Source organism: Vibrio sp. KUL78, from assembly GCF_059725505.1.
This window is the reverse complement of the sequence record NZ_AP045837.1, coordinates 2,935,936-3,051,278: the sequence shown is the minus strand read 5'-3', so window position 1 is coordinate 3,051,278 and position 115,343 is coordinate 2,935,936. Positions and strand designations below refer to the sequence as shown.

Sequence of the window (115,343 nt, the reverse complement as noted above, 5' to 3'; positions counted from 1 at the left end):
GTCGACTACCTCAAATTGCATCGCAGCCTAGTCAAGCGCATTGATCAGCGAGATGAAAACCAGCTCTTCGTGCGAAGTATGGTTGGTGCATGTGGTGATGCCCCAACCAAGGTGATTGCGGTTGGTGTGGAAACTAAGAAAGAGTGGCACACATTGATAGATCTGGGCGTTACTGGGGGGCAGGGGCGTTATTTCGCCGCTGAGACTCAGTTGCTGCCGGAAGTTAAAGCGAAAGCTGCGACGATCAAACCTGGACGCAGAAATCGCTGGAAGCGCTCTTAGTTAAGATTAAACCAAAGTCATTGAAGAAGAGCTCTATCTCGCTAGATAGAGCTCTTTTTTTATGCTTGTTATGCAAGGAACGTAACCGTGTCGGTTTAATTACTGCGGGGTCTGTACTCAGTCCAAGATTGATCGTCAAAGCTATAGAACTGCTTGCCATCCACTTCGAGCATGGTGGTTCCAGAGTTCTGAGATATGACTGGTGTTGTCGGCAGACCTTGGGTAAGCGATGCAAGTGATGTCGACTTACCTTGGTACATGTCACTAGTGACGATATTGGCAAGAAGATCGCTAAGGGCTAAGAAGCTAACGGGTTCTTCGACATCTAACTGCGTACGGTTGTCGATAGACGCGTTACCAAAAAACTTAATGCCGACAGGCACGTTAGTGATTGCTTTTGTGGGAATTTCTCTCATTCCCGATATCTGCATACGGTCACCGCGAACGGCTGCGCCATGCTCCGGAAGCAATACGACAACCACGTTTCGCTTGCTCTCTTTTAGTAACTGGAAGAAGGCATACAACTCATCCAGCAGAATTTTCTGTTGGCGTTTGTAAGTGACCAAGCGAGAGCCAGATTGACCAACAACGCGGTTACCATCGTGAATGCTGATCGTGTTGTAGAGGCTCACTGTCGGTTTGTCGTGTGAAAGTTGCTCCCATTGCGAGAGAATCTGTTCATCGCTGTATATCTTGGTGCCATCAAATGCGTATTGCGACGGCGACATCGTCTCTATATCGACGGCCGGTGAGAAGCTACCGATGTTGTTGGCAATGTGCTTATTGAAACCGTCAAACTTGCCGTCGTGGTTCATGAAAACCTCTTTGCTAAACCCAAGGCGAGCGAGCTGATCGAACAGTGAGCACTGTTGAGTGAGATTATCATTGAACAGGTCTGCGTGAGATTGCTGACCACAGTTAGCCCGCAAGATCCTCAAAACGGCAGGGCCACTATACGATGTGGCAGAGTTAAACTTCTTAAATAGAATATCGAACTCTTTAAATATCGGATGATCGATGTTGCCTGAGTACTCCAAATCGTCCCAAGCCAGTGAACAAACGCTGAGGAATAAAATATCGAAGTTAGGCTGCTCTGCAAGTGCATCAATATTGGTGAGCGTCGAGGTTTTTGATGCTTGCTGATTGAAAAACTGACCAATGTAGTTGGTGAGTCCCTCTGACGAAGTATCTATCGCCACTTGCGGTGTCTCTGGCGCTACTCCTGCGGGCTGAACTTCAGTCTTTTCAAGTGGAGAGGCGGTCGTGAAGGAGACTTGCCAGAAGGAACTTGGAATAGACGCTACGACCATACCCAAAACCACGAATGTCGATAGACGTAAGATCTGATTGAGATAAAGGTAAGCCACGAACAGGGTGAAGCCGAGCAACAAAAAGTCGACCGAGATAAAGTCTTTTGCCAAAGCAAAAAGGTAAGCGCTATCAAACTGACTGACAAGATCCCACTGACTAAACAGACGTTCTATTGGCGGCAAATAGGAGTCATGATGGAGTAAAAGCAGCGCTAGTGCGAGAGCAACGCCGTGTCTGGCTATGTTGAGCCAACGAGAGCGAAGAGGGATCGCGACAAAACAAAGCAAGCTGAAGTTGTACAAAGGAGAAAAATTCAATGTATCACTGGCGTATAAGGCCAGCTTCAGCGCAAAGTAGAGTGTCCACCAACCTAGGGATATGGAAACAATGGGCTTGGTACTATGCATGGTTTAAAGTTTGGTTTCTCTTAAGTGTTTTGGGCGCTTGCTGAGCCGGGAAATAAGTCTAGCGACCATCCGGAACACACTAGGCGCGACAACGCCGATGGCTAAACCAACAAGGGTAAACAAGCCTGCGACAATCAGAAAATCTTCAATGTTCATACGTCATCCCAATCGACAGGTTTAGCGTAACGACTCATAGGTATCGCCGTATCAGGTCCTAATACATCGGTCTCACTTTTATCAAGGTAGTCGATTGCCTGAAGGTTGGATAGTCGGTCGATGATAGTTTCAGCCGTTATCAGTTGTATTTCGTCGATGAACAACTCGCTTGGTGAGACTGCGAAGACATTAAGCAAAGCTTGGTGTATCTCATACCGGCGTAACGAGCTAAAAAAGATCAAGACTCGGCCATCGATTTGGCAAGCAATGTCTCCTCTCCGCTTAATCGTACTATACGAGACCACCTCATTGAGTGGCACTGAGGAATAGGGAATGAGCTCGATCAGCGCGTATTCTATCTGAGTATTCTGACAAAGCTCGATTGCATTTAGTGTAATTGACTTAAATTCACTATAGCTAACAAAGCCACTTTCACGAACCGGACTCTCAAATTGCTCAAATAAGCTTTGTTCGTTTAGGTAGCTGGCCTCCATCTGAGTGATAGAAGCTAGGCGAATTTGGTCATAAAGTGATGCTTCATTTCGGTTGTGCTCAACGATGCTTTGCGCCCCCGCGGTGATAAGCATATGAAAATCATTGTAACGAATACAAGGGGAGAGCTCTTTAACTACGAAATGAATGCTGTCTCCATATAAGTTCTTATTGCCGAGAATGGTTTTAGCGACGAGGCGTATGTCGTCGAATCCACGACAAGGTAAAACTACAACGGCTTTACTGCTGGTCTCTAGGACGGAACTTGGGAAATCATGGCCATCAAATGAATGGAAACCGTGTGTTTTTAAAAACTCTTTACTTGCGGCTTGCAATGAAACTAACACTGGAAGTGTACCTCGCTGCGGTCGAGACTTCGCGTCGTCTGACAAGACAAACAGTTTGTTCTCTAAACGAGTATTACCGTCCTGATAAAGCGCAACTTTTTAAAAAACATTGTTTTTGATGAGTTTTAAACTCACCAATAAATATTGAATTCCCCTGTAAACTTTCACGAAATTCATTCGCGTCATAATCGTCATTAATATCTAGTAACAAAAATGTAATGTTTATAAAGTTAGTTGTTGCTTGTTCGATCGCAAATTTAACATCCAGTTTTGTGCTTTCTTTTAGATCGAGCAATATAACGATATGAACATTCTTGTCAGTAGGGATTCGTGAGATATCAGCTAAGAAGTCAGGTATAGACAAGTCGACGTCTGACAGCAAGATTCGATCAAAATTTAGGTTGATGAAATCACTACTTATGGTGGTTAAATGACCATCGTATGTCAGAAATTTCTTACTGAGTGGAGAGGTAAATAGGTCAGTTTTCGCTTTAAAAAGCGGGATATTTTCGCCTTGTATCAACAAATTTTCCAATGACTCCCAAGAGTTAATGTATATGATTTGCTGAATCATTCGCCTATTTACCATTGGTGATAGTGATATTAATTGAGTATTAGTGTACTATGCGCTCAAATTTAGAACAAACTTATCTTAGTAAGAGTCGTTTAAGGTAATGCAAAAACACACCGCTGATGTAGAGCAGATCTATAATTCCTACGGGATTCCGGCTACTGGTTATCAGAACTTGGAACGTAAGAACGAAATAGAATCATCGCAAAGTAAATGGAGTTTTTTGCAATCAAACCACACAGTGCAAACCGATGACAAGGGTAAAACATTGGTCGAGCACGACAACCAAGTTGAAGCATTCTCAGAAGCACAACTTGAGGGAGAGTAAACACTAATGTCCGTGATACTTGTTAAAGGTGTTCATGCTGGGGTGGGAGCAAGTAGTGTTGCTGCCAATCTAGCGGCTGCCTATACAGTATTGGGGCATAAAGTATTGCTGGTTGACCTTGATCCCAAGAACCTGAGTGGACCTTGGTTTGGTCATTCAACTGAGCATGTTCTTGGCTGGACTAATGCTATTAAGCGTCAAGAGAGCTGGAAAAGCGCGCTTATGAAAGATCCCATAGGCAGTTATTTTCTGCCTCATGGAACGGCCACATTTACGTCGGTTGAATACACTAACATACTCGCTGAGATGTTGAGCGCGGCACAAGACAAGTTTGAAATCGTGATTGTTTCTGCGCCCCACGACATTTCCGATATCTCGTTTGAGGAGCGTATATCCCTAACGCTCAATGTTATTAACCCGACACCTAGCTCGGTAACACTGCTCAATCGAGCCCTGCAACATGATGCTGCAAAGCCGTCAACTTACTTCGTCCTAAACCAGTGTCGTCATGATGTTGCGCTGTCCAGAGACATGACATTGGTGCTAGAGGAGTTACTCGGCACTCGATTAGTTTCTGCCCACCTTTATTTTGATATTGCTATTCAAGAAGCCTTTGCCATGCTTGGTAATGTGATGACCGCGGCAAAGCGCTCAAATGCAGCGGTGGAATTTAGGCAATTGGCAACCGTGTTGTTGTCTCAGATAGAAAAGAACCAGCTACGCTCATAAACATGTTTGTTGCTCGATTTATTTCACTCGATCTGCTTCGTCAGTTTTCAGAGTCTATTCAAGTATCTGAAATGGCGTTGAAAAACCGTCATACGTTGCCACTGCTTTGCTTCTTAGTTGTGGTCGCTTTCTCGCGCCAGATCCCCTCGCGATCCGATTGGGATCGCTACTTTCCGCAGATAGACATGAACCAATTTGGTTTTGGCGACAATCTTAGGCTCTGTATACAAATCTTTTGGTTATCGGTTATCAAGCAAGACTTCACGTGGAAAGATTGGACCCTAACGCGTCACTTCAATGCGATAAGAGCAATGAATGCTCGTTTCTTTGGGCTATGCCGGCGCTTATCTGCGCGTCTTGTGACAAAAATTGATGATAGGCTTGAAGGGCGAGGAGTAAAACGCAGTGCCAACCATTTTGTGCCAGATAGTTTGCTTTATGCCGTTCTATTGATTCTTACCGCACTTTGCTTGACAGTGCCTTTCTCGATAACTGCCCAGGTTGTTTTTGTCAGTGTACTCGCAGTAGTGGCTGCCTCTGTTCGGGGCGTCAAAGGGCGTCTGCCTAATATGTTGCTTATCATCTTGTCACTGATTGCGTCGTGTCGCTATCTCTGGTGGCGATATTCATCGACTATCAACTGGGATAAAGATCTGGACATGATCTTGGGGCTAGTACTGCTCATGGCGGAAACCTACTCTTGGATGGTCCTGCTTCTCAGCTATTTCCAAACGATCTGGCCTTTGAATCGAACGCCTGAAGCGTTACCTGAGGACTCTAACACTTGGCCAAGTATCGATCTGTTTATTCCTACCTATAATGAAGAGTTAGAAGTTGTTCGTGCGACCGTTCTGGCAGCGACAGCCATTGATTGGCCAAAAAACAAAATCAGTATCTATATCCTTGATGATGGTAAAAGGGATGATTTTCAAGCGTTTGCGGAGCAAGCTGGCGTTGGCTATATCCGACGGCCAACCAACGAACACGCTAAAGCGGGAAATCTAAACTACGCCCTCAAGCGCACTCATGGCGACTATGTTGCAATATTTGATTGTGACCACATACCGACACGTGCATTTTTCCAAGTCACTATGGGAGCGTTCTTAAAAGACGATAACTTGGCACTCGTACAGACCCCACACCACTTTTTTTCGCCGGATCCATTTGAGCGCAATCTGTCGCGCTTTAGACAACTGCCAAATGAAGGCAACTTGTTCTATGGTTTGATTCAAGATGGTAACGATATGTGGGATGCCGCCTTTTTCTGCGGGTCGTGTGCCATCCTGCGACGTGGCCCTCTTGAAGAAGTGGGTGGTGTTGCCGTGGAAACCGTGACGGAAGATGCGCACACAGCACTCAAAATGCATCGTTTGGGCTATCGCAGTGCGTATCTCAAAGAGCCTATTTCGGCCGGTCTTGCAACCGACAGTCTGTCCGCGCATATCGGGCAGCGTATTCGATGGGCCCGAGGTATGGCTCAAATCTTTAGGACGGATAACCCATTGTTTGGGAAAGGACTTTCTTGGCAGCAGCGACTTTGTTACCTTAACGGTATGATGCACTTTTTAAGTGGTATACCGCGTTTAATTTTTATGGTCGCGCCACTGGCTTTCTTGATATTGGATGCCTACATCATTTATGCGCCAGCGCTGGCTATCGTGCTGTTTGTCTTGCCGCACATGTTTCACGCGAACGTCGCGAACTCGCGTATACAAGGTCAGTATCGACACTCTTTTTGGGGTGAAGTGTATGAGACGGTATTGGCTTGGTACATTGCGATTCCTACGACGGTTGCCTTGTTTTCACCTGGAAAAGGTAGCTTCAATGTGACCGCTAAAGGCGGGTTGATTGATAAGCGCTTTTTTGATTGGGACATCAGTAAGCCCATTATTGGTTTGTTATTGCTTAATTTGACAGGATTTGCTGTCGGAATCTTCCGATTGTTTGACTACGAGTTTACAGATACCACCACCGTTTTAGTCAACCTGTTTTGGGTGATGTACAACCTCATTGTTCTGGGTGTGGCGCTGGCTGTAGCTGCAGAAGAGAAGCAGGTGCGTATGGCGCATCGAATTGATGTCGATTATCCCGTTTCGTTTATGACGACATCGGGTCATCACTATCCTGCTAGATTAAAGGATTTTTCGTTTAGCGGTCTTGGAATGCAAGTGGACCCAAACATTAATATCCAAAACGGCGATGAAGTTTTGGTCGCCCTCGAGCGTTATGGAATCAAAGAATCGTTTCGCTGTGTCGTCCGTTTTAGTCGAGATGGCGTCATTGGTGCAGAGCTATTACCAATGACCATGGAGAAAGAGAAGCGCTTTGTGCAATGTACATTTGCTCGCTCTGATACATGGTCAAAGTGGCAGCAAGCGTATGAGCAAGATAAACCATTAGAGAGTTTGAAAAGCATGCTTTACGCGAGTGCGATTGGCATCAGGAAAATGATTGAATTTAGCCCTGCTATGGTTAAAACGGTCGTATTTAAGTGGTTCGATATGGTGGCAAGCGTAGCCTCTTATCGCCCTCGCTGGATTGTATAGGAACAAAGAATGAAACTGATTCACGCTTTATCGGGGTTACTACTAGGTGCGGCATCTATGTTGTCGACCTCAGTGTGGGCCGATTTTGTAGATACCTCGACCAAGCAAGTGAGCTATACCTTCAGTGAAATAGCTGGTCCGTCATCGATCTCGATAAAAGGAAGTGGCGGCACTGCTTATCTAGGCTTTGGATCACGACTTGATCAGATAATCACTGGCGGCTCGCTGAATTTAGAGTTCGCTCCATCTCCTGCGTTGCGCGCTCGTGTCTCTCATTTACGTGTCTATCTCAACGAAGAGTTGATGGATGTGGTGGATTTCGCGCAAAGCGACTCGCCGCTGTTAACCAAAGTGATTGAGCTAGATGGGCGTTTTTTTAAGAACTACAACCAGATTAAATTTGAGCTAATTGGTCGCATTGATGAAGAGTGCAGTGACGCTAGCGATCCTGCATTGTGGTGGGAGCTGGGCTCAGCGAGCCGTATTACTCTAGATGTTCGCGATATTGAAGTCGCCAATGAACTCAGTTTGCTTCCAGCGCCTTTTTTTGATGCTCGTGATCTAAAAGATGTGAGCATTCCAGTCGTAATGCCGTCAGATTTTGGCTTACAAAACCTGCACTCAGCGTCAGTGGTGGCGTCATACTTTTCAAGCCAAGCAAATTGGCGAGAGGTGAGCTTTCCTGTATTCCAACAAGAGACGCCGAACCATCATGCTATCGTGTTGGCGACCAATGACAAACGCCCTGAGTTAATTAAGGACCTGCCAGAGATCACTAAGCCGACTATCCAGATGGTGACACACCCCAGCGCGCCGGGTAAAAAGCTGTTACTAGTACTTGGTAAAGATGAAGAGCAGTTAGCGTTAGCAGCTAAAGGGCTTGTTGCCGGTAGTCAGTTGATGTCGGGGGAGGTGGCGTATATCAACAGTGTAAATAAGGTTGCACCTCGCAAACCCTATGATGCTCCCAATTGGCTACCGACTGACAGACCCGTGAAGTTCTCGGAGCTTATCGAGGGGAACTATCAATTAGAATCACAAGGCGTTGAGTTACCGCCGATTCGAGTGAGTTTCACTCTGCCTCCTGACTTGTTTACATGGAATGCGAATACCGTTCCGATGAAGCTGAGCTATCGCTATTCGCCACCGCTGAAGGGCAGTAAGACGTCGCGCCTAAATATCTCGGTCAATGACCGTTTTGTGCGTGCGTTTCCGCTGGATGAGAACAAAAGTGAGGGTGAACAAGATACGTGGCGTGTGCCTATCTTAGGCAGCGAGTCGTTTAGTGCGCGTTCATCAACACAACTGCCAGGATTTAAAATCACCGAGAACAATACCTTGGCGTTTAATTTCCAGATAGCCAACGTGTCAACGGGGATCTGTGAGGGGGTGGGTCCGTCTATCTATTATGCGGCGGTAGACGGTGACTCGACGTTAGATTTCTCAGGCTTTCCTCACTACATCCGAATGCCAAACGCTCACTCTTTTGTGAGCTCTGGGTTCCCATATTCACGAATGGCCGACTTATCAGAGACATCTGTTGTGATTTCGCCGAAACCAAGCAGCAAAGAGGTCGAGCTTTTACTGAATACTGTGGGTTTAATCTCGAAAAAAACAGGCCTCCCAGCCTATCAGTTCGATTTGTTGGAAGAGTGGGATGAAGCGAGCTTGGTTGATAAAGATATTTTGGTTCTTGGCGTGCAGGCCGCTGACAAATTTAAACTGACATCGACGTCTTTAGCGCATGTGAGCTCTAGTGAGTCAGGGCGTTTCATTGAAGCCACTGCCGTTTCAGAGAAGCCGCAAGCGCAGGGCATAGCGAATTTATCTGGTCGCCAGGCAACCATGAGTGCCAACGTGCGAGCTCGCGGTGAGTTTGCCTCTATTGCAAGTTTCGAGTCTCCACTGACTAAGCAGCGCACCGTTACTGTTTTGTCGGCCCGTAATGATGCGTCGGTGCCATTGCTCTTTGGTGCAATGAATGCGCGAGCGGATACTATTAGTGGCTCTGCAGTTGCCATCACGCAGAATGACATCACTAGCCATCAAGTAGGCGATTACTATTACGTAGGTCAACTGCCACTGTTCGATCTTGTGTGGTATCACTTTTCTGATCGCCCAATGCTAATGGTTGCCGTGGCTTTGTTGTTGGTCGTTGCATTTACCATGTTGATGTGGCGAATGCTGTCTCGTTATGCCAAGCGACGTTTGGCAAATAAAGGAGCTTAGCTATGAAGTCTTTGATTACGACCCTAGCTCTTTTGCTAAGCGTGACAACAACCGTGGTGCACGCAGATGAATGGCAAGATTGGAGCCGTTTCAAGGCGGTTTACATGACACCAAAAGGGCGCATTGTCGATGGTTCGGATAAGCGGTTGATTACGACATCGGAAGGGCAGTCTTACGCCCTGTTTTTTGCGCTGGTGGCGAATGATCGTAATGCGTTTGATCTGCTTTATGACTGGACTCAACAGAATTTGGCGCAGGGTGATCTCACCGCTCGTCTTCCTGCTTGGTTGTGGGGAAAAACCAGCCAGGGATACGGTGTGCTCGATGCTAACTCTGCTTCTGACTCAGATTTGTGGATCGCGTATACCTTGATCGAAGCTGGGCGTATCTGGGGGGATGACTATTATCAGAATGTCGGCTATTTGCTAGCTGAACGTATTTTGCGAGAAGAAACGGTCGCTTTTGGGCCAGGTGACAGACAGCTTTTACCCGGTAAACAAGGCTTTGAACTGCAAGATAAGGTCAAGCTCAACCCTAGTTATACTCCAATGCCGTTGTTAGCGGCGTTTGCATCGCGCGACACCAAAGGAGAATGGAAAGATCTTTATCAAGGATCACTTAAGCTTTTGACAACCAGTCAGGCGAAAGGCGTTAGCCCGGATTGGTTGCTGTATGATGGTAATGCTATTAGTTACGACCAACAGACGACTGACGTTGGTAACTACAATGCCATTCGAAGCTACCTTTGGGCGGGTATGATGCCGAATGCAATGGATGGCTATCAGCCTATTATCGATTCATTGACGTCTTTTGCGAAGCAGTCGATGACTCAAGGCTTTGCACCGCTTAACACCTATGCTCAAACTGGAAGGCTAGAGAAGAAAGGCCCTGTGGGCTTTGATGCTGCTCTGTTACCTTTACTAATGATTCACTCGTCAACGGACGTGACAGACTTGTGGGCAAATCGTATCCGCACAAATCTAGTGACGGATCGTAATGATGAATACTACAACAACGTGCTGGCATTGTTTGGTTTGGGTTGGTATGACAACCAGTATCGCTTTAGCGATACGGGTGAGCTAGTGCTCCCTTGGGCAGAAAAAGGTGAGCAGTAACGGTGAAGGTGGTATCCACTAAGATAGCAGCGACAGCATTGACCGTTTTCAGCGCCTCTGTCTGGGCGGTGGATGTGCCATCGATCTTTTATAGTAACGCGCCAGATTGGCTAGAAAACCAGATTGTGATTGGTGAGCTCAAACAAGATGAAACCTTAGTTGAAGGCGCGGTAGAGCGTTGGCTCGCTATTGCACCAAACAGTCCAGAGGCTGTGTTTGCGAAAGCGCGTTGGTTGGTGCGAAATAACCAGCTACAAGAAGCACAAGCGTTATTTGGTAAGCTTGATAAGAACGCTGACTCAGAATTGGTGTCTGCTTTTGGTAATTATTTATCGCTACACTCCACCCAACAAGACCAGTACAACCAGGCGCTGTTACTGCAGCGTGGTGGTCAGAATGAAGCTGCGCTGGAACTGTTCGAGAAGCTTTATGGTCCTCATCGCCCTGATATTAGCAGTGAACTGAGTTATTTAGGGCTTAAGTCGACGTTTCCAAAGTATGAACAAGAAGTGCTCGAATCTTATGAGGAACTGAATAGGCGTTTTCCCGACGTTGGGGAAATTAGACTGGGACTTGCTCGGCACCTTTCCCGCTATGGACGAGAGGAGGAGGCATTAGCCATCTATCGAGCGCTTGCCAATGACTCCCGATTGGGGGTGTTCGCGAGTACGTTGTGGATGAATGAACTGCAGACTCAACCCATGTCTGAAGTGTGGATGGAGACGTTTGAGCTGATTGCGAGTTATCACCCAGAAAACCTGTCTATTCAGCAACAGTACGAGACAGCAAGACAGAACTGGCAGCGTGAAAAAACACTAAGAAGAGATCCTATTTATCGAGGTAAGCTCGCTGCGTTCGAGAGTGTTGAGCAAGGTCGGTACAACAAGTCGACCTTGAACGCCTTGCTCGCGGCAAACCGCAAGTATCCTAATGATCCAGACACTCTAGTAGCTTTAGGCCGTTATTATTACAGCACCAATGATTTCCAAACATCGCTCGATTACTTCCTGAAGGCACAAAAACTCGATGATTCGCCTGACCTTATTGACTTCTACGAGGTTGAAATTCGTTCTGTTCGTTTCTGGCAAGCTCTTGATGCCGCAAGGCGCTCTTTAGGTGCTCAGCAATATGCACAAGCAATGCAGCAGGTCGATGTGGCGATCTCTCTCGATCCCCAACAATCCTTTGCCTATAACATTAAAGGGCGAATTTACCTTGAACAACAAGAGTATGAGTTAGCTCACCAAGCTGCGAATAAAGCGTTAATGATAGAACCTTTAAGTAGCTCAGCAATACAGCTATGGGTGCAAACCTATGACCCGGAAAAGGGCAATAGAGGGGAATACGAGGCGCTAAACACCTTGAACCGATCTCAACGAGCTCAAATTGAAGCGTATGCCGCAGAGGTAAAGCATTTGTTTGTCTACGACCAACTGGCCGCTAGCAGTGAGCTACCAGAAAATAACGAACAGTTTCGAGAACAGTTTAGAAAGGTACTGGAGAGCAACGCCTATTTACCTTGGGTAAAAAGAAACATTGCCGAGCAAGTGTTGCGTTTGGGTAACTCTCGATTGGCTGATAAGGTGATGACAAACGCCTATCAGGCGCATAAAGATAGTGAGCATACTCATGCTTATGTTCTCTACCTATCAGGTCAAGGACGTTGGAAAGAAGCGTTTGATGTCATTAATGCCTCTGAGGCTCAGCAACTGACGGCTGCTGAAGTCGCAACGTTTTCTAGAGTGAAACTCGAATACTATCGCCAGCAAATTGCTGCCCAAGGGTTACGAGGTGATGAGCTTGTTCGCTACATTGATAATGTCGCGAAAAAGGATCGCTCTAGTGCAATCGTGTTGTGGTCCGAAACGCCATTTGATGAACGTGCACAGGCTGAAATGGATGCTGTCGACGTGCCTAAGCTCTCTATTCCGGAGCTGGAGTTGATGTCACAAGCGGCGTTTGATGTGAATAATGGCGCATTCCATCAGTCGGTGTATCAAGAGGCTAAACGAAGGAACGCTCTTTCGTCGTCGATGACTCAGCGACACAGCTTGTTTGAAGCAGATAGACTGTTAGCGCAGCAGAAAACGAAACAAGCTTCTGAGATTTATTTGGCGCGTTTAGAGGAAGGCTTTCCTATTTCCGACGCCCGAATGAGTGTGTGGTTGGCCGCAGCACCCGAATATGTTGACCCTGTGTTAGAAATTCAGGCTCAGCGTGTATTCGAACTCAGTGATGAGCAGGTGGTAAGTAGCCTTTCAATGGCACTTCAAACCAACAATAAGCCCTATATCAACTTCTTTAACAACCATTTGCCGTTAAAATCGCTAAGTGCTTTTAATTACTGGCAACTACAAGAAGCATCACTTGAGCAGCCTAATGACGCATTGACGAAACAGTATGCTCGCCAAGCATTGCTGTTGGACGACAAAGAGCGACTTGGCCTCGCCCGTACCCGTGATATCGGTAGCGCCTACCGTGCTGCCGACGACAATTGGATGACCAATGATATTATTGCCACATTGGATCGCTTGGATGAACGACACGAATCATATTTCATTGTTGGCTCAGAGTTTAATAATGTTCCAGGTGGCTCAAAGTACCTAACCGTGCCGTTTGAGCTTGGGATTGCCATGCCTGAGTGGGATGGTCGACTTAAGCTAAGAACCGATAGCGTGTACCTCAATAGCGGCTCTTTGACGTACTACAATACCAACGTTGAATTTGAGCGTGATCGAGTAGGGCAGGCGTTTTCTATTGGTTGGGAAGCGGATAACTGGCAAGCCGATATTGGTACTACGCCCGTTGGTTTTCGTTATACAGACTGGGTTGGTGGTATCGAAGGTGTGACCGAGTGGGGAGATGTGACATTGAGAGGCAATCTCTCTAAGCGTCCGGTTACCGCGAGTTTGATCTCTTATTCAGGCCTATCTGTTACCGAGCGCACAGGGGAGACGACGGAGTTTGGCGGGGTCACTCGCACTGGTGCGACATTGAGTGCCTCATGGAATGATGGTCGCCCCTATGGGGTCTGGGGTTATCTTGAATACCATCAATTGACAGGCAATAATGTTGCCGATAACGATCGTACGTCAGGCATGCTCGGGACTTACTACAACTTTATCAGTACTGATGAAGAAGCCTTCTCGTTAGGAGGCTCCGTGTTCTATATGGGATACGATAAAAATGTCAATGAAGTGATTATTGGTCATGGTAAGTATTACAGCCCGCAAAACTATACGTCGTTCTCTGTGCCCGTTTCCTACTATCGACGTCATAGTTTTGATTGGACTTATGGAGTGAGGGGAACGGTCTCATTCTCCAATGCGTCGTTTGATGCGCCATACAATATTCCAGGTACCTCTCCGTCAACATCACAAGGGGTCAGTGCTGGTTTGCAGCTTTATACTGAATATCGGATCAGCGATCATTGGAGTTTTGTCGGTTATGTATCACAGCAATTTGCGAGCGATTATCAGCCAAGCGTCTTTAACGTTTATCTCAAATATCACTTTGATTCGAACTGGCGCAAAGCACGACTTCAACCGGATCCACTAAGGTTATATGCGGACTATTTCTAGTCCGCTGTCTGGCTATTTTTCCCTGTTCTTAAAGAACTTGGCACGCTGTGTGACCCACTTGTGAGCCCAATCTACCGGCGCATCTTGGTAAGCACGTTCAACCGATTGGCTCAGTGTGCGAACGGAAGGGGTGTAATCCATGGCGTTTTTCACCCCTCCGAGCACCGCAATATCATTGCTGGTCAGTGAGCGAGGTGTGAACATGAGCGAGTTTAGGTAGACCTCGCCCGACTCAAACTTACCGTCAGCTGTATCAGTAAATAGCACAAGCCCACTTCTGTCCATCGCCCAAAGTTGCCCCAAACCGGCATAACGCATAGACGCAATAAACTCGCCATCAGCATAGAGCTTGTACGCGACGTCTCCTTCACTGGATGCAAAGAATACCAAGGCAATTCGATACCAAGTATTAGGCTCAAAATAACCTTCATATTGTGGTGAGACTCCAATATCTCCTTCTGGAGAGAGATAGATGTTGGGTTGACCATCGTCGTCGTTGGCATCGACAAGGGCTCGGTATTTGTCACTGGCTGGCCATAGCGCATCGAAGACCAAGGTGTAATTCGAAATACGGTCAAGACTCGCGAAATCACCATTCGCTGCATGTTGTGTCGAGAGCTCAAAACGACCATTGCTCAACGCCGTCAGGGCTCCGAGCTTGATAATGTTGCCGATACTACCATCAGGCAGTGCAGGAACCGAAAGTGACTCTGTGGTGCCGCAGCTAAGCAAGTTGCTACCGCAGAGCAGAGCATCGCCAAGTTCATCAGTGAGTTCCACTGACGAGGCTTGATTTTGCTCTGTGGCAAAGATGTCACTGCTGTCTGAGAAATTCCAGATTGAAGTGGTGTTGGGGGCATCTTGGTCACAGCTAAACAGTAGGTCATCGGCATCGAGGTATAAGCAGTTCGCCGTGCGTGAACGCGCATAGTTATCAAAAATCTCCCATGCTTCGGCTATTAGTTCTGCTTCTTCCTTCGTGTAGTAACTCGCATTGAAAAAAAGCTCTGGATTCCAGGCCGCTGACTTGAATAATCCAATGTTGTAATTTTCCGTTACATCAATATCGTTTACTTCAGGACCTCGATAGGCAAGCTCAGTGTCAGATTCAATCATGTTAATCAGCTCATCTCCGCTAACGATGACCTGATATAAGGCGCTGAACCCCGGCGTGTTGGACGGCTGGCGCTCAATCGGGTAGGCGTTGTGAAAATCCTCTTGTGTCAATGAGCCAGGGGCCCAAATCTCGCTGTCTTCGATCTCATCTCGGTTTAGGAAGCTCGCGTTAATTGTGTAGCGTTTTGCTGTCTTCGGAGCGGTAAAATCGGTCAGGCTGGCATGAAGTATGTCTAGAACTTCATCGCGTGAAGGCTGTTTTTGAGAAATTGCGATTTCAGTGCTGGCGTCTGGTGCATAGGTTCCCATGATGCTATCGATCTTGGTTTGAGTGGTTTGATCGATAGGTGAAGATTCAGCAATACTCTGTGGTTGAGGATCGCTCGTCGTCGCGGTTTTGGTAGCAAGATCAAAGGTAACCTGAATGTCGGTGTAACCTTTAGCATTAAAGTCAGGTAACACAACCGTACTGTTGTTAATACGAGTCGTGGTGGGTGAGTCATGGGTATGCCCGCCAAGGACAAGGTCAATACCATCGACAAATTCAGCCAAAGCGGTATCCGTGCCGTGACCGAGGTGGCTGAGCATAACCATGTAATCGACCTGCTCGCCATAGGCTGAAATGAGTTCCCTTGCACGGTCGTTCCAGTCCCAACGCATGCTAAAATCGTCAATAAAATCACCAGGAGGCGTGACCTCTTGGTCTAGTTCATTCCATGGCCCTGAGGTCATGCCAAAAAATCCGACCTTAACACAGCCCACCTCTGCAATCGCAAAGTCGACACCGTTAAAGCCTTCTGGATCGTTCCCATAGTAGGACGTGTTCGACGCGAGCACGGTGGCAACGTCGTCTCTTGAATACTCTAATAACTGTTCAGGGCCCCAAGCAAAGTCGTGATTACCGATAACGCGATAGTCGAAGGCGAGCGCCTGAGTCGCTTCGAGTGTCGCGTAACCCCCTGACAATTGCTCCGCGACCGTACCTTTTTCATAGTCATCGCCACCATTGGTAAACAGCGTATAGGCGTTGTCATCAAGGGCGGAGAGGTGTGCCTGTTTGATCTTGCTATAGAACTGTTCTCGATAACCAAAATGGCCATGTAAGTCTGCGACGTGTATGAATCGAATGGTTTGTGATACTGCGCTTGGATCACAGTCAGGACCATGCTTCTTGGTGGGTACGGTAGGAATTGGGTCTCCCAAGGATACCGAACTGTCGTCATTACACCCAACCAATGAGGCGGATGCCAAGGCACTAGTTAAAAGCAGAACAGTAAAACGCGGACGATTCATAGTCATTATAAGGTGGTGGAATATTCTCATAGAATACCAGATTGCGGGTCACGGGTTATCGTATGTTGCCGCGTTATTGGTGGGTTTTATAGTTTGGTTCGCATTCGCGACTTAATGACACGTTTTTTTAGGGTGAAGGGATGGCATTGAGCGCATTTATGAAGGCTGGTTAATCGTAACTCGCCAATAAATCCTGTGAATTTTTTGCGTTAAGTAAGGAAACTGTAAGAAAATGGGGGTTTCCTCCAATGTTTCTGCTTCAATGCCTTGCTGTGATGGCGCGGCATTGGTACATTTAGTGCAATTTTTGTCTTCTAATTCTTGCAGGACGAGCGAAGAATATGTTTAAAAAACTGCGTGGCATGTTTTCTAACGACCTATCGATTGATTTAGGTACTGCCAACACACTGATTTATGTAAAAGGACAGGGTATCGTCCTCGACGAGCCTTCTGTTGTAGCTATCCGTCAAGACCGTGCTGGTTCAGCGAAGAGCGTTGCGGCCGTTGGTCATGCAGCGAAACAGATGCTAGGTCGTACACCTGGTAACATTTCTGCCATTCGTCCGATGAAAGATGGCGTAATCGCTGACTTCTACGTGACTGAGAAAATGCTTCAGCACTTCATCAAGCAAGTGCATGACAACAGCGTACTTAAGCCAAGCCCGCGTGTACTTGTCTGTGTCCCTTGTGGTTCTACTCAAGTAGAACGTCGTGCGATTCGCGAATCGGCACTGGGTGCGGGTGCGCGCGAAGTGTACCTAATTGATGAGCCAATGGCAGCGGCAATTGGTGCGGGTCTTCGCGTGTCTGAGCCAACGGGTTCAATGGTGGTCGATATCGGTGGTGGTACGACTGAAGTTGCGGTTATCTCGCTAAACGGCGTTGTTTATTCATCGTCTGTTCGTATCGGTGGTGACCGTTTTGACGAAGCGATCATCAACTACGTTCGCCGTAACTACGGTAGCTTGATTGGTGAAGCAACGGCTGAAAAGATCAAACACGAGATCGGCTCTGCGTATCCAGGTGATACTGTTGAAGAGATCGAGGTTCGTGGTCGTAACCTTGCAGAGGGTGTGCCACGTAGCTTTAGCCTAAACTCAAACGAGATCCTAGAGGCACTTCAAGAGCCACTAACGGGTATCGTATCTGCTGTGATGGTTGCGCTAGAGCAATGTCCACCAGAGCTAGCATCGGATATCTCTGAAAACGGTATGGTACTAACAGGTGGCGGTGCACTGCTTCGTGACCTTGACCGCCTGCTAACAGAAGAGACGGGTATTCCAGTTGTTATCGCTGAAGATCCACTCACGTGTGTGGCTCGTGGTGGCGGTAAAGCGCTAGAAATGATCGACATGCACGGTGGCGATCTATTTACAGAAGAATAATGGTTTCTCTCTAGTTTTGGTGTGGCACTAAAACTAGAGTCCACATCAAGGTTATGCGTACATGAAACCAATATTTGGTCGAGGTCCTTCTTTACAACTTCGGTTATTTCTTGCTGTTACATTATCAGCCGGCTTAATGCTGGCTGATAGTCGTTTAGACACATTCTCAAATTTTCGCTACTTGTTGAACAGTGCCGTGGCACCGATTCAATATGCGGCTAACCTTCCTCGCTCGATGTTTGACGGCGTTTATGAACGCCTAAATACCCGTCAGGGCTTGGCAGAGCAAAACATTAACCTCAAACGAGAGGTGCTTCGCTTAAAAAGCGATTTAATTTTGCTTGACCAATATCGTGAAGAAAACCAACGCTTTAGAGAACTTCTTGGCTCATCATTTGTCCGAGACGAGAAGAAGGTGGTGACCGAAGTAATGGCGGTCGATACCTCTCCGTATCGCCACCAAGTGGTGATCGATAAAGGCCGCATTGATGGCGTTTATGAAGGTCAGCCGGTGATCAATGAAAACGGTATTGTCGGTCAGGTCACCTTTGTTGGTGCTCACAACAGTCGAATTATGTTGCTCACTGACTCGAACAGCGCGATTCCAGTTCAAGTTATCCGAAATGATATTCGTGTTATTGGGTCAGGTAATGGATCCATTGATGAAATACAGTTGGAACACATTCCAACCAGTACGGATATTCAGCCTGACGATCTACTCGTCACCTCAGGTCTTGGTGGTATCTATCCTGAGGGGTACCCGGTGGCTCATGTCAAATCGGTTCAACGTGACAATCGCCGAGAGTTTGCCAATATCGTCGCGGAGCCGGTAGTGGATTTTGACAGACTACGCTACCTACTGCTGATCTGGCCAAATAACGACAGGCAACAGCAAGAAGTGGAAGATATCCTCAATGCAGAATAAAGGATTAACACACAATCATGGCTAACAGTTCATTTCGCAGTCATATGGTGATTGGCACATCGTTGTTGGTCGCACTCGTTCTGCAAACTATTCCCTGGCCTGGCGTATTGGATTTCATCCGTCCTTCATGGCTGTTTTTAGTACTCGGATATTGGGTGCTGGCCTTGCCGCATCGTGTCAATGTGGGTACTGCTCTGTTTGTCGGTTTAGTCTGGGATCTGCTTGTCGGTTCTACGCTAGGTATCCGCGGCATGATGATGTCGATAGTCGTCTACGTTATAGCGTTAAACTTCTTAGTACTCAGGAACATGGCGCTATGGCAGCAGGCAACCATCATGGCATTGCTTTCTATGGTGCTCGAGGTGTGCATCTTTTTCGGCGAGTATTTGATCCAAGACGTGACTTTTAATCCGATGTCGCTGTGGAGCGGTCTGATTAACTGTATACTTTGGCCATGGATGTTTTTACTGCTGCGTCGTGTAAGAAGGCATTGGCATGTCAGATAGGGCTCACTCTTTGAATATTGTTTTGGCGTCGACGTCACCAAGGCGCCGTGAATTACTGACTCAGTTGGGATACGATTTTTCGATTGTCAGCCCAGACATTGAAGAGCAAAAGCAGGTGAGTGAGTCACCTGAGCAATATGTTGAGCGCCTATCACTAGAAAAAGCGCAAGCCGGGTTAGCATTAAGCAAGCCCAGTAGCGTTGTAGTGGGCTCAGATACGGTCGTCGTGCTTGACGAGACGGTATTAGAAAAACCAAGTGATTTCAGTCACTCGAGAGCTATGCTCAGCAGCATGTCTGGCCGAAAACACCAAGTACTGACAGCGGTCAGTGTAGTAAGCGAATTAAAGCAAGCATCGGTGGTTGTGACGACCGATGTGTGGTTCAAACCCCTTAGCGAACAAGAAATAGAACAATACTGGCAAAGCGGCGAACCAAAAGATAAAGCTGGCAGTTATGGTATCCAAGGATTAGGTGGGCGTTTTGTCACTCGTATCGAGGGCAGTTATTACGCTGTTATGGGACTGCCACTGTATGAAACTGACCAGCTCTTGCAAGAATTTATAAATAATTAAAAATATTGAGGTGCGCTCATGAGTGCAGAGCTGTTGATAAACGTAACTCCTAGTGAAACAAGAGTTGCGATGATTGAAAGTGGAATTTTACAAGAAGTCCATATTGAGCGTGAAGCAAAGCGTGGCATCGTTGGTAACATCTACAAGGGTAAGGTAAGTCGCGTTCTACCGGGTATGCAGGCGGCCTTCGTCGACATTGGTCTAGAGAAAGCGGCTTTCTTGCATGCCTCTGATATCGTTCCTCACACTGAGTGTGTTGCCGAGAACGAAAAAAAACAATTCCAAGTTCGCGATATTTCTGAGCTGGTTCGCCAGGGTCAGGATATTGTTGTGCAAGTCGTTAAAGACCCGCTAGGCACCAAAGGCGCGCGTCTCACTACCGACATTACCTTACCATCTCGTTATCTCGTCTTTATGCCAGGAGCCAGTCATGTTGGCGTGTCTCAGCGTATTGAGAGTGAAGAAGAGCGTTTACGTTTAAAGCAGGTTGTCGCCGAGTATTGCGATGAAAATGGTGGCTTTATCATCCGCACTGCTGCAGAGGGTGCGAATGAAAAAGAGCTTGCCCAAGATGCTGCTTTTCTAAAGCGACTTTGGCTCAAAATTAACGAGCGCCGCACTAAATACAAGACACGCTCGACGTTATACGGTGAATTAGGCTTAGCTCATCGTATCTTGCGTGATTTTGTCGGCACAGAGATCACCCGTATTCAAGTCGATTCTCGCCTTATCTACGAGAGCCTAAAAGAATTCACTAGTGAGTTCGTACCTGAGTTGGAATCTTTGCTAGAGCTGTACGAAGGTGATAAGCCTATCTTCGATATGTTTGACACTGAGAATGAGATTCAGCGCTCACTGGAGCGTAAAGTCGATCTTAAATCTGGTGGCTACCTGATCATCGATCAGACCGAAGCCATGACCACAGTGGATATCAACACGGGTGCGTTTGTAGGCAGACGCAATCTAGAAGAGACCATCTTCAATACCAACGTGGAAGCGACGCAAGCTATTGCTCGTCAGCTGCGACTTCGCAACCTTGGTGGCATCATTATCATTGATTTCATTGATATGGGGCTTGATGAGCACCGTCAGCGTGTTTTGACGTCATTGGAAGCTGCGCTAGCCAAAGACCGAGTAAAGACCAACATCAATGGCTTTACTCAGCTTGGTTTAGTCGAGATGACACGTAAGCGCACACGCGAAAGTATTGAACATGTCCTATGTAGCGGTTGTCCAACATGTGAGGGGCGTGGTTCAGTGAAGACGGTCGAGACAGTCTGTTACGAGATCCTAAGAGAAATCACGCGCGTCAACCGTGCTTACGATGCTGACAACTTTGTGGTTTATGCCGCGCCAGCTGTGGCGGATGCGCTTGAGGGTGATGAGTCACATGCGCTCGCTGAGCTTGAAGTCTTTATTGGTAAGCAAGTGCGTATTCAAGCAGAACCTTTGTATATTCAAGAACAATTTGACGTTGTTATGATGTGATGAGAAGTTTGTGAGTCCTCGCGTTAATCAAATCGTACGCCTATTTCTTTGGCTTTTACTGACCGTGTTGGTGCTGCTTGCCTCCACGGTCACAGTGCTGCGTGTGGGCTTGCCACAACTCAATAAAATCCAGCCTGAGATTGTCACTTGGATCAATCAAGGGACCGGACTTAACGTCTCGCTTAAAGATGTTCGCGGTTTTTGGCGAAATACCCACCCCTCCATCTCACTTCAAGGGGTCTCCGTTGGCCTGCCTGATAGCCCTGAAACTGAGTTCAAGGTGGCGAACCTAGAACTGGAGTTCGACCTCATACAAACTCTATTGCAGCAGCAACCCGTACTTGCCGACATGGTCATCAATGACATGGTGCTCGATGTTCGTTCGGTGGATTTGCTAAAAGCAACGGAGAGTACGGATTCGAAGCAAGATAAAACGCCAGCCAAAAGTGGTGAGCAGCTGATTCAGCGACTCGACAACTTGTTGCTGCGTCAATTGGACCGCTTTACCGTCGCTAACTCGAGCATTCATTACACCTCGATCTCGGGTGAAGCGCGTCAGCTTGAAATTGAAAACCTTCAATGGCGCAATGAGCAGCGTCGTCACCTTGCGCAGGGAGTGGTATCGATTGCCGATGTGAATCTCAATGCGCTCGAGGTGCGTGCCGATTTTGTTGATAATGGTTCTTTAACGAGCGTCAGTGGCGATTTTTATGTTTCTGTTGAACAGATGTCGTTGACGCCATGGCTATCACAAGAGCAAAGAGAGCAAACAGGCATCGAAACGGGTTCAGTCAGTTCACGAGCTTGGTTAAAGCTTGAGGATAGCAAAGCAAAAGAAGCGTATCTTGAAGTACTGCCGTCAGAGCTCTCTTGGTCAAAAGCTAACACGCAGCATGATCTCATTGTCGAGTCGGCGGTACTGCACCTCTTGCCATCTGAATCTGGTTGGCAACTAAACGTTCATCAAGTCAACGCTCGAACCGATGATATTGCTTGGCCGGAGCTCGATGTTGCGGTGGATTGGAATCGTGATAATCAGTGGCAGGTGAATGTCTCTCAATTGGACGTTAATGCACTCAAGCCATTAACCACATTGAGTAACAATGCAGCTCTAAATGACTGGCTTACCAAGCTAAACCCTGGTGGTCGTATTGAGGACATACGTGTCTCCCAACTTGATGGTGAGGGTTCACTGAAATACTCGGCTAAGTTGCAGCAAGTATCCATGTCACAGTGGGCGCTGTTGCCTGGCTTTTCGCAGGTTTCTGGTCAGGTTCGCGGTAATACCGAGCGCGCTTATGCTCGCGTATCAGTGATTGATGACAGATTCCCATACGGTGATGTGTTCCAAGCGCCGCTGAATATCAAACAAGGTCTCGTTGATATCCATTGGGAAAATCATGGTGAGCAAGGTTGGTCACTCTGGTCAGATAAAGTGACGGCGGCAACGCCCGACCTTCAGGTGCTTGGTGCATTTAGGCTCGATTTTCCAAAAAAAGACAGCCCATTTCTATCTTTTTACGCGGAAGCAGACTTGTACAATGCCGGTGAAGTATGGCGTTATCTCCCAACGCTGGCGATGGGGCAAAGTCTGACCGATTACTTGTCTGCTGCCATTCAAGCGGGCCGTGTAAAAACCTCAAAACTGCTTTGGTACGGCAGATTGTCTGATTTCCCGTATCGAGAAAACAACGGTATGTTCCAAGCCTTTGTCGGCTTGAGAGATGCGAAGTTTAGTTTTGATACCAATTGGCCACCGCTTACAGACTTGCAACTCGATCTGCTGTTCCAAAATGAAAGCATGCACCTAGATTCCCGTGCTGCAACACTAATGAACGTCAAGGGGCAACGCATCACAGGTCGTATTCCTGTGCTTAGCGGAGATGGCCACCTAGAGATTGAAGCGAAAGCGAAAGGCAAAGGCAGTGCGGTTCGCGATTACATGACGGCGTCGCCATTAGTCGACTCAGTCGGCGCGGCGCTGACGGCTGTGCAGGTGAGTGGTGACGTCAATGCCGATTTCCAGCTTTATATTCCGTTTTCAGGCGATAGCACGCCATCACGAGCGTGGGGCTTTGCTGAGCTGAGTAATAACCATGTTGAAATCGATGCGCCACCCATGACGTTAGAGCAGGTATCTGGTCGAGTTGAGTTCGATAATGATGTGGTCAAAGCGACAGGGTTGTCGGCTAACTTACTGGATCAGCCAATCAACCTTGATTTCCAAGGCCAGAATGCGGGCAAGGGCTATGCGGTGAACATTGATGCCGTGGGCGATTGGAAAATGGCACCATTAGAGCCGTATATCGGTGACAAAGTAGTCAGCCGATTAGCAGGGCACTCACCTTGGCATTTGGATGTCGATATTCAGCTCAATGACGTTGGTTTTACTTATCAATTGGATCTCGATGCCAACCTAACGACCATTGCCAGCCAGTATCCTTATCCGCTCAGCAAGGCATTTGGTGAAAAGGGTAAGGCACGACTTCAGGCATCGGGAAATCAAGAAAGCATCTCTGCTCGATTGCAGCTGCCGTCCGTTAAGTATCAGACGGAAATTGATATCACCAAAGACGTCCCTGTTCTAGAAGCGACGAACTTAGTACTCGGTGAGGGCGGCTTCAAGATTAGCCCGATTGTCGGTCACTATGTGCAGGTGCGCTCGGATAAATTGAACCTTGACCAATGGAGTGAAGTGTTCAAAGAGCCGCCAAGCGATAAAAAAGCGGTACTCGATGATTTACCTAAGCCAGAACTTCCTCTACCACGAAGAGCCACAGTCGAGGCAAAAGAGCTAACCTTAGGTGGCATCGAATGGCATGATGTGGACTTCGATGCTAGATATAAGAAAGGGGGCTGGCAGTTCTCTTTAGATAGCCAAGAGGCCAAAGGGGAAGCGAGTTATAGTGACAATAACGAGCTGCACTTAGCGCTTAATCGTCTGCACATCTATGTTCCAGAGCTCGATGTGCTTGCCGAAGAGGATGAATCGATCATCACTCAAGAGAACCCACAAGCACCGCCAGTGAGCGATTTTGAACGTTCATTATTTGACGTATTGCCCGATACACAGCTGACGATCGATAACTTTTGGTTCCAAGGCTATAAAGTGGGCAAAGTGGATATGGATGTGGAACGTACAGGCAACAAGCTCGTCTGGAACAAGCTTAACCTATCTAGCGGAACCAACCAGGTCAATATCGACGGCAGCTGGTTAGTCTCTGGTGATCAGAATAAGACCAAGGTGAATTTTAAGGTCAAGGGTGAGAACAACAGCGACTTGATGGAGCGATTCGGTATCACCTCTGGTATTCAGCGTGCGCCATTTGAGATGAATGCCAAGTTAGATTGGGAAGGTGCGCCATGGTCAATGCGCCTTAATACCGTGAACGGCGAGATGGATACCAAACTTGGTAAAGGGGTTATCTCAGATGTCAGTGGCGCTGCTCGATTATTAGGCCTGTTCAGTTTAGACTCGATCATACGCAAGATGCAGCTCGATTTTACCGATGTGTTTGATAAAGGGATGGCGTTCAACTCCATCACAGGTTCCGGTAAGATTCGTGATGGTGTGTTTGTGACCAATGACATCATGATGGATGCGGTCGCAGGTGAAATGAAGATTAAAGGCTTGGCTGAGTTGCCGACACAAACTGTCGATGCAGAAGTGAGCTTCACACCGGATATGACCTCGGGTATTCCAATTATCACCGCCTTTGCTGTGACGCCTCAAACCGCGTTGGTTGTTTTGGCGGTAACCACGGTCATCTCTCCAGTGGTAGAGGTTGTCACCCAGGTTAATTATTCGGTTAAAGGACCATTAGATTCGCCAACGGTTAGCGAGATCTCTCGAAGTAAAGGGGAATACAAGCTGCCAGAGGAGCTGAAGCAGGAGAAATAGGAATTCGATGAGCAAGGAACGCTTTGGAATCATTCAAATGACCTCAGGGCCCGATCCTGAGAGCAACTTTCAACATATTAAGGAGAAAGTCGCTTTTTTGGTTGGCAAAGGGATGCGTTGGATATTAACGCCTGAAAACGCCTTGGTGTTTGGACAAAGAGAAGACTATCACCAGCACGCGGAGTATTTAGGTCAAGGGACGTATCAAACAAAACTGGCTGAGCTTGCTAAGCAATATAAAGTGAATCTGATCATCGGAAGTTTCCCTATTCGGGTGTCCGATGAGGAAGTCTCGACCACAACATTAGTTTTTGATGTGAACGGTCAGCGAATGAATCACTATGACAAGCTGCATATGTTTGATGTTGATGTCGATGACGGTCATAAAAAATATCGGGAATCCGAGACGTTTAAAGCGGGAGGTAACATTGCCATGGTACCCACCGATTTCGGCGCGATCGGTCTATCTATTTGTTATGATTTGCGTTTTCCTCACCTATACTGTGCGTTGAGAGCACAAGGTGCAAACGTCATCGTCGTGCCCGCCGCCTTTACAGCAGTGACGGGCAAAGCGCACTGGGAAGTGCTTTTACGTGCAAGAGCGATAGAAAACCAGTGCTGGATCATTGCCGCCAACCAATGTGGGACGCACCCTTGTGGAAGAGAAACCTGGGGGCGCTCTATGGTGATATCTCCATGGGGGGAGATTCAAGGCCAACTTGAACAGCAAGCCGGCACCATTACCGCTGAACTGAATTTTGATGTGGTTGAAGAGGTGAGACAGAGTATGCCTGTCGCAAAACATATCCGCTTCGAACAGCATCTACACTAATTATACTTACAAAAGAGTAATCAAATATGGAACGCATAGAAGACGCGCTATTGGGCCCAACTGGTCTTTCTGAGCAAGACATTGAAGCGACACTGGCAAGTATTGCGACCCGCCAAATAGACTATGCGGATATCTACTTTCAATCCAGCTGGCATGAATCACTCGTGCTGGAAGACAGCATCATCAAAGATGGTTCGTTCAACATCGACCGAGGTGTGGGTGTTCGAGCTGTAACGGGAGAGAAAACGGGATTTGCTTATTCCGACCAAATTACACTTGAAGGCCTGAAACAGAGCGCGATTGCCGCTCGTGGTATCGCACAGCAAGGCCAAAGCGCTCAAGTGAAAGCGCTAACGCGTAGCGATAATCAGGCTTACTATGCTGCGGTAAACCCGCTAGAGAGCTGGGAGAAACAGCAGAAGACAGAACTGTTGAAACAGCTCGATGCCTATATCCGAACTAAAGAGCCGTTGGTAAAAGAAGTGTCGGTGAGCCTCAGTGGTGTTTACGAGCAGATGCTAGTCGCTGCAACGGATGGCACGTTTGCTGGTGACGTTCGTCCGCTTGTTCGTTTATCTATTAGCGTATTAGCGCAAAAGGGTGAGCGACGTGAGCGTGGTAGCGCTGGTGGTGGCGGTCGATATGGCTATGATTTCTTCCTATCAACGGAAGAAGGCCAACAGGTTGCCTATAACTATGCAGACGAGGCTATTCGTCAGGCCTTGGTTAATCTAGAAGCGATTGATGCTCCAGCTGGTACTATGCCGGTCGTATTAGGCTCAGGCTGGCCGGGAGTGCTGCTTCATGAAGCGGTGGGTCATGGCTTGGAGGGTGACTTCAATCGTAAAGAGTCATCGGTATTCTCTGGTAAGCTTGGTGAGCAAGTGACTTCGAACCTTTGCACTATTGTCGATGACGGCACTCTGCAAGATCTTCGCGGCTCACTTAATGTCGATGATGAAGGTGTCCATGGCCAGTACAATACGCTTATTGAGAATGGTGTACTCAAGGGCTATATGCAGGACAAGCTTAATGCTCGCTTAATGGGTGTGAACCCAACAGGTAACGCACGTCGTGAGTCATACGCACACTTGCCAATGCCTCGCATGACCAATACTTACATGTTGCCAGGTGAGCACTCGCCAGAAGAGATTATCTCAACGGTTAAAAAAGGTCTTTATGCACCTAACTTTGGCGGTGGTCAGGTCGATATTACGTCTGGTAAGTTCGTATTCTCGGCGTCAGAAGCTTATCTTATTGAGGACGGTAAGATCACGGCTCCAGTCAAAGGTGCTACCTTGATTGGCTCAGGTATTGAAGCTATGCAGCAGGTTTCCATGGTTGGTAATGACCTGAGCATTGACCGTGGTGTTGGCGTTTGTGGTAAAGCCGGTCAGAGTGTGCCTGTTGGCGTTGGTCAGCCAAGCTTGAAGTTGGATGCACTAACCGTGGGCGGCACGGACTAACTTTCCTCTTTCTACAACAAATACTGTCATTCGATAACCCGTCATCCTCGCGAAAGCGAGGATCTCCCACAGCGCGTTATACGCTGAAAGAGATCCCCTTTTTCAAGGGGGATGACGAGTATTCCTATGACGAAGTATTGTCATTCTGCGAAAGATTCACAAATTCTCCTCAGCAAACTCTGCCAAGCGACTGCGCACTACACCGTTAAGGTGGATGTTGGCACTGCCGCCAAAGTTTTTAAAGCGTTCTACCATATAAGTCAGCCCTGAGGTGACTGGGGTTAAGTATGGCGAGTCAATCTGCGCTAAGTTACCAGAGCAAACAATCTTAGTGCCTTCACCACAGCGCGTGATAATGGTCTTGATCTGCGACGCCGTTAGGTTTTGACATTCATCAAGCAGTACAAACGCGTTTTGAATCGAACGACCCCGCATAAAGTTAATCGATTTGAACTGAATATTGGCTTTATCACAAATGTACTTCAGAGACCCTTCTGTACAGTGGTCATTCTTATGCAGCGCCTCTAAGGTATCGGTGATCGCAGCTAGCCAAGGCATCATCTTTTCTTCTTCTGTGCCCGGTAAGAAGCCGATGGACTCGCCTATGTCTGGCGTGTTTCGGGTGACGATGATCTTATCGAACATGCCTCGTTCAATCGTCATCTCCAACGCTGCCGCCATGGCAAGTAGCGTTTTACCACTACCGGCTGCGCCAGTCAGGATCACCAGATCGATGTCGGGGTCGAGTAGAGCATCCATCGCCATGCCTTGATAGATGTTTTTCGGTCGAATATCCCAGGCTTGGCGACACAGCATCCGTTCTTGGCTCAAGTCGCGGATCGTGACTTTTTCGCCATCAATATCGGCAACACGGCCTGCAAAATCACTCGATTCATCGATTAGGTATTGGTTAATAAAGGTTGGGTCGATAGCCTCTCGGTCGAAGGTGTGATACGTCTTGCTCGCTAAGGTTTTCGTTTCCACTTCATCGATGTTCTCCCAAAAAGCCCCTTCTGATTTTTGGAAACCTTTGGTGAGGTATTGAACATCGTCGATCAATTGGTCGGTTCGGTAGTCTTCGACAAAACGTACGCCCGCCCCTTTAGCACGTAAGCGCATGTTGATGTCTTTGGTCACCAACACGACTTCACGTGGTGAGCGTTTGTTCTGTAGATACAATACGGCATTAAGAATGCGGTTATCACCCTCTTTGTCGGCAAACGCTTTGACTGTTTCTTGCAATACATAGTCTGCCAAGATAGAGATGGTTCCAGTTGCATCTAGGTTGCTCGAAAAAGGAATGCCCTCAGAAATTTCATCTGGAGTGGCGTCTTTGAAAATATCTTCAAGTGCTCGTATGGCGACCCGAGCATCTCGCGCTACGTCTCGCTTACTGTCTTTTATGCGATCGAGCTCTTCGAGTACCGTCATCGGAATGACGACGTCGTGTTCTTTGAATGAAAAAATGGCGTGAGGTTCGTGGAGAAGAATATTGGTGTCGAGAACGAAAATTTTACGGTCGGTATCGCCCATAGAGTCTCCTTGCCGCAACTGGCGCTGGTCCTTTGCGGTTAACTCGGATGGGGATCGAGTCAGACTGTCCTTCCGTGTTGCATTCGTTTACTGCGCTAATCGCTCGTAAATGAGGCTGGGGATCTACGCTGGCTCTGATTTCCTATCCTAGTGAGTCAACCGTGATGCGTTCAATCTGACAAAGCCGATTGAACCTGATTCCCTGTAAACCATGCGAGAGATGCCACTATCAGGGCTTGGCGAGTAGTGGCATATCGCTTAGGTTCACAATTTGAGTATAAGTGAAAAATCTCACTTAGGTTCTCAGAAATGACACTCTTTTTTTGCAGTTTGATGTCAACCACGACAATTCAAAAAAAACTCAGGTTTTCCTTGTAATTGGCGTGACCTGTATCACGCCTTCGAGTAAGATTAGCGACCTTTCATCCAAGGGATGGCGCGAGCAAAATTTGCGCGATCACCTACTATTATTTGGGCGGAGTTTTGAGCGCAGTTTGTAGGCAATTGCAAGCTGAGTTACCGCCGAAATAAAAAAGAAATCGATACGAATTGAGGTAGTCTCTCTATGACATTTGCTTTAGGGCAGCGCTGGATTAGCGATACGGAAAGTGATTTAGGTTTAGGTACGGTCGTCGCATTGGATGCGAGAACAGTATCACTTATGTTTGCAGCATCAGAAGAGAATCGCGTTTACGCACGTAATGATGCGCCTGTTACCCGAGTTACGTTTAATGTCGGTGATGTCATAGAGTGCCAAGAAGGTTGGTCGCTTGAGGTTGAGGAGGTCATTGAAGACCAGGGTGTGTTTACTTATATAGGTACACGTCAGGATACTGAAGAGACCAATGTTGCGCTGCGTGAGATTTTCTTAAGCCACCAAATTCGTTTTAACAAGCCTCAGGACAAGTTGTTTGCTGGTCAGATTGACCGTATGGACAACTTTGTGCTGCGTTATCGAGCCCTCAGTAACCAGTATGAGCAGCACAAGAGTCCAATGCGTGGACTATGTGGTATGCGTGCAGGTCTGATTCCGCATCAGTTATTCATCGCACACGAAGTCGGTCGCCGCTTTGCGCCTCGCGTACTGCTAGCGGATGAAGTGGGTCTGGGTAAGACCATTGAAGCGGGTATGATCATTCACCAGCAGGTCCTCTCAGGACGTGCTCAGCGCATTTTGATTGTGGTGCCAGAGACGCTTCAGCATCAATGGTTAGTTGAGATGATGCGCCGCTTTAACCTGCACTTCTCTATCTTTGATGAAGAGCGCTGTATCGAAGCCTACGCCGAGTCAGATAATCCATTTGATACTCAACAACTTGTATTGTGTTCTCTGGACTTCCTGCGTAAGAGCCGCAAGCGTTTCGAGCAAGCACTAGAAGGGGAATGGGACCTATTGGTTGTCGATGAAGCGCATCACCTAGAATGGAGCCAAGAGCAGCCAAGCCGACAATATCAAGTTGTCGAAGCGCTAGCGGAAAAGACACCAGGTGTCCTTCTACTGACTGCAACGCCAGAGCAGCTTGGTCGCGAAAGTCACTTTGCCCGTTTGCGTCTTCTCGATGCTGACCGATTCTTTGATTACGAAGCTTTTGTTAAAGAAGAAGACCAGTACGCACCCGTCGCAGATGCAGTAACGGCTTTGTTCTCTGGTCAAGCCTTGGCTGATGATGCGAAAAACCAGATCACTGAACTTCTTTCAGAGCAAGACGTTGAGCCACTGTTCAATGTGCTTGAGAGCAACGCAAGTGATGAAGAGAAAGCGACGGCGCGCCAAGAGCTTATTGATAACCTAATGGATCGCCACGGCACAGGGCGTGTTTTGTTCAGAAACACCCGAGCGGCAATTAAAGGGTTTCCTACCCGTAACGTGAATCTGATTCCGATGCCGATCCCTCAGCAGTACACTACATCAATGCGCGTCTCTGGCATGATCGGTGGCAAGATGACGCCTGAAGCGCGCGCGATGAAAATGCTCTATCCAGAGGAGATCTTCCAAGAATTTGAAGGGGAAGATTCAAGCTGGTGGCAATTCGATTCTCGTGTGAATTGGTTGATTGAAAAGATTACCGCGAAGCGCAGTGAAAAGGTGTTGGTGATTGCTTCACGCGCCAGTACTGCCTTGCAACTCGAACAGGCACTGCGTGAGCGTGAAGGTATTCGTGCTACAGTGTTCCACGAAGGCATGTCTATTCTTGAGCGTGATAAAGCCGCTGCTTACTTTGCGCAAGAAGAGGGCGGTGCTCAGGTGCTGATCTGTAGTGAAATTGGCTCTGAAGGTCGTAACTTCCAATTTGCTAACCAGTTGGTAATGTTCGATCTCCCATTTAACCCAGATCTACTGGAGCAGCGCATTGGTCGTTTGGACCGTATTGGTCAAAAGCGTGATATTGATGTGCATGTTCCTTATCTTGAAGGCACCTCTCAAGGCATTCTTGCGCGCTGGTTTAACGAAGGTCTGAATGCGTTCGCAGAAACCTGCCCAACAGGCCGTATGGTGTATGACCGCTATGAAGAGAGCATCATTAACATGCTAGCAAGCGGTGATACAAGCGAGCTTGATGATGTCATTGAGGGCTCACGACAGTACAACCAAGAACTCAAGCATGAGTTAGAACAAGGTCGTGACCGTCTGCTCGAAATGCATTCTAACGGTGGTGAGGCCGCACAAGAAATTGTTGAGAAGATCTCGGCAACGGATGGCGACACGAACCTAGTGACGTTTGCCCTTAGCTTATTTGACACCATAGGCCTTAACCAAGACGACAAAGGTGAGAATGCCCTCGTCGTGACGCCATCTGAGCATATGATGGTGCCAAGTTATCCAGGTCTTCCATATGAAGGGGCAACCATCACCTTTGACCGTGATACCGCCCTATCTCGCGAAGATATGAACTTTATCAGCTGGGAACACCCAATGATTCAAGGTGGTATCGACTTGGTGATGAGCGAAGGCGTTGGTACCTGTGCAGTATCGCTTCTAAAGAATAAAGCGCTACCAGTAGGAACCATCTTGCTTGAGTTGGTTTACGTTGTCGATGCTCAGGCACCAAAGAAGAGTGGTATCAGTCGCTTCCTGCCACCAACTCCAATTCGCATGATGATGGACGGGCGCGGTAATGATCTCTCAGCACAGGTCGAGTTTGAAGGCTTTAATCGCCAGCTAAGTCCAGTAAACCGCCATCTAGCAAGTAAGCTCGTTACCTCGGTTCAAGCGGATGTTCATCGTTTGATTGAAGCGGGCAATGGTGCTGTGGAAGAGAAGCTAACCGTGGTGCGTGAAGAGGCTCATAAAGCCATGTATGCAAGCCTAAATGGTGAGCTTGAGCGTCTACAAGCCCTTAAGGCGGTTAACCCAAATATTCGTGATGAAGAGATTGATGCCATTGAATCTCAAATCTCTGAGCTAGATGAGTACATCAACAAGGCTCAGGTTCAGCTGGATTCACTTCGCTTGATTGTGGTCAGTCATAATTAAGCGTTTCGCTGACACATTATTTAACTGATAGAATGGCGCAGCGAAAGTTGCGCCTTTTGTTTTCCTTATTTTTTACCCAGCTATACAGCGCGAGACCTTTATATGGCCATGCTAAGTTACACTCCGCCAACTGACCCTTGGATTGATATCGTCTATGAGGATGAGTGCATCCTTGCGGTTAACAAGCCATCAGGGCTGTTGTCCGTGCCGGGGAAAGCGGCTGAGCATTACGACAGTATGTGGAGTCGATTGGTGGTCGACTATCCGGAGATTCAGGTGGTACATAGATTGGACATGTCGACCTCTGGACTTATGCTTTTAGCCAAGACGAAGGAAGCCGAGCGTTCACTCAAAAAGCAGTTCCAATACCGTCTGACTCATAAGATCTACTACGCGCGTGTGTGGGGGACGCCTTCCGAGCGCGAAGGGCTTATAGATTTGCCCTTGATCTGTGATTGGCCAAACCGTCCGCGTCAAAAGGTATGTTACGAGCATGGCAAACCCTCGCAGACTTATTATCAGGTGGTTCAGCAAGAAGAGAAAACCAGTGTTGTTCGATTGTTTCCTATCACGGGGCGCTCACATCAACTGCGAGTGCATTTGCTTGAATTAGGACACCCTATTGTTGGGGATGAGTTTTATGCTCATGAAGACGCGATGAATTATTCGCAGCGACTTGAGCTGCACGCTTCAGAGCTGTGTTTCTATCATCCGCAATCAGAGCAGTTACAATCGATTTTTGTTCCTTGTGATTTCTACGAGCAGACTGAACAACTTGTGATTGAGCACTTTGACCCCGCGCCACATTTACCCGATTATAAGAGCCTGCCTCGGCCATAAATTGTTTGTCGGCCGTGAATATCAAAGGAGACATCATGGCCGCCAAAAAGATTGTGTTTTTAGACCGAGACACGATTCCTGCACATATTCTTATTCCCCAACCTGCTTTTGACCACCAATGGGTCAATTACCCTGAGACAGCGCCGCACGAGGTCGCGCAACGGATCTCTGATGCCGATATTGTGATCAGCAATAAGGTGTACCTTGGAGAAGAAGCGCTAAACACAGCATCTCGACTAGAGCACATCGCCGTTGCTGCGACGGGAGTCAATAATGTGGATTTAGACCACTGCCGCAAACATCAGATCCGAGTCACTAATATTCAAGGTTACGCGACCCAGTCCGTACCGGAGCACATCATCGGGCTGCTATTTGCCCTAAAACGTAACCTGTTTGCTTATCACAAAGACATTGCTGATGGGGAATGGCAGCGTCAGAACAAGTTTTGCTTCTTTACACACCCTATTCAAGATATGGCGGGATCGACCCTCGGCATCATTGGCAGTGGCACACTAGGTCAAGCTACCGCCGCGTTAGCACGCGCTATTGGTGTTAAGGTGCAGTTTGCTGAGCGTCGGGGCGTAAGTGAGTGCAGAGCAGGGTACGTTTCATTTGAGGACTGCCTTGAGAAGAGTGATGCGATAGCTCTGCTGTGTCCGTTAACGGATGAAACTCGCAACCTTATTGATGCGAATGCACTCAGTAAGATGAAATCAACGGCTTTACTCATCAACACGGGTCGAGGTGGCTTGGTTGATGAGAGCGCATTAGTCAGCGCATTGGAACGTGGCGAGATTGCAGGTGCTGGTGTCGATGTATTCACTGAAGAGCCAGCACCGATGGTTAACCCATTGGTAGCGAATCAACACCTGCCAAACTTAATTCTAACGCCTCATGTCGCATGGGGGAGTGACTCATCGATTACTAGACTGTGTGAGATATTGGTCAGTAATCTAGAGGCGACTAGCCAAGGTGTAGAGCAGAATCGAGTTGTGTAGAGCATTCCAAGCTAGTGCGTTAAAAGTAAAAAGTCCCACGTAAGGTGGGACTTGTCTAACAGAGCTAACTTGAAACACGCAGAGTTAGCCGAGATGTTTAATCAGCTTGTGGTTTCACAACCAGTACATTGATTGGGGAGTTCTGCACTACCTTACTTGCCACTGAGCCCAAGACCACTTTATCGATCTTCGAACGTTTATGGCTTGGCATGACAATAAGGTCAGCGCCAAGACGCTCAGCGTAGTCTAGGATGGTCGCGTACGGCTTGCCTTCCGCGACATGCACCTTATACACCACGTCGTCAGAGATGTGTTGTTCGGCGAACGCTTTAAGCTGCGCCTTGACATCATTCTTCATTTGCGCAGCAGCGTCCTTAGGAAAGTAGGTCGCGACCATAGACATGTGAATGCCAGGCAGCACATTCAGAAGATGGACTTCTGCGTTTGAGTGTTTGGCGTGCCAAACCGCAATTTCGACGGCTTTGTCAGAAAAGCCTTTGTCATTCAGATCGACAGGAACAAGGATTTGCTTGTACATGTTATTTCTCTTTTTGGTTCCTACCCTACTAGCATAGGGTAAAGCATAAGCTTGGCTAGTATTATCCGTTCCGTTTTAAGGTAGAGGGCCCCAAGCTTAAATACTTGGAGCCAAAATTACCTTAGGCGCTCAAATTCTCACGACGAGCGCGGCGCTTTTGATTCATCGCCATAACGAGAAGCAAAAGCAAGGCAGGTACAAAGACCCACTCTTTCATTGGTCTATCTGCTTCCTGCACGATAGATTTGATTTCCCAGTCGAAGTCCAAACCAGATGCTTCAGCAGGGCTACCAAACTCAACCATATCGACAATCATCTTGCCGTCGGTTTCGTTAAGCATTAGACCCATAGAAGCAATACGGTCGTCTGCGCCGACAGCATCATCCTCAAATGGTAGGCGAACTGTCTTCTCAACGTATTTGCCTTCAAGGGTTTCGCCAGCGACTCTCAACTCGAGGGATTGTCCAACATTTAAGTTTTCAGTAACTTGAGCTATCTCAACCCCAGGTGAAAGAACTTTCGCTGGATAGACCATATCCCACCAGAAACCTGGTCGGAAGAAGGTGAACGTTAGCGCGAGTAGTAACACGGTTTCCCACCATTTGTTCTTAGTGAACCACCACCCTTGCGTCGCTGCAGAGAAGATCAACATCGCGATGACCGCAGAGATAACGGTGAGAGCTAAGTGCCACCATGAGTCGATGCCCATCATCAACAGCTGAGTGTTAAAGATAAACATAAACGGCAGAATCGCGGTACGAATATCGTAGGTGAAGCCTTGGATACCGGTACGGATAGGGTCTGACTTAGCAATGGCTGCCGCAGCGAAGGCTGCAAGACCTACCGGTGGCGTATCATCAGCCAGAATACCGAAATAGAATACGAACAGGTGAACCGCAATCAGAGGAATAATCAGACCGTGTGCCGCGCCAAGTGTCACAATAACAGGCGCCATCAAGGTTGATACCACGATGTAGTTCGCTGTCGTCGGCAGACCCATACCTAAGATAAGCGAGATAACGGCGGTAAATAGCAGCATCAAGATGATGTTTCCGCCTGAGATGAACTCAACAAAGTCGGTCATTACAAGACCGATACCTGTTAGGGTAACCACACCTACAACCGTGCCCGCTGCAGCAGTAGCTACACCGATACCAATCATGTTTCGAGCGCCGGAAACAAGACTTTCGGCTAGGTCCACAAACCCCGCTTTGAGTTCCTCAGTGACGTCACTGGTTTTTGCCATCAAGGCAATGAGTGGACGTTGAGTGATTAGGATGAAGATCATAAACACCGTTGCCCAGAATGCAGATAGACCTGGAGAGAAGCGCTCAACAGTCAAACACCAAACAAGTACTACAATAGGAAGTAGGAAGTGCAGACCTGACTTGATGGTTGGACCTGGGTCAGGGACTTCGTTTAGTTCAGCATCGATCTCGATACCGCCTTCATTGGCGTATTTAGCAGAAACCCGCAATAAGCCTATGTATGAAAGTAGTAGAGCGACACTCACGATTGGGGTGGCGGCATCGCCAAATACATCTTTAGTCCAGCCGATACCGTAGTAAACCACAGCACTAATCACGCAAAGCCCTAAGATGGTTCCTGTAAACGACAGCAGACTTTGTACTAGCGTTGGATTATGGCGACGCGGAAGTCCCGTCATGCCCGCTTTACAGGCTTCAAGGTGCACGATGTAAATAAGCGCAATGTATGAGATAAGCGCAGGCAGCAAGGCCGCTTTGATAACCTCAACATAAGAGATACCCACGTACTCAACCATCAAGAAGGCCGCGGCACCCATGATTGGTGGAGTGAGCTGACCGTTAGTTGATGCTGCGACCTCTACCGCACCAGCCTTGGTGCCAGGGAAGCCGACTCGTTTCATCAGCGGGATTGTAAATGTACCGGTCGTTACTACGTTAGCGATGGAAGAACCAGAAACAAGACCAGACAGGCCTGATGCGACAACTGCCGCTTTTGCTGGGCCGCCACGCATGTGACCAAGTAGTGAGAACGCTACTTTAATGAAGTAAGCACCCGCACCAGCACGTTCAAGCATGGCGCCGAATAGTACGAACAGGAATACAAACGAGGTCGATACGCCAAGAGCCACACCAAACACACCTTCAGTGGTTAGCCATAGGTGTGACATCGCTTTATTTAGGCTCGCACCTTTATGCGCGATGACGTCCGGCATGTATGGGCCACCAAAGGTATATAACAAGAATACCGCAGCAACCACCATCAGCGGTGGACCGAGTGCACGGCGTGTTGCTTCTAGTAAAAGAATCATACCCGTTACGGCAGCGACGATATCCATTGTCGTTGGTGCGCCAGAGCGACCAGCGAGCTGGGTATAGAATAGATAGATATAAGCGGCAGAAAAACTGCCCGCAAGCGCTAAAATCCAGTCAATGGCAGGAATTCGGTCACGAGGAGAATTCTTCATTGCTGGGTAAGCAGTAAACGCTAAAAAAGATAGCAAATGTCAGGTGGATAGAACGCGCTTCAGTGTCGTTCAGTACGCCAAAATTGAACACAAATGGTAGTGGTGATGCGTACCAAAGTTGAAATAGCGACCAACAAAGCGGAACAAACCAAAGGATCTTGGCGGGTATCCCTTTCGGGCTTCTTGCTCCAGTGTCGGCTTGTGCGACCATGTCTTGCACATCTTGCGACGGTTGTGTTGTCTGCGTCATGTACGTTGTCCTTTATTATTTTTTAGGTCTGTGACTTTAGAACAAAGGTACAGAACCGTATTTCGCATTTAACATTGTAGTCAATGGATGCAAACGTGTAGTTTTCGTTGTGTTTTTTTAGGGCTCTAAATGACGGGCTTGGAAAGAGAGCCCAAATAGCCACACCAGTTGGGTGTACTAGTGTTTGTTGTTCTGAGTGTTACTCATGATAGAAAGAGGCAGGGGAAGCGGTGCTTCCCCTGCGAAGTGGTCTTATTTTAGAAGGCCAACTTCTTTGTAGTACTTCTCAGCACCTGGGTGAAGAGGGATAGAAAGACCAGCTTTCACCATGTCTTCTTTCTTCAGGTTTGCAAATGCTGGGTGTAGGCGTTTGAATGTGTCGAAGTTTTCAAACACAGCCTTAGCAACGTTGTAAGCTGTTTCGTCAGAAACGTCTGACGTGGTTACCATAGTTGCCGCTACACCGAAGCTGTTTACGTCACCCTCTGTACCACGGTACATGCCAGCAGGTACTGTGCTGTAAGCGTAGTATGGGTTTGCAGATACGATGCCATCGATTTTCTCACCAGTCGCTGAGATTAGCTTCGCGTCACAAGACGTTGTTGCTTCTTTGATTGATCCGTTTGGATGACCAACAACATACACAAATGCGTCAATTTTGTTGTCACAAAGTGCTTGAGAACGCTCAGAACCTTTTAGCTCAGAAGCCAGTTTGAAGTCGTCGTTGGTCCAACCCATTGCATCCATAACCACGCCCATAGTTGCGCGGTCACCAGAGCCAGGGTTACCGATATTGACGCGCTTACCTTTAAGGTCTGTTACGTTTTCAATACCAGCATCAGCACGAGCGATGATGTTGAACGGTTCGGTGTGTAGAGAGAACATTGCACGAAGCTTTTTGTAAGGGCCTTGCTCTTCAAATTTGCTTGTGCCGTTGTAGCCGTGATATTGCCAGTCAGATTGAACGATACCGAAATCTAACTCACCAGCACGGATAGTGTTGACATTGTAGATAGAACCACCAGTGGACTCTACTGAACAACGAATGTTGTGTTCCTTACGGCCTTTATTCACAAGTTTACAGATTGCGCCACCTGTTGGGTAATAAACACCCGTAACAGAACCAGTACCAATTGTGATGAACTCTTGAGCATTAACAGCGCCCGCGCCCATTACTGCAGCGGCAATAGCACCGATTTTAACAAGTTTCTTAAATGCCATGAATTTCCCTTCCTTATTCATTATTAGCCCTGAATAACTATAGTTGTCTTCAGAGGTTTCCTATGTGGAAACGGCATCTTTTTCAATCCATATGTTGAAAAAGTGGCGCAATCATACCAAATAATTTGGAAGAAAATTACTGGATTGTTAATAGAAATAGGGGAATTGTCTGTGCTAGAGATGAAAGGGGATGTATATATTTTGGAATATAAATCAACAAAAACAAACAATTAAGGTTTATTTTTGGTCAATTCTTTGATTTTTCAAGATGTGATTCAAATCACGGAACACTGAGGTTCCGTGATAGATTGTTCTAAATGTTAATGTTTAAAACTTAACCAGCGTATTCAAATAGGTCGCACACTGAATCAAACAGCTGCTTGGTCGAAACGGTTAACGTTGGAGTGATGAAGATAGTGTCATCACCAGCTACGACCCCAAGGATGCCCTCTGCCTTACCTAGGGAGTCCAACAGTCGAGCAATAAGCTGTGCAGCGCCTGGTCCCGTGTGAATGACAACAAGCGCATTATTATGGTCAATGTCAAGAACCAACTCTCGAAGTGAGCTCGAAACAGTTGGGACGCCAAGTTCTGCTGGTAAGCAGTAAACCATCTCCATTTTGGCGTTGCGGGTTCTCACTGCGCCAAACTTAGTCAACATACGTGACACTTTGGATTGGTTAATATTTTCAAACCCTTCGTGTTTTAATGCATCGACAATCTCACCTTGAGAACCAAATCGTTCTTCTTTTAATAGCGCTTTAAAGGCGCGAACCAGATTGTCTTGTTTGTCGTTATTGCGCATATACGCCTCTTATTCTTCGTTCTACTCGCAGTGATCGCCGTATTGTGGCACAGAACCCGTATCTTAACCAACTTATCCATGGTTTCTGCCAACGATATCACTTTAAACCATACTTGTTGTAGGTGCTATAACCTCATAATTACCAAGGGGAAAAGTGGGTTTTATCGGCGAACTTTACGTGCTAGTTTAGTGGCACGTATTTGGCGAGTTGCGCGAGCTCGCAAAGCTGAGGTTAATTGATTGTAATCGATTAGTGATTACTATAGCTTTTTACTAACTGATGAAAAATTACCCTACAAGACTATTAATAAGAGATACCAATCTCAAGGAGAACTACCATGAAAGTAGCTGTTATTGGTGCCGCGGGTGGCATCGGTCAAGCCCTAGCTCTACTACTTAAAAACCGTCTTCCTGCCGGTTCTGATTTAGCCCTATATGATATTGCCCCTGTGACTCCTGGTGTTGCTGCTGACCTAAGTCACATCCCGACACCTGTCTCTATTAAGGGATATGCAGGTGAAGACCCAACACCGGCACTAGAAGGTGCAGATGTTGTGCTTATCTCTGCTGGCGTTGCTCGTAAGCCTGGCATGGATCGTTCAGATCTATTCAATGTTAACGCGGGTATCGTAAAATCATTAGCAGAAAGAATCGCGGTAGTTTGTCCAACAGCGTGTATCGGTATTATCACTAACCCAGTAAACACGACTGTGCCAATTGCAGCCGAAGTTCTGAAAAAAGCGGGCGTTTATGACAAGCGCAAGCTATTCGGTGTCACTACGCTTGATGTTATCCGTTCAGAAACGTTCGTTGCTGACCTAAAAGCAAAAGATCCAGGTGACATTCGTGTACCAGTGATCGGTGGTCACTCAGGTGTGACAATTCTTCCACTGCTATCTCAAGTTGAAGGTGTTGAGTTCACTGCTGAAGAAGTTGAAGCTCTGACTAAACGTATTCAAAATGCTGGTACAGAAGTCGTTGAAGCTAAAGCGGGTGGCGGCTCTGCAACGCTATCTATGGGTCAAGCAGCTTGCCGCTTTGGTCTTGCTCTTGTTAAGGGCCTACAAGGCGAAGAGAGCGTTATTGAATGTGCTTACGTTGAAGGTGACGGTGAACATGCCCCATTCTTCGCTCAGCCCGTGAAGCTTGGTAAAGACGGCGCAGAAGCTATTCTTAGCTATGGTGAGTTAAGCGACTACGAGAAAGCGGCGCTTGATGGCATGCTAGAGACGCTAAACAAAGATATCGAAATCGGTGTCGAGTTCGCTAAATAATTTCGCCTAGACGCATTAAGCGTCGTTAGAACGTGATTAAAAGACAAACCCAGCTTTCATAAGCTGGGTTTTTTGATCTATACCCTATATAAGCGCGTAAGCATTGGCGTTAGGGGAGGGGATAAAATGGAAATTAAAAACGTTCGTAAAGGCATGTGGGTCGAGTCCCAACATGGCGTAGGGAAAGTGTTGGTGGTTGACGAAGTGTCAAACTCCGTGCTTGTGGAGCCGCTAGGCAGCGACATTCAGTGGGCGCTCGGCGCTGAGGAAATTGAGGAAGACCAGCAATTGCATAATGGATGCGAACAATATTACTGAGTCGCATCCAACGGTTAACTGCAAAAAGGGGTAGCAACTCGAGCCGCTACCTCTTTTTTATGCGGTACGTTTAACAGCCATGTAAGCAAGCGCTACTAGGGCTTCTTTATAGTCACTCTCGGGAAGGATAGAAATCGCCTCTACGGCTTTGTCCGCTTCTCTAAATGCGATGTCTTCAGTGTATTTAAGCGAGCCGACACGCTTCATCGTCGACATAATGGCTTCTATCTTGTCGAGACCATTGCCTTTCTCAATCGCTTCACGAATCATTTCAGCCTCATGGGCTTCACCATGTTGCATCGCGTGGATAAGCGGAAGTGTTGGCTTACCTTCTGCCAAATCATCACCGACGTTTTTGCCCATGTCCTCACCTGATGAGGTGTAATCCATCACGTCGTCGATGAGCTGAAACGCGGTGCCCAAAAACTTGCCGTAGTTTTGCAGTGCGGTTTCTACTTCTGGCTCGGCATCATTGAGAATGGCACCTACTTGAGTTGCCGCTTCAAACAGGCGGGCAGTCTTAGAGTAGATGACCTGCATGTAACTCTCTTCAGTGGTATCTGGATCATTACAGTTCATTAACTGCTGAACTTCACCTTCTGCGATTACGTTAACGGCGTCACTCATGAGCTCTAAAATGCGCAAAGAGCCAAGACCAGTCATCATTTGGAAAGAACGAGTATAGATGTAATCTCCGACCAGAACGCTCGCTGCATTGCCAAATGCTGCGTTTGCGGTCGCTTTACCACGGCGCATGTCAGACTCATCAACGACGTCATCGTGCAGTAGGGTTGCCGTGTGAATAAACTCAATAAAGGCTGCAGCAGTCGTATGAGCGTTTCCTTGGTAGCCGAGCGCTTTGGCCGACAAAAGAGCAAGTAGTGGTCTTATGCGCTTTCCACCACTGTTCACGATATAAAAACCAAGTTGATTGATTAGACTAACTTCTGAGTTTAATTGTGCTTGTATTGTTTCATTCACTTTTGCCATATCGTCGGCAGTCAGTGCTTGGATAGCTTTAAAATCCATTACATACCCGGTTGAGCTTAGAGCCAGTAAGGCTTAGTCATTAGTTATAATCTGTGAATAATACACTAAAAAACGTTGATTAATACATGGTGAAAGGGCATTATTGCCGCACTTTTCATTGGCGATTAGTGTTTCGCCAATTTTTTCAAAATATGGCTTGTCATAGGGTAATCATTCGCGTAGAATCTGCGCCCTATTGATGATTAGTTTAGCGCACACCCTATTTGTTGAAATAACAATCAAAAGGCTGTGCGGAAAAAGCGGAGTAAAATATGTACGCTGTTTTCCAATCTGGTGGTAAACAACACCGTGTAAGCGAAGGTCAAACTCTTCGTTTAGAGAAATTAGACGTTGAAACTGGTGCAACTGTTGAATTTGATAAAGTTCTACTTGTTGCTAACGGTGAAGACATTCAAGTTGGCGCTCCTCTAGTAGAGGGCGGCAAGGTTGTTGCTGAAGTAGTACAACACGGTCGTGGCGATAAAGTTAAAATCGTTAAGTTCCGTCGTCGTAAGCACTCTCGTAAGCAACAAGGTCACCGTCAGTGGTTCACGGAAGTGAAAATCACTGGCATCAACGCTTAATCGATTAGGAGAGTTTAACAATGGCACACAAAAAAGCTGGTGGTTCTACTCGTAACGGCCGCGATTCAGAAAGCAAACGTCTAGGTGTTAAGCGTTTCGGTGGTGAGTCTGTTCTTGCAGGTAACATCATCGTACGTCAACGTGGTACTAAGTTCCACGCTGGTACTAACGTTGGTATCGGTAAAGACCATACTCTTTTCGCTCTTACTGAAGGTAAAGTGAAATTCGAAGTTAAAGGTCCTAAGAACCGTAAATTCGTTAGCATCGAAGCTGAGTAATTAAGCGTTTAGCTAAATTACCCAATGCTTTCAAGCTGAATTCAAAAGCCCTGCCGAGTCGGCGGGGTTTTTTATTTGTATTGAAATGAAGGCAGTCGATAGAGACGAATCTCTAGGTTTAGATAAGGTCTAGCTTGGTGGGGAGTCGTCTCTGTCATCTGCTAAAATGTAGTGATAATCGAATGAAGCCATAAGGCGCGTCGTGATGACGCTTGAGCCTTTTGGTGGGTAAGCGAAGAAGTAGTCGGAGTAAGAGATGAAGTTCGTTGATGAAGCGGTAGTAAAAGTCCAAGCGGGCGACGGCGGTAACGGTGTTGTTAGCTTTTGGCGTGAGAAATTTGTAGCGAAAGGTGGCCCTGATGGTGGCGACGGCGGCGACGGCGGCGATATCTATATCGAGGCAGATGAAAACCTAAATACACTAATCGACTACCGTTTCCAGCGTTTCTATGAAGCGGAGCGTGGTGAAAATGGCCGTGGCGGTAACTGTACTGGTAAGCGTGGCAAAGACAAAGTCATGAAGGTGCCAGTTGGTACTCGCGCGGTTGACATTCACACCAATGAAATCGTGGCAGAAGTGGCTGAGCATGGCAAAAAGGTCATGGTTGCCAAAGGCGGTTGGCACGGTCTTGGTAACACACGTTTTAAATCATCGGTTAACCGTGCACCTCGTCAAAAGACGCTAGGTACCAAAGGTGAGATGCGTGAACTGCGCCTTGAGCTACTTCTGCTTGCAGATGTGGGTATGCTTGGTTTGCCAAACGCAGGTAAATCAACCTTCATTCGCGCGGTATCTGCAGCAAAACCTAAGGTAGCTGATTACCCATTTACCACTCTGATCCCAAGTCTTGGTGTTGTGAGTGTGGTCCCTGAGAAGAGCTTTGTAGTCGCTGATATTCCGGGGCTAATTGAAGGTGCTGCGGATGGTGCAGGTCTGGGTATTCGTTTCTTGAAGCACCTAGAGCGCTGTCGCGTGCTGCTTCATATGATCGATATTATGCCTATCGATCAATCTAACCCAATCGAAAACGCATTGACCATCATCGATGAGCTTGAGCAGTACAGTGAAAAACTGGCGGATAAGCCGCGTTGGTTGGTATTCAACAAAGTTGATCTGATGCCAGAAGACGAAGCGAATGAAGTGATCCAAGAGATCCTTGATGCGCTGGGCTGGGAAGATGAATACTTTAAGATCTCTGCGGTTAACAAAAACGGCACCAAAGAGCTTTGCTACAAGCTAGCAGACTTTATGGAGACCTTACCGCGTGCTGAAGAAGAGATCTCTGAAGAAGAGAAAGTCGACTTCATGTGGGATGACTACCATAAAGACGCTATGTCAGGTAAAGACGTTATCACTGAAGATGATGACTGGGATGATTGGGACGACGAAGAAGATGACGGTCACGTTGTCTACGTTCGCGACTAAATCGCCATTGATTTTGAAAAACCGCAATTGTTATTGCGGTTTTTTTGTGCCTAAATCATTTCTCTGATACATAATCTGAGGCAAACTAACCCGCTTAAACGTTTGCATTGTTGTGATACAGAACCTTACAGGTACTAAGCACTGCAAGATACCAAGCAGTGCGATAAGAATTATCGCTAGGAAGGAAACATGGCACCAAATCAAAGAGCAGTCTCTCGACTGATTGCTCAAGCAGGTCAGATGCTCTTAGCCCATGGCGCTGAAAGCACCTTAGTTGGACACATTACTCACCGTATAGGGAAAGCGGCGGGAATGGATGAGGTTGAAGTCTCGTTGTCAGCCAGTTCGCTGGTCGTGACCACGGTATACAAAGAACACTGTGTGACTACTGCGAGACGAAGTCCGGATCGTGGCTTGAATATGCGTGTTGTGACGCAGATACAGCGTATCTGCATCATGATGGAGAAGGGCATTCTAGACTATCAACTTGCTCAAAAGAAGATCGATCAAATTAGCCCTGAAAGATATAACCGCTGGCTAGTAGTGGTAATGATCGGACTGTCTTGCGCGGCATTTAGCCGGTTAGCAGGTGGTGGTTGGGCGGTATTCGCCATGACCTTTCTTGCATCAGCGTGTGGCATGATCGTTAGGCAAGAGTTTGGTCACCGCCATTTCAACCCTTTACTTAACTTTGCGATTACTGCGTTTGTGACCACACTCATCTCCGCTCAAGCCGTGATTTATGGCATTGGCGCGCAGCCGCAGCTCGTAATGGCCTCTTCGGTCCTTATGCTGGTTCCAGGCTTTCCGCTCATCAACTCTGTGGCAGATATGATCAAAGGCTACGTCAACATGGGTATCGCTCGCTTTGTTATGGCGAGTCTGCTGACGCTCGCAACCTGTTTAGGGATCGTTGGCGCAATGAGTATTACCAATGTACTAGGGTGGGTGCAGTGATGTCCGTATTTGAACTCTTACTTGCACTGCTAAACGATATGTTTTTCGCGGCGATTCCTGCCGTGGGTTTTGCTTTGGTATTCAATGTTCCCCAGAATGCGTTAGCGTATTGTGCTATCGGCGGTGCAATTGGTCATGGCTCTCGCTTTCTCATGATGCATTATGGTGTGCCTATCGAGTGGGCGACCTTTTTTGCCGCAACCATAGTGGGGATGATTGGCGTGCATTGGTCTCATAAGTTTTTGGCGCACCCTAAGGTGTTTACCGTGGCCGCTTTAATCCCTATGGTGCCAGGTGTATTTGCCTTTAAAGCCATGATTGCCATGGTGGAAATCAACCATTTAGGGTACACGCCTGAGCTTTTAGCCACTCTGATGGAGAACTTTTTAAAGGCTATGTTTATTATCGCAGGGCTTGCCGTTGGTCTTGCCATGCCTGGGCTGTTATTCTACCGCCGACGACCAATTGTTTAACTAGGAACATAATTTCATGATCATCAGTATGATAGCCGCGATGGCAAACAATCGAATTATTGGCAAAGACAATCAGATGCCTTGGCATTTGCCCGCGGATTTCGCTTGGTTCAAACGTTGTACCATGGGAAAGCCCGTCATCATGGGCCGTAAGACCTATGAGTCGATTGGTCGCCCACTACCTGGTCGTCGCAATATCGTGGTGAGTCGTAATGCTGAGCTTGAGATTGAAGGAGTCGATACTGTGACTTCATTGGATGAGGCACTATTGCTGGTTAGTGATGTTGAAGAGGCCATGATCATTGGTGGTGGGAGCTTCTATACCCATTGTCTACCGATGGCACACAAACTCTATCTAACCCATATTAATGCTGAGATCGATGGTGACACTCAGTTCCCGGAATGGGGAGAGGGTTGGAAACAGACTCATAGCGAGCACTATAGCTCTGATGAGAAAAACGCTTATAACATGGAGTTTGTTATTTTAGAGCGTTAACACTGATATTGACTCCAAAGCTGGCAGGCTTTGGAGTCATTGGTTTTATATTCTATCGATAGAATAAAGAGCTTGTTGGCTGAATAGCTTTTTGTCTTCCCAACGAATCATGGTCAGCGCGCCACCCCAAACACATCCGGTATCTAGACCAATGACCTCATCGCTCACGTACCCTCCGAGCGCTGCCCAATGACCGAATAAAACCGCCTTGCTGAGTGGTTGTCGCTCAGGCAATTGAAACCAAGGAACATACTCATTTGCGTTGACGTCGTTTGGTGGAAGCTTACAACCCATATCCAAACGCCCGTCAGGGAAGCAAAATCGCATTCTAGTGAACGCATTAATGGTGTAACGAAGCCGCTCTATGCCTGAGAGTGACTCTGACCACAGATCCGGTTCATTGCTGTACATCTTTTTGATCAGCTTTTTCCAGTTAGCGCCTTTCAGTTCCGTCTCGACCTCTTCTGCACAGGCTCTCGCTTGCTCTAGCGTCCATTGTGGTGAGACACCAGCATGGCATACCACAAACTCTTCATGTTCAAGCAGAAGTGGTTGATGTCTCAACCAATCAAGCAGCTCGTCACGGTCGCGGGCATCTAGAATGGGGATGGTTTTGTCTTTTGGCTTCGCTTTGTGAATACCTAATGATACCGCTAAAAGGTGAAGATCGTGGTTTCCCAGGCATACCTTTGCTGACAACCCTAACGAGCGCACAAACCTTAAAGTCTCCAGTGATTTTGGTCCCCTAGCAACAAGGTCGCCAGCGAACCAAACAGTGTCGTGCTCTGGGTTGAATTGAGCACTCGATAAAAGGAGTTGCAGTTCATCAAGACAGCCTTGAATGTCTCCGACAATATAATTTGCCACAGTGTTCCTTAATTCAAAATATTAGGGATAGCGAGGCGAAACGGCTCGATCTCCGCGATAAACTCTTTGCCTGCTTCGTCAAGCATGATGTAGTGACCTTGCATGACGCCTAGCGGTGTTTCGATGGCCGTGCCACTGGTATAGGTGTATTCGTCATTTTTTTCGATCACAGGCTGCTGACCAACGACACCCTCACCTTCTACGGTAAGTTGTTTGCCGTTGGCGTCGGTAATGAGCCAGCGACGACTGATGAGTTGCACGGTTTCTTGGCTGAGATTTTTGATGGTAATGATGTAGGCAAACACATAACGATTGTTGTCTGGATCGGATTGCTCTTCTACGTACTTAGTATGTACTTGGCATTTTACGCATGGCGTAGTCGACTCCATGTCTCTCTCCTGGCAGCTTATGGTGTTCATCCATCAGATATGACAAAAAAAACGCTCAATAGCAAGCTAGTGAGCGTTATTTCTATTATTGATTTTTATTAACCATGGTTGGCGTCTAGCCAGTTCGCCATGTCGACAAACTGTTGCAGTGTCAGGTTCTCTGGTCGCATTGATGGATTCACACCAAGCTCTTCCAAGATTTCTGCGGACATCAGTGCTTTATAACAGTTGCGCACGGTCTTACGACGTTGGTTAAAGCCTTCGCGACACACACGATCAAGCCACTTAAGGCTGGTTGCTGGGTAAGGCAGTTCTTCGTAAGGAACGAGACGCACAACCGCAGAGTCTACTTTTGGCGGCGGTACGAATGCCGTTGGTGGCACTTCAAGTACGGGTACCACTTTGCAGTAGTATTGTGCCATGACCGTCAGACGTCCATAAGCTTTGCTACCTGGCCCTGCAGCTAGACGGTTAACCACTTCTTTTTGAAGCATAAAGTGCATGTCTTGAATGTCTTTATGGAACTCAAACAAGTGGAACATCAAAGGTGTAGAGATGTTATATGGCAGGTTACCGAAGATACGCAGTTTGTTGTTTGGCTTCACCAGTTGAGTGAAATCAAAACGCATTGCGTCGCCTTCGTGAATCGTCAATTTATCGGCTAGATCTGGGTGATTACGCAGACGCTCCGCCAAGTCACGGTCTAGCTCGATTACCGTGAACTTATCGACTTCTTTGCCCACAGGCTCAGTGATTGCGCCAAGACCCGGACCGATCTCAACGAGGTTTTGACCCGGCTTTGGGTTAATCGAGGATACGATGCCATCGATAATGTAAGGATCGTTCAGGAAGTTCTGACCAAAGCGTTTTCTGGCCTTGTGCCCTAAATGGACATCATTTCTCATTGTCTGCTCTCTACTAAGTCTATTGCGTACGCCAGCGCTGTCTCAAAGCTGCCAAAGTCTGCTTGGCCTGTGCCAGCAAGATCAATCGCGGTGCCATGATCAACCGATGTCCTTATAAAAGGTAGACCAAGTGTGATGTTTACTGAACGACCAAAGCCTTTGTATTTCAATACAGGAAGTACTTGATCGTGATACATGCCTAAGACAGCATCCGATTCGCGTAAGTATTTGTCATTAAATATCGTGTCGGCGGGTAATGGGCCAACAAGCTGATAATTTTTCTCTGTGCGAAGTTTTTCTAGGGTAGGAGTGATGGTTTCAATCTCTTCCATTCCTAGGCAGCCATCTTCACCCGCGTGAGGGTTTAGGCCGCAGACATAGATGTTTGGTGTCTTGATACCAAACTTGGTGACCAAATCATGATGCAGTATGTCGACGATTCGCGTTACGCGATCTTCGGTGATGGCATTAGGTACTTCCGATAAGGGAAGGTGAGTCGTAACCAGTGCAGTTCTTAACCCTTCCGTTGCGAGCATCATCACCACAAGTGGTGTATTTGATACCTCGGCAAAGAACTCTGTATGGCCACTAAAGCTAACGCCAGCGCGATTGATCACCCCTTTGTGCACAGGGCCGGTGACAATAGCATCAAATTCACCTTTCATACAGCCTTTTGCGGCTTTTTCTAGGGTATTTAATACGTATTGCCCGTTTCGCTCATCCAGAACGCCTGCTTTAGCAGGCACTGCAAGTGGTTCATGCAAAATAACCAATCGACCAGGTGTATGAGAATCGAAATTTTGTGGATCGAAATCAGTGAGTTCGACGCTTATACCGAGCTGCTGTGCTCGTTCTGCGATCAAAGATTTGTCGGCGCAAATGACCACTTGATGTGGCCATTCCTTTTGCGATAGTGCGACCGCTAAGTCAGGACCTATTCCCGCAGGCTCGCCTGCCGTAACGATAACACGCTTAATTGGTTGCATTCTCTTCGTCCTCATCGATCACCATTTCGACAAAGGCACTTGCTCGCAGTTCTTGGATCCAAGCAGACGCTTCCTCGTTAAACTTACGATTGAACAAGATACGATAAGCACGGTTTTGCATCGCAGAACCTGTCTTATCCACATCGCGTCGATCTAAGACTTCGACGATGTGCCAGCCGTGAACGGTCTTGAACGGTTCGCTGATCTGGTTAACTGGCAGTGTTTCGACCTGATGTTTGAACTCAGGTACGTAAAGCTCTGGCGTTTGATAACCAAGCTCGCCACCTTGCACTGCAGAACCCGGGTCTTGACTGAACTGCTCGGCCATTTCAGCAAAGCTTGCCTCACCAGACTGAACCTTTTGAATGATTTCGTTAAGTTGGCGCTTCACCCCTTCGTCACTAAGAATGACGGTAGGCTTGATCAGGATATGACGAGCGTTAACTTCAGTGACAGAAACTGTCTCTAGTCCTTTAACATCTTCAATTTTCAGAATGTGGAAACCAACACCACTTCTGAATGGACCGATAACCGTGCCTTTGGTTTGCATATTGATTTGATCAGCGAAAATGGTTGGCATTTCCTCTTTACGCATCCAGCCCCAGTCTCCACCTTCCAGTGCTTTAGGGCCTTTCGAGAAGGTATAAGCCAATGTTGCGAAGTCTTCACCTTTGTTCAGGCGATCGATAATCGTTTCGGCTTGCTTCTCTTGGACGCTCTTGTCTTCACCATCATTGAATCGAAGCTGAATGTGACGAATTTTGTAGGTCACTGTAGCGTCGCTCTCTTTAGCGAGTAGCTCAGATAGGTTGTCCACTTCTGCTGGTAGAATATTGATGCGCTGTCTAACCATGGCATTGCGAGCTTCGCTTGCGGCAATTTCGTCACGAATCTGTTCACGGAACGCTTCCCAAGACAGCCCTTCAGCAGCAACCGTTTGACGAAGCTGATCTAGAGTTTGCTCATTGTTTGCAGCGATATCAGACAAAGACTGAGAGAGACGGTTATCGTCGATACGAACACCAATACGATCAGCCTCTTGAAGCTGAAGTTTTTCTAGGATGAGTTTATCTAGAATTTGCTCTAGCAAGATATCATCAGACGGCAGCTCCTGATTGTTCTTACGAGCGTTCGCAGTCAGAGTTTTGGTCGCTGAGTCGATATCGCTCTGCAAAATCACCCCGTCATTAACAATAACGCGCACGCGATCAAGCTCAACAGGCTCGGCTGTGACTTGAAATGACAGTACGGCCAATAAACAGGTTGAAAAAAGTGTACTAATAAATTTCATCGATATTCCCAGTGAAAAACTTCACAGACTGAGAGTCTGTGAAGTGAATTAAGTTCCTTGCGTGATGTCTTGGTGTGAGCCACGTACGTTCTATTCGTTAAGTATAAACGGTCGACCGTATTTCAGCGCATTGCCATTTGGCGGCTCAGGTGCTTTCGAACTGCCACCTAGACCTGTGATACCAAAGTTAAATCGAACGTTGTCCTCAAAGTTAGCACCACCGATGCCGACGATCCCAGATTCCCAGCTACGCAGTTGGCGGCTGTAGTCGAGCCCAAAATACCAACAATCGGAGTGGTACTCCAGTTTTGCTAGCCATTCGATCGATACTCTTTCGGTCATGTCGTAATAGTATTGACCTGTGGCGATCCAGTTTCGGTTGATTTGATACCCACCCATTAGACCAACTTGGTTAATACCATTTCTTGTCAGCTTAGAAAGCTCATCATTGCTGTAGGCATTGATGCTCTCAATGTATTCCTTTGTGACGTAGCGATAGTTGGCTTGAATGAAGTCATCGTCGACTCGATATTCAATGGCACTGTTTGCTAATGACACTGACGAGGAGTCGATATCGTACTGGATTCCGCCGTGATAAAAGACACGATCATCGTAGTTAAAGTCGGTCTCAATGGCCCATGAAGAGTAATTTGACGAATCTCCGTCAGATACGTTGTTTGGATTCTTACTCGCCGGATCTAGGTAGTAGATCTGACCGAATGAGATTGCTAGGCGTTCTTTTTGTCCACCATCATAGAAACGAGACGTCGCACCGTAGCTTATTTGGTTGGCAGCAGCAATTTTATCTACACCACTAAAACGACGACTTCGGAACAAACCGTAGTAATCGGTCTGAAGTAGGGTTGTATCGTAATTATAGATGTTGCTTTGATCGACTTCTGGAACGTATAGATACTGAACCTGAGGTTCGAGAGTTTGAGTATAGCCGTTGAAAAGCGCGGTATCACGTTCAAATACCATACCCGCATGAGTTCTAAACTCAGGCAGGGTCCTAGTGACGCGCTCCTCGAGTGGGCCGAGTTCAGTGAGGTTCAAGCCATCAATGTTCTGATCGTATTGCGTTAGCATATAACGCGCTTCAGTCGTCCAGGTACCCCAAGTATTTGAGAGTGGCAAAACTATACCAGGCTCTAAATGAAGGCGCGTAGCCGATGGCTTGTCTTGGTCTTCGGTCTCAAAGCGTGAAACATGACTGATAAAGTCAAAGTTTAAATGTTTGTATATCTCTGGTCGGTAGTAGTTGAATTCAAACTGAGGCATCAACTGATATGGGTTGGTATCATCAACCAAGATCTGGAAGTCTTGAACGGTGAGCGCTGCATCCCAAAATTCATCACGATAGGCAACGGTACCTTTTTGAGACAGCTGACCTTCAGAACGACTACCAATACTTGAGTCAAGATCTTGGAAGTAGTCATTATCGCTGACTTGTGAGTAGTCTAAGTCGAGTCTCCAGTGCTGATTAAAGGCACTGTTATTCTTGTACTGAAACGCCCAACGTTGATCTTTTTCAGGATATTTTTGGTCGTCAGCTAGATATTCGCCTTTAAAGGTTCCGCCGCTTGTCTCCGTCAAATAGCGGAAATCGCCCTTTAACTGCAAACCACGTGATTGCATGTAATGGAATGTGGTAAGCAAGTCATAATTAGGAGCAAGGTTCCAATAAACTGGAATTTGCAGTTCTAAACCGTTCTTTGAACCAAGCGACACTGAAGGGAATAAGACACCAGTTTTTCGTTTGTTGCTGGTCGGCATAGTCATATACGGCATATAAAAAATCGGCACGTCTTTGACTTCTACACGGCTTCCGTAAAGTGTCGCTACCTCTTTTTCTTGGTCAACTTTGATGTCATCGGCAAGGAAGCGCCAAGAGTTATCGTCTTCAGGACAAGTGGTAATCGAGCCATCACTAATCTGGTACATGGATTTGCCAGTCTTAGAAATATACACCGCATCACCACGTCCGCCGCCACATAGCATCTTATACTGGGTGTTTTCGGCGGTAATCTCGTCTTTGTTTAGATCGTTGGTGATTTTGTCAGACACAGCATTAAACTGGCCGTCATCCAAGGTGACGTTACCTTCTGCGACGACAACATTGTCATCTTGGTGCAGGGTAACACTGTCCGCAGTAATGGTTTTGTTGCCCTGAATAACAACAACATCGCCTTTGTACGTGGCTCTTTGTCCATTGATCGCTTCTAAAGAGTCCGCTTCAATGTTGATTGGCTCTTGATTGGAATCTGAACTTTGTGCAGTATCAACGGAGCATTGCTCTGCTGGTGGCATAGGTTGCCCACTGTTTTTCGATGTTTCTTCGGCATGTGCGTAAGACACTAGCAGCGCAGCACCAATAGAGGCCGCTAGATAGGTGCGGGAAAAACGTGACATCGAGTTGTACTATCCTGTTTAACTTGATTCATTCAGTTGAATTCGATTGATATTGAATCGTTTATAAGACGGTCTCTATCATAAAGGAAATTGACCTCAACGACACTAGTAGACTGCGAATCAGCGCAAAAATTCATAAATAAAGAGCACATACATCACATGATAGGTAAAATTTTAGGCGTATTTTTCGGCATGTTGTTTGGCGGACCGTTAGGGGCGCTGTTTGGCTTGTTTTTAGGGCATCAGTTTGACAAAGCTCGACGTTTAAATCAGTCCGGTTTCGCACGTGGCGGTTTTGGTGGCGCAGATCAGGCGCAGCGCCAAGAAGAGTTTCTTAATGCAGCGTATGCTGTTATGGGCCATGTGGCGAAGGCGAAAGGTCAGGTAACACGCGAAGAGATCCAGCTTGCCACCATCATGATGGATCGCATGAACCTCAACAGCGAGCAAAAACGTGCCGCACAAGAGGCCTTCCGTGAGGGTAAATCTGCGGATTTTCCGCTTGAGCGAGTCCTAGATAAAGTACGTATTTCATCTGGCGGTCGCCATGACCTTTTGCAGTTCTTCCTTGAGCTTCAAATCTCAGCTGCGTTCGCAGATGGCAGTGTTCACCCAACAGAGCGCGAAGTATTACACCGCATAGCGCAAGGTCTCGGTTTCTCAGCACAACAGCTCGAGCAGCGCCTGCGTATGCAAGAAGCCGCGTTTCGCTTCCAACAGGGCGGTGGCAACTTTGGTGGGGGTCACTATCAAGGTGGGCAGCAAAGTGGTGGCAGTTGGCAACAAGCAAGCAGTGCGTCACAGCTCTCTGATGCCTATGATGTTCTCGGGATTTCTGAAGAAGCGGATGCCAAAGCTGTTAAACGAGCTTATCGTAAGCTAATGAACGAACATCACCCTGATAAACTCATGGCGAAGGGTCTACCGCCAGAGATGATGAATATGGCGAAAGAGAAATCTCAAGAGATCCAAAACGCTTATGATCTCATCAAAAAAGTGAAAGGATTCAAGTAATGCTAACGGACAAGGATGTACTCGATTTTTGGTTTCAAGAGTTATCGCCAAAGGATTGGTTTTCTGGGGACAGAGCACTGGATGAGGTGATTGCTGAAAGGTTTGGAGCGCTTCATGAACAAGCGTGCCAAGGAGAGCTTTATCATTGGCGCTCATCGGCTGAAGGCAGGCTTGCAGAAGTGATTGTGCTCGATCAGTTTTCTCGAAACCTGCATAGAGGCACGCCCGAGTCTTTTGCTTCGGATCCTATGGCTTTGGCATTGGCACAAGAGGCTGTCTTGAGCGGCGCTGACGAAATACTTTCAGCTGAACAGCGCACCTTTCTTTATATGCCCTACATGCACAGCGAATCGTTGAAAATACATGAGGAAGCGGTACAACTGTTTAAAAGCAATGGAATCGAAAACAACCTGGAATTTGAGTATCGCCACAAAGCGATTATTGAACGCTTCGGACGATACCCTCACCGAAATGAGATTTTAGGTAGGGAGTCTACCGCAGAAGAGATTGAATTCTTAAAACAGCCAGGCTCAAGCTTTTAACCCTTACTTCTTGTTTAAGTCCCAATCGTAATCGTATTTGATCTTGCCATCGAAACTGGCAAGATCAGGGCGATACTTCGCCATATGCTTCAATGCACCACCATCCTGCACAAAGTCTGCCTCAAACCATTCATAAATCGACGACAAAGTGATGGTATTTCCCGAAATGCTAGCGCCTTTCGATGAGTTCACAAAAGTATCGGCGGCACTCTCTAGCAGTGCTTCCGTGTTGTCTGCGGTAAATGCCTGAGTCTGCAGATTCGGGCAACCTAGGCTGGCACAGTTGACCGCATAATGCGTTCTAGGATCGTTCCAAATCGGGCGCAGGATGCGGTGCTCAATATCGTTTAAGGTGAGCGCTTGCCCAGTAATACTTATCACTTCATCACCCCATGGACCAAAGCTAAATAAGCCGCCAAGCTTAGTGATGGATTTCACAGGGTACTCATCTAGGATCAAATCAACCGTGATGGCGTTGTAGAGGTTTACCCAGTAGGCGTACTGCTCAGCGCGGCTAAGTTGTCTTGGGTCGATTCGAGCTAGATCACTAATATAGGTTTTGAGCGCTTGCTTATCGTTGGGAGATACACGGACATAGCGCACTAGGGTATTCTCGCCTTCATTGACCAAGTATCGGTCTAGAAAGCTCTGCCATGCTTGGTGCGAAACACTTTGCGTGTTGCTGTCATTACTTTTATCCCAATACGACCAAAGCTCAGATTTTGGTGCCGCAAACACACTGGTGGCAAACATGAGAAAAACCAAAGAGAGAACACGTAGCATAGCGAATATCCATTCCGTTAAGTGATTAATCCAAAAGACCCGATTCAGAGCCGAGTTCTTTCAGCACAGTGACAAACGATATAAAAAAATCCCAGCCTTACTTAAGAAAGTAGGGCTGGGATTGGATAGTTCAACTAATTCGTTAGCAGATTATTTTAAGAAGCTTGGGATCTTCGCTTCATAAGCCGCGATCTTCTCTTCGTGTTGAAGCGTTAGACCGATGTTGTCTAGGCCGTTCAGTAGGCAGTGACGGCGGAATTCATCGATCTCAAAGCTATAAGATTGACCATTTGCGGTCACTTTCATCGCTTCTAGATCAACGGTGATCTCAGCACCTTCATTGGCTTCAACATAGCTAAATAGCTCATCAACTTCTTGTTCTGTCAGACGAACTGGCACCATCTGGTTATTGATAGAGTTGCCGTAGAAGATGTCTGCGAAACTTGGTGCAATCATTACTTGGATGCCGTAATCCGCCAGTGCCCAAGGGGCGTGCTCACGAGATGAACCACAACCGAAGTTTTCGCGAGCAAGCAGAATGCTTGCACCCTGGTAACGAGGCGCGTTCATGACAAACTCTGGGTTATCTTGTTTGCCCGCATCGTCTAGGAAGCGCCAGTCGTGAAATAGGTGCTGACCAAAACCTGTACGCGTAACCTTTTGCAGAAACTGCTTAGGGATAATCGCATCGGTATCGACGTTGGCAGCATCAAGAGGCACGACTAAGCCGGTGTGTTGTTTAAATCCTGACATGGTATGTTCCTTCTTAGTCTAGCTCTCTGATATCAACGAAATGTCCAGCAATAGCGGCTGCAGCGGCCATTGCCGGGCTTACTAGGTGCGTACGACCATCACGGCCTTGGCGACCTTCGAAGTTACGGTTACTGGTCGATGCACAGCGCTCTTGTGGGCCTAAACGGTCATTGTTCATGGCAAGACACATAGAGCAGCCCGGTAGGCGCCATTCGAAGCCTGCATCCTTGAAGATAGCGTCTAAACCTTCCGCTTCTGCCTGAGCTTTCACTTGCTCAGAGCCAGGAACGATAAGTGCTTGAACATGAGAAGCAACCTGACGACCTTTGGCAATTTCTGCCGCCGCACGCATGTCTTCGATACGAGAGTTAGTACAAGAGCCAACAAATACCTTGTCGACTTTGTAATCTTTTAGCGATTTGCCTGCCTCTAGACCCATGTAAGCCAGCGCTTTTTCTGCTGATGCTTTCTCTACAGGATCGGCGAAGCTTTCTGGAGCTGGAATAGGCTGATCAACCGCGATAACTTGACCAGGGTTGGTACCCCAAGTGACTTGAGGCTTAATGTCAGCACCGTTTAGTGTGACTACCGCATCAAAGGTTGCGTCAGCATCGGTTTTGAACGTTTTCCAGTACTCAACCGCCGCATCCCACTCAGCACCTTGAGGCGCAAATTTACGACCTTTTAGGTACTCAAAAGTGGTCTCATCTGGTGCGATAAGGCCCGCTTTCGCGCCCAGCTCGATAGCCATGTTACATACCGTCATGCGACCTTCCATGGAAAGGTCAGTGATGGCTTCACCACAGAACTCAACGACGTATCCCGTACCGCCAGCGGCTGTTGTTTCGCCGATGATCGCGAGAACGATGTCTTTCGCTGTTACGCCTGGTGCCACTTTGCCTTGCACTTCAATCTTCATAGTTTTAGCGCGCGATTGTTTTAGAGTTTGCGTCGCTAGAACGTGCTCAACCTCTGAAGTACCGATACCGAAGGCAAGTGAGCCAAATGCGCCGTGAGTCGCGGTATGAGAGTCACCACATACGATTGTCATCGCTGGCAGTGTAATGCCTAGCTCAGGGCCCATTACGTGCACGATGCCTTGGTATTTGTGGTTGATGTCGTAAAGCGTCACACCAAACTCTTCACAGTTTTTCGATAGCGTTTCCATTTGGATACGCGCCATCTCACCAGAGGCGTTGATGTCTTTGGTCGTGGTTGACACATTGTGGTCCATAGTGGCAAAAGTTTTGCCTACTTGGCGCACTTTACGACCTTTTTCACGCAAGCCATCGAAAGCTTGTGGTGAAGTCACTTCATGAACCAAGTGACGGTCGATATAAAGAATTGGGTTTTCGCCCTCTGCTTCGACGGCAACATGAGCGTCGTAGACTTTTTCGTATAGAGTTTTAGACATTGCTTAATTCCTTGCTTCCCCTAGCCGAATTGAACGGCCATCGGCTAGGGCAGTGTTTTAATTATGAATTCAGTACGTACGCTGCGATCTTGTCACCCATCTCAGAGGTGCTCAATGCTGGCTTGTCACCGGCTAGGTCGGCAGTAAGCTCACCCGCTGCTAGAGCTTTGCTCACTGCTGCTTCAATATCTTGCGCTGCTGCTTCTTCACCTAGGCTGTAACGCAGCATCAGTGCAGCTGAAAGGATTTGAGCTACTGGGTTAGCGATGTTCTTGCCTGCGATATCTGGTGCACTGCCGCCTGCTGGCTCGTAAAGACCAAACTGACTTTCGTTTAGGCTTGCTGATGGCAACATGCCCATAGAGCCTGTGATCATCGCACATTCATCAGAGATGATATCGCCGAAGATGTTTGAGCAAAGCATGATGTCAAACTGCGCTGGGTCTTTAATCAGCTGCATGGTCGCGTTATCGATGTACATGTGGTTAAGCGTCACATCTGGGTAGTCCTTCGCAACTTCTTCAACCACTTCACGCCATAGAATAGAGCTCTGTAGAACGTTCGCTTTGTCGATTGAGTACACGTTTTTGTTACGAAGACGTGCAGATTCAAACGCGATCTTAGCGATACGCTCGATCTCGTAGCGGTGGTATACCTCAGTATCAAACGCTTTCTCTGTCGGGCCTTCGCCTTCACGACCTTTTGGCTGACCAAAGTAGATGCCGCCCGTTAGCTCGCGAACAACCACGATGTCGAAGCCTTTTGCTGAGATATCAGCGCGCAGTGGAGAGAAGTCCTCTAGACCTGCGTGAATCTGCGCAGGGCGCAGGTTACAGAACAGTTGGAAGTGTTTACGAAGTGGAAGTAGCGCACCACGTTCAGGTTGATCGTTTGGTGGAAGGTGTTCCCACTTAGGACCGCCAACCGAACCAAATAGAATCGCATTCGACTCTTCACAGCCTTTTACCGTGCTCTCAGGAAGCGGGCAGCCGTGGTTATCAATGGCAATACCACCTACATCAAACTCTTCACGCTCTAGGGTAATGTTGTGTTTCTCTGAAATTGCATCAAGCACTTTATGAGCCTGAGCCATTACTTCTGGACCAATACCGTCACCTGGTAGAACCGCAATCTTGTAAGTACCTGCCATGGGGCTAATTTCCTTAAATGTTGTATTTGCTTATATTTTTAGGTTTGCTCGCGGCTGTGCGAGCAAACGAATCTTTGGCTTGGCTCCGCGAGGAGTGGAGCCAAGTAATCTGTCTTATACCGTTTCGACTTTCTTCTGCTTCATCACTTCGATTTGATCAGCGCGATGGATACTATTGATAACATGAAGTAGTGCCTGACCTGAAGCCTCAACGATGTCGGTTGAGACACCCGTACCGTGATATTTGCGACCTTTGTAGTTCGCGATGATATCCGCTTGACCTAAGCCATCTTCACCTTCGCCTTTCGCCGTCAAATCAAACTTGTCTAGCACAATGTCATAACCGGTTACGCGATAGATACATTGGTAAAGTGCGTCAACTGGACCATTGCCCACCGCTGCTTCGCATTTCTCTTCGTCACCGCACTGGATCTTGATACTAGTCGTTGCCATGATGCTGCCTGATTGAACGCTTAAGTAGTTCAACTTAAAGAAGTCGTCTTCTTCGCGCAAGTTAGCAAAGTGCATTAATGCTTCTAGGTCGTAGTCGAATACCTGACCTTTGCGATCCGCAAGCTTTAAGAAATCTTGGTACAAGGTATCTAGGTTGTACTCATGCTCACTGTAACCCATTGAATCCATGTGGCTCTTAACGGCCGCGCGGCCAGAACGGCTGGTTAGGTTCAGTGCTTTGTTCTTCAGACCAATAGACTCCGGGGTCATGATCTCGTAAGTGTTCTTGTTCTTTAGCATGCCATCTTGGTGGATGCCTGAGGAGTGGCTGAACGCGTTGGCACCAACAATCGCCTTGTTGTCTTGAATCGGCATATTACATAGCTGAGACACTAGCTTACTGGTGCGGTGGATTTCTTGGTGCTGAAGACCGGTGTGAACGCCTAAGAACTCTTGGCGCGTCTTGATGATCATCGCAATTTCTTCTAGCGAGCAGTTACCTGCACGTTCACCGATACCATTGATGGTCCCTTCGATCTGACGAGCACCAGCTTGCACGGCTGCGATTGAGTTAGCCACTGACATACCCAAGTCATCGTGACAGTGCACAGAGATGATGGCTTTGTCGATGTTTGGAACGCGATTGAAAAGTGTCTGGATGATGCCACCGAACTCATTTGGGACGGTGTATCCTACTGTGTCTGGGATGTTGATGGTGCGAGCGCCAGCATCGATAGCCGCTTCCACCATACGACACAAGTTATCGATAGGAGTACGACCTGCATCTTCACATGAGAACTCGACGTCGTCGGTGTAGTTACGCGCATGCTTAACCGCTTTAACGCCCATCTCAACTACATCGTCGTAGCTGCGGCGCAATTTGTCTTGAACGTGGACGGTCGATGTTGAAATGAAGGTGTGGATACGGAATGCGTCCGCCACTTTTAAGGCTTCAGCTGCCGCATCAATGTCTTTCGCTACCGCTCGAGATAGAGCACACACGCGGCTATCTTTAATGTGTTTCGCTATGGTCTGCACCGATTCAAAATCACCCGGAGAGGAGATAGGGAAACCAGCTTCGATAACATCAACACCTAAACGCTCGAGCGCATAAGCAATTTGCAGCTTCTCTTTCACTGTTAGACTTGCTGAAAGTGCTTGTTCGCCGTCACGTAATGTGGTGTCGAATATAATCACCTGATCGTTCATATTTGCTTCCTCTTTTTCCAGGTTAATCGTTTACGTCCAGTTCAATCGATATAAAAAAACCCGCTTGTGTAAGCGGGTTTTTTGGAATTCTTTATGTGGTGTTTTTCGTCCACAACCTACCCGCGCGATGTTTTCACGATAAGGAGGAGGTTCAGGAGTAGAGAAAAACGTAATGACACTGTTATGCGTTCCACAAAAATAAGTTACAAGATTAGTACCGCACTCAGCTTCATGCGTCAAGGATTAATCTGAATTTTTATAGATATCGGAGCAGTTCGCTTTTTTATCCGAGGTAAGGGGAGCGCTTAATTAATCACATGATTAATATTTGATGAATTTAACTGTTCGCCGATTGAGCAAGCTTTACTCTACAATTAATCAATGATTAATAAAAGTAAGGATTGGTATGACGAACGCTACTGAGACCACGCGTAAAGTCGGTCGCCCCAAAGAGCGCACGGATGCGAGGCACAAGCTCCTTACCCATGCGAGAGAACTGTTTGTCGTCATGCCTTATGACAAAGTCTCAACACGTCTGATTGCTCAAAAGGCGGGCGTCAATATTGCCATGATTCGCTACTACTTTGGTAACAAAGAAGGTCTTTTTGAGACTATGGTTCGCGAAACCATGATGCCGATGAAAAAGAAGATGGATGACATTTTCAACGAGAGCGATCATCGTAATCTGTTTGAGTTCATGCGTATTTACTACCATGAAATGAATAAAGTCCCTCAGTTTCCGAGATTGGTCGCTCAAGTCATGCACATGCCGCCTTCAGCGACGCAGCGACGATTGTTTGAAAAGGTGTTCACCGATATGGGAAGGCCCGACCATGATTTGATGTTTGGTAAGCTTAAAAAAGCGGGATACCTGCACAGCGATGTCAATCCAAAGCTCTGTAAAGTCTCTTTTATTGCTCTAATGGTTTTCCCATTTGTGGCGCCGCCCGCCATGCTGCAATTACACGGCATTGAGTTAACCGAATCTTTCCTTGATGAACTGTTAGAACACAACATTCGTCTGCTCTCACGTGGTTTACTGCGTGACCAAACCTAATTACAGAATGTAACTCTATGAAGTCTATAAACAAAAAATTCCTGTTCTTTCCTGCGCTCGCAGTAGGCGTCGTGGCACTAATCGCTGCCGTAAACCTACGTCCTGATGTGCCAACCAAACCGGCAGGCGATCGTTCACGTGTGGTGGATATTTTGCCGCTACAACCACAGATGTCAGCGCCAGTAGCGATTGGCTTTGGCCGTGCTGAGCCGAAGGTACAGTGGCAAGCCATTGCTGAAGTGACGGGCGCGGTTATCTATAAGCATCCGAATCTTGAAAAAGGCACAGTGATAGCGGCGGGCACAGAAATTCTTCGAATTGACCCTTTAGATTATGAGCTCAAGCTATCTCAAGCCATTGCTGATCTGAAATCGAGCCAAACCCAGTTGGCGCGTCTTGATCAAGAAGAGACCAACCTAAAGCAGACCCTGTCGATTGAGATGAACCGCTTAAAACTGGCGGAAAACGAGTATCAGCGCCGTGTGGACTTAAATAAGCGCGGGCTGACCTCACAGTCTGATGTTGATACCCAGCAGCAAAACATGTTGTCACAGAAGAAGCTAGTCCAAGAGATTGAGAACCAACTGGCGCTGATGCCAGACGAGCGTGGTGTGTCTGAGGCATTGGTTAAGGTGAATCAAGCGAAAGCGGATGAAGCGCAGCGCTCGCTAGAGAAAACCCGTATTACACTGCCGATGACGATGCGTATCTCAGAGGTCGATGCTGAGATCAATCAGGTGGTCAACTTACAGCAAACCATGGTCACTGCGCACCTCAATGATGTCATGGAAGTAGAAGCTCAGCTGTCGATCCATGACTTACAGCTGCTCTCTGACACACTCTCATGGGATGAAAACCAAGCCGAACGCGGCGAGCTCGATAAACTGCAAGCGACAGTCGAGCTAAGTAGCGGCAACCTAACCGCGACTTGGCCTGCAAAAGTTGCGCGCGTCAGTGAAACGGTTGATGCCAACCAAGCCACCGCAGGGGTGATCCTTGAGGTTTCTCAGCTACCAAGCAGCAACGGCTTAGCAGGCACACCTGTGTTGGTTAATGGCATGTTTGTGAAGGCGACAATTGAAGGGCAAAAACAGCAATCTTGGTCTGTTCCTGAGCGTGCTCTGCATGGCGACAAAATCTACTTGATGAACGCCGAAAATCGATTGGAAATGCGCGATGTGAATGTCGAGTATCGCCGCGATAACCAAGTGATCATTTCTGGTGATCTCGAAGCGGGTGAGAAAGTGATCCTCAACGATATCTTGCCTGCCATTGAGGGGATGCTACTGCGTGATAGTCAAAGTGATGATCACAGCGTTGGAGAGGTCACCCAATGATTCGTTTTTTTTCCAAACACCCAACGGCGGCGAACCTATTGATGCTCGCGCTGCTGATACTGGGTATCAGCTCGCTGTCGACCATCAAGCGTGAGACCTTTCCTGAGTTCGATCCGCCCTACATCATGGCTGCGATCACTTACCCTGGCGCCTCTCCACAAGAAGTGGAAGAGAGCTTGTGTGTACGTATGGAAGATGCCGTTGACGGCCTTTCAAACATCGTCGAGACCAAGTGTGAAGCGATTGAAGGCTCCGCAAGACTGACCCTTAAGCTTGATGAAAAAGCGGACATTGGCCGAATGCTGGTGGATGTTCAAACTCAGATCAATGCGATTAACGACTTTCCTGATGAGATTGAATCTCCCGTCGTACAAGAGCTGGATTGGAACGAACCGGTTGTCGATGTGGCGATCACCGCTGAGACCAGTTGGCCAGAATTAAAAGCCTATGCGGAGCAGCTAAAACGCACACTTAAGCTCGACTATGGTGTTTCACTCGTTGATGTCAGTGGCTTTTCTGATCACCAGTACCGCGTTGAGCTGAATACTCAGATCATGCGTCAGCTTGGGTTAAGTATCGGTGATATTGCAACCCAGATTGGTAATCAAAATATTAAGCTGCCTAGCGGTAATGTCGAAACGGAAGACAAGAACTTTCTGATTCGCTTTGATGAGAGGCGTATTACCCCTCAAGAGTTGGAGTCGATCGTGGTGGGCTCCAGCCCAAGTGGTGCGTTGATTCGTCTCAAAGATGTCGCGACCATTACCGACCGATTCGAACTGGATGAACAAAAAGTCCTGTTTAACGGCAAGCCATCTGCCGTACTTAAAATCAGCAAGAATAAGGAAGACGACGCGCTACGTGTGAAAGAGAAGGTGACGGAGTTTGTTGAAGCGCAGCGCCTAATTGCCCCTGAAGGGGTCACGCTTGAGATGACCAATGATATGTCGTCCATACTGTGGGATCGTCTGACCATGATGGTGAAAAACGGCTGGCAAGGTATCTTGCTGGTGTTTGCAACCATGTGGCTATTCTTTAGTTTCCGTTACTCATTCTGGGTGGCCGCGGGCTTGCCGGTGGCGTTCCTTGGTGGTCTGTTCTTGATGGCGAATCTCGGGCTCTCCATCAACATCATGTCATTGGTGGGACTGCTAATGGCGATTGGTATCATGATGGATGATGCCATCGTGATCGCAGAGTCGATACAGGCGCACCTAGACCGTGGGCAGAAAATTGATGATGCGGTGATAAACGGCGTTAAGAAGGTGCTGCCAGGTGTCATTTCATCTTTCTTAACCACAGTGTGTATCTTCGGTAGCTTGCTGTTCTTGCAAGGGGAGATGGGCGCGGTACTAAGAGCTGTGCCTCAAGTGCTGATACTTGTGTTGTCTCTAAGTCTGGTCGAAGCCTTCTTGATTCTGCCAAATCACCTGTCTCACTCGCTGCATAAGCACAACCGTGATAAGCAGCCTGTGAAGTTTAAACGAGTTCTGCTGGAGCGTTTTGAGCACTTCAGAAATACCACGCTAGTCAATGCGGTAGATAAAGTCGTCTCTTATCGCTACGCCTTCATGGGTAGTGTGTTCGCGGCGCTGCTTATCTCTGTCAGCCTACTTGCCGGTGGTGTGGTGAAGTTCAATCCATTCCCTGCATTGGACGGTGACATTGCCGAAGCTCGTATTATTCTGCCGCCGGGGGCATCTTTATCTCAGACCGAGCGAGTGGTTGATAAAATCGTTCTATCCGCTGAAAAGCTTAATAAGCAGTGGAGTGAAGAGATGGAAGGGGGTGAAACCCTAGTCAAGCAGATCACCAGCCAGTTCAACACCAACCAAGATGCCAACGAGTCGGGTCCTCATATAGCGACGGTTAGACTGGATCTGCTGAGTGCAGAGATCCGAAACACGCTTATCGATGAGTTTATCGATGCTTGGCGTGAGGATGTGGGAGAGCTTGCTGACCCAATATCTATGGTCTTCAAGCAGCCTACGATGGGGCCGGGTGGTCGAGCGATTGAAGTGCGCATTGCACATGACGATCTGGACATGCTGAAAGCCGCATCGGTGGAGATCCAACAATACCTGAATGAATTTGATGGTGTGAGCGGCGTGCTCGATGACATGCGCCTCGGTAAAGAAGAGATCTTAGTTAAACTGCGCCCGGGTGCTGAGAGCTTTGGGGTGAACGGTCAGATGATCGCAAGTCAGTTGCGTGCGGCCTTCTTTGGTCAAACCGCCGATGAGATCCAAGTGGGCGTTGAGAACATCAAGATTGAAGTGAAACTCGACAAGCAAGATATCGGCGACATTCAGCAGTTGTCGAACTTCCCGATTTTCTTAGCAGACGGCTCGCAAGTACCGCTGGCATCGGTCGCGACACTCGATTTTCAGCGTAATTATGTTCGTATTCAACGCGTTAACGGCCTAAGAACGGTCAGTGTGTTTGGTGATGTTGATACAAGCAAAGCGAGCTCCACCGATATCATTAGACAGTTCCAAGCCGAAGAAGTCGCTAAGCTCCAGAAAGAGTATCCTGGGTTGCGTTTTGATTTTGAGGGTGAAACCAAAGACAGCGCAGAGACAGGCGCATCGATGGCGAAAGGCTTTTTGCTAGGGCTATTTGGCGTCTTCACCATTCTTAGCTACCAGTTCAGAAGCTACCTAGAGCCGTTTGTGGTGATGCTGGCAATACCGCTTGCGTTTATCGGCGTGGTTTGGGGACACTTACTTCTAGGGCACTCGATGAGTATGCCAAGTATTATGGGCTTTGTGTCTTTGGCGGGGATTGTTGTGAATGACTCAATCTTGCTGGTGCAGTACATACGTCACCACGTTGATGAAGGCGACTCTGTACATGACTCAGTGGTGAAAGCGAGTCGTGAGCGCTTCAGAGCCGTGTTCTTAACATCGATGACCACAGCTGCCGGTTTGCTGCCTTTGTTAACCGAGACCAGCCTGCAGGCTCAGGTTATTCAGCCTCTGGTTATCTCCATTGTGTTTGGTATTTTTGCATCCACTGCTTTGGTGCTATTCATGATTCCTTCGGCCTACGCCATCCTCGCGGATTGGGGATTGGTTCATAAGCATGAAGAGCTTTAACACGCCATAAATCCTCTCTCAATCAAATGAAAGTTAGTGACTAGGGTTCCTCTAGCGCTAACTTTCATCATTTCTCCAATAAACCGTCACCGAATTGTCATTGTTGCTGACTACTTTTTGATCATGAACTGCGCGTCTAACAAGGAGTAGGTTGTGCGAACGATTGAACCGATTGCAAGAATGGATTTGGCATTTTCATTGTTTTGTTTGGGGCACCGATTTAACGCTCAGGTAGCTCGAGTGAGTCGCTGGGTATCCCGCACCGGCGATGGGCATTTATACCTTTTACTTGGCGTGTCGGTTTGGCTCTTTGACGACACTGTAGGCAAGCTGTTTTTTGCCGCTGCTCTGCTGGCATTCGCGATTGAACTACCGATTTATTGGCTGGCCAAAAATAGCTTCAAGCGCCGCAGACCCGAAGAGTTCTCCAATCTTTTACATGCCTTTATCACGCCATCGGATCGCTACAGTTTGCCATCCGGGCACACGGCGGCAGCGTTTTTAATGGCGACCATCATTGGTCATTTCTATTCAGGTTGGCACGATGCTGCATTGATGTGGGCCGCCTTCATCGGAGCGTCACGCATTTTACTCGGAGTTCACTTTCTTACCGATGTCGTCATTGGCGCAGCGCTTGGTCTTTCGTCGGCTCAGATCGCGCTTAACTACGTTCTAGACAAGTTTTAAAAGGAACCGCATTAATGAAAATACTTTACGGTGTTCAGGGGACGGGAAATGGGCATATTGCACGTGCAAGGGCGATGTGTCATGCGCTGAAGTCTCATGATGTAGAAGTCGATTTTCTTTTTTCTGGGCGAGCGAAAGACAAATACTTCTCGATGGAACAGTTTGGTGACTATCAAACCCGCAGAGGTTTTAGCTTTGTCACAGAAAACGGCCGGGTGAATTACATGAAAACCGCGCTAGAAAACAGTTTGCCTTCGTTCCTTGCAGAGGTGCGCGAGTTAGATGTCAGTGGTTATGACCTTGTCGTGAACGATTTTGAGCCGGTTTCTGCATGGGCGGCGAAAAGGCAAAAAGTCCCTACAGTTAGTATTAGTCATCAGAACGCGTTTCTTTTCGACGTTCCTCAAAAAGGAGCGAACTGGCTAGATGATTCTGTGATACAGCATTTCGCACCGTCGCAATATCAACTGGGACTTCACTGGTATCATTTTGGTCAGCCGATTTTGCCTCCCATCGTTCACACCCTTGAGCAGGATGTTACCTCGGAAGATTTTATTTTGGTCTACCTGCCATTTGAAAACACCGATGCCATCATTGATCTTCTTCTTCGCTTTGCAAGGCATAATTTTGTTTGCTATCACCCTGACAATATCGAACACGCGCGAGTCGAGAATATCTTGATGAAGCCGCTCAGCCATGAAAGCTTTCAATGCGATTTGCATCGCTGCTCTGGCGTGATTGCTAACGGGGGCTTTGAACTGCCTTCAGAAGCACTTAGCCTGGGTAAAAAGCTGTTGGTGAAACCACTAGATGGCCAGTTTGAGCAGCAAAGTAATGCGGCGACGTTAGAGAGTTTAGGGCTGGCTCAGTCTATGGACTTTTTAGATGCCGGCGTTATTCGAGACTGGTTGGATGAAAAGCAGGCGGAGCGCGTGTTCTACCCCGACGTCGCAGAAGGTATTGCCAACTGGCTCGTTAGCGGCAACTGGTCATGCAGTGCGAGTTTGCGTGAGAGTTTGTGGGAGAAAGTAGACTTCCCAAGTTACGCTTCTATCTGACCATTACCATCCTTACCGATTTACAACAAAGCCCAACCTCACTCTAGGTTGGGCTTTGTTGTTATTGTCATACAGTTCATCCGTTTACATACATAGAGCTCTCTGTATTGGATTTTCGTCCGTGTAGCGTATGACGATGATGAATACTAACTATATATAATGCGAATAGTAGTGGCTGAAATTTAATCGTATATCAAATAGACTATGAGGTAGAGCTTTGCACCTTGTTATAGTGCCTAGTTATGATTTGGCATACTAACTTGGACAAAAGTTATTAAAAATGTAATTTATCTTTTTTTATATATGATTTAAATTACTGTTATTAAAGGTTATTGTAATTAACCTGATAAAATTTGATGATTCTTTGTCAATCTTGTTGGTGTTGAGTTAATTATTGGTGGATAGTTGGTTTCGTCCTCGAAGTATGCAGAGGATTAATAGAATGATGTAGGGTACCCCTGAGGCGATGACGCTGTTCTCATTGCTCTCTTTTATTGGTTACCTGTTCCCCATAGTCGAGATTGAAATTACACGAGGCTTACTAAATGTTAGACAAAAAAGATGCTATGAGCGCAATCGCTAGTTACCGCATGGAAAGCACATTACGCGGCGTAGATCTAAACCTATTGACTGTTTTCGACGCAGTGATGCAAGAGCAGAATATCACTCGCGCGGCGCACAATTTGGGTATGTCGCAACCTGCAGTAAGTAACGCAGTAGCGCGTCTAAAAGTGATGTTTAATGACGAGCTATTTATGCGTCAGGGCCGTGGTATTCAGCCTACACAACGAGCACGTCAATTGTTTGGTCCTGTTCGTCAAGCGCTACAATTGATCCGCAACGAGCTTCCAAGCTCTATCTTCACACCAGAGACATCAACTCGTCTATTTAAGATGGCGATTTGCTCTCCATGTGACATGCGTTTTGCTCCAAAAATCATGCAAACTATCTCTGAGCAAGCGCCGCACGTGCAGCTTCACTTAGACGCAGAAGCGGATCGTCAGCTCGCTGATCGTATGCGCTACCAAGAGATCGATTTTGTTATCGACTACGCTCGTTACGATGCGCAAGGTTTCTCAAGCACAGAGATCTTCCAAGATGAGTTGGTTGTGGTTGCAGCGAAAAACCACCCACGTATCCATGGTGCAGTAAGCACAGCGCAACTAGCCAATGAAAAGCACGCTAAGCTGTCTAAAGTTCACGGTGTACGCAGCTTCTCAGAGCAGGCTTATCGCGACCTTGAGTGTCAAGCGTCTTACGAAGGCACTAGCCTTAGCAATGTGCTGTATGTGGTAGGTCAGTCGGAGCTAGTGACGATCGCTCCACGTTGGTTAGTTGAAAACGCTGTTAATAAAGAGCAGCTACAAGTACTTACTCTGCCAACAGAAAACAACAAAATCAGCGGTTTCCTAAGCTGGCACGAGTCGAGCGAAAAAGACAAAGGTCACATCTGGCTACGTGATCAGCTAATGGTTATCTGCGGCGAAGTTGTTGCTTTGTCATAATCCATTACAACTTTAGTCATCGAGCCCTAAGCACGCTGTGCTTGGGGCTTTTTTATTGGTTTCAGCGCTTTATTATCATCGCACGGTAAATCGGGTAGGAATTATTGATAACTTTGATATGGGTCTGTTGCCTTTTTCAGCGGCAGATGTACACTTGTGCGCTCAAAAGGCTTACATGTGTAAGCTAAAAGGTAAAGATAGAACATGGCTAATTTAGATTTCCATATTGTAAAGAAGATTCGTGACCGAATCGCACAAGGTGGCGACAAGATCGCCTTACGACATAAAATCAACAATGTGTGGCAAGGGATTAGCTGGAAGGAGTTTGGAGTCAACATTGATGCGTTGTCTCTGGCTCTGATTGGAAAAGGAATCCAACCTCAAGATAAGATTGGTATCATTTCGAACAACATGCCGAAATGGACCATTGCTGATTTGGCTGCATTACAAGTGCGCGCAGTGACTGTGCCGCTATACCCTACCAATACGCCAGCTCAAACCAGTTATATCGTTCAAAATGCGGATGTGCGTATTCTCTTTGTTGGTGAGCAGGAGCAATACGATGCAGCGCTATCTATTTTTCATGAATGTGAGCAGCTAGAACTCATCGTTGCGATGAGTGAAGAGATCGTTCTAGAAGACAACAGTTTCTCGGTAAGCTGGCAGCAATTTATTGCTGATGCCAGTATCGAGAATCAGTTAGAACTTACAGAGCGTTTGTCACAAGCCAACTACGACGATCTACTGACGCTGATCTATACCTCTGGAACAACGGGTCAGCCAAAAGGGGTCATGCTTGACTATGCAAATATTGCAGCACAGCTTCGCGGACACGATGAGAGACTGAGCTTAAGCGAGAGCGATGTGTCTCTTTGTTTCCTTCCGCTCTCTCATGTGTTTGAGCGCGCGTGGACATTCTACGTCTTGTATAAAGGTGGCACGAACTGCTACTTGCAAGACACAATGCAGGTACGTGACGCGTTAGGCGAAATTCGCCCAACGGTAATGAGTGCGGTGCCACGCTTCTACGAGAAGATTTTCTCTGCGATTCATGAACGTGTATCTAAAGCGCCAATTCATCGCAAGATCCTGTTTACCTGGGCGGTAAACATGGGTGCGAAAATGGCGCAATGCCGCCAAGATAATGTCGAGCCATCCTTTTTGCTTAAGAAAAGCTACGCGCTGGCAGACAAGATCGTGCTTGCTAAACTGCGTGAGCTGCTTGGCGGTCGTATTAACTTTATGCCATGTGGCGGCGCTAAACTTGACGAAACCATTGGTCGTTTTTTCCAAGCGATTGGTATCAACGTCAAGCTAGGCTACGGCATGACCGAAACCACAGCGACGGTTTCTTGTTGGGATGATACCTGCTATAACCCAGGCTCTATTGGGATGCCAATGCCAGGTGCTGAGGTTAAGATCGGCGACAACAATGAGATCCTCGTCCGTGGTCCTATGGTCATGCGTGGCTATTACAAGCTACCTGAAGAAACTGCGAAGACCTTTGATGCTGACGGTTTCTTGAAAACGGGTGATGCGGGTGAATTTGATGCGCAGGGTAATCTGTTTATCACTGATCGCATCAAAGAGCTAATGAAGACCTCAAATGGTAAGTACATTGCGCCGCAAGCTATTGAAGGCGCTATCGGTAAAGACCATTACATTGAGCAGATTGCGGTTATCGCTGATACCCGTAAGTTTGTTTCTGCTTTGATCGTACCGTGCTTTGATACACTGGAAGAGTATGCCAAAGAGCTCAATATCAAATATCAAGACCGTCTGGAGCTGATTAAGCATCATGAAGTGGTTGAGATGTTTGAGAAACGCATTACCGAGCTGCAAAAAGAACTGGCTAAGTTTGAGCAGGTGAAGAAGTTCAAACTGCTACCAACAGGCTTTTCTATGGATAAGGGTGAGCTGACACCAACGCAGAAACTGCGCCGTAAAGTCATCAACGACCGTTACCAGGACGAAATCGAAGAGATGTATCGCGACGCACCGAGCAAGTAATACACTCTAAGTAAACGAAAGCCCCGAGCAATGCTTGGGGCTTTTTTGTTGCTTTGATTTTTTAGTTGTTGGCGTAAAGCAGTTCGCTGTATCGGTCTAAAGTATTGAGGCGGTTCTGCGCATTGGCTAAGAAGGTTTGCTTCGCTTTGCCTGTTAAAGACTTAGATTGTGGAAGCTTGACCGTTCTTGGATTCTTATGAACGCCATTAACCAAGAATTCATAATGGAGGTGAGGGCCGGTCACTCGACCTGTGCCCCCAAGTGTTCCTACAGTCTGTCCTTGCTTTACACGCTGCCCGGTTTTTACCTTACGTTTCTGTAGGTGCAAGTACTTGGTAATAAAGGTGTTACTGTGTTTGATAAACACATAATTACCATTGAACTGGTTATAGCTAGATTTGATTACCGTACCATCGCCTGCTGCCCAGATCGGTGTACCAACTGGAGCAGCATAATCGGTGCCTCGGTGAGCTCGAACTTTACCTGTGACTGGGTGGCGACGGTTCGGATTGAAGTTTGACGTTACACGCCTAAAGTCGAGTGGTGCTCGCAAGAACGCCTTTTTCATCGCTCGACCGTTCTCGTCGTAATAGTTACCTGTTTTGTCATCAAAGATGGCGGTAAACGTGTCATTTTGGTTTTTAAAGATAGCGGCGATGATCTTGCCGCGGCCAATCACTTCGCCTTCGACGACTTTCTCTTGATACAGTAGTTTAAAGTAGTCGCCAGAGCGGATATCTAACGCAAAGTCGATATCCCAACCAAAAATACCCGCAAGCTCCATGATTTGGTTGGCGGTCAATCCTGCGCCGATTCCGGCGTTCCAGAAGTTTGAGCTGATCTCCGCTTGCGCATAGTTGTATTGGTAGTCGACCTGTTTTTTGTCCCAGCTAGAGGTAAAGCCTTTCTCGGTTTTGGTGACCTTGAAGGTCTCATAGTCATTGATACGGCGCTTTAATTGCACGAAGTCGCTGTTTTCGTCAAAACCAAAGGTCAGCTTGTCACCGGGGCGCAAACGCGAAAGCTGCTGCTTAATATCATCATTGGTATAGATAAGATCGTGAAGCAGGCGAGGAGAGAGTCCAAGACGTTGAAATAGAATTGCCGCACTCTCACCGGAGCGAACGGTATGCTCTTCCCACTTTAACACCACGGTCGGCGGTGCAGCATTACCAATTGGGAATGCATCGCTATCAATGGAGAGCGCGTAGTGCTTGCCAATTTCGAGTCGGTCGTTTCTATCATCCAGCTCTGAGATATCTGGCAGAAACAGTGCAACGACGATAATGGCACTAAAAAAGGCGATGAGCGCGCGATGGAGCCAAGGCAAGCGCTTAAAAACAGAGACCATGAGCGTTTAATTCAACATTATTTTGAAATTTCCTAAACCAAATAGTCTAACTGGTTTCAAAAAACATCGCTATTCAAGTAAGATGTCCAACTATTATATTTTTGCCAAATCTGTGGGAGTGAACAAGAATGGCGAACCTTGAAGCAGCGTTGGCTGAAATCAAACGCGGTGTTGACGAGCTAATTCCAGAAGAAGAACTGATTGCGAAGCTAAAAGAGAACCGTCCTCTTCGCATTAAACTGGGTGCCGATCCAACTGCGCCAGATATTCACCTAGGCCATACCGTAATTTTGAACAAACTACGTGCATTCCAAGACCTAGGCCACGACGTGACGTTCCTGATCGGTGACTTCACCGGTATGGTTGGCGACCCAACGGGTAAAAACACGACTCGCCCACCGCTAACTCGTGAAGACGTACTGCGTAACGCAGAAACGTATAAAGAGCAGGTATTTAAAATCCTAGATCCTGCAAAAACTAAGATTGCATTTAACTCTGAGTGGCTATCTGAGCTTGGCGCTGAAGGCATGATTCGTCTTGCTGCAAACCAAACAGTTGCTCGTATGCTTGAGCGTGATGACTTTAAAAAGCGTTACGGCAACAACCAGCCAATCGCAATCCACGAATTTATGTATCCACTGCTTCAAGGTTACGACTCAGTCGCGATGGAGACGGATGTAGAGCTTGGTGGTACAGACCAGAAGTTCAACCTACTTATGGGTCGTGAACTGCAAAAGTCGCACGGTCAAAAACCACAAGTTGTGCTTACTATGCCACTACTAGTTGGTCTAGACGGCGTGAAGAAGATGTCTAAGTCTGCTCACAACTACATCGGTGTAAGTGAAGCGCCATCAGAAATGTTCGGTAAGATCATGTCTATCTCTGATGATTTGATGTGGAGCTACTACGAGCTGCTTTCATTCCGTCCACTAGGCGAGATTGCGCAGTTTAAGGCAGACGTTGAAGGTGGTGCAAACCCTCGTGACGTTAAGATCTTGCTGGCGAAAGAAATCATTGCTCGTTTCCACTCAGAAGCAGATGCTGATGCGGCGGAAAAAGAGTTCATCAACCGTTTCCAAAAAGGCGCGATGCCAGAAGAGATGCCTGAGTTCGAATTCGATGCAGGTCTTCCAATCGGTAACCTACTAAAAGAAGCGGGTCTTGTGAGCTCAACGTCTGATGCTATGCGCATGGTCCGCCAAGGTGCGGTGAAGATCGATGGCGAGAAGGTTGAAGATACTAAGCTAGTACCAGCAGCAGGCCAAGCGGTTTACCAAGTGGGTAAACGTAAGTTTGCTCGCGTTACATTGAAGTAATCTTCAATACTGTGAGGGCGCTTTGAGAAGATCCCTGCCTGCGCAGGGATGACACAGTACAGACTACAGTGTTTATTCAATGCGCATCAAAAACCTCCTTCGGGAGGTTTTTTTGTATCGGTTGATTGCCGATCTACAGGCATAAAAAAACAGACGCTTGTGCGTCTGTTTTTTAGTATCTGTTTACTTAGCGTCTCTAATTATAGAGACTCAGTAAAGGTACGAGCGATAACGTCACGTTGCTGTTCTGGCGTTAGTGAGTTGAAACGCACTGCGTAACCAGAAACACGGATTGTTAGCTGTGGGTAGTTCTCTGGGTGAGCTACTGCGTCTTCTAGAGTTTCGCGCTTAAGAACGTTCACGTTTAGGTGCTGACCGCCTTCGATCTTTGGAGCAGCTTCGATAGCAACTTCACGGCTTTCGTACTCACCTAGATCGCTAACTGCGATAACTTGGTCAGCTTCAAAACCAGCGTTTGCTGCAACACAACGTGCTTCGTTTTTCTCGCCGTCGATCAACCAGATTGAGTTTAGTAGATCGTCGTTTGCTGCTTTAGTAATTTGGATACCTTGAATCATCACTATCTCCTAATCCACTTTCAGAGTGGCATTTATATGGTGTTAATTTTCAAATTTTGTTGAGCTGGCTTATGTATAACTCGTTGTGGGTATTTTAGTATTGATTTAGATCAAAACACAACAAAAAACATTAAAAACTTCATGGTTAAATTTTTGATTAAGGTCAACTAAACCTTTAAAAATGGTGCTTTAAAATGATATTTTAATATTTAAAATTTATTTGAATGCTCATTTTGTTGTAATAAAACTACAAAATGAGTTTATTTATTCATCGCTATACCTAAAATCAAGGGTTTCCATAGCTCAAACTGAAAGTATAAGATCGCTAAATAACAGTTCTAAAAATGTGATCTCGATCGGGTATCAAACGACATGAAAAAATTTATTGGAGCGCATGTTTCGGCAGCGGGTGGTGTGGATAATGTGCCACAAAGAGCAAGTGACATTGGGGCCAATGCCTTTGCGCTTTTTACCAAGAATCAACGTCAGTGGGTGGCAAAGCCACTGGATGAAAAAGTGATTCAAAACTTTAAAGCGGAATGTCGAAAATACGGCTTCCGAGCGGAACAAATTCTTCCGCATGACTCTTATTTGATAAACCTAGGCGCACCAGAGCAAGAGAAACTTGAAAAGTCACGCGCCGCGTTTATTGATGAAATGGAACGCTGTCATCAGCTCGGGCTGACCTTATTGAACTTCCACCCAGGTAGTCACTTGAAGAAGATCTCTGAACAAGAGTGTCTGGACAGGATTGCAGAATCGATCAATCTTGCACACCAAGCGGTACCTGAGGTGATTGCCGTGATTGAGAATACGGCGGGGCAGGGGACAAACCTAGGTTGGCGCTTTGAACATCTCGCACACATTATCAATAAGGTAGAAGATAAGTCTCGGGTTGGTGTCTGCATTGATACGTGCCACACGTTTACGGCGGGATATGACCTTAGAACTAAAGAGGCGTGTGAGGCGACGTTTGCTGAGTTCGATCGTGTTGTGGGTATGCACTATTTAAGGGCTATGCACCTAAACGACTCAAAGATACCTTTAGCAGGTAAGGTCGATCGCCATCAATCGCTTGGGAAAGGTGAGATTGGATGGGACTGTTTTGAGTATATCGCAAAAGATCCTAGATTTGACTCTATCCCATTGATTTTAGAGACAATAGAGCCTGAAATCTGGGCTGATGAGATCCAGCAACTGAGACTGTTTGCAATTAATTGATCTTTTTTTGCTGTTCTATTAAGCATTTTGGCATCTTTCTTTCATAATGAATTACATGCATGTTGCATAATTCTGTGACTTTATAAGGTAGGTGCCATATGACTCGTCCAGCTGCTCCAAGACCAAGTACAACACGTTCATCACGTTATCCAAGTCCTAACCGTCATATTCATTGTCACGGGCACTACCGAACGCCGCAGATGAAGAATCAGCATCATTGATAAACTGACGAACTAGATAACAGCACCGACGTTTAAAAAACACGTCAAAGGTGCGTGGCGTAAAGCCAAATGACAGTAGTGGTGACCCTCCATTGAGTGATAGACTACGCCCCAGATTTCACCATCTTGGGGACGATAATGACAACACTCACCTGGCAAGACGTCATCGGTAAAGAGAAACAGCAAGCATACCTTCAACAAACCCTTGAGTTTGTGGAACAGCAGCGCGAAGCGGGTAAAATCATCTACCCACCAGCAAGCGATGTGTTCAATGCATTTCAATTTACTGAATTTGCCGATGTGAATGTGGTGATTCTTGGTCAAGATCCTTATCACGGTCCCAATCAGGCGCATGGTCTCTGTTTCTCGGTCCTTCCGGGTGTGAAGACGCCGCCGTCGCTCGTCAATATTTACAAGGAACTCGCTCAAGATATTCCTGAGTTCGAGATCCCAGGGCATGGTTATCTCAAAAGCTGGGCCGACCAGGGCGTACTGCTTCTAAACACTGTGCTCACGGTCGAGCAGGGGCAGGCACACTCTCACGCCAAGTTGGGTTGGGAAACCTTCACCGACAGAGTGATTGAAGCGCTAAATCAAAACAGTGAGAACATCATATTCTTGCTTTGGGGTGCGCATGCTCAAAAGAAAGGATCGATGATCGATCGTCAAAGACATCATGTATTGACGGCGCCGCATCCATCGCCGCTGTCGGCGCGTCGAGGTTTCTTTGGCTGTGGTCATTTTTCCAAGACGAACCAATTGCTAGAAGAGCTTGGTAAGCCCGCTATCAATTGGCAGCCAGTACTCGACTAGCATTATCTTTAAGTTGACGATTTTTCGAGCACCATCAAAACACGATGCCTGATTCTCTTATACACTTATAAAGAGTATGGAAATTGGGAGCAGGATTATGATGATCGAAAGGATTAGGCGCGAGCACGGCTATATGGTGCGATTGCTCGCGATTTTAAATCGAAAATTGCACTTACTTGAAAAAGAGCAACCTATCAATTATGGGGTGATCAAAGAGATCGTTGATTACCTCGCAAATCACTCTGAAAAAATCCACCACCCGAAAGAAGACATTCTTTATCATTACTTTATCGAAAAGTATGGCTCGCAGGAGCAGATCGATAACTTAGAGTCAGACCATCAAGCTTTATCGGCCAAGACCCATTCGTTTCTCGATATTGTCGAGATGATTCTGCACGATGCGGTGGTACCTCAAGAACTGTTTATTGGCAGGCTGTCAGAGTTTATTCAAGATCAGAAGCGGCATTTAGACCTTGAAGAGCAGTCTGTTTTGCCTTTGATAGAGAAGCGATTTACCACTCATGATTGGCAAGCAGTAGAGAGTCAGTGGACGATAGTGGAAGATGATCCCGTGTTTGGTGAGACGATTGCAGACCGATATAAACAGCTGGCTCAGCGAGTAAGACAAAACGAATTCGAGAGTGTTTAGCTGCTCTAAAAACGACGATTCCCTCATAAAGAGGGAATCAAGCATCGTAAGGTGCGATTAGCGACTAATTTTGGCCACCATTAGTGAGCTTGGCTCATCTGTTGTAGGTATTGCAGCCAATCTGCACTCTGCGTTGTTGGCTTGACTCTGTGTGCCTGTTCGGCAACCTCGGTCGCTTTCTCGTAGTCTTTCAAGCCCACATAGGCTCGCGCTTCTAAGAGTAATCTTTCCTGTTCAGGCATGCCCTGAACTTTTGCTAGTGAGCTCAAAGCTTGCTTAAAATCCCCTTGTTGTAATTCAAGACGAGACACTTCTTCGTAGTATTTGGCATTGAGTCTAGCCGCGGCGAGCCAAGCTGTTTGCGCGTTTGACCACTCACGCGCCATCTGCCAATGTCTCGCCTGTTTGATAATCGTATCGATGTCCGTCTCTTTTACCTGAAGATTTGAATAGGCCTGAGCGGCTTTTTCAGGGATACCTTGGTGAGAATAAAGCTGTGCCTTGCTCAGTTGCAGGTTGTCAGGTATTTCAATGCCTGCGCGCTCTGCCGATACAAGTGTTGCAAGCGCCAGCTTGTACTGTTTAGTCTGCATGTAGAGAGAGCTTAGTTGCTGCCACCACATCAGGTTATCAGGCTGTAGCGCGAGTAACTTCTGGGTGGTTAGGATTGCACTCTTTAGATGATTCAACTGCATTTCTGCGGTGAGCTGTAGACTCAGTGGTTGCAGTTTCGGTGTGTTGTCCAGCTGATGGTAGTGCTTAATTGCTGCAAGCAACGAGCTCCACTGTTGGAGCAGGTAGTGAGCGCGAGCTTTGTTTAACCATACTCCCGTTATCTGCTCTGTCGATAGCTTTTCGTAGCTCTTGGCTGTCTTAGTGAGGTTGTCAAAATGAACTAACGCCTTTTCTGGCATATCTTCGGAGAGCATAAGCTCGGCAAGCATACGCTCTGTTTGCCAGCCTTGTTCGTCTTTAAAGGCTTTGGTGTCGACGGCGATTTGTAGCTGAGTGATGGCTTTGCTCGGTTGCTCCGCCTGCCAGTAATAAATACCCAGCATACGAGCAACATAAGCACGGTCGAAGCTTGCGTTTGGCTGCAAACCTTCAAGCAAGGTGATTGCCTCGCCAAGTTTCTCTTCTTGCTCTAATTCATACGCTTTAGATACCTGAGCCGCAGTTCGCATGCCGAGCTCTTGGTTGGCGAATGCGCTGCCACTTATCACACTAAGAAATAAGGCTGAGAGCGCCAATAAACGTTTACTCATTGATTTAACTTAAACTCTAGTTTCACAGTCTGACCAACACGAGGCGTCGCCTCGCCATTGACCACCATAGGCTGGTATTTCCATTGCTTAAGAGCAACCATAGCTTCACGCTCAAACATACGTTTCGGATTGGCTTCCACCACTTCAATATCCGTTGGACGACCGCGTTCATCGATAGTAAATGACATCACGACGTAGCCTTGAATGTTACGCTGCAAAGCTCGACGCGGATAACGCGGCTCTTTACGGTGTAGCGGCATGACCTGTTGGTTCTGACCAATGTCAGGAACGGTCGGCGCATTCAAGGAAACACCAGCAACCGAGGTTGATACCGAGATGTTTGGTAACTGCGGCGTGCTTGGCGTTTGTACACTGGATACCTGCGAGCTTTGCTCTACGACAGCTGCGGAAGGCGGTGTCGATGGCATTTTTGGTGGCTCAGGCAGTGTACGTTGGCGTCTCGCGGTTTCACTGTCGGGTTCTACCATGACCAAGTCATAGCTTAGCCTTGGCTTTTCATCTGGCTTGGACTTGGGACCAATATCGATCATCCAGCTCATAAACGAGAATAGGGCAATCGCGAGCGCGGCTGCGAGCGGTATGCTCGCAAGAACTCGAATCATCTATGGACTCTCCGTAGCCAAGGCGATCTTAGTGACACCTGCACCTTTCGCGCTATCCATCACCTCGACGACTGTGCCGTTGAAGGCGTGTTTGTCAGCTTGAATCACCATTGAGGCATTCGGCTGCTCGAGTAGTAGCTTCTCGATAGTCGCTTGGACACGTTCTACATCCACACGACGTTTGTCGATGTAGATGTCATTGGCAGAGGTAATGGCAACGAATATCCCCGCGTCTTTCTGGCTCACAGCGTGACTTGCTTGCGGGCGATTCACATCAACACCCGACTCACGAACAAATGAGCTTGTTACGATAAAGAAGATCAGCATGATAAAGACGATATCCAGCATGGACGTCATATCGATATTGGCTTCTTCATTTTGTTTTCTTCGGTGACCTAATCTCATTGTGAGTCTCCATCCGCAGCCTTGCTAGCGTGAACATGGCTATGTTGGCGTTCACTTCTTAGCAACTGCTCAAGTTGAAGCAGGCTTTTGCTGCTCCATTTTTGAATACGGGAAAAGGCAAGCATACCTGACAGTGCTGCAACCATACCTGCCATAGTAGGGATGGTTGCCATTGAAATACCTGCAGCCATGAGTCTTGGTTGCGCGCTGCCTTGTGCCGCGAGCGTATCAAACACAGTGATCATGCCGGTTACGGTACCAAGCAGACCTAGCATCGGGCAGAGGCTGAGTAAGCACTTCAGCAGGTTTATGTTTTGCTTGAGCTTGTTTTCTGCCTCGCTGAGCATGGCATTACGCTGTGATTGTGCATACCAAGAGTAGTGATCTTGACGCGCGGCCCATTGATTGACCCAGAGCTTGCGTTCTGACGGGAATATCTTGGCAAAGTAAATCACGCGCTCAATCGCGACCACCCAAAATATAAACACTACGGCGGCCAGCCACCATAATACTGGCCCACCTTGCGTCATAAACTGGTTTAGGTGCTCGCTTCCTGGCAACCAACTGAAGAGGTTATGCGGCATACGCTTGCTTGCTCTCCGTGGTTTGCGCTTCAGCTTGCTGTGCAACCAGACCGACACTCTGTCTTTCAAGAACGTTGCGAATGGCTTCTGCTTTTGAGCTCAGCAGGTTGTGAGCAAGTAGCAGCGGCATTGCCGTGATTAGACCCAGTACTGTAGTTACCAATGCCATTGAGATGCCACCTGCCATGACTCTCGGCTCTGCATTACCAAACTGAGTGATCACCTGGAAGGTTTCAATCATGCCGGTTACTGTACCTAGCAGACCGAGCATAGGTGCTAAGGCTGCGAGAAGTTTTAGCATGCTCAAACCGCGTTCTAAGTGCTGCTGCTCATCCATGATGGATTCAAGCAGTCTTAGCTCAAGAGCTTCAACGTGCAGTTGTTTCTCGCTGTTGTAGACACCTAGTACGCGACCTAACGGGTTGTCGGTTGGCGCTTCTGGTGACTTAAGCTGTTTCTTGATTTTCTGTTCTGTCGTAGTAAGAACTACAGCACGATACAGAGCGATGATCATGCCAATCGCGAACAGACCTGCGATGATTTTTCCGACGATACCACCGTGAGCGAATCGCTCACTAAGTGTTGGGTTATCAGCAAGTTGCTTGTAAATATCGCCGCGACTCGGGTCGATAACAGCAGGTGCTTGACCTGTTACTATGCCCGCTGTATCCGCTGAAGTCGGGACTTCTTTCGGTAAGCGAGGGAAATCACTGGCAAGTTTGCCATCCCAAGCAACCGGACCGTGCTCTGAAAGCAGGGCAAAGTTGCCTAAGCGGGTGGCGTTAATCGTGGTAATTTCACCGGCGCCGTTAACAAATGGGACTTTCACGTCAGCATAGGTAGCGCTTGAGGCGATTTGCGCTTGGTAAGCATTCCATAGACCGGTCAGCTCCTGAATTGAAGGAAGCTTTTTTAGCGGCAACAATATCGTCTATCGCTTTGATTTGTTCAGGCTGTTCGGTATTAGCGACAGATTGCTCTAGCTCAACTTGAAGTTCTTTCGCTGATTGGCGAACGACGCCGAACAGTTCACCTAAGCTGCCGGTTTCAAGGTGCAGTTTCTTTTGCTGCTCAGCCAGCGTGCGCTCATTGTCAGAAAACGCATTGCTAAGTGATTCAATGCTTGCTTCAAGTTGCGCTTTACGGCTTTCTAGCTCCGCTTTGCGTGCCGCTAGCGTTTGTTCTTCTTGTTTGAACTTCGCTTCACGTTCGCTGTTGTGGGCTTTTTCTTGTTGCTGTGCAGTTTGTGCTTTCGACGTCAGTGAGTCGGCAGCAATACTTGGTTGAGAGAAGCCAAATGCGATCAGCGCGGCCATCAATACTGTGTTACGCATTAGCTTGGATCCTTCTGTAGAGAAACCGGTAGCTCAATCAGAGCTGGAGAGGCTTGTTTGTTTGCAATCGCAAAGGCTTTATCGATTTGCGGAGCAAGCGCAGCGTCAACTACCACCCAACTATTTTGATTGCTGTCCCATGTCCAGTATTGGTTTCTATCAAGGCTGCGAGCAACCAGTGACAATCTGCCTAGGTACAACTGCTCAGCTTCAATTTCACTGCCTACATTAATAAGTGAACGGTAGCTGCCTAGCTTGATGCCGTAATCCATTTCAATTTGGTAGGCTTCAAGGATGCGACGGTATTTTTCTGCATCGCTGACATCAGCTTGAGGCATCAGTGCTTTAAGCTCTTCCAGTCTTGCAAGGCGCACATCTAGGCGAATTGGCTTGTCGCTCGAAATGTGCTGCTCAAGTCCTTCAAGCATTTTATACATCAAAGGCACAACGCCTTGGCGCGTGTCACTGATTTGCTCGAGCTGAACATTGATGCTCGCCATCTCTTCTTCTTGGTTGCCAACGACGGCTTTCAGGTGACGCTCGTAGACTTCTAGGTTGGCAACTTCTTGCTCAAGCATGGCAATGTCAGACTTCAGTTCGAATGCCTTATCGCTGCTTTTGTTGATACGAGCTTGGCTTTGCGCGCTCTGTGTGATGGTTTGTGCTTCGACATTGCGAGCACTATTAAGATCGTTGGCGCTCGTCACATAGCTGATGGTCAGCAATGGTAGCGAGCATAAAGTGAGACGAAGAGCCGTCTTGTTCATTTCTATAGCCTTCTGCTGTTACTAGAAAGTACCGATAATGTGTTGGGGTGATGTCCAAAGCGAAGCGATGCTGTCGTTCGAAACGAGGGCGTATTGTAGGTCAATAGCGAGCAGAAATACAGAGTAAATGATATTGATATGAGTTATCATTTGACTTTCGTCAATTAGTTCTCTTTTTTACGTAAGAAAAAGATGACCTGTATAAAAGACAAAACCCTCGCTAAGGAGGGCTTTGGTTGTCATCAGCAGCGACGTTTCAGGCTCGTCGTTACCGAAAATTCTATGGTGAATGTGGGATAGGTTATAGGTCTACATCATCCAATGAAAAGTCCAAACCGATATCCATATCGTTGAGTTCTTTTTGCAGACGCTGTCTGTCTTTTATGGCTTCAATTTCGCGCCACTTTCTTTTGACAGGTTTCGAGCGACCCGCGCGGGCTCTCGGTGCATCCATTTCCGCAATGTCTTCCAGTTCAAAGCCGTCCATAAGCTACCTCTACTTTTGTTGTTCTCCCTACGGAGACCTTTAAGTACCATATTCTTACGCAGACTAACTTTGATATGTTTCTCATTTGTTTCGTGATTATGAATCTTTTATGCCATTTTGAACGCAATCTCACACTTTTGAGCCAAACGGTTGCGCAAAAAATAACCGCTTGAATCACAAAACGAAAAAGAGTTGGTGGTGCTATGTTGTTAAAACCGTGTGCAAGTGGAGCCGTAGGGCGGAGAGTTCGTGCTACGAGAAACGTTCTCATTGCCTGAGAGTGAGTAAAAAGTATTCCGTTTTGTAAAATAAGCGCTAACCGTTGTGGTAACAAGGTTTGCTCGCGTTTTCTCAGCAGAGTGACTTGTCGCTGACTATGCTTGTTAGTTGTTGGTGAAATGTTATGGTTTTGGAACGGCTTTGAAAGTTAATTGCTTTGCTAACTGTTAACTTTTCGTGATTTTATGGTGAAAAATAACAAATGTATACATATCATTGCGTATTGATTTTTACGTGGCATGCCTGCAAAATCCGCCCCGTCAAAAAATACGCCGACTTGTATGCCGTTCTCAAGTGGTAAGAAATACAAGCTAAGTTGCCGTGAAAAACAGAGAAACTAACAAAACTTCACGGATGGAGATAACCATGGCACTTAGGACGCACTTGGAAGTGCAGCTCGGACTCTAACTTTAAGTGAGGTTTAAAGTGACAGACGTTATCAATTTAATGAACGATCTACTTTGGGGATCGATTCTGGTTTATCTACTCGTAGGTGTGGGGATTTACTTTACAGTACGCCTTGGGTTTATTCAGTTCCGCCATTTCGGTCACATGTTCAGTGTGCTGAAAAACAGCCGCAAAGCTGACACAGCAGGCATCTCTTCTTTCCAAGCTCTTTGTACAAGCCTAGCTGCACGTGTTGGTACTGGTAATATGGCTGGTGTTGCGGTCGCACTGACCGCTGGTGGTCCGGGCGCTATTTTCTGGATGTGGCTAATTGCTATGCTCGGTATGGCAACCTCGTTTGCCGAGAGTACCCTAGCACAGCTATACAAAACCAAAGACGATGATGGTAACTACCGTGGTGGTCCTGCTTACTATATGGAAAAGGGTCTGGGCATGCGCTGGATGGGCGTGCTGTTCTCTATCTTCCTAATCATCGCTTTTGGTTTGGTATTTAACGCAGTACAAGCTAATGCTATCGCCAATGCGATGAACACAGCATTTGGTTTTGACCCAATGATTGTCGGTGTGGTGATTGTACTTATCTCTGCATTCGTTATCTTTGGTGGTGTACGTAAGATCGCTCGCACGGCAGAGCTTATCGTTCCTGTGATGGCTTTGGCTTACCTTGTTCTAGCTTTCGTAGTGATGTTTATGAACATCGAGAAGGTGCCTGAAGTCCTTGCCTACATCTTCAAGAGTGCGTTTGGTCTGCAAGAAGCAGCGGCTGGTGGTCTAGGTTACGCAATTGCTCAAGCCATGATTCAAGGCATCAAGCGCGGTCTATTCTCGAACGAAGCGGGTATGGGTTCTGCGCCCAACGCAGCAGCATCTGCAACGCCATATCCGCCGCACCCTGCATCTCAAGGCTACGTTCAGATGCTAGGCGTATTCACGGATACCATTGTTATCTGTACCGCAACTGTGGCGATTATCCTGATGTCAGGCGAGTATGTACCACATGGTGAGGTGACGGGTATCGAGCTGACCCAGCGAGCGCTGAGCTCTCAGGTTGGTGATTGGGGCGGCATCTTTGTTGCGGTTGCGATTTTCTTCTTCGCATTTACCTCTATCATTGCTAACTACTCTTACGCAGAAACCAACCTGATTTTCCTAGAGCACAACCACAAAGCGGGTCTTGGTGTGTTCCGCATTATCGTACTGGGTATGGTGATGTTCGGCTCGATGGCAACGCTGCCAATGGTTTGGGCGCTAGCCGATGTGTCGATGGGTCTGATGGCGATTGTCAACTTGATAGCGATTATCTTGCTGTCGGGCATCGTGATTAAGCTGGCGAAAGACTACAATCAGCAGCTGAAAGCAGGTAAGGTTCCGACCTTTGATGCGAATGACTACCCAGAGCTGAAATCTCAGCTTGAAGAAGGTATTTGGGATAACAATAAGGAAACGGCGAACAAGTAATCGCTTTTACCTATCTCAAAAATAGATTAAGCCATGCACTATTTCGTTGATGAAAGTGCATGGCTTTTTTTATACTGAAGCAAATCAATATTAAAAGAGTAAAGTCATGCTTATTGTTGTTTCACCTGCTAAGACCCTTGATTACGAGTCACCACTTGCGACAGAAAGGTTTACTCAACCTGAGTTGATCGAGCATTCTGCAGAGCTGATTAAAGAGTGTCGTAAACTAACGCCTGCCGATGTCTCCGCACTTATGAAGGTGAGTGACAAGATCGCAGGGCTTAACGTCGCCCGCTTTGAGGAGTGGTCAGAAACCTTCACGACCGATAACGCTCGCCAAGCCATTTTGGCATTCAAGGGCGATGTGTATACGGGACTTGAAGCCGAGACTTTGTCGGAAGACGATTTTGACTATGCTCAGCAGCACCTAAGAATGCTGTCGGGTTTGTATGGCCTGCTCAAACCTTTGGATTTAATGCAACCTTACCGTCTTGAGATGGGAACCAAGCTTGCTAATGAGCGCGGAACCAACCTCTACCAATTCTGGGGTGACATCATTACCAACAAGCTTAATGATGCATTGAATGCGCAGGGCGACAATGTATTGGTTAACTTAGCCTCAAACGAGTATTTCAAGGCAGTAAAGCCAAAGCAGCTTGACGGTAAGGTGATTACGCCAGTATTTAAAGACTGCAAAAACGGTCAATACAAGGTGATTAGCTTCTATGCGAAGAAAGCACGTGGCATGATGGCTCGCTATATTATCGAAAACCGTATTGATTCTATTGAGAAGCTCACAGCGTTTGATGTGGCGGGTTACTACTTTGTAGAAGAAGAGTCGACGGCGACCGAATTAGTGTTTAAGCGCGAAGAGCAATAACGACTTTGGTCATTGATTAAAAAAGGGTGTCAGACGTGGTCTGACACCCTTTTGCTATTTGGAGGCGATTATTTCTTTTTCGCGCCTTTCTTTTTCTTCACCGCTTTTTTCTTATCGTCTTTTTTCGGCTTTTTCTTTTTAAAGACTGGCTTTTTATGCGTTGGGCGCATGCCGTCAATAAAGCGCTCTTTGATGGTCTCTTTAGTATAACGACCAACACGATCCATCATTGGCTGGTCATGCGCTTCAACGATAGAGATCGCGATGCCTTTCTTACCCGCACGAGCCGTACGACCAATGCGATGCAGGTAGATATCAGCACTGCGTGGTAAGTCGTAGTTGATCACGTGCGACACGTCCGGCAGGTCGATACCGCGAGCAGCAACGTCGGTTGCAAGCAGTACGTTAACACTGCCATCGCGGAAACGGCTGATGGCGTTGTTACGGCGATCTTGCGGCATCTCACCTTGGATCCAAGAACATGGGATCTGAGCACTATCGAGTTGCTGGCGCAGTTCACCAAGGCGCTCACGGGTTTTGACGAAGACTATGGTGCGCTGAGCTTGCTCGGTCAGGATGTGTTTGAGCAGGTTAAGCTTGTGTGCGGCGTCATCGGCACGGTGATACCACTGGGTGATCTTCTTGCGCTCACGCGTCGATGGCTGTGCTTCGAGTTCAGCAGGCTCTTTTAGAAGATCAGCTGTAAAGCCTTCTACACCGCGTCCCTCTAGCGTCGCTGAGAAAAGCAGTGTTTGTTTACGCCAGCGACATTCTGCTGATAGTCGATCAACTGTTGGGCCAAAGCCTAGATCAAGCATGCGGTCTGCTTCATCTAATACTAACCACTCAATGGCACGACAATCAAAGCGCTCTGCCTCGATATACTCCATCAAACGACCTGGCGTCGCTACGACGATATCTTGAGTCTCGGCAAGTGTGGAGGCGTGTGAGTCATAGGTAACACCGCCCGTGATGGTTGCGACTTTAAGTCGAGTGTATTTCGCCAGCGCTGTTGCCTGCTCTGCTACCTGCATCGCAAGTTCACGAGTTGGAGTCAGAATCAAAATACGTGCAGGGCCGGCTTTTTTACGAGGAAAGTCGAGCAAGTATTGAATTGCAGGAATAGCAAACGAGGCCGTTTTACCTGTGCCTGTTGGCGCTGAAGCGAGAATGTCACGTGCATCCAATGCTTGTGGAATAGCCTGAGCCTGGATCTCGGTAGGGCGGCTAAAGCCCATTTCTTCAATCGCTTCTAAAAGGATTGGATCTAAATCTAGTTCGGCAAAGGTTCTGATCACGGTAGTGTCTCCACAAGACGTAGGTTGCCCCTGAGCAAAAAAACATCGAACAGGGAAAAAGTAGGGCGGCTATTATACTCAAACCGAGGCGCGGCGCACTTACATTTTAAGGTAAAAATCTTTGGTTAGGGCAATAAAGTCCTCTGAGTATCCGCCAGATGCGCTGTGAATAATGAGGCGTTCTTCATCACAGGCTTCAGAGTGCTTTTTCAGCGTAAACAGTAATCGGTTACATGGCTTGTTGATGGTTGCCTGTACATAGCAAATTCGATTCAAGTGCCAGCCTTTGTGCTGGGCAAGCGCGATGAATTGCTCCCCCTCGACTTTAGGTAGCACAAAACTCGCACTTCCTTCTTTACTGAGGAGCTTGTCACAACGATCAAGCAAGTGCTCATGGGAGAGGGTATGTGTGTGTCTGGCGGTTGCTCTCTGGCTATTTTTCGCGGTCTCTCCGCTATTGAAGTACGGCGGATTGCAGATGATGCCATCGAAACGGTGTTCAAATGGTTGCGCCAATATATCGCAGTGGAGCACAGTGATGCGTTTGTGCCATGGTGACTGCTGAATGTTATAGGTTGCATCGACAATGGCAGTCTCATCGATATCGACAGCAGTGATTACTGAATCGATAAATCGCTGGGCGAGCATCAAGGTCAATAGTCCGGTGCCGGTACCAATATCCAATAGGGTGTCAGAGGAATGAAACCTTGCCCATACCCCCAGTAAAACACCATCAGTACTGACAGGCATTCCTGAGTTGCCATCGTGTATAGAGAACTGCTTGAATTGAAAGCCTTTAGTTTTTGTCGTGCTACAAGTCATAGTTTATTTTGTTAATCGTTTGCTTTTAAGGGTTTGTCACTATTGTTAAATTATTGAGTAGTGAAATGCTCTGTATGTAAGCGATGTGTGTGAGAAAATGATCAAGATAAAAATTTACCTTTTAGTTTAAAACTAGTGGATCAAACTACCAATTAACTGTAACAACAAATTAATGTGGTGTTTATCACCGCTTCTATTGCTTATTAATCATCGATTGTTCATCATGCCCGCCTAATTTTACGTGGTAACTAAGAGTGCTGCGGCAGACACAACATAACAAGTAAGGGCATATCTGTGAAACAGACGTTAAAAACAACAGATATTATAGCAGTCGGCTTTATGCTGTTTGCTTTTTTCCTAGGCGCGGGCAACATCATTTTCCCACCTCTAGCGGGTCAATTGGCGGGTGAAAACCTGCTACCAGCCATGACTGGCTTTCTTCTCACTGCAGTAGGTCTTCCTCTTATTACCATTATTGCTGTTGCAGTGGCTGGGGGCTCTTGGGAGCACCTCACGAAAGATCTGCCGAAGAAAGCAGCGACTCTAATCGCTGTCCTTATCTTTATTATCATTGGTCCAGCTTTCGCAGCTCCGCGTACGGGTCTTGTGGCCTATGAAATGGCTATTCGTCCATTCTTTGCTGATGCGGCGCAAATGCACCTAACCATTTTCTCAATCTTGTTCTTTGCAGTAGCGATGTCATTTGCATGGTCACAGGGTAAGTTGATCGATGTAATCGGTAAGGTGTTAACTCCGGTATTGTTTATCGGTTTGATTGTTTTGGCGGGGGCGGTGTTTATTGACCCACAAGGCGAGATGATTGCGCCGGTTGGCGAGTACCTAAGTCAGCCACTGACAAAAGGTTTCCTTGAGGGTTACAACACAATGGACACGTTTGGTTCGTTGATGTTTGGTATGTTGATTGTCGATGCGCTGCACAAGAAAGGCATTACTGAGCAAGCTGCGACCACTAAGTACCTTATCAGCTCTGCACTTATCGCTGCTGCGGGTCTTGCGTTTGTGTATATCTCTTTGTTCTACCTAGGGGCAACTAGTGCAACAGTTGCTGCGGGTGCGGATAATGGCGGCGCTATCTTAAGCCAGTATGTGCAGGCTCTGTTTGGTCCATATGGTCAGATTGTTCTGTCTGTTATTGTACTATTAGCTTGTTTGACGACGGCGATTGGTCTTATCTCGGCATGTTCAGATTACTTTAGCTCGCTAACGTCAATCAGCTATCAGAAATGGGTCGTTATCATTGGTGTGGCGTGTGCGGTTGTAGCCAACATCGGTCTGGCTCAGCTGATTTCTCTGTCTGTACCAGTACTGTTCGCACTCTATCCGGTTGCCATTGCCCTAGTGGCATTGACATTTGCTCGCAAGTACCTAGCAAACCCGAAATTGGCATACCGCGTGGTTATTCTTGTGTCTCTGTCGTTCGCTATGATTGATGCAGCAAAAGTAACGGGTATTGATGTGTCATTCTTTAATGCATTGCCACTCTTTAGCGTTGGTATGGGCTGGGTAATGCCAACGGTTGTCGCTATCATCTGTATGTGCTTTGTAGGTCGTAACGATGAAAAGCTAGAACAAGAAGCAGCTTAATCTACGATGTATCAATATAAAAACGGCGCCTTGATAGGCGCCGTTTTTTTTGTCATTCAAATTTAAAGCGTTTGCTGATACTCGACGAGGATCTGTTCGCACCAAGTGGCGATACGCTCATCACTCAGCTCATATTGTGAGTCCTCGTCTAGAGCGAGACCGACAAACTGGCTACCATCTTCGGTTAATGCTTTAGAAGCCTCGAACTCGTAGCCTTGGTTATCCCAGTAACCAATGAACTGCGCACCTGTTGGCTTAAGCTCTTCATGCAGCATTCCCATTGCATCCAGATACCATTCGCCATAGCCTTCTTGATCGCCTAAGCCGAACAATGCCACGACCTTGCCGCTTAGCGACACGCCACCGATTTGATCCCATATCCCGCCCCAGTCTTCTTGGAGTTCGCCGAAATCCCATGTAGAGATCCCTAAGATAAGTAGATCGTAGTCGCTCATCTTGGAAATAGGTGTGTCTTTTACGTTAAATATGTCCACGATATCTGGACCAATGATCTCGCGTATTTTTTCTGACGCCATCTCGGTGTAGCAGGTTGATGAACCGTAAAATAGACCTATTTTCATAACTTCACTGTGTCGCTGTTGTAATGAGTGGCAGTGATTCTACTCTGAATTCGCCCATCTTTGCAGCGCTTATTGATCTGCTTGCTGTTTTTTATAGCATTCTTGTTTTTTCTCGCTTACTCTGTTGAAAGTACTGTATAAACATCCAAGAGGTAGTCGTGAGCGACGTGAATATCCAAGATCAGGGGCTAGTGGAACAATTCTTAGATTCCATGTGGATGGAGCGAGGATTGTCAGAAAACACCCTGGCATCTTATCGAAATGACCTGGTTAAGTTATTGAAGTGGATGCATGAACACAACTACAAGTTGGATTTCATCAGCTTATCTGGCTTGCAGGAGTACCAAACGTGGCTGACGGATCAGAACTACCAACAAAGCTCACGAGCTAGGATGCTGTCTGCGATTCGTCGCCTGTTCCAATATCTTCATAGGGAAAAGCTTCGCTCCGATGATCCCACCGCTCTATTGGTTAGCCCGAAGCTCCCGAAGCGTCTGCCTAAAGACCTCACCGAGGATCAAGTTACCGCTCTGTTGGAGTCGCCAGATCCTAACGACCCGATTGAGCTTCGCGACAAAGCCATGCTAGAGCTTCTTTACGCGACGGGACTTCGTGTCACCGAGTTAGTCAGTCTGACCATGGAAAACATCAGTCTGAGACAAGGTGTGGTGCGTGTGGTCGGTAAGGGCAACAAGGAGCGCTTGGTCCCTATGGGGGAAAATGCCGTGGACTGGATCTCGGAGTTTATTGAAAAAGGACGTCCGTTACTTCTTGGCGAGAAAACGTCAGACGTGGTCTTTCCGAGCAAGCGCGCCAAACAAATGACCCGGCAAACCTTCTGGCATCGTATTAAGTTCTATGCAGTGTTGGCGGACATCGATACCGAATTGTTGTCGCCTCACGTGTTGCGACACGCTTTTGCGACGCATCTTTTGAACTATGGGGCAGATCTGCGTGTCGTACAGATGTTATTGGGGCATAGTGACTTATCTACGACACAAATTTATACTCATGTAGCAACAGAGCGATTGAAGAACATTCATAGCCAGCATCATCCAAGGGCTTAATTTAACGTTTTCTATACAAAGGTGATTTTAATGAGCGTACTACGCCGCTTAACTCTACTCTCTCTGCCATTTATCGTAACTGCTTGCGGAGCTGAAGAGACGCAAGCTACTCAAGCCGCGCCAGTGCCAGCGGCGGTCGCAGCAGAGATGAACACTCAGGCAGATGAAGCGGCGATTCGAGATCGTTTTGCCAAAATTGGTATTGAGATTTCCGAGATCGTCCCATCTGATATCCCAGGTTTAATGGAAGTGAGAACCCCAGGAGGCATTCTGTTTGCTTCCCCTACAGGTGACCATTTTATTGCGGGTACGCTTTATTCCATTGATGCAGAAGGTAATTACAAAGACGTGATTGCTGAGCGCCAAGCGCCAATCAACGCAGAGAAAATCGCTGCGTTTTCTGACAGTGTGATTGAGTATAAAGCCAAGGACGAAAAGTACGTGGTGACTATCTTCACCGACATTACGTGTGGATACTGCGTGCGCCTGCATAGTCAAATGGAAGGCTATAACGATCTAGGCATCACAGTCCGTTACCTAGCTTACCCTCGCCAAGGTGCAACGGGTTCAGTGGCAGAGCAAATGGCTAAGATATGGTGTTCAGACGACCCAGCTGCGGCGATGCACGATGCAAAAGTGAATCGCAAAGAAGCGACATTCGATGGTGATCTTAAACAGTGCCAAGAGACGGTTACAAAGCACTACAACCTTGGCCGTGAACTGGGCATTAGCGGTACGCCAGCGATCTTCTTGCCAAACGGCGAAATGGTGGGTGGCTACCTTCCACCGGCAGACCTGATTAAACGTCTAGAACAAATCAAATAAGAACTAGGATAAGGGCTCCGATTACGGGGCCCAATACACTTTATGATAGAAATCCAACGTCGTCCTGAAGTCGATATTTCTGCACTTCCAGATTCCATTCCTGCTTTGCTGCGCCGCTTATACATCAGTCGCGGAGTCTCTGATGCTTCTCAACTAGAAAAAGCCGCCAAAGGGTTACACTCCTACCAACAATTGGCGGGTATTGACGCCGCCGTTGCACTGTTATTTGACGCGATTGAGCAGCAAAAGCGCATTATTGTGGTTGGAGACTTTGATGCTGACGGTGCGACAAGTTCGGCGCTTTCAGTACTGGCTTTGCGTATGCTCGGGAGTCGCAATGTTGACTATTTGGTACCTAACCGATTTGAGGACGGCTATGGTTTGAGCCCGGAGGTCGTTGATCAGGCGATTGAGATTGGTGCTGAAGTGATCATGACGGTCGATAATGGCGTGTCTTCTATCTCGGGTGTTCAATATGCCAAAGATAATAACATCAAGGTGTTGGTTACGGATCATCACTTACCTGGCTCTGAGTTACCTAACGTTGATGCGATGGTAAACCCAAACCTCAATGAGTGCGGTTTCCCATCCAAAGCGCTGGCAGGCGTTGGGGTGGCATTTTATCTGATGATGGCACTGTGCGTTTATATGCGAAAGCGCAACTGGTTTGCCGAGCAGGGTATGGCTGAGCCTAAACTCATGGAGCTTATCGATTTGGTGGCACTTGGTACGGTCGCTGACGTTGTTCCTTTGGATGAGAATAACCGCATCTTGGTGCACCAAGGACTACAACGTATTCGTGCGGGCAAGGCCAGACCGGGTATTCAAGCTCTGATTGAGATTGCAAAACGTGATGCGCGAAAACTGGTGGCGGCTGATTTCGGTTTTGCTCTGGGTCCGCGTATCAATGCTGCGGGCCGCTTGGACGACATGTCGTTTGGCGTCGAGCTACTTATGTCGGATAACATCCATGCCGCGCGTCGTATGGCGAGCGAACTCGATGGTCTTAACCAAACCCGAAAAGATATCGAAGAAGGAATGAAGCAAGAGGCGCTGGCTTTTTGTGAGCGTTTGCAAATCAGTGACAAATCAGAGCTGCCTTATGGTCTAGCGCTGTTTCAGCGAGACTGGCATCAGGGCGTGATTGGTATCTTGGCATCTCGAATTAAAGATAAGTTTCACCGCCCTGTGATTGCGTTTGCAGATGGCGGCGAGGGCACGATCAAAGGCTCATGTCGCTCGATTCAAGGTTTGCATATGCGCGATGCGCTCGACAGAATTGATACGCAAAACCCTGGGCTAATTTTGAAGTTTGGCGGCCATGCGATGGCGGCGGGTCTCACCATCATGGAAAAAGACTTTGAGCGCTTTAGTAAGCTGTTTGATCAAGTGGTGCGTGAGGAGCTTGGCGATACCGCGCTGAAGGGAATTATTTTGTCAGACGGTGAGTTAACACCAGAAGAATTCTCTATGCACACGGCAGAACAGATTCGCGCTGGTGGTCCATGGGGACAAGCTTTCCCAGATCCTGTATTTGATGGTGAGTTTAAGGTGCTGCATCAAAAACTGGTTGGTGAGAAGCATCTTAAGCTGATGGTCGAGCCCATGCACAAAGGGTTTGGTACCAATATTATGCTGGATGCGATCGCCTTTAATGTGGATCTACGACGCTGGCCAGATGCCTCAGTAAAAACCGTCACCCTTGCCTATAAACTGGATATCAACGAGTTTCGTGGAAACCAGTCACTGCAACTGATGGTCGACCATATTGAGCCTCGCTAGGGGCTCATGAAATAGGTCAAGGAAAATCGATATTTTCCTGTATCTTCGTCACATTTTTGAGTAGAATTCTGCGGTTAAATTCTACTCATAAATGCTGAGCAAATATGTTTGAAATCAATCCTATCAAAAATCGCCTACAGGATGTGTCTGAACGCACAAATATCCTGAGGGGGTATCTTTGACTATGACGCTAAGAAAGAGCGTCTAGAAGAAGTCAACGCAGAACTTGAACAACCGGATGTATGGAACGAGCCTGAGCGTGCGCAAGCACTAGGTAAAGAGCGTGCCTCATTGGAAGCGGTTGTTGAAACCATCGACCTTCTTGACCAAGGTGTAGAAGACGTAGACGGTCTTCTAGAGCTTGCGGTTGAAGAAGAAGATCAAGAAACCTTCGATGAAATTGAACCAGAACTTGCTGAACTGGAAGCTAAGCTGGAGAAGCTTGAGTTCCGTCGTATGTTCGCTGGTGATCACGATGCGTCAGATTGCTACATCGACTTGCAATCGGGCTCTGGTGGTACGGAAGCACAAGACTGGACCAACATGATGCTACGTATGTATCTTCGTTGGGCAGAAGCGAAAGGCTTCAAGACAGAAATCATCGAAGTATCAGAAGGTGAAGTTGCAGGCCTTAAAGGCGCAACTGTGAAGGTATCAGGCGAGTACGCTTATGGCTGGCTACGTACAGAGACAGGTGTTCACCGCCTGGTTCGTAAGTCTCCATTTGACTCAAGCGGCCGTCGTCACACTTCATTTGCGTCTGCGTTTGTTTATCCAGAGATTGATGACAACATTGATATCGAGATCAACCCGTCTGATCTTCGTATCGACGTATACCGCGCGTCTGGTGCGGGTGGTCAGCACGTTAACACCACGGAATCTGCGGTTCGTATTACCCACGTTCCTACTAACATCGTGGTTCAGTGTCAGAACGATCGTTCTCAGCATAAAAACAAAGACCAAGCGATGAAACAGCTACGTGCAAAACTGTTCGAGCATGAACTGCAAAAGCAAAATGCAGAGAAGCAAGCGAACGAAGATGCTAAATCTGACATCGGTTGGGGCAGCCAAATTCGCTCTTACGTACTTGATGATTCACGCATCAAAGACTTGCGTACTGGCATTGAAAATCGCAACACTCAAGCGGTTCTTGATGGCGACTTGGACAAATTTATCGAAGCTAGCCTAAAATCAGGCCTGTAAGCTTTTCACCACTTTTAAAACAGGATACATCGAAAAATGACTGATGCTGTTCAAAACGAAAACGCACAAGAAGAGAATAAGCTAATCGCTGAGCGTCGTAGCAAGCTGGATCACATCCGTAAAAGCTGCAAAGCGAACGGCCACCCAAATGATTTCCGTCGTGAGCACCTAGCAGGCGACCTTCAAGCGGAATTTGGTGAGAAGACAAAAGAAGAGCTAGAAGAGCTAAACCACGTAGTGGCAATCGCAGGCCGTGTTATGGCTAAGCGTGGTCCATTCCTAGCAATTCAAGAAACGTCTGGTCGCATCCAAGCATACGCAGCAAAAGATGTTCAAAAAGAGCTGAAAGAGAAATACCAAGGCCTTGATATCGGTGACATCATTGGTGTGAAAGGTGCACTGCACAAGTCTGGTAAAGGCGATCTTTACGTGAACATGGAAGAGTACGAGTTGCTAACGAAAGCACTTCGTCCACTACCAGAGAAGTTCCACGGTCTCACTGACCAAGAGATGCGTTACCGTCAGCGTTATGTTGACCTAATCGTTAACGAAGACTCTCGCCACGCATTCATTATTCGCTCTAAGCTAGTATCGGCAATCCGTAATTTCATGAGCTCAAAAGGCTACCTAGAAGTTGAAACGCCAATGATGCACGTGATCCCTGGCGGTGCAACGGCACGTCCATTTATCACGCACCACAACGCGCTTGATATCGACATGTTCCTACGTGTTGCACCTGAGCTTTACCTAAAACGTCTAGTGGTTGGTGGCTTTGATCGTGTATTCGAGATCAACCGTAACTTCCGTAACGAAGGTCTATCGCCACGTCACAACCCAGAATTCACTATGATGGAATTCTACCAAGCGTACGCTGACTATAAAGATCTGATGGATCTAACGGAAGAGATGCTAAGCACGGTAGCGATGGATGTTCTAGGTTCAACGTCTATGCCTTACGGTGATGAAACCGTTGAGTTTGGTGGCACTTACGCTCGCATGAGCATGTTCGAAGCGATCAAACACTACAACCCAGACCACGCTGAAATCCAAGCGCTAACAGAAGAAGACCTCACTGACCGTGACAAGATGGTAGCGATTGCGAAATCTGTACACGTTGAAGTTGAGGCGTTCTGGACATGTGGTCAGCTTCTAGAAGAGATCTTTGGTGAGACGGCTGAGCCTCAGCTAATCCAGCCAACGTTCATTACTGGATACCCAGCAGATATCTCTCCACTGGCGCGTCGTAGCGATGACAACCCATTCTTCACTGACCGCTTTGAGTTCTTCATCGGTGGTCGTGAAGTTGCGAACGGCTTCTCTGAGCTTAACGATGCAGAAGACCAAGACGCACGCTTTAAAGCGCAGGTTGATGCGAAAGATGCAGGTGATGACGAAGCGATGTACTACGATGCAGACTACATTACTGCACTAGAGCACGGTCTACCACCAACAGCGGGTCAAGGTATTGGTATCGACCGTCTGGCGATGCTATTTACTAACACGCACACCATTCGCGACGTTATCCTATTCCCAGCGATGCGTCCGCAACAATAATCGTATATCCATCAGCAAGATGGTGAATGATTCCTACAAAGCCTCTCTTCGGAGAGGCTTTTTTCATGCCACATTTCCGAGAATGTTTATAGAAAAGTTAGAAATCGTACACTAGTCTTAATTATGAGACACATCTGTACGTTTTAAACGCGATTGCCGTGTTTGATAGATGGTTTTATTTGCATAGAATAAATCTATTGAATCTAAAAACAATAATAGGAATGATGTAATGGGAACCGAATTTCGGATGGATTCAATCCCCGGCTCGTTAGTGGTTGTAGGGGGCGTGTACGAGCCATGGCTCTCTGTATTGGAGCAGGCGGGATGGCGCTGTACCCAATGTTCAGATTTACGTAAAGCTGATGCGTTATTTTCAGAGATTGGTCCCTGTATTGGAATTGTAGACCTAACTCGTGATGATTTCAGTCTTAACGGGATTGCGAAACTAGTCAGCACGCACAAGCAGGTGCGTTGGATAGCCTTTATTCGCGAGTCTCAATTGGGCTCAGATACGATTTGCCAATTTATCGTTAACTTCTGTATCGACTTTTTTACGACACCTATTCCGGACTCACGATTGATGAGTACCATAGGACACCAACTGGGTATGCTCAAGCTCGAGCAGAAGGTGTGGCCGCATAATGGTAATGACAGCGATCTCGGGATTGTCGGGCAATCTTTACCAATAAGACGTTTACGCGATCAGATTCGTCGAATCGGGCCTACTGATGTCAGTATCATGATTCATGGCGAAGTTGGCGCTGGTAAAGAGTCTGTGGCGAAAGCGATTCACCGCTGTTCTGCTCGCTCACAAAAGCCTTTTGTAGCGGTAAATTGCCGTGCATTCTCAGACGCTCGTTTTGAGAATGAGTTTTTTGGGATGCACGATCCCGAACAAAGCTCGCTACTTGATCAAGCCTCTGGGGGAACGATCGTTCTCAACGATATCTTTACTCTACCCGCGAAACAGCAGCTTAACTTATTGAAGTTCTATCAAGATGGTCAAATAGAAACGGCGAAAGGAACCAAAGAGTTTGATGTGCGTATTCTGGCTGCCGATTCTTCGGATATTGAAAAAGCCCTGGGAGACGGCTCCTTCAATGAAGAGCTATTTCACTGTATCAATGTGCTTAGAATTAATGTCCCTAGCCTAAAAGAACGCGCGACTGATATTTCTTTGCTCGTCGCTCATTACATCAACCAGTTTGCAAAAGAGTTTAACTCTCCTGTTAAGTCGATTGATGATGATGCCATTAAAACGCTTACTTACTACCACTGGCCAGGCAATGTTAAAGAGTTAATGAACCAAGTTAAACGTGCCGTACTCATGACTGAAGAAGAGGTGTTAGTTAAGAAGCACTTCGAACTTCCAGGTACATTCTCTGGCAAGCGGAGCCTCAAGAGCATACGAGAGCGTTCTGAACGTGACGCACTTATCTTGGTGCTAGATAGCCATAATGGCCAGGTTACTTTAGCGGCAAAAGAGCTGGGTATTTCTCGAGCTACTATGTATAGATTACTCAATAAGCACAATCTCATCACGGAAGAAACAATTTAACTTCCTCCAGTTATTCAGCTTAATCACCTAAAGGCGCTGTGGCGCCTTTATTTTTTTCATACAGGTTGCAGTCTAAACTAGATGTTAGTCGCACTATGAATATCCAGTACAATATCGTGTTGTATATTTCCGGTTTAAAATTAATCACCATAGTTAAAGGTAAAAGCTATGTAATAGTCGGTCTTTAAGTCGTCATTCGGTTTGTAACTAGAGTTTTCCGTTGTTTTTAACTTTTTTTTATATGATATGTTGATTTAATATACGGATTGAATAAGAATTAACCGTGAGCAAGACGCTCAACCTATCAAATTTCAGGATTAATAAGTCAGTATGGAGGCGCAGAAAATGATGAATCGTATTTCTTTTATCAACACTTGTGCTGCTTTCCGTACCGATGCTGAGCATATTATCGATCGTGATTCGATCGTAATTATGGCCGATAAACCGGTAGTAAAATCAGCACAAGATTAATTAATCCGTAACCTTATGAGGCTGCGGAATAGCAGTCACGTAAGAGTCTAATTACCCCCAAGACCGCTATTTCTCTCCTCTGTAATATTCCAATCAGGAGATTATTATGCGTACATCTGTTTATCTAACTATCGCAACTTGGCTTATTAAAGCAGACATTCAAAAAGAAGAACGTGAGTGGAAACGACGCTACCGCCGCAGTGCTTATCAACTACCTTTGCACAATGAGCACTTGTTGAGAGACATTGGCTTAGACAAAGAAGGTCGTCCTCTTGGTCGCGTCGCTGCACCTCAAGTTGTCGCTAAACGTAAAGCTCGTCATCTTCGTCGAGAATTACAGTCGCGAATAGCTACGTAAACCAAGGCGGGTAGTACGACTACCCGCCGACTATCAGAATATCGAGAAATATCTAATGAGTTGTAGTAGATATTCTCAATACCTAAGTTTAGGGGCATGGGTTAGAATACTGTGCCCCTATTAATTGAAGCTCTTCTAGTAATTCATTTGAAAGCGTAACGTCGATACTGTCTATATTGCTTTTTAACTGAGTGAGATTTGTCGCTCCAATTATATTCGAAGCAACAAATGGACGTTGATTGACGAAAGCGAGCGCCATTTGCGCGGGATCTAAATCATGCTTATGAGCAAGATCGACATAAGCTTGTGTCGCTTCGATGCCTTGCGGCGTAAAATAACGAACGAAGCGTTCAAATAGACTACAGCGAGCGCCTGCGGGCTTTTGTCCATTAAGATATTTACCACTCAAGCAGCCAAAAGCGAGAGGAGAGTAGGCGAGCAGCTCGACGCCCTCATGGTGGCTGATTTCTGATAAACCCACCTCAAAACTGCGGTTCAATAGGTTGTAAGGGTTTTGAATTGAGACGATTCTCGGTAGATCGTGCTTTTCAGCGAGCTTAAGGAGCGTCATCACCCCCCATGGGGTTTCATTCGAGACACCGATATAACGAATTTTTCCCGCTTTGATGAGCTCATTGAGCGCCTCTAGCGTTTCAATAAGTGTGACTTCCTCATTGCCTTCAGGGTAGGGGTAATTCAGCTGGCCAAAGCAATTGGTTTTCCGTTGTGGCCAGTGCAATTGGTACAAGTCGATATAGTCAGTCTTCAAGCGCGTTAAGCTGTCATCGATCGCTTGGTGAATGTTACGTCGATCTAAGCTCATATTATCGCGGATGTAAGGCACGTTACGCGGGCCTGCAACCTTTGTGGCGACAATAACTTTTTTGGCGCTTGTCTGAGTGAGATAACCAGTCGCCGATATAGGACTCGGTCAATCCCTGTGTTTTTTGTTTAGGTGGGACGGGATACATCTCTGCGGTATCAATGAAATTGACGCCACGCTCAACGGCATAATCCAACTGGTCAAATGCATCTTGTTTGCTGTTCTGTTCACCAAAGGTCATGGTACCTAAACAGATTTTGCTCACTTCGAGCGAAGAATGTGGGAGCTTGTGGTATTTCATTGAGCCATCCTTGCTTGTCGTTGTTTGATTCCACTATACCCCGTTTTTATAAAAGATCTGTTTAATAAATGCGCAACTAGCCACTTATTGGCTAAACTGAGAGTTATCAGTAAAGCATTATCCACAAAAGAGAAGGAGGTGGACTATGCAAAAGCATCAGCTCGATCGATGGTTACATGGACACCACAAAGATTCTTATAAACCGCCTAGAGTGTTCGTAATTGGTTGTGCTGATATTTCACACTATCTACTTGCAGTGGAATACAAGCACAAACTTGAACCGATCAAAGAAGACGATGAGCCGATCCATTACGAGTCTTTAGACTCGGTAAAAGAAGCTCTGACCCGTCTAGGCGTTGAGAAGGCATATTTGCGACTTCATAATGCCTATGATGAGTGCGGAAGCGCTGAGATGAACCGGTATTGCGACATTGAACTGAATCTGCATTGAAAACCAGGGCAGATGTTAGGCAAAATAAGTATCTAGTATGTAGCTAGTAAACTTTGCCCTGAGGTAAAAGCCTCGAGGTAGGGTTTTGATTGGCTGTCCGCTCGCACCATAAGCTTCGGTTTTAGCGCGGCTGTTGGCGGCTTTCGGACGTATTTGTAATACCTCGCCGCTTCTGGCTGTTATTTGGTTGACCCCGCCAAGCGCGATAAGATCCATCAACTCTTCCCAGTCATTGCGCAGCAGCGTCTCTTCTTCTTCTGACGGACTCCAGATAAGTGGAGAACCCACTCGTCTCTCTGCGACCGGAATTTCACGTTCACCTTCAACCGGCAGCCATAGCACGCGAGATAGTTTGTTTCTGATGTGACTCGTTTCCCAAGTCAAACCTGTGATGCCAGTCAAGGGCGCAACACACACAAAAGTTGATTCTAGAGGTTTACCGTTGTAGCCGACAGGAATGCTCTTGAGCTCGACACCGATTTCTGGAAAGTCTTGAACCGGCTTACTACCAGCCGTGAGCCAAGATGCCATTCGAGAAGTTGTCCCACCCAGCCTTTATCTCGTTTGAGATTTTCAGGCACTTTCATATTTGCTTGCTCGGCAAGTTCGCCAAATGACACACCTGCGATGCTGCGAGCACGTTCGAGCAGTTCTGATTCTGTAGCTGGAGTCGTTTTCATGTTTGCTAGTACAGTTGGCTGGATAAACGAGATTGAGTTTACCACGTTAGCGTATTTGTGCTCTGTACAAAAAGAGATCACTCTGGTGGAAAGTTGATCTATTAATAACTTATCCACAGGTGGGATGGTAAATACCGGTGATTTATCGACTTATGTATAAATAATCAGTGGTACTATGCCTATAAAACGCTTGATATATCAGGGTTTGTATGAATCTTATCAAATTTGATGTGGATAATTTAGCTTGTGGTTGATCTTTAACCGATCTGATCTTTTCGTTAATTTTTAAATAGCTAGTTCAAAAACAAATGATTGATACTTCTTTAAGTTACTGAATTTATGCTAATAAAATTTAATTGGTACATTGTTGGCTTTTATAGGGCTTTTATACTAAGTTGAGTTTTTCCTAGAGATCAAAGATTCTGCACACAGTTATTCACAGAAAAGGTGAATAAATGTGGTCTAGGTCTCATTGCTGTGTTGATAACTAGCGTTTTGTTCGAATCTTATCCAATGGCTTTCAAAGAACTGGGAATTGTTCAAATTTACACATCCTTAAGTTTGCTCAAGTTGGGGATATGTGGAAAAATCAAGGTAATGAAAATTTAATTGAGGTTGGCCAGTGATAGATGGCGATGGTTACCGACTGAATGTTGGTATTGTAATCTGTAACAACCATGGTCAGGTCTTCTGGGCTAAACGATACGGACAACACTCATGGCAGTTCCCTCAGGGCGGTATTGACGAAGGTGAATCCCCTGAAGAGGCCATGTATCGAGAACTGTATGAAGAGGTGGGGCTCACTAAGAACGACGTCAAGGTCGTTGCGGTCAGTCGCCATTGGCTAAGATATAAGTTACCCAAGCGCTTGGTTCGCTGGGATTCGAAACCTGTCTGTATTGGGCAAAAACAGAAATGGTTTTTACTGCGTCTGGATTGTGATGAATCCAAGATCAACATGCAGCGCGGTAATACCCCTGAGTTTGATGGTTGGCGTTGGGTGAGCTATTGGTACCCAGTAAGACAAGTCGTTTCTTTTAAGCGTGATGTCTATCGTCGAGCGATGAAAGAATTTGCATCCTTGGCAATGCCGTTTAAGGAACGAAAATTTAAAGGCAAAAGAAAGCATCGAAGAGGGTAAGTATGCTATCGCAACTAAGGGATATAGTTGAGCACGTTTCAAAAGTTGAAGACGTGCATGCGGCCCTCGAGATGTTAGTACAACAAACATGTGCAGCCATGAACACCGAGTGCTGCACTATTTACCTTGCTAACAAAGATAAGCAGCGCTTGGAGTTGATGGCCACGCAAGGCCTCACCTTTGAGGGCGACACGATCCAAATTGGTTTTGATGAAGGCTTAGTGGGGTTGGTGAAGCGCACAGCAGAGCCTATCAACTTAGCCGAAGCTGCTAAACACCCTGCTTTCAAGTTTTTCCCAGAACTTGGTGAGGATGTCTACCACTCCTTCTTAGGCACACCAATTATTCATCGCAAGCAAGTACTTGGCGTATTGGTCGTGCAACAAAAAACATCCCGTCAGTTTAGTGAAATGGAAGAGTCTTTCCTTGTCACGCTGGCTGCGCAGGTTGCGGTTTTGATAGCCCACGCCATCGCTCAAGGACATGGATTCTTTGACGATAACGCAGTCCCTGTGATTAAAGGTATTGGTGCGTCATCCGGTGTGGCCATAGGCCCGATTTGGTGGGACAACACTCAGCCTGATCTTAGTGATGTTTTTCCCGCCTCCACCTTGGATGTTGCTAGAGAGCAAGAGCTTCTTTCTGTGGCGATTGAGAATGCGCTGGCCGATTTTAAGCGTATGCGTAAAAAGCTCGATCTCGAGCTGAACAAAGACGCGTTAGCCATATTCGATCTCTTTACCCACTTGCTCAACGATCCAATGTTGAGAAATGATCTCAAGGCGCAGATTCAAAAAGGCGATAAGGCCGATTGGGCCTTAAGACAGGTGGTTGAAAGCTATGCCAATCGCTTTGCAAAAATGTCTGATGTCTATCTACGTGAACGTGCACAGGATGTGAAAGAGCTTGGACAGCGCCTGCTGTTTTTCTTACATGATACTGAATACCCGATTCATGAATTTAGTGAGCCGGTGATATTTGTCGTTCGAGAACTCACCGCCTCGATTCTCGCTTCTATCCCAAAAGAACAACTGCTCGCAGTCGTCTCTCTTGAGGGGGCTGCCAACTCGCACGCAGCGATTTTGTCGCGTGCAATGGGCATTCCTGCTGTAATGGGCGTAAACACCAACCCTGCACTGCTTAGTGGCAAGCTCGGTATCGTTGATGGGTACAGCGGTGAAATATTCCCTGACCCGAGCCATGAATTGCTCTCTGAATATCGTGAGTTGGTAACGGAAGAATCTGAGTTGTCTCAGATGGTGGAGTCAACCGCGGGGCTAGAAGCTGCTACCAAAGATGGTCAGCGTATCCAAGTGATGCTCAACGCAGGTTTGAGTGCCGATACCAGTATTTCTATTAATAAGAACGTAGACGGTGTTGGATTATATCGAACCGAGATCTCGTTCTTGCTTCAGCAGCAGTTTCCATCTGAGGAAGAGCAGCTACATCAGTATCGTTCTGTCCTGAGCGCTTATCCAAGCAAGCGAGTTGTGATGCGAACACTGGATATTGGTGGAGATAAAGCGCTGCCGTATCTGCCAATTGATGAAGACAACCCATTTTTGGGCTGGCGGGGTATCCGCTTCACACTGGATCACCCTGATATCTTCCTTATTCAGATAAGGGCAATGCTGCGCGCCAGTGTCGGCATTGATAATTTGAGTATCCTCTTGCCCATGGTGTCGTCGGTGCAAGAGTTTGATGATGCCGCGACATTGATTGAACAAGCTTATCAAGAGGTTCTCGTTGAGCACCCTGAGGTGAAGAAGCCGGAAATTGGTGTGATGATCGAAGTGCCCTCTATGCTCTACATCTTGCCGTTTATGGCAGAGCGGGTCGACTTTGTCTCGGTGGGAACCAATGATTTAACCCAGTATCTGCTGGCGGTTGATCGAAATAATGCTCAGGTTGCCGACATCTACGAAACCTTGCATCCATCCGTATTGGCAGCGATGAAACATATATTTGAAACCTGTCAATCTTATCATCTACCTGTTTGTATTTGTGGTGAGCTTGCGGGCGATCCAATTGGTGCACTACTGCTTGTTGGTTTGGGGTATGACACGTTAAGTATGAACACCTCAAACGTTGCTAAGGTAAAGTATTTGCTTCAACAAAGTTCGCTTGATGAGCTTAAGCAACTTGCTGACAAAGCGCTGATGCAACCTTATGGTAAAACCATCTACAATCAGATGCGCGATTATTTCGAGAATAAAGGGCTCGCGGGCTTTATTCGTGCAGGCAAATTTTAACTTTACTATTTTGGTCGTTTTGTGAATTACGAATTAATACTGCTTTTGTTGCTGCTTGGCGCTGTAGTAGGGACCATGTCTGGTCTTTTAGGGATTGGCGGTGGACTTATTGTGGTGCCCGCACTGGCGTTTTTGCTGCCGAAGTTTCACATTTCCAGTGATGTGGTGATGCACATTGCGTTGGCTACTTCGCTCGCCTCCATCATTATTACCTCTGGCTCTTCTGCGCTCAATCACCTCAAATTGGGTAACGTAGATCTTTTTGTTATTAAGTGGTTGATGCCTGGTGTCGTCATCGGTGGTTTTGCTGGATCTTATGTTGCTGAGTGGATTCCCTCTCACTATCTGCCGAAAGTGTTTGCGTTTATTGTGCTTATACTCGCCATTCAGATGTTTTTATCGATCAAGTCTCAATCCTTGCGTTCGCTGCCTTCACCTGCGGTGACGACATGTTGCGGTGCGGGTATTGGCATGATTTCCAGTCTAGCCGGGATTGGCGGTGGCTCAATGTCGGTGCCATTTTTGAGCAAACACGGTGTCGAAATGCGTAAAGCTGTCGGGTCATCCTCAGTGTGTGGTTGTGTGATTGCGATTGCCGGTATGATAGGGTTCGTGATCCATGGTGCGAAAGTGGACGGTTTACCAGAGTACAGCGTCGGCTACGTCTATTTGCCTGCGTTATTTGCGATTGCCGCGACGTCGATGATTACGACTCGTTTTGGTGCCAAGTTGGCTACGACCATGCCAACACCGAAACTAAAGAAGATTTTTGCGGTCTTTCTATTGTTCGTTGCATTCTCTATGATGTTCTAGCCCCAATTAATCAATAATTTTTAAGTGAGCGTTTTATGTCTCAGGGATATATCCAATTTCCTAATATTGACCCTGTTCTGTTTGAGTTAGGTCCTTTGTCGGTTCGCTGGTACGGTTTGATGTACCTGATTGGCTTTGCTTTTGCGCTGTGGTTGGCAAATCGCCGCGCCGACAAGGCAGGCTCTGGTTGGACCCGTGAACAGGTTTCAGATCTGCTGTTTGCTGGCTTCCTTGGGGTAGTTATTGGCGGTCGCGTCGGTTACGTGCTGTTTTATGGCTTCGAAGAGTTAATGCAAGACCCGCTTTACCTGTTTAAGGTATGGACCGGTGGTATGTCATTCCACGGTGGGTTGTTAGGTGTCATCAGTGCGATGTTCTGGTACGCACGAAAAAATGGTCGCACGTTCTTTAATGTTGCTGATTTTATTGCGCCGCTCGTGCCATTTGGTTTAGGTATGGGGCGTTTAGGTAACTTCATGAACAGTGAACTTTGGGGACGTGTCACCGATGTGCCGTGGGCGATCATCTTTCCTAACGGTGGACCGTTGCCGCGTCACCCATCACAACTCTATGAATTTGCCCTAGAAGGTGTGGTTCTGTTCTTCATCCTGAACTGGTTTATTCGCAAACCGCGTCCTGAAGGCTCTGTCTCAGGTTTGTTCTTGCTCGGTTATGGTACGTTTAGATTTATGGTAGAGTACGTCCGCGAGCCGGATGCGCATCTTGGCTTGTTCGGTGGATTTATCTCAATGGGACAAATCTTATCCCTACCAATGGTTATCATTGGTGCCTTGATGGTTGCGTGGGCTTACAAAGTGAATGGCGCAACCACCTCAAAAGTTTCAAAGTAATAGGAATTGTCGTGAAGCAGTATTTAGACTTATGTCAGCGTATCGTTGACGAGGGCGTATGGGTAGAGAATGAGCGAACAGGTAAACGTTGTTTGACTGTTATTAATGCGGATCTTACCTACGATGTTGCCGGCAATGCCTTCCCGTTGGTCACAACACGTAAGAGCTTTTGGAAAGCGGCGGTCGCAGAGCTACTGGGTTACATTCGCGGTTATGATAATGCGGAAGATTTTCGCAAGCTTGGCACTAAGACATGGGATGCCAATGCAAACCTAAATGACGCGTGGCTAAACAATCCTTACCGTAAAGGTGAAGATGATATGGGCCGCGTCTACGGTGTTCAGGGCCGAGCTTGGGCAAAGCCGGATGGTGGTCATATTGATCAACTGCGTAAGATTGTCGATGATCTGACTAATGGGGTTGATGATCGCGGAGAAATCCTTAATTTCTATAACCCTGGTGAGTTCCATATGGGTTGTCTGCGCCCTTGTATGTATAGCCACCATTTCTCATTATTGGGCGACACTCTATACCTAAATAGCACGCAGCGTTCATGTGATGTACCGCTTTTATAACCCCCAAGATCAAATGCACAACTAGCTCGTAATTACTACGAGCTTTTTTTTGGCTCATGTACTACCTTTATTGTGATGTAACTTTATTGCACAGTTCGTATGTTTAGCGTATCTGGATTTAGATTAGTGCACACTGCGGGGTGGTTATGGAAAAGTCTGTTGTAATATCATCTGGAGGAAAGCTTGAAACTTCGCAGTCTCTAGTTTGTGAAGACTGTAACGGATACCCTAGCGTACTGTTACTGGCTGAGGGCGTGGCTGTGTTTAATGAGCAAATGGAGCTATTGCCTCTTGTTTCCGATTTTCTTACGGACTATAGAAAAAATCATAGTGATCAATCAGTAAAAACTTATGCGAGCAATTTACTTTATTTAGTCAATTACCTTGTTACGCATGATGATAATCATATTGGATCTAGCCGTGATAGTTGTTTGTTAAATGTCCATGCAACAGAAATTCAGAAGTATTTTAACCATTGCAGAAATGATAAGCGCAAGAATGGTACAGAGAAACAGCCAATAAAAGGTACAACATTATCAAATAGAGATGCGACTTACCGTAGATTCTTCTCTGAGTTCTTATGTAACCCTCCTTCTGGCTACAAACGGATGAGAGAAGAAAACCCTTATGAGAACGGGAGCTTAGTGGTTGGAGGTAAAGAATCGTTAATTAAGCCTGCCCTTTTTCTAGATGTTGAAGCTTTGATTCTTGTTGCTAATCATGAACGAGAAAAATGTTTGGTTCAGTTTATGTTCGATTCAGGCATTCGTAGAGGGGAGGTTAAAGATGTTCTTCAAGAAAGCATTTTAAAGATATCAAGAGAGTCAAGAAAGAGTGTAATTTTGGACGACGAAACTTTTCAAGTTTCGAGTAATTATGTGGCATTTGAGATCAAAGGGAATAAAGGGCGAGCTAGAGATGCGAAATATAGAACCACCGTTATTTCTAAAGAAACGATTGATCGAGTTCAAAAATATAACTCAAGTATTGAGTATAAAAAGCTAAAACGTAAATGGCAGGGAGATTCAGCACCTGCTTTTTTAAATCAAGCTGGAAACCCTTATTCTTCTAAAGCTGTTAGTAAGCTAATAAATAAATTATCTAAGAGAGCATTAAAGTTCGGGGTGATTAAAAAAAATATATCACCTCATAAAATACGGCATGGTTTTGGCGCTATGATTCTAAACTCTGAAGACTTAGGTAAGACAGAGTTAGATCGGCTTTTGCTACTGCAACACTGCCTAGGGCATGATTCGTTAGACACAACACAAAAATACACAAAAATACCAATTGGGGTATGGGAAAAATTTGTTGATAGAAACGGTAATGAGCTAAAGAGGCATCAGTTGATGAAAAAGCTAAAAGACCGGACTAGAGTCAAGAATGGAACCCAGAAATGAGTACTAGTGAATGTAGAGAGCATTTGATTCGTTGGTGGGAAGGGTTAACTGATGATCAGAAAAAAAAAGTACCAATTAGTCGTAATAAAATCAATTTGCGTGACTTTTTCATTGACTCAGAAGTAAGCTATTTCAAATTACGCCAGTATTTAAAAGAAGACATAAGTAAGATCGAGAATGAGCTTAAGCAGTTAGGTGTTCTATTCAATGATGACGACAGAGTTATTGAAGCATTAATGCGTAGCTTTATCTCTGCTTGTGAAGCTAACCATGAACTGTTATGGAATGTCGAACTGTCGATGCTTTCTGGTCGAAAGTACTCTAAATCTGGTGAACAGGAAGTAGCCCATTTTTTTGAAAACTTTGGCTTAGTTTCAACAAAGTATTTAGCGAGTAAATTGTCATGTAAATTGAAGAGTCTTGAAACTCCAACAATGCTTGAGTTGAGAAGACAGCTCAACCAATTGTTATTAAAACACAAAGTTACGCTACCATTTAATAAAATTAAAGGTAGCAGTCACTCTGTTGGTTATGATCTCAATAATCGTAGAATTTTCCTGCAATGGAAAAACAACTTAACAGAAAGCCAAAAGTTAGAAATACCATTGTTTGGAAATCAAATTGATCAAAAAGTATTTAGTCATTTGATCCCCCCCAAACGTTCAGCAACACACCTCCCACTTTTAAAAGCCGAGTATCAAAGCTTTTCAAGAGAGATCGTTCTACTAAAAGGTATTGAGTACAAAACCGTAAAAGAACGTGAAACAACTCGTAAAATGGCAGCCTTAGATCGTGATGATGGTAAGCTACAGAGCTTTCTCCTGCAGCGTGACAAAAAGTTAGCATCTATTGATGATTTCTGCTCTGAGAAGGGACATTACGAAGATGTAAAACATGCTTTTGCTGTAGGCTCTTTGAAAGCACCATCTAAATCAGGTATTTCTAATTACTACATTGGTTATAAGCATTATTGTGAATTCTTGGAAAGTAAAGCTGTGCCTCAAGATAGTAGCTTTGAAGACTGCTTTGACTCATGGTCATTAAGAGATTTTAAAGAGTATTTAGGTGAGAAAGTTAATGAAGGTATATTAACAACAGCATCTGCATCTACGATGCTATCAGCATTGAGAATGACCCTTACTAGATTGAAAACAGTTCGAAATTTTGATTTTAATTTTCTCCCTGCTGATGGATTTGAAGTTATTAGCGAGTCTTTGGTATATAAATCATATTCACCCAAAGAACGGTTGCAGATACAAGAAATGCTAGATCGAGAAATGGACTTAGTAAAACTTAAATTAAATCCATATGAAAAGCTAGATAGATCTAATGTGAATCTCGATGACCCAAAGATCCAAGCTAGAATTATCTTTGAAGATGATTGCAATTGTATCCCTACTTATATGGGGGAATGGGCTGCTAAGGAACGTACTAAAGGACAAAACAAATTAGTTTCATTCGTTCGTACAAGGAGAATTTCTTTGCCCGATCTATATGATGAATGGAGAGTGTTAACTCGAAAGGTAACTTCTCGTGACGTTGGCGTCTATGTTTTAAAAATAGCTCAGGTTTTAGGCTTGAATCTAACCCCCATTCTAGAACTCGATACTGATGACTACCAACCGTATCATCCACTCACTAATAAGCCTTGTTTAACTTACTGGAAGGAGCGTTCGACTGGCGAGAAAATGCTCCATCTCGACTTATTCCATGCTGACCTGCAATGGTTAACAGTGAGCCAAAAGAACTTTGTTAAATCGGTATTTGATGACATTATTCAGTTAACAGCAGAAGCGAGAAAGTTTGTCCCATCAAATATATCTAAAAAACTATTTATTACTTTCGTTACTACACCGAAAGTAATAAAAGCCTCCGCAATGAACAAGCTGTATTCTGAGTTGGTGGAAGAGTATCAACTTAAGAGCGATAGCGGTGAACCATTGGTACTCACTACAACTCGTTTTAGACCTACTTTAGTTAGTGAGTTAATTGAGGCTAATGTTTCAATTCGAGAAATTCAATATTTACTCGGTCATTCAACAATCTACACTACAATCAAGTATATTGAACAGTTAGACCTTGACCGTATCATAAGAGACAAAGCAAGGAAAGCAATTGAAGACATTTATAAGAATACTATACAAGTAAGTAAAAAAAACTCTTCTCATACAAGGCAGCGTAAATATGATGATAGTCTGATCATAATGAAGACTCCACTTGGTGGGTGTAAAAACATATTTAATCCACCTGATTTTATCAAAAAATCATCACTGTATGTTAAAGGAATACCTTGTTCTCAATATAATAAATGTTTGTCTTGCGATAATGTAATGTTGACAGAAAAACATCTTCCAGAGTTATTTGCTATGAAAAGAGATTACTTATCGTCAATAGAAAATAATGTAGTGACTAATACACCCTATCAGATAGTGGTTCTAGAGAATCTCTCATTGCTTGATGATATTTTAAACCCAGAAACTTCAGAGTTTACAGAAGATATATTGACTCAAGCAAAAGAGGATTCGGTGTTCCTTGAAACTACAATATTAGATACTTGGGGGGCGTAAACATGAAACAAGAAAATTTAGAGCACTTAACGAGAGTTAAGTTGAACTGGGATGATATTTTGCGAAACTTGTTTTTTTTGAATGAAGTAGGACACCAGCAAGAGCTTGTTGATATTAGTCCATTCATTTCCCAACTTGCTTTATTGCCTGTTTCAAGAAATAGTGTGTTTAGTGATATGTTGTGGGATTACGATTCAGAGACTTCAAATCGAGCAGCTTCCGTAAGTTTACCTAAGGTTCAGATTAATTTTAAGGCTTACTCTCATATTCCTCTAGGGGCTATAACGGAAATAAAGTGTTTGTTTCTGTTTGTATATGCATCACCTAAAGAATTTGGTAATAAGAAAAATGAAATAAAACCAAACACTTTGATTGCCGCATTTAAAAGTGGATTGAACTTCTTGGACTTTACTTTTTCCGAAATAGAAAAGCGCTTAGGCAAAGAGTATGTTCAAGAGAAGTGTGGTCAAATATCTTCAATCAAATTACTGGATTTTGAAGAGGCGGCAAAAACAACTACGTTGAAGCTTCGTCATGAAAGAGGAAGCTCTCCCTACAAAGTGTTTTTTGACTATTTAAATGCGCATAAAGCAAAAGAATATATTGGCATCCACTGTAATGTAGATTTTAATACAATTGAAAGATCCTATGAAGAAGCATTAGAAATTAGGGAGGATACAAAAGCAGGTAAATTAGATTATTTAGAAACCAAAAATTTTGATATGGCTCTAAAAAAGGCTTCGTTTAATGTGGTCAGTTTCTTAAAATCTTTGGGAGAGACAGTGCAAGACAGTATTATGAATAAGCACTATGATATGTTGGCCACAAAATTTGAAGGGTTCCCTTATTCTAGAGAAGATTTTGATGACTATGGAGCCTATCGATTGAGTGGAAAAGGATATTCTTGTTCTTATATCAATGCTACATTTCCTGATAATCAAGTAGCAAAGAATCACCACAATATACATTCTTCCAATTCGTCGATAGTGACCAACTTCCGTAAAAGGTTTAGCTCTAGTGAGTCATTACGATTAGCAATTAATGAAGTGTACTATTCAGCACTTTGGGTCGTTGGTACGCTCATGGCGGCAAGACCTAATGTTTATTCAGACTTGAAGATCAATAGCTGTTTAGATTTGACAGACAATATGATTGTTTCCGAGGAGCACAAGGGACGAGATAATCGATGGAACTTGTTCAATGACCGCTGGATTGCCATACCTATTATGATTGACGCTATAAAAGTAATTGAATTAATCGGTAGTAAAGTTTTCCAAAATACATATGTGTTTTCAAATGTTGATACTTTAAAGCCAGATGAGATTAATCGACCAATGGCTAGCCTCACTCATATCGTTAAAAAGAGTTTTATGGTATTAACTGGGTTAGATCCAAACAAGATTAAAAGTAAGCTCAATGGTTATGTATTCAGACATAGCCTGTCACATCAGATGTTTAGAGCTGACGTAGGCTTGCCAGTTATTTCTTATCAACTTAAACACATGGTCACAGCGGCAGAAGCTCTTGCTCGCAAAGGTAAAGTTAGTCAAACAACCTTAGGTTATGGTGGTATAGCTAATGAATTAACAAAAGGAGCTAACAAGCCGATAACGCTCAGGCACACTGCTGAATTAGAAGCAGTTAGGGCTAATTTTGATCCCAATGGAAAGTATATGGGTGGAAAAGCTGAGGAGCATCTTTCTAAGGTTAAAAAGTTCTTCAATGGTTGTATAGAAGCTGGTTACACAGAAGAAGAAATATATGAAGCGATGGTGGAGCAAGGTTTAGCCATCATTAATGTAGGTAGCGGTTATTGCTTTGGAGGAGTAGAGGATTTTGATGAAACTTTACCATGTATTGGTGCTTTAAGATGTAACCCTGTCCGCTGTCATAATGCTATTGTAACTAAAGCTAACGCACCTAAGTGGCGAAATATATACCTCGACAATATAAAATTGCTTGGTGCCGATGGGTATGAAGACAGGCAGGAGCAGTTGGTTGAAGCAATAGAAGAATCAAAAAGAGTCTTAGAGTATCTGGGCGAGGCATTAATCTGATGGCTGAATATGATAAAAGAAACAAAGAACAATATGATGTAAATACTAAGAAAATTGAGGATGCTTTACTCGCCATACGTAACGATAGACGATTGAAGGCGACTAAGAAGCAATTAGTTGAGTTGACTGGCCTTCATCGTAATACTTTTGATTCAAAAGGTACTAGGTCTTGGGTTGGTCAAGAACTTGAGATACTTAAAAAAGATAAGAAAGAATACTCAAATCGTAATAAGGTTACCGAAAAGAAAAAAGAAGATAACTTACAGAAGTTACTAGAACAATCAAAGCTTGAAATATTACATTGGTTTACTAAGTATTCTGAATCAGAAAGAGAGTTAGATAAACTTAGACAGCGATTAAAACGTGATAACGATAGTCTTGAATGGTATAGAGCAGAGCTTGTTAAAGGGCGAAAGTCTCAAGTAGCGCTAGAGGAGCGGGTTGAACGATTAGAAAGCTTACTTAGCTTGAAAAACAATGGGGCTTAGTTTAGTGCCCCATTATAACTAAACTGCAAATGGATATTTGATTGGATCGTGATGCTGGTAGTCAATGACGTCAAAGTCATCAACAGTCACCCAAGTTTCCAAGTCTGTTAGGGACTTAATATTCGGGTTTATAACTAGCTTAGGTGCTGCATACGGCTTCCTTGTAATTTGCTCTTTCATCAATTCCAATTGATCTTCATAGATATGTGCGTTGACAATCTTATGAAACGCTTTGCCTGCCTTTAACCCTGTAATCTGAGCTGTGATTTGGAGGAGCCAAGCTACTTGAACTTGATTGAAGACCAGCCCTAATGGAACGTCGCAGCTACGTTGAGTGCTATTTAAATAGAGGGTGTCACCAAGCAGTGAGAAGTGGTGGCTATACATACATGGACGTAAACAGCCCATATGGAATTCACCAACGTTGTAAAAAGATAGAATCTCCCCACGGTCGTCGATGCCTTTGCTAAGGTTGTCGATTATTTTTTTATACTGATCTACATGGCCACCATCAGGCTTTGCCCATGCTCGGCCTTGGACGCCATAAACTCTACCCATATCGTCTTCACCTTTACGATGGGGGTTATTGAGCCATGCTTTATTCAGGTTGGCATTAGCATCCCAAGTCTTAGTACCAACCTTTCGGAAATCAGCAGCATTATCATAGCCACGTAAGTAGCAAAGCATTTCTGCTATAGCACTTTTCCAGAAAGCTTTCCGTGTTGTAACTAATGGGAATTCGTTTGCGGAAACGTCATATTCTAAATCTGCATTGATAATGGTTAAGCATCGCTTACCCGTTCGCTCATTCTTGATCCAAACGCCTTCATTTATGATACGTTCGCATAAGGTTTCATATTGGCTGTAACTTTGTTTCATTTTACTTACCTAATTCTTTTGCTCTCACTATACTCTATTTCAGCAAATTTCTTTAGTACCTTCTTGTTACCCAACAGCTCCTATGAAGTACTTAAGTAACCTCGTTTTAAGCAATCGAGTTGAGGTGTCTGCATCTTCCAGCGATTCCGGACACCTGTTACCCCCTTTCTGAGCACAGGTGTCGCTTATTTAACTTATTTAAAGGAACAACATGGCAAGGGTAATGAGTGTACCGTCTATGTCTTAATATGCATTTTTGGTGCATTTGTGTGCGTTCGGGTAAGGCCAAACTTCTGCTTCGCTAATCTAACGCTCGTTAGCCTAACGTTCATTAGCTTAGCAGTTTCATTGAAATTAATGATTTCTTCGTGATGACTAAAACACGGGAAGGTTGACCAAACAATCTAGTCGTCACTTACAAGCGGATGTATAGACTCGGGTGTGCGCTACTACAACCCGATATCAAGCTAGAGTTTTGGGATAGCTCCGCTCTTACTTCCTAATTTCCTTGCCTATTATCTGCACATTCGCTTGTTTCAAAATTCTCTTTGGTGTTGAGCCTTTGATCATGCAAGGGATAGTGAAAGCTTCGTTAATGTTTCCTGCGGATTGCATTGGAATTCTATTGCCTTCTTCATCTTTACGATAACGAGCGACTCGACGAACACTCACTTTATTACCTATCACGGGAATACCTAAATACATGTTCCAGCCTTTGAATATCGCCGATAACTTGCAGAGCAATGAATACGAAGTTGACTCATGAACTAGTGCCTGTAGATAGTTGCGTACTTGATACTCTATATCGTCCTCTGATTCCAACCCTAATGAGGAAATGATTCGGGTGAGATAAGT

General features: G+C 46.4%; 93 protein-coding genes and 5 pseudogenes (2 of these 98 only partly in view). 60 read left to right on the top strand and 38 right to left on the bottom strand.

The window, feature by feature from the left end; genetic code table 11:
- Positions 1–282, top strand: partial view of an RNase E specificity factor CsrD gene (gene csrD, locus AC6I8Y_RS14180; protein WP_498020393.1) — the final stretch only. The gene continues 1,710 nt to the left of window position 1, outside the view; the window shows 282 of its 1,992 coding nt (coding positions 1,711–1,992); the start codon falls outside the window, past its left edge; it ends in the stop codon at positions 280–282.
- A gap of 95 nt (positions 283–377) precedes the next feature.
- Here the strand turns inward: csrD and bcsG are convergent, their stop codons facing one another.
- From bcsG to AC6I8Y_RS14160, 4 genes are all read right to left on the bottom strand, one after another.
- A complete protein-coding gene (gene bcsG / locus AC6I8Y_RS14175) occupies positions 378–2,000 on the bottom strand; it encodes a cellulose biosynthesis protein BcsG (RefSeq protein WP_498020392.1) in 1,623 nt (540 codons plus the stop codon).
- 3 nt (positions 2,001–2,003) lie between these two features.
- Positions 2,004–2,156, bottom strand: coding sequence for a hypothetical protein (locus AC6I8Y_RS14170; RefSeq protein WP_394150861.1), 153 nt, complete (start codon positions 2,154–2,156; stop codon positions 2,004–2,006).
- The gene (locus AC6I8Y_RS14165) at positions 2,153–2,995 is read right to left on the bottom strand and encodes a hypothetical protein (RefSeq protein WP_498020391.1); all 843 of its coding nucleotides are present in this window, start codon (positions 2,993–2,995) and stop codon (positions 2,153–2,155) included. The genes AC6I8Y_RS14170 and AC6I8Y_RS14165 overlap by 4 nt, the downstream gene beginning before the upstream one ends.
- Before the next feature lie 73 nt (positions 2,996–3,068).
- Complete coding sequence (locus AC6I8Y_RS14160; RefSeq protein WP_498020390.1) at positions 3,069–3,569, bottom strand: hypothetical protein; 501 nt, start codon at positions 3,567–3,569, stop codon at positions 3,069–3,071.
- 100 nt (positions 3,570–3,669) lie between these two features.
- Between AC6I8Y_RS14160 and AC6I8Y_RS14155 the strand changes: the two genes are divergently transcribed.
- From AC6I8Y_RS14155 to AC6I8Y_RS14130, 6 genes are read left to right on the top strand one after another with little or no spacing between them, the layout of a single operon-like run.
- The gene (locus AC6I8Y_RS14155; RefSeq protein WP_394150859.1) at positions 3,670–3,894 is read left to right on the top strand and encodes a hypothetical protein; all 225 of its coding nucleotides are present in this window, start codon (positions 3,670–3,672) and stop codon (positions 3,892–3,894) included.
- 6 nt (positions 3,895–3,900) lie between these two features.
- Positions 3,901–4,623, top strand: coding sequence for a cellulose synthase operon protein YhjQ/BcsQ (locus tag AC6I8Y_RS14150; RefSeq protein ID WP_498020389.1), 723 nt, complete (start codon positions 3,901–3,903; stop codon positions 4,621–4,623).
- Positions 4,624–4,625: 2 nt separating this feature from the next.
- Entirely contained in the window at positions 4,626–7,169 is a 2,544-nt protein-coding gene (bcsA, locus tag AC6I8Y_RS14145) for a UDP-forming cellulose synthase catalytic subunit (RefSeq protein ID WP_394150857.1), read from the top strand.
- A gap of 9 nt (positions 7,170–7,178) precedes the next feature.
- Positions 7,179–9,398, top strand: a complete 2,220-nt coding sequence (bcsB, locus tag AC6I8Y_RS14140; RefSeq protein ID WP_498020388.1) for a cellulose biosynthesis cyclic di-GMP-binding regulatory protein BcsB — start codon at positions 7,179–7,181, stop codon at positions 9,396–9,398.
- Between the two features lie 2 nt (positions 9,399–9,400).
- Positions 9,401–10,513: a cellulose synthase complex periplasmic endoglucanase BcsZ gene (gene bcsZ / locus AC6I8Y_RS14135; protein WP_498020387.1), complete on the top strand. Its 1,113-nt coding sequence runs from the start codon at positions 9,401–9,403 to the stop codon at positions 10,511–10,513.
- Between the two features lie 2 nt (positions 10,514–10,515).
- Complete coding sequence (locus AC6I8Y_RS14130; RefSeq protein ID WP_498020386.1) at positions 10,516–14,094, top strand: cellulose synthase subunit BcsC-related outer membrane protein; 3,579 nt, start codon at positions 10,516–10,518, stop codon at positions 14,092–14,094.
- Between the two features lie 12 nt (positions 14,095–14,106).
- Here the strand turns inward: AC6I8Y_RS14130 and AC6I8Y_RS14125 are convergent, their stop codons facing one another.
- Positions 14,107–16,509 carry a metallophosphoesterase gene (locus AC6I8Y_RS14125; protein ID WP_498020385.1) on the bottom strand — a complete coding sequence of 801 codons (2,403 nt, stop codon included), beginning with the start codon at positions 16,507–16,509 and terminating at the stop codon, positions 14,107–14,109.
- A gap of 335 nt (positions 16,510–16,844) precedes the next feature.
- On the opposite strand from AC6I8Y_RS14125, the gene AC6I8Y_RS14120 reads away from it, so the two are divergent.
- The 8 genes from AC6I8Y_RS14120 to tldD all read left to right on the top strand — a co-directional run bounded on the left by AC6I8Y_RS14120 (position 16,845) and on the right by tldD (position 27,580).
- The gene (locus AC6I8Y_RS14120; protein ID WP_042473407.1) at positions 16,845–17,888 is read left to right on the top strand and encodes a rod shape-determining protein; all 1,044 of its coding nucleotides are present in this window, start codon (positions 16,845–16,847) and stop codon (positions 17,886–17,888) included.
- A 61-nt stretch (positions 17,889–17,949) separates the two neighbouring features.
- Positions 17,950–18,813: a rod shape-determining protein MreC gene (gene mreC, locus AC6I8Y_RS14115; RefSeq protein WP_042473408.1), complete on the top strand. Its 864-nt coding sequence runs from the start codon at positions 17,950–17,952 to the stop codon at positions 18,811–18,813.
- Positions 18,814–18,830: 17 nt separating this feature from the next.
- On the top strand, positions 18,831–19,319 hold the full coding sequence (gene mreD / locus AC6I8Y_RS14110) for a rod shape-determining protein MreD (RefSeq protein WP_042496399.1): 489 nt from the start codon (positions 18,831–18,833) through the stop codon (positions 19,317–19,319).
- Positions 19,309–19,893 carry a Maf family protein gene (locus AC6I8Y_RS14105; protein WP_498020384.1) on the top strand — a complete coding sequence of 195 codons (585 nt, stop codon included), beginning with the start codon at positions 19,309–19,311 and terminating at the stop codon, positions 19,891–19,893. Before mreD ends, AC6I8Y_RS14105 begins: the two co-directional genes overlap by 11 nt.
- Positions 19,894–19,911: 18 nt before the next feature.
- Positions 19,912–21,381, top strand: a complete 1,470-nt coding sequence (gene rng, locus AC6I8Y_RS14100) for a ribonuclease G (protein WP_252012485.1) — start codon at positions 19,912–19,914, stop codon at positions 21,379–21,381.
- A 10-nt stretch (positions 21,382–21,391) separates the two neighbouring features.
- Positions 21,392–25,282, top strand: a complete 3,891-nt coding sequence (locus tag AC6I8Y_RS14095) for a YhdP family protein (protein ID WP_498020383.1) — start codon at positions 21,392–21,394, stop codon at positions 25,280–25,282.
- Positions 25,283–25,289: 7 nt separating this feature from the next.
- Positions 25,290–26,114, top strand: a complete 825-nt coding sequence (locus tag AC6I8Y_RS14090) for a carbon-nitrogen hydrolase family protein (protein WP_394150850.1) — start codon at positions 25,290–25,292, stop codon at positions 26,112–26,114.
- Positions 26,115–26,140: 26 nt separating this feature from the next.
- Positions 26,141–27,580, top strand: a complete 1,440-nt coding sequence (gene tldD, locus AC6I8Y_RS14085; RefSeq protein ID WP_252012480.1) for a metalloprotease TldD — start codon at positions 26,141–26,143, stop codon at positions 27,578–27,580.
- 156 nt (positions 27,581–27,736) lie between these two features.
- Here tldD and AC6I8Y_RS14080 read toward each other — a convergent pair whose 3' ends face one another.
- Positions 27,737–29,113 (bottom strand): PhoH family protein, encoded by a 1,377-nt coding sequence (locus AC6I8Y_RS14080; RefSeq protein ID WP_042473421.1) that lies wholly within the window; start codon positions 29,111–29,113, stop codon positions 27,737–27,739.
- Between the two features lie 565 nt (positions 29,114–29,678).
- Here AC6I8Y_RS14080 and rapA point away from each other — a divergent pair.
- The 3 genes from rapA to AC6I8Y_RS14065 all read left to right on the top strand — a co-directional run bounded on the left by rapA (position 29,679) and on the right by AC6I8Y_RS14065 (position 34,426).
- Positions 29,679–32,588 (top strand): RNA polymerase-associated protein RapA, encoded by a 2,910-nt coding sequence (gene rapA / locus AC6I8Y_RS14075; RefSeq protein ID WP_394150849.1) that lies wholly within the window; start codon positions 29,679–29,681, stop codon positions 32,586–32,588.
- Positions 32,589–32,690: 102 nt separating this feature from the next.
- Positions 32,691–33,428 (top strand): bifunctional tRNA pseudouridine(32) synthase/23S rRNA pseudouridine(746) synthase RluA, encoded by a 738-nt coding sequence (gene rluA / locus AC6I8Y_RS14070; RefSeq protein WP_498020382.1) that lies wholly within the window; start codon positions 32,691–32,693, stop codon positions 33,426–33,428.
- Between the two features lie 35 nt (positions 33,429–33,463).
- Complete coding sequence (locus AC6I8Y_RS14065) at positions 33,464–34,426, top strand: D-2-hydroxyacid dehydrogenase (protein ID WP_498020381.1); 963 nt, start codon at positions 33,464–33,466, stop codon at positions 34,424–34,426.
- 97 nt (positions 34,427–34,523) lie between these two features.
- Here the strand turns inward: AC6I8Y_RS14065 and AC6I8Y_RS14060 are convergent, their stop codons facing one another.
- From AC6I8Y_RS14060 to argR, 4 genes and pseudogenes are all read right to left on the bottom strand, one after another.
- Positions 34,524–34,964, bottom strand: coding sequence for a universal stress protein (locus AC6I8Y_RS14060; RefSeq protein WP_394150846.1), 441 nt, complete (start codon positions 34,962–34,964; stop codon positions 34,524–34,526).
- A gap of 121 nt (positions 34,965–35,085) precedes the next feature.
- A pseudogene (locus AC6I8Y_RS14055) lies at positions 35,086–37,666 on the bottom strand (TRAP transporter permease).
- 252 nt (positions 37,667–37,918) lie between these two features.
- On the bottom strand, positions 37,919–38,887 hold the full coding sequence (locus AC6I8Y_RS14050) for a TAXI family TRAP transporter solute-binding subunit (RefSeq protein WP_042473432.1): 969 nt from the start codon (positions 38,885–38,887) through the stop codon (positions 37,919–37,921).
- Between the two features lie 334 nt (positions 38,888–39,221).
- Positions 39,222–39,692 carry a transcriptional regulator ArgR gene (gene argR, locus AC6I8Y_RS14045; RefSeq protein ID WP_042473435.1) on the bottom strand — a complete coding sequence of 157 codons (471 nt, stop codon included), beginning with the start codon at positions 39,690–39,692 and terminating at the stop codon, positions 39,222–39,224.
- Positions 39,693–40,030: 338 nt separating this feature from the next.
- Here argR and mdh point away from each other — a divergent pair, with 338 nt between their 5' ends.
- Positions 40,031–40,966: a malate dehydrogenase gene (gene mdh, locus AC6I8Y_RS14040; protein WP_042473438.1), complete on the top strand. Its 936-nt coding sequence runs from the start codon at positions 40,031–40,033 to the stop codon at positions 40,964–40,966.
- Between the two features lie 126 nt (positions 40,967–41,092).
- Positions 41,093–41,284, top strand: a complete 192-nt coding sequence (locus AC6I8Y_RS14035; RefSeq protein WP_128648801.1) for a hypothetical protein — start codon at positions 41,093–41,095, stop codon at positions 41,282–41,284.
- Positions 41,285–41,341: 57 nt separating this feature from the next.
- Here AC6I8Y_RS14035 and ispB read toward each other — a convergent pair whose 3' ends face one another.
- Positions 41,342–42,313 carry an octaprenyl diphosphate synthase gene (gene ispB / locus AC6I8Y_RS14030; RefSeq protein WP_498020380.1) on the bottom strand — a complete coding sequence of 324 codons (972 nt, stop codon included), beginning with the start codon at positions 42,311–42,313 and terminating at the stop codon, positions 41,342–41,344.
- Positions 42,314–42,585: 272 nt separating this feature from the next.
- Here ispB and rplU point away from each other — a divergent pair, with 272 nt between their 5' ends.
- The 6 genes from rplU (at position 42,586) to folA (ending at position 46,527) form a co-directional block, all read left to right on the top strand.
- A complete protein-coding gene (rplU, locus tag AC6I8Y_RS14025; protein WP_006074830.1) occupies positions 42,586–42,897 on the top strand; it encodes a 50S ribosomal protein L21 in 312 nt (103 codons plus the stop codon).
- 20 nt (positions 42,898–42,917) lie between these two features.
- A complete protein-coding gene (rpmA, locus tag AC6I8Y_RS14020) occupies positions 42,918–43,175 on the top strand; it encodes a 50S ribosomal protein L27 (RefSeq protein WP_004409945.1) in 258 nt (85 codons plus the stop codon).
- Positions 43,176–43,431: 256 nt separating this feature from the next.
- Complete coding sequence (cgtA, locus tag AC6I8Y_RS14015) at positions 43,432–44,601, top strand: Obg family GTPase CgtA (protein ID WP_252012467.1); 1,170 nt, start codon at positions 43,432–43,434, stop codon at positions 44,599–44,601.
- A 189-nt stretch (positions 44,602–44,790) separates the two neighbouring features.
- Positions 44,791–45,558, top strand: coding sequence for a threonine/serine exporter family protein (locus AC6I8Y_RS14010; RefSeq protein WP_498020379.1), 768 nt, complete (start codon positions 44,791–44,793; stop codon positions 45,556–45,558).
- The gene (locus tag AC6I8Y_RS14005) at positions 45,558–46,031 is read left to right on the top strand and encodes a threonine/serine exporter family protein (protein ID WP_042473450.1); all 474 of its coding nucleotides are present in this window, start codon (positions 45,558–45,560) and stop codon (positions 46,029–46,031) included. The genes AC6I8Y_RS14010 and AC6I8Y_RS14005 overlap by 1 nt, the downstream gene beginning before the upstream one ends.
- A gap of 16 nt (positions 46,032–46,047) precedes the next feature.
- Entirely contained in the window at positions 46,048–46,527 is a 480-nt protein-coding gene (gene folA, locus AC6I8Y_RS14000; RefSeq protein ID WP_498020378.1) for a type 3 dihydrofolate reductase, read from the top strand.
- Between the two features lie 45 nt (positions 46,528–46,572).
- Here folA and AC6I8Y_RS13995 read toward each other — a convergent pair whose 3' ends face one another.
- The 6 genes from AC6I8Y_RS13995 to lptD all read right to left on the bottom strand — a co-directional run bounded on the left by AC6I8Y_RS13995 (position 46,573) and on the right by lptD (position 53,377).
- Positions 46,573–47,394, bottom strand: coding sequence for a symmetrical bis(5'-nucleosyl)-tetraphosphatase (locus AC6I8Y_RS13995; protein ID WP_498020377.1), 822 nt, complete (start codon positions 47,392–47,394; stop codon positions 46,573–46,575).
- A gap of 8 nt (positions 47,395–47,402) precedes the next feature.
- Positions 47,403–47,783: a Co2+/Mg2+ efflux facilitator ApaG/CorD gene (apaG, locus tag AC6I8Y_RS13990; protein WP_234495199.1), complete on the bottom strand. Its 381-nt coding sequence runs from the start codon at positions 47,781–47,783 to the stop codon at positions 47,403–47,405.
- Positions 47,784–47,881: 98 nt separating this feature from the next.
- Positions 47,882–48,688: a 16S rRNA (adenine(1518)-N(6)/adenine(1519)-N(6))-dimethyltransferase RsmA gene (gene rsmA, locus AC6I8Y_RS13985; protein ID WP_234495200.1), complete on the bottom strand. Its 807-nt coding sequence runs from the start codon at positions 48,686–48,688 to the stop codon at positions 47,882–47,884.
- On the bottom strand, positions 48,685–49,674 hold the full coding sequence (pdxA, locus tag AC6I8Y_RS13980) for a 4-hydroxythreonine-4-phosphate dehydrogenase PdxA (RefSeq protein WP_498020376.1): 990 nt from the start codon (positions 49,672–49,674) through the stop codon (positions 48,685–48,687). The genes rsmA and pdxA overlap by 4 nt, the downstream gene beginning before the upstream one ends.
- Positions 49,661–50,965 (bottom strand): peptidylprolyl isomerase SurA, encoded by a 1,305-nt coding sequence (gene surA, locus AC6I8Y_RS13975; RefSeq protein ID WP_128648796.1) that lies wholly within the window; start codon positions 50,963–50,965, stop codon positions 49,661–49,663. Before surA ends, pdxA begins: the two co-directional genes overlap by 14 nt.
- A 90-nt stretch (positions 50,966–51,055) precedes the next feature.
- Entirely contained in the window at positions 51,056–53,377 is a 2,322-nt protein-coding gene (gene lptD / locus AC6I8Y_RS13970) for an LPS assembly protein LptD (protein ID WP_498020375.1), read from the bottom strand.
- A 159-nt stretch (positions 53,378–53,536) separates the two neighbouring features.
- Here lptD and djlA point away from each other — a divergent pair, with 159 nt between their 5' ends.
- On the top strand, positions 53,537–54,391 hold the full coding sequence (gene djlA / locus AC6I8Y_RS13965) for a co-chaperone DjlA (protein ID WP_498020374.1): 855 nt from the start codon (positions 53,537–53,539) through the stop codon (positions 54,389–54,391).
- A complete protein-coding gene (locus tag AC6I8Y_RS13960) occupies positions 54,391–54,933 on the top strand; it encodes a DUF924 family protein (protein WP_394150836.1) in 543 nt (180 codons plus the stop codon). Before djlA ends, AC6I8Y_RS13960 begins: the two co-directional genes overlap by 1 nt.
- 3 nt (positions 54,934–54,936) lie before the next feature.
- Here AC6I8Y_RS13960 and AC6I8Y_RS13955 read toward each other — a convergent pair whose 3' ends face one another.
- The 5 genes from AC6I8Y_RS13955 to leuA all read right to left on the bottom strand — a co-directional run bounded on the left by AC6I8Y_RS13955 (position 54,937) and on the right by leuA (position 60,695).
- Entirely contained in the window at positions 54,937–55,716 is a 780-nt protein-coding gene (locus AC6I8Y_RS13955) for a DUF547 domain-containing protein (RefSeq protein WP_394150835.1), read from the bottom strand.
- A gap of 150 nt (positions 55,717–55,866) precedes the next feature.
- A complete protein-coding gene (gene leuD, locus AC6I8Y_RS13950; RefSeq protein ID WP_042473468.1) occupies positions 55,867–56,469 on the bottom strand; it encodes a 3-isopropylmalate dehydratase small subunit in 603 nt (200 codons plus the stop codon).
- A gap of 13 nt (positions 56,470–56,482) precedes the next feature.
- Positions 56,483–57,883, bottom strand: coding sequence for a 3-isopropylmalate dehydratase large subunit (gene leuC / locus AC6I8Y_RS13945; protein ID WP_234495205.1), 1,401 nt, complete (start codon positions 57,881–57,883; stop codon positions 56,483–56,485).
- A 61-nt stretch (positions 57,884–57,944) separates the two neighbouring features.
- Entirely contained in the window at positions 57,945–59,033 is a 1,089-nt protein-coding gene (gene leuB / locus AC6I8Y_RS13940) for a 3-isopropylmalate dehydrogenase (protein WP_112459557.1), read from the bottom strand.
- A gap of 114 nt (positions 59,034–59,147) precedes the next feature.
- Positions 59,148–60,695, bottom strand: coding sequence for a 2-isopropylmalate synthase (gene leuA, locus AC6I8Y_RS13935; RefSeq protein ID WP_252012440.1), 1,548 nt, complete (start codon positions 60,693–60,695; stop codon positions 59,148–59,150).
- Positions 60,696–61,101: 406 nt separating this feature from the next.
- Between leuA and AC6I8Y_RS13930 the strand changes: the two genes are divergently transcribed.
- The 7 genes from AC6I8Y_RS13930 to AC6I8Y_RS13900 all read left to right on the top strand — a co-directional run bounded on the left by AC6I8Y_RS13930 (position 61,102) and on the right by AC6I8Y_RS13900 (position 71,447).
- Complete coding sequence (locus AC6I8Y_RS13930) at positions 61,102–61,752, top strand: TetR/AcrR family transcriptional regulator (protein ID WP_042473471.1); 651 nt, start codon at positions 61,102–61,104, stop codon at positions 61,750–61,752.
- A 17-nt stretch (positions 61,753–61,769) separates the two neighbouring features.
- Complete coding sequence (locus AC6I8Y_RS13925) at positions 61,770–63,089, top strand: efflux RND transporter periplasmic adaptor subunit (RefSeq protein ID WP_498020373.1); 1,320 nt, start codon at positions 61,770–61,772, stop codon at positions 63,087–63,089.
- Positions 63,086–66,187, top strand: a complete 3,102-nt coding sequence (locus AC6I8Y_RS13920; protein ID WP_252012437.1) for an efflux RND transporter permease subunit — start codon at positions 63,086–63,088, stop codon at positions 66,185–66,187. The genes AC6I8Y_RS13925 and AC6I8Y_RS13920 overlap by 4 nt, the downstream gene beginning before the upstream one ends.
- A 153-nt stretch (positions 66,188–66,340) precedes the next feature.
- Positions 66,341–66,874: a phosphatase PAP2 family protein gene (locus tag AC6I8Y_RS13915; RefSeq protein ID WP_498020372.1), complete on the top strand. Its 534-nt coding sequence runs from the start codon at positions 66,341–66,343 to the stop codon at positions 66,872–66,874.
- Between the two features lie 14 nt (positions 66,875–66,888).
- Positions 66,889–67,932, top strand: coding sequence for an MJ1255/VC2487 family glycosyltransferase (locus AC6I8Y_RS13910; protein ID WP_498020371.1), 1,044 nt, complete (start codon positions 66,889–66,891; stop codon positions 67,930–67,932).
- A gap of 545 nt (positions 67,933–68,477) precedes the next feature.
- On the top strand, positions 68,478–69,437 hold the full coding sequence (gene leuO, locus AC6I8Y_RS13905; RefSeq protein WP_042473481.1) for a transcriptional regulator LeuO: 960 nt from the start codon (positions 68,478–68,480) through the stop codon (positions 69,435–69,437).
- Positions 69,438–69,641: 204 nt separating this feature from the next.
- Positions 69,642–71,447, top strand: coding sequence for an AMP-dependent synthetase/ligase (locus AC6I8Y_RS13900; protein ID WP_394150829.1), 1,806 nt, complete (start codon positions 69,642–69,644; stop codon positions 71,445–71,447).
- Between the two features lie 61 nt (positions 71,448–71,508).
- Here the strand turns inward: AC6I8Y_RS13900 and shyC are convergent, their stop codons facing one another.
- Positions 71,509–72,798 carry a peptidoglycan DD-endopeptidase ShyC gene (shyC, locus tag AC6I8Y_RS13895; protein WP_498020370.1) on the bottom strand — a complete coding sequence of 430 codons (1,290 nt, stop codon included), beginning with the start codon at positions 72,796–72,798 and terminating at the stop codon, positions 71,509–71,511.
- A 128-nt stretch (positions 72,799–72,926) separates the two neighbouring features.
- Between shyC and tyrS the strand changes: the two genes are divergently transcribed.
- Complete coding sequence (tyrS, locus tag AC6I8Y_RS13890) at positions 72,927–74,114, top strand: tyrosine--tRNA ligase (RefSeq protein WP_446567774.1); 1,188 nt, start codon at positions 72,927–72,929, stop codon at positions 74,112–74,114.
- 200 nt (positions 74,115–74,314) lie between these two features.
- Here the strand turns inward: tyrS and grcA are convergent, their stop codons facing one another.
- Positions 74,315–74,692 (bottom strand): autonomous glycyl radical cofactor GrcA, encoded by a 378-nt coding sequence (gene grcA, locus AC6I8Y_RS13885; RefSeq protein ID WP_042473492.1) that lies wholly within the window; start codon positions 74,690–74,692, stop codon positions 74,315–74,317.
- Between the two features lie 372 nt (positions 74,693–75,064).
- Here grcA and nfo point away from each other — a divergent pair, with 372 nt between their 5' ends.
- From nfo to AC6I8Y_RS13870, 3 genes are all read left to right on the top strand, one after another.
- Positions 75,065–75,913 carry a deoxyribonuclease IV gene (gene nfo / locus AC6I8Y_RS13880; RefSeq protein WP_394150826.1) on the top strand — a complete coding sequence of 283 codons (849 nt, stop codon included), beginning with the start codon at positions 75,065–75,067 and terminating at the stop codon, positions 75,911–75,913.
- 356 nt (positions 75,914–76,269) lie between these two features.
- Positions 76,270–76,947: a uracil-DNA glycosylase gene (gene ung, locus AC6I8Y_RS13875; protein ID WP_498021519.1), complete on the top strand. Its 678-nt coding sequence runs from the start codon at positions 76,270–76,272 to the stop codon at positions 76,945–76,947.
- Between the two features lie 97 nt (positions 76,948–77,044).
- The gene (locus AC6I8Y_RS13870; protein WP_234495214.1) at positions 77,045–77,596 is read left to right on the top strand and encodes a hemerythrin domain-containing protein; all 552 of its coding nucleotides are present in this window, start codon (positions 77,045–77,047) and stop codon (positions 77,594–77,596) included.
- A gap of 80 nt (positions 77,597–77,676) precedes the next feature.
- On the opposite strand, the gene AC6I8Y_RS13865 is transcribed toward AC6I8Y_RS13870, so the two are convergent.
- From AC6I8Y_RS13865 to AC6I8Y_RS13835, 7 genes and pseudogenes are all read right to left on the bottom strand, one after another.
- A complete protein-coding gene (locus tag AC6I8Y_RS13865) occupies positions 77,677–78,861 on the bottom strand; it encodes a tetratricopeptide repeat protein (protein WP_498020369.1) in 1,185 nt (394 codons plus the stop codon).
- The gene (locus tag AC6I8Y_RS13860) at positions 78,858–79,484 is read right to left on the bottom strand and encodes an energy transducer TonB (RefSeq protein ID WP_128648266.1); all 627 of its coding nucleotides are present in this window, start codon (positions 79,482–79,484) and stop codon (positions 78,858–78,860) included. Before AC6I8Y_RS13860 ends, AC6I8Y_RS13865 begins: the two co-directional genes overlap by 4 nt.
- Positions 79,485–79,889 (bottom strand): ExbD/TolR family protein, encoded by a 405-nt coding sequence (locus AC6I8Y_RS13855; protein WP_042473501.1) that lies wholly within the window; start codon positions 79,887–79,889, stop codon positions 79,485–79,487. It lies immediately after the preceding gene.
- The gene (locus AC6I8Y_RS13850) at positions 79,886–80,473 is read right to left on the bottom strand and encodes a MotA/TolQ/ExbB proton channel family protein (protein WP_252012421.1); all 588 of its coding nucleotides are present in this window, start codon (positions 80,471–80,473) and stop codon (positions 79,886–79,888) included. Before AC6I8Y_RS13850 ends, AC6I8Y_RS13855 begins: the two co-directional genes overlap by 4 nt.
- Positions 80,463–81,807 (bottom strand): annotated as a pseudogene (locus AC6I8Y_RS13845) (MotA/TolQ/ExbB proton channel family protein). The gene AC6I8Y_RS13850 and the pseudogene AC6I8Y_RS13845 overlap by 11 nt, the downstream one beginning before the upstream one ends.
- Complete coding sequence (locus tag AC6I8Y_RS13840) at positions 81,807–82,574, bottom strand: DUF3450 domain-containing protein (RefSeq protein ID WP_498020368.1); 768 nt, start codon at positions 82,572–82,574, stop codon at positions 81,807–81,809. The pseudogene AC6I8Y_RS13845 and the gene AC6I8Y_RS13840 overlap by 1 nt, the downstream one beginning before the upstream one ends.
- Positions 82,575–82,875: 301 nt before the next feature.
- The gene (locus tag AC6I8Y_RS13835) at positions 82,876–83,061 is read right to left on the bottom strand and encodes a DUF3545 family protein (protein ID WP_234495219.1); all 186 of its coding nucleotides are present in this window, start codon (positions 83,059–83,061) and stop codon (positions 82,876–82,878) included.
- Between the two features lie 705 nt (positions 83,062–83,766).
- Here AC6I8Y_RS13835 and AC6I8Y_RS13830 point away from each other — a divergent pair.
- The gene (locus AC6I8Y_RS13830) at positions 83,767–85,206 is read left to right on the top strand and encodes an alanine/glycine:cation symporter family protein (RefSeq protein ID WP_394150820.1); all 1,440 of its coding nucleotides are present in this window, start codon (positions 83,767–83,769) and stop codon (positions 85,204–85,206) included.
- A gap of 106 nt (positions 85,207–85,312) precedes the next feature.
- Entirely contained in the window at positions 85,313–86,086 is a 774-nt protein-coding gene (gene yaaA, locus AC6I8Y_RS13825; RefSeq protein WP_042473517.1) for a peroxide stress protein YaaA, read from the top strand.
- A gap of 68 nt (positions 86,087–86,154) precedes the next feature.
- Here the strand turns inward: yaaA and srmB are convergent, their stop codons facing one another.
- A complete protein-coding gene (gene srmB / locus AC6I8Y_RS13820; RefSeq protein WP_446567784.1) occupies positions 86,155–87,384 on the bottom strand; it encodes an ATP-dependent RNA helicase SrmB in 1,230 nt (409 codons plus the stop codon).
- Positions 87,385–87,483: 99 nt separating this feature from the next.
- On the bottom strand, positions 87,484–88,206 hold the full coding sequence (locus AC6I8Y_RS13815) for a tRNA1(Val) (adenine(37)-N6)-methyltransferase (RefSeq protein ID WP_498020367.1): 723 nt from the start codon (positions 88,204–88,206) through the stop codon (positions 87,484–87,486).
- Positions 88,207–88,500: 294 nt separating this feature from the next.
- Here AC6I8Y_RS13815 and brnQ point away from each other — a divergent pair, with 294 nt between their 5' ends.
- Positions 88,501–89,811 carry a branched-chain amino acid transport system II carrier protein gene (gene brnQ / locus AC6I8Y_RS13810; protein ID WP_498020366.1) on the top strand — a complete coding sequence of 437 codons (1,311 nt, stop codon included), beginning with the start codon at positions 88,501–88,503 and terminating at the stop codon, positions 89,809–89,811.
- Positions 89,812–89,873: 62 nt separating this feature from the next.
- On the opposite strand, the gene fldB is transcribed toward brnQ, so the two are convergent.
- Entirely contained in the window at positions 89,874–90,392 is a 519-nt protein-coding gene (gene fldB, locus AC6I8Y_RS13805; RefSeq protein WP_234495224.1) for a flavodoxin FldB, read from the bottom strand.
- A gap of 212 nt (positions 90,393–90,604) precedes the next feature.
- On the opposite strand from fldB, the gene xerD reads away from it, so the two are divergent.
- The 8 genes from xerD to AC6I8Y_RS13765 all read left to right on the top strand — a co-directional run bounded on the left by xerD (position 90,605) and on the right by AC6I8Y_RS13765 (position 99,210).
- Entirely contained in the window at positions 90,605–91,459 is an 855-nt protein-coding gene (xerD, locus tag AC6I8Y_RS13800) for a site-specific tyrosine recombinase XerD (protein WP_498021518.1), read from the top strand.
- Positions 91,460–91,489: 30 nt separating this feature from the next.
- Complete coding sequence (dsbC, locus tag AC6I8Y_RS13795) at positions 91,490–92,284, top strand: bifunctional protein-disulfide isomerase/oxidoreductase DsbC (RefSeq protein ID WP_498020365.1); 795 nt, start codon at positions 91,490–91,492, stop codon at positions 92,282–92,284.
- Between the two features lie 42 nt (positions 92,285–92,326).
- Positions 92,327–94,066 carry a single-stranded-DNA-specific exonuclease RecJ gene (recJ, locus tag AC6I8Y_RS13790; RefSeq protein WP_252012404.1) on the top strand — a complete coding sequence of 580 codons (1,740 nt, stop codon included), beginning with the start codon at positions 92,327–92,329 and terminating at the stop codon, positions 94,064–94,066.
- A 104-nt stretch (positions 94,067–94,170) separates the two neighbouring features.
- A protein-coding gene (prfB, locus tag AC6I8Y_RS13785) for a peptide chain release factor 2 (protein WP_156110994.1) occupies positions 94,171–95,269 on the top strand; the annotation gives its coding sequence in 2 pieces (ribosomal slippage) (positions 94,171–94,245 and positions 94,247–95,269; 1,098 coding nt in all).
- A 36-nt stretch (positions 95,270–95,305) separates the two neighbouring features.
- A complete protein-coding gene (lysS, locus tag AC6I8Y_RS13780; protein ID WP_498020364.1) occupies positions 95,306–96,823 on the top strand; it encodes a lysine--tRNA ligase in 1,518 nt (505 codons plus the stop codon).
- A gap of 229 nt (positions 96,824–97,052) precedes the next feature.
- A complete protein-coding gene (locus AC6I8Y_RS13775; RefSeq protein ID WP_234495228.1) occupies positions 97,053–98,381 on the top strand; it encodes a sigma-54-dependent transcriptional regulator in 1,329 nt (442 codons plus the stop codon).
- A gap of 345 nt (positions 98,382–98,726) precedes the next feature.
- A complete protein-coding gene (locus AC6I8Y_RS13770; protein ID WP_267967700.1) occupies positions 98,727–98,852 on the top strand; it encodes a hypothetical protein in 126 nt (41 codons plus the stop codon).
- 106 nt (positions 98,853–98,958) lie between these two features.
- Complete coding sequence (locus tag AC6I8Y_RS13765; RefSeq protein WP_042473538.1) at positions 98,959–99,210, top strand: hypothetical protein; 252 nt, start codon at positions 98,959–98,961, stop codon at positions 99,208–99,210.
- Positions 99,211–99,298: 88 nt separating this feature from the next.
- Here the strand turns inward: AC6I8Y_RS13765 and AC6I8Y_RS13760 are convergent.
- A pseudogene (locus tag AC6I8Y_RS13760) lies at positions 99,299–100,334 on the bottom strand (NADP(H)-dependent aldo-keto reductase).
- Positions 100,335–100,479: 145 nt separating this feature from the next.
- Here AC6I8Y_RS13760 and AC6I8Y_RS13755 point away from each other — a divergent pair.
- A complete protein-coding gene (locus tag AC6I8Y_RS13755; protein WP_128648275.1) occupies positions 100,480–100,785 on the top strand; it encodes a DUF6482 family protein in 306 nt (101 codons plus the stop codon).
- Between the two features lie 15 nt (positions 100,786–100,800).
- On the opposite strand, the pseudogene mutH reads toward AC6I8Y_RS13755, so the two are convergent.
- Positions 100,801–101,465 (bottom strand): annotated as a pseudogene (mutH, locus tag AC6I8Y_RS13750) (DNA mismatch repair endonuclease MutH).
- Positions 101,466–102,087: 622 nt separating this feature from the next.
- Here mutH and rppH point away from each other — a divergent pair.
- The 9 genes and pseudogenes from rppH (at position 102,088) to AC6I8Y_RS13705 (ending at position 113,609) form a co-directional block, all read left to right on the top strand.
- Positions 102,088–102,606 (top strand): RNA pyrophosphohydrolase, encoded by a 519-nt coding sequence (rppH, locus tag AC6I8Y_RS13745; RefSeq protein WP_042473544.1) that lies wholly within the window; start codon positions 102,088–102,090, stop codon positions 102,604–102,606.
- Between the two features lie 2 nt (positions 102,607–102,608).
- Positions 102,609–104,858 (top strand): phosphoenolpyruvate--protein phosphotransferase, encoded by a 2,250-nt coding sequence (ptsP, locus tag AC6I8Y_RS13740; protein ID WP_498020363.1) that lies wholly within the window; start codon positions 102,609–102,611, stop codon positions 104,856–104,858.
- 21 nt (positions 104,859–104,879) lie between these two features.
- A complete protein-coding gene (locus AC6I8Y_RS13735; protein ID WP_394150810.1) occupies positions 104,880–105,671 on the top strand; it encodes a sulfite exporter TauE/SafE family protein in 792 nt (263 codons plus the stop codon).
- Between the two features lie 35 nt (positions 105,672–105,706).
- The gene (lgt, locus tag AC6I8Y_RS13730) at positions 105,707–106,522 is read left to right on the top strand and encodes a prolipoprotein diacylglyceryl transferase (protein ID WP_446567793.1); all 816 of its coding nucleotides are present in this window, start codon (positions 105,707–105,709) and stop codon (positions 106,520–106,522) included.
- Between the two features lie 11 nt (positions 106,523–106,533).
- Positions 106,534–107,091 (top strand): annotated as a pseudogene (locus tag AC6I8Y_RS13725) (thymidylate synthase); the annotation flags it as partial.
- A gap of 152 nt (positions 107,092–107,243) precedes the next feature.
- Positions 107,244–108,497 (top strand): tyrosine-type recombinase/integrase, encoded by a 1,254-nt coding sequence (locus tag AC6I8Y_RS13720; RefSeq protein ID WP_498020362.1) that lies wholly within the window; start codon positions 107,244–107,246, stop codon positions 108,495–108,497.
- A complete protein-coding gene (locus tag AC6I8Y_RS13715; RefSeq protein ID WP_498020361.1) occupies positions 108,494–111,064 on the top strand; it encodes a tyrosine-type recombinase/integrase in 2,571 nt (856 codons plus the stop codon). Before AC6I8Y_RS13720 ends, AC6I8Y_RS13715 begins: the two co-directional genes overlap by 4 nt.
- Positions 111,065–111,066: 2 nt before the next feature.
- Positions 111,067–113,121 (top strand): hypothetical protein, encoded by a 2,055-nt coding sequence (locus AC6I8Y_RS13710; protein ID WP_498020360.1) that lies wholly within the window; start codon positions 111,067–111,069, stop codon positions 113,119–113,121.
- A complete protein-coding gene (locus AC6I8Y_RS13705; RefSeq protein ID WP_498020359.1) occupies positions 113,121–113,609 on the top strand; it encodes a hypothetical protein in 489 nt (162 codons plus the stop codon). The genes AC6I8Y_RS13710 and AC6I8Y_RS13705 overlap by 1 nt, the downstream gene beginning before the upstream one ends.
- Positions 113,610–113,627: 18 nt before the next feature.
- On the opposite strand, the gene AC6I8Y_RS13700 is transcribed toward AC6I8Y_RS13705, so the two are convergent.
- Together AC6I8Y_RS13700 and AC6I8Y_RS13695 are read right to left on the bottom strand one after the other, a co-directional pair.
- Complete coding sequence (locus AC6I8Y_RS13700; RefSeq protein WP_498020358.1) at positions 113,628–114,488, bottom strand: thymidylate synthase; 861 nt, start codon at positions 114,486–114,488, stop codon at positions 113,628–113,630.
- A gap of 492 nt (positions 114,489–114,980) precedes the next feature.
- Positions 114,981–115,343 carry the final stretch of a ParB N-terminal domain-containing protein gene (locus tag AC6I8Y_RS13695; RefSeq protein ID WP_498020357.1) on the bottom strand. It continues 876 nt past the right edge of the window, so only the last 363 of its 1,239 coding nucleotides appear in the window; the start codon falls outside the window, past its right edge — the gene reads right to left on this strand; its stop codon occupies positions 114,981–114,983.

Coding starts and splice junctions, on each gene's coding strand:
- bcsG (WP_498020392.1), bottom strand. CDS start 2,000: ATGCATAGTACCAAGCCCATTGTTTCCATATCCCTAGGTTGGTGGACA.
- AC6I8Y_RS14170 (WP_394150861.1), bottom strand. CDS start 2,156: ATGAACATTGAAGATTTTCTGATTGTCGCAGGCTTGTTTACCCTTGTT.
- AC6I8Y_RS14160 (WP_498020390.1), bottom strand. CDS start 3,569: ATGATTCAGCAAATCATATACATTAACTCTTGGGAGTCATTGGAAAAT.
- AC6I8Y_RS14155 (WP_394150859.1), top strand. CDS start 3,670: ATGCAAAAACACACCGCTGATGTAGAGCAGATCTATAATTCCTACGGG.
- AC6I8Y_RS14150 (WP_498020389.1), top strand. CDS start 3,901: ATGTCCGTGATACTTGTTAAAGGTGTTCATGCTGGGGTGGGAGCAAGT.
- bcsA (WP_394150857.1), top strand. CDS start 4,626: ATGTTTGTTGCTCGATTTATTTCACTCGATCTGCTTCGTCAGTTTTCA.
- bcsB (WP_498020388.1), top strand. CDS start 7,179: ATGAAACTGATTCACGCTTTATCGGGGTTACTACTAGGTGCGGCATCT.
- bcsZ (WP_498020387.1), top strand. CDS start 9,401: ATGAAGTCTTTGATTACGACCCTAGCTCTTTTGCTAAGCGTGACAACA.
- AC6I8Y_RS14125 (WP_498020385.1), bottom strand. CDS start 16,509: ATGACTATGAATCGTCCGCGTTTTACTGTTCTGCTTTTAACTAGTGCC.
- AC6I8Y_RS14120 (WP_042473407.1), top strand. CDS start 16,845: ATGTTTAAAAAACTGCGTGGCATGTTTTCTAACGACCTATCGATTGAT.
- mreC (WP_042473408.1), top strand. CDS start 17,950: ATGAAACCAATATTTGGTCGAGGTCCTTCTTTACAACTTCGGTTATTT.
- mreD (WP_042496399.1), top strand. CDS start 18,831: ATGGCTAACAGTTCATTTCGCAGTCATATGGTGATTGGCACATCGTTG.
- AC6I8Y_RS14105 (WP_498020384.1), top strand. CDS start 19,309: ATGTCAGATAGGGCTCACTCTTTGAATATTGTTTTGGCGTCGACGTCA.
- rng (WP_252012485.1), top strand. CDS start 19,912: ATGAGTGCAGAGCTGTTGATAAACGTAACTCCTAGTGAAACAAGAGTT.
- AC6I8Y_RS14090 (WP_394150850.1), top strand. CDS start 25,290: ATGAGCAAGGAACGCTTTGGAATCATTCAAATGACCTCAGGGCCCGAT.
- tldD (WP_252012480.1), top strand. CDS start 26,141: ATGGAACGCATAGAAGACGCGCTATTGGGCCCAACTGGTCTTTCTGAG.
- AC6I8Y_RS14080 (WP_042473421.1), bottom strand. CDS start 29,113: ATGGGCGATACCGACCGTAAAATTTTCGTTCTCGACACCAATATTCTT.
- rapA (WP_394150849.1), top strand. CDS start 29,679: ATGACATTTGCTTTAGGGCAGCGCTGGATTAGCGATACGGAAAGTGAT.
- rluA (WP_498020382.1), top strand. CDS start 32,691: ATGGCCATGCTAAGTTACACTCCGCCAACTGACCCTTGGATTGATATC.
- AC6I8Y_RS14065 (WP_498020381.1), top strand. CDS start 33,464: ATGGCCGCCAAAAAGATTGTGTTTTTAGACCGAGACACGATTCCTGCA.
- AC6I8Y_RS14060 (WP_394150846.1), bottom strand. CDS start 34,964: ATGTACAAGCAAATCCTTGTTCCTGTCGATCTGAATGACAAAGGCTTT.
- AC6I8Y_RS14050 (WP_042473432.1), bottom strand. CDS start 38,887: ATGGCATTTAAGAAACTTGTTAAAATCGGTGCTATTGCCGCTGCAGTA.
- argR (WP_042473435.1), bottom strand. CDS start 39,692: ATGCGCAATAACGACAAACAAGACAATCTGGTTCGCGCCTTTAAAGCG.
- mdh (WP_042473438.1), top strand. CDS start 40,031: ATGAAAGTAGCTGTTATTGGTGCCGCGGGTGGCATCGGTCAAGCCCTA.
- AC6I8Y_RS14035 (WP_128648801.1), top strand. CDS start 41,093: ATGGAAATTAAAAACGTTCGTAAAGGCATGTGGGTCGAGTCCCAACAT.
- ispB (WP_498020380.1), bottom strand. CDS start 42,313: ATGGATTTTAAAGCTATCCAAGCACTGACTGCCGACGATATGGCAAAA.
- rplU (WP_006074830.1), top strand. CDS start 42,586: ATGTACGCTGTTTTCCAATCTGGTGGTAAACAACACCGTGTAAGCGAA.
- rpmA (WP_004409945.1), top strand. CDS start 42,918: ATGGCACACAAAAAAGCTGGTGGTTCTACTCGTAACGGCCGCGATTCA.
- cgtA (WP_252012467.1), top strand. CDS start 43,432: ATGAAGTTCGTTGATGAAGCGGTAGTAAAAGTCCAAGCGGGCGACGGC.
- AC6I8Y_RS14010 (WP_498020379.1), top strand. CDS start 44,791: ATGGCACCAAATCAAAGAGCAGTCTCTCGACTGATTGCTCAAGCAGGT.
- AC6I8Y_RS14005 (WP_042473450.1), top strand. CDS start 45,558: ATGTCCGTATTTGAACTCTTACTTGCACTGCTAAACGATATGTTTTTC.
- folA (WP_498020378.1), top strand. CDS start 46,048: ATGATCATCAGTATGATAGCCGCGATGGCAAACAATCGAATTATTGGC.
- apaG (WP_234495199.1), bottom strand. CDS start 47,783: ATGGAGTCGACTACGCCATGCGTAAAATGCCAAGTACATACTAAGTAC.
- rsmA (WP_234495200.1), bottom strand. CDS start 48,688: ATGAGAAATGATGTCCATTTAGGGCACAAGGCCAGAAAACGCTTTGGT.
- pdxA (WP_498020376.1), bottom strand. CDS start 49,674: ATGCAACCAATTAAGCGTGTTATCGTTACGGCAGGCGAGCCTGCGGGA.
- surA (WP_128648796.1), bottom strand. CDS start 50,965: ATGAAATTTATTAGTACACTTTTTTCAACCTGTTTATTGGCCGTACTG.
- lptD (WP_498020375.1), bottom strand. CDS start 53,377: ATGTCACGTTTTTCCCGCACCTATCTAGCGGCCTCTATTGGTGCTGCG.
- djlA (WP_498020374.1), top strand. CDS start 53,537: ATGATAGGTAAAATTTTAGGCGTATTTTTCGGCATGTTGTTTGGCGGA.
- AC6I8Y_RS13960 (WP_394150836.1), top strand. CDS start 54,391: ATGCTAACGGACAAGGATGTACTCGATTTTTGGTTTCAAGAGTTATCG.
- AC6I8Y_RS13955 (WP_394150835.1), bottom strand. CDS start 55,716: ATGCTACGTGTTCTCTCTTTGGTTTTTCTCATGTTTGCCACCAGTGTG.
- leuD (WP_042473468.1), bottom strand. CDS start 56,469: ATGTCAGGATTTAAACAACACACCGGCTTAGTCGTGCCTCTTGATGCT.
- leuC (WP_234495205.1), bottom strand. CDS start 57,883: ATGTCTAAAACTCTATACGAAAAAGTCTACGACGCTCATGTTGCCGTC.
- leuB (WP_112459557.1), bottom strand. CDS start 59,033: ATGGCAGGTACTTACAAGATTGCGGTTCTACCAGGTGACGGTATTGGT.
- leuA (WP_252012440.1), bottom strand. CDS start 60,695: ATGAACGATCAGGTGATTATATTCGACACCACATTACGTGACGGCGAA.
- AC6I8Y_RS13930 (WP_042473471.1), top strand. CDS start 61,102: ATGACGAACGCTACTGAGACCACGCGTAAAGTCGGTCGCCCCAAAGAG.
- AC6I8Y_RS13925 (WP_498020373.1), top strand. CDS start 61,770: ATGAAGTCTATAAACAAAAAATTCCTGTTCTTTCCTGCGCTCGCAGTA.
- AC6I8Y_RS13920 (WP_252012437.1), top strand. CDS start 63,086: ATGATTCGTTTTTTTTCCAAACACCCAACGGCGGCGAACCTATTGATG.
- AC6I8Y_RS13910 (WP_498020371.1), top strand. CDS start 66,889: ATGAAAATACTTTACGGTGTTCAGGGGACGGGAAATGGGCATATTGCA.
- leuO (WP_042473481.1), top strand. CDS start 68,478: ATGTTAGACAAAAAAGATGCTATGAGCGCAATCGCTAGTTACCGCATG.
- AC6I8Y_RS13900 (WP_394150829.1), top strand. CDS start 69,642: ATGGCTAATTTAGATTTCCATATTGTAAAGAAGATTCGTGACCGAATC.
- shyC (WP_498020370.1), bottom strand. CDS start 72,798: ATGGTCTCTGTTTTTAAGCGCTTGCCTTGGCTCCATCGCGCGCTCATC.
- tyrS (WP_446567774.1), top strand. CDS start 72,927: ATGGCGAACCTTGAAGCAGCGTTGGCTGAAATCAAACGCGGTGTTGAC.
- grcA (WP_042473492.1), bottom strand. CDS start 74,692: ATGATTCAAGGTATCCAAATTACTAAAGCAGCAAACGACGATCTACTA.
- nfo (WP_394150826.1), top strand. CDS start 75,065: ATGAAAAAATTTATTGGAGCGCATGTTTCGGCAGCGGGTGGTGTGGAT.
- AC6I8Y_RS13870 (WP_234495214.1), top strand. CDS start 77,045: ATGATGATCGAAAGGATTAGGCGCGAGCACGGCTATATGGTGCGATTG.
- AC6I8Y_RS13865 (WP_498020369.1), bottom strand. CDS start 78,861: ATGAGTAAACGTTTATTGGCGCTCTCAGCCTTATTTCTTAGTGTGATA.
- AC6I8Y_RS13860 (WP_128648266.1), bottom strand. CDS start 79,484: ATGATTCGAGTTCTTGCGAGCATACCGCTCGCAGCCGCGCTCGCGATT.
- AC6I8Y_RS13855 (WP_042473501.1), bottom strand. CDS start 79,889: ATGAGATTAGGTCACCGAAGAAAACAAAATGAAGAAGCCAATATCGAT.
- AC6I8Y_RS13850 (WP_252012421.1), bottom strand. CDS start 80,473: ATGCCGCATAACCTCTTCAGTTGGTTGCCAGGAAGCGAGCACCTAAAC.
- AC6I8Y_RS13840 (WP_498020368.1), bottom strand. CDS start 82,574: ATGAACAAGACGGCTCTTCGTCTCACTTTATGCTCGCTACCATTGCTG.
- AC6I8Y_RS13835 (WP_234495219.1), bottom strand. CDS start 83,061: ATGGACGGCTTTGAACTGGAAGACATTGCGGAAATGGATGCACCGAGA.
- yaaA (WP_042473517.1), top strand. CDS start 85,313: ATGCTTATTGTTGTTTCACCTGCTAAGACCCTTGATTACGAGTCACCA.
- AC6I8Y_RS13815 (WP_498020367.1), bottom strand. CDS start 88,206: ATGACTTGTAGCACGACAAAAACTAAAGGCTTTCAATTCAAGCAGTTC.
- fldB (WP_234495224.1), bottom strand. CDS start 90,392: ATGAAAATAGGTCTATTTTACGGTTCATCAACCTGCTACACCGAGATG.
- xerD (WP_498021518.1), top strand. CDS start 90,605: ATGTGGATGGAGCGAGGATTGTCAGAAAACACCCTGGCATCTTATCGA.
- dsbC (WP_498020365.1), top strand. CDS start 91,490: ATGAGCGTACTACGCCGCTTAACTCTACTCTCTCTGCCATTTATCGTA.
- recJ (WP_252012404.1), top strand. CDS start 92,327: ATGATAGAAATCCAACGTCGTCCTGAAGTCGATATTTCTGCACTTCCA.
- lysS (WP_498020364.1), top strand. CDS start 95,306: ATGACTGATGCTGTTCAAAACGAAAACGCACAAGAAGAGAATAAGCTA.
- AC6I8Y_RS13775 (WP_234495228.1), top strand. CDS start 97,053: ATGGGAACCGAATTTCGGATGGATTCAATCCCCGGCTCGTTAGTGGTT.
- AC6I8Y_RS13770 (WP_267967700.1), top strand. CDS start 98,727: ATGATGAATCGTATTTCTTTTATCAACACTTGTGCTGCTTTCCGTACC.
- AC6I8Y_RS13765 (WP_042473538.1), top strand. CDS start 98,959: ATGCGTACATCTGTTTATCTAACTATCGCAACTTGGCTTATTAAAGCA.
- AC6I8Y_RS13755 (WP_128648275.1), top strand. CDS start 100,480: ATGCAAAAGCATCAGCTCGATCGATGGTTACATGGACACCACAAAGAT.
- ptsP (WP_498020363.1), top strand. CDS start 102,609: ATGCTATCGCAACTAAGGGATATAGTTGAGCACGTTTCAAAAGTTGAA.
- lgt (WP_446567793.1), top strand. CDS start 105,707: ATGTCTCAGGGATATATCCAATTTCCTAATATTGACCCTGTTCTGTTT.
- AC6I8Y_RS13720 (WP_498020362.1), top strand. CDS start 107,244: ATGGAAAAGTCTGTTGTAATATCATCTGGAGGAAAGCTTGAAACTTCG.
- AC6I8Y_RS13715 (WP_498020361.1), top strand. CDS start 108,494: ATGAGTACTAGTGAATGTAGAGAGCATTTGATTCGTTGGTGGGAAGGG.
- AC6I8Y_RS13710 (WP_498020360.1), top strand. CDS start 111,067: ATGAAACAAGAAAATTTAGAGCACTTAACGAGAGTTAAGTTGAACTGG.
- AC6I8Y_RS13705 (WP_498020359.1), top strand. CDS start 113,121: ATGGCTGAATATGATAAAAGAAACAAAGAACAATATGATGTAAATACT.
- AC6I8Y_RS13700 (WP_498020358.1), bottom strand. CDS start 114,488: ATGAAACAAAGTTACAGCCAATATGAAACCTTATGCGAACGTATCATA.